This window comes from Streptomyces sp. NPDC093544 (genome assembly GCF_040683495.1).
Classification (GTDB): domain Bacteria; phylum Actinomycetota; class Actinomycetes; order Streptomycetales; family Streptomycetaceae; genus Streptomyces.
This window is the reverse complement of the sequence record NZ_JBFBEA010000006.1, coordinates 1-113,988: the sequence shown is the minus strand read 5'-3', so window position 1 is coordinate 113,988 and position 113,988 is coordinate 1. Positions and strand designations below refer to the sequence as shown.

Genomic DNA, 113,988 nt, shown 5'->3' with positions numbered 1-113,988 from the left:
CCAGGCACGCTCGTACTCGTTCGGTCGCCCGGCGGCCAGGCAGCGGACGGCGGCCCCGGCCGTCGCCAACGCGAGGGCGATGCCCTCACCGGTGAGGGCGTCCAGATAGCCCGCGGCGTCGCCGACGAGCAGGACGCGGCCGGCGGTTCTGCGCCGCACCCGCTGCAACAGCGGTCCGGCGCCGCGTACCTCCGTCGCGGCCGGGCCGCGCAGCGACGCGGTGAGGGCCGGGAAGCCGGCCAGGTGCTCGTCGTATCCGCGACGGTTGCGGCTGAGGATCGCGACGCCCACCAGGTCGTCACCTACCGGTGTCACGTAGGCCTCACCGTGCCCGGACCAGTGAACCTCCACGAAGTCCGTCCACGGCTCGACGCGGAAGTGCCGACGTAGTCCGTAGCGGCCGTGGGTGATGCCCGGCAACTCCAGCCCCAGGCCGCGGCGCACCGGGGAGTGCAGGCCGTCGGCGGCGATCAGCCAGCGAGCCGTGGTGCCCGCGGCGGTGACCGAATCCGCGCTCTGGCGCACCTCGCCGACCTTGCCCGGCAGCATCCGCACGCCCAGGTCGAGAGCGCGCCGGTGCAGTGCGGAGTGCAACGTCGTACGACGGATCCCCAGCCCGCCATGGCCGTGGAAAGGCGCTTCGGCGCGGGCGGCGCCGTCCACGTAACGGATGCCGCGCAGTTCGCGGCCGGTGACCTCGACACCCAGTGCTCGCAGCGCGGTGACACCGCCGGGCATGACGCCTTCTCCGCAAGCCTTGTCCACGGGCCCGGTCCGGGGTTCGACGACGACGGTCTCCAGACCGGCGAGCGTGGCGTGAATGGCGGCGGCCAGACCGGCCGGTCCGCCGCCGGCCACCAGGACGTCGATCACGCCGGAGCGGGCGTGGTCGACGTGACCGTGGTGGCCAGCGCCCGGTTCTCGCAGCGGATGCGCACGGTGAGCAGAGCGGCGTTGAGTACCGTGAACGCGGCCGCGGTGACCCAGGCGGTGTGGACCAGTGGCAGGGCCACACCCTCGGCGACGACGGCCACATAGTTCGGATGCCGCAGCCACCGCCACCGGTAGGGGCCGCCCGTCACCAGCGGCAGGCCGGGTACGACGATCACCCGGGTGTTCCAACGGGGGCCCAGAGTGCTGATGCACCACCACCGCAGCGCCTGGGCGCCCACCAGTACGGCCAGCATCGGCCAGGCCAGGGCGGGGACGAAGGGCCGGTCGGCCAGCCACACCTCGGCCGGGCAGGCGACCAGCAGGCCGGTGTGGAGGACGACCATCGCCGGGTAGTGGCCCTGCCCGGTCTCCGTCGCGCCGCGGGCGGTGCTCCACCGTTCGTTGCGGCGGGCGACGACGAGTTCGGCGACGCGCTCGCCGGCGACGGCGGCCACCAGTAGTACGTACCAGATCATGTGTCCACTGTCCCTCGTGTCCTTCGCGTCCTTCGTGTCTTGCGTGTCCTTCGACGGGGCGAACTACCAGCGCAGCAGGACGAGTTCGCAGGCGAAGCCGGGCCCCATCGCCAGCAGCAGGCCCGGCGTGCCCGGCGGCGGGCGGCGCCTGGCCAGGGTGTCACGCAGCACGTGGAGCACCGATGACGAGGACAGGTTGCCCACGTCGGCCAGATGACGCCAGGTCACATCGAGTGCGTCGTCGGGCAGGTCGAGGGCCTCGGTGACTGCCTCGAGGACCTTCGGGCCGCCGGGGTGGCACACCCAGGCGGTCACGTCCTTCGGCTTGATCCCGTGGTCGCCGAGGAACCCCTCGACGTCATCGGCGAGGTAACGGCGCACCACATCGGGGACCTGCGGGTCGAGGACGACCTTGAAACCGGTGTCCTTGATGTCCCAGCCCATGACGCGCCCGGTGTCCGGATACAGGTGGCTGCGAGTGTCCACGATCGTCGGGCCGGCGGTCTCGTCCGGGCGCTCCGTGCGGCCCGCGCCGCACGCGACGACCGCGGCCGCGCCGTCGCCGAACAGCCCGGTGGCGACCAGGTTGGCCATGGAGGCGTCGTTGCGCTGGAAGGTGAGAGAGCACAGTTCGACCGACAGCAACACCGCCACGTGGTCGGGTCGGCCCAGCAGGTAGTCGTGCATCCGGGCCAGGCCGGCGGCGCCCCCCGCACAGCCCAGGCCGAACAGGGGCAGCCGTTTGACGTCCGGCCGCAGTCCGAGGCGGCCGACCAGTCGTGCGTCGATCGAGGGGGTGGCGATGCCGGTGACGGAGGTGAAGATCAGCAGGTCCACGTCGGTCGCGGTCAGACCGGCGGCGTGCAGTGCGCCCCGGACGGCCTGGGCGCCCAGGTCGGTGGCGGCGGGGATGAAGACGTTGTTGGAGGCGCCGAATCCGTCCAGTTCTCCGTACTGTTCGAGGGGCAGCGTCATGTTGCGTGAGCTGACCTTCGCGCTGCGGTGCAGCCGGTCCAGGACCCGGCGGTCGGTGTTCTCGGGCAGGCAGGTGCGGGCCACCATGTCCGTGATCTCGTGCTGGGGGCGACGGTGCGGTGCGAGGGCACCATGGACAGCTGCGATCCGGGTCATACGGTTCCCGTCTGGGTTCCTGCATGGGGCCTGACTTGCTTTGCACGTGTTCCCCGGTCCGGGGTTTCGACACCCTTGATCGCCCGTCCGGCCGCTCGTCCCGAGGGCGCGGTACGCCGGCCGGGTGGGGCCGGGGCGCCTACGATCGGCCGGGTGGGCACTCCCGAGCAGTCGACGGCAGGCGGTCCGGCCGCGCGTTGGGCCGGCCGGGTGGGTGGCCTGGCCGGGTCGTGCCACCCCGGGCCTGTCGTGGCGGTCACCGTCCTGATGACCGCGCTGGCCGTGACCGCAGGGCAGAGCGCCGCGCGTTGTGTGCTGACCGGCGCTGCCGTTCTGACCGGGCAGTTGTCCGTCGGCTGGTGCAACGACGCGTTCGACGCGCGCCGGGACATCGCCGCCTGCCGCCGTGGCAAGCCCGTCGTCGACGGCACGGTCGGTGTGACGGAGGTGTGGGTGGCCGCGTACGCCGCGCTGGTGCTGTGCGTGCCGCTGTCGTTCGCCTGTGGTCTGTGGGCGGGCGCCGTTCACCTGGCCGGGGTGGCGGCCGCGTGGGCGTACGACTTGCGGCTCAAGGCGACAGCGTGGTCCTGGGCGCCCTATGCGGTGGGCTTCGCCGGCCTCCCGGCATTCGTCGCGCTGGGGCTGCCGGGACATCCGTGGCCGGCCTGGTGGGTTGTCACCGCCGGGGCGTTGCTGGGGGTCGGATCCCATCTGGGTGATGTGCTGCCGGACATCCGCGGGGACCTGGCGACGGGCGTACGGGGATGGCCGCACCGGCTGGGCCCGGACGGCGCGCGGCTGCTGCTGCCGGTGCCGCTGGTGGCAGCGTCCGTGGTTCTGGTGCTGGGACCCGCTGGACCACCCGGCAGGTGGGGAACGGCCGCGCTCGTGGTGACCGCACTGATCGCTGCGGTGGGGACGGTGCTGGGACGCCGCTGGGAGCGGTTGGCGTTCGCGGCAGCGGTCGCCGTGGCGGTGGCGGACGTGGCGTTGCTGCTGGTGCGCGGCACCGGGATCGCCTGACCGTGTCGCCTTGCCGGCCGGCTCACGCACATCCAGCACGTCGGCCGGGTGTCCCGCCTGCTACCAACCCCTGGGCTGGTGGGGGCGATCGGCCATCAGCCCGCACACGGCACACCTGCCGTCCCGCCGCTCATCGCGTGATCGTCACGACCCAGGGACATCGTGCCGGTCGTGGGCGGCCGGTGATCCGTGCGTTTCCGGGGTCGGATCGGCCCGGGCGGGGCCGTCACAGCACATCGCCCGGGAAGGCAGGAAGGGTCGGAGGAAACCCGTGCGCGGGTTGGTGCATGGGGGAGGGCCACGGGGGCGGTCGGCTCCCGGCGCGGGCATCCGGGAGGGTGAGGAAGAGGGAGCCGGTGCCGGTGAGGGCGACGAGTCGCTCCAACGCCGGGCTGGGGTGGTGCAGTTGCAGGAGGCCTCCGGCCGCGGCGGTGTGCGACAAGGCGTAGAGGAAGGCATTGATGCCGCTGGAGTCGCAGAAGGTCAATGCGGTGAGATCGACTCGATGACGCGGATGCCGTCGTACAGGCATCGCTCCAGTGACGCGTGTACCAGGGGTACCGAATTCAGGTCGATCGCACCGGTCAGGGTGACCAGCGCCCGGTTGCCCGTGTAGCGCCGGTGGACGTTCAGGATGGGTGGGGTACTCATGGGCAGGATGCCTCGGTTCACGAGACCGTGCCGGGCTCCCGGCACGGTCGTCCTGTCGTGCGGGCAGGTGAATGATCGATCCGGCAGCCGATGTTCCGGGGCGTAGGACCCAGCCGGTTCCCTTGGGGATGCGCTGGGCGACCGGACGAATGATCCGCTCTACGCAGCCATATGGGCCGAACAGTGGTGGCCCGCCGAGGTCTGGGACGTCCGCATCCAGCATAGTCGTGAGGCCGGACCCGCGGTTGGCCGCGGAGAGGAGCATCGGGATGTTTACACGGTGGTGATCGGGCGGCGCCGATGTCCTTGTGTTCTGCCGCCAGTTCCGCGGCCTGTTCTGCCCCCGACGGAGTCGTGTTGATGTCTCCTGAGGGGAGGACGGTGTCAGTGGCCGGCCGGCGCTGACATGTGCAGCAGTCGTTCGGTGATGTCCCGGTATTGCCCGAGCGTGAGCCGTAGTTGCTCTGTCCGGGGATCGGCGTCCTGGTCCTGCTGGGTTGCGCGTAGGCCGCGGCGCCGTTCTGCGAGGGTGTTGGTGAACTGGGTGGCGACGTCGTCGAAGACGGCGTCGGCCTGTTCCACCGCTTGGCGCGGGCTGTCGACGAAGGTGCTGAGGGCCTGTTGGAGGCGCACGGTGGCCTTGTCCCGTTCGCCTTGCGGGAGTAGTTCCGAGCCCGGCGTGGGATGGAGCCCGTCGGTGTTGACGCCGGGCGTAGGCGGCGCATGAGCGGATTCGGTATGAGGTGTCTGCGAGGCGCGCGGCGTCGTGGGATCCGGGCTTCCGGTCTGCGGGTGCCGCGCGTGTTCGGCGTCGTATGACATCAGGTGCTGCTTCCTTTCGTGTGGCGTCGGTTCAGTGCTGCTGCGGCGCGTGGCCTTGGGCGTCGCGAGACGGCGGACTGTGCCGGTCGAAGTCGATTGCCCGTTCGGTGACCAGTGCCTCGAAGAAGTTCCGGGCTTCGACCATGGCCTCCCGCATTTCCTCGGTGCCGCTCTGGCCGCGTGCTGCTGTGTGCATGCTGCGGTAGCCGGGGACCTGGGCGGCGTGGTGGACGGAGAGGGCGGCGAACTGCTCCTCGAACTGTTCACCGGGGAAGCCCCGGTCCTTCGCCAGGCGGGCGAGGAGCGCGTCCGCCTCGGTGACGGCCTGCTGCGGCGAGTCGATGAACTGGTCCTGGAGTTCGGCCCATTGAGCCGTGTACTGCGCGCGGGCCTCCGGAGACAGCGGTTGTTCGGTGAGGTCGCCGTGCTGCTTGACGCGGTCGCCGAGCTCCCGCTCGGCCGCCTGGGTGTCACCGTCGTGGTCGACGACGGCACGGTCGTACTCGGGTCCGAAGCGCTGCTTCAGCCCGCGCCCACCGCCGTGCCGGATTCGGCCACGTCCGACGATGAGGACGGCGACCGCCACGACGACGATCACGGCGATGATCACGATGGTGAGCATGGCTGCCTTCTCTGGCTCTCGGTTCGTGGGTCGCTCTGCTTCATTGCCGTGCCCGTCAATTCCTGTGGGCTGATTCCGAGTTGACCTGCCGGGTGGAGTTCCACGCGAGGCAGGCACCACCCGGGGTGTGTTGTCGTCAGGGCTTGAAGGCGTCCTTGGCCTTGTCGCCCGACTGCTTCAGGTCTCCGGAGACCCGGTCGGTCCTGCCTTCGCGCTGCAGTCGCCTGCTGCGGGTGGTCCGGCCTATACGTTCGGTGACCCGGCCCTTGAATGCCTGGGTCTTGTGCTTGATCGTCTGTCCGACGCTCATGGCTGTCCTCTGTTCGTTCGATGGGTTCCCGCGCGTGATGGCCGTACAGGCCGCCCTCCCCGCGGGCGGGAAGACGCCTGGTGTTGGGGGCTACCCGCGGCTGCGGCTGTACCGGCGACCGCCACCACGGCGTCCACCACTGCCGCGTCCGCGCATGGCGAAGCCGACGATCCAGACGATCAGCAGTACGGCGGCGACCCACCAAAGGGCCTGCATGGTGAAGCCGAACCCGAACACCACGAGGATCAGCACAAAGAGAAGCATCCATAACATCATCGCCGGGCCTCCAGATCGCGGCAATTTCCTGGTTCCGCGGGGTCCGGGCGAAGCGGGAAGGTGAAATGCCGCCCCGAACGATCCGGAGTGACATAGCCCTACGCCGTGCTGTCAGTCAACGCCTGGCAACAGTCTGTGTCAACGACGTGTCTACACGGGGGAGTTCCGCGAGCTGGGGAGGGGCCGTTGGGATAGACGGAGCCTCGGCGGGAGCTTCGACCGCCTCCGCCGACGGCAGGACGTGGTCCTCCCACCAGGACAGGCCCATGACGGTGGCGAGCAGGACGAAGGGGGTCGAAGCCGGAACGATCAGCGCGTACATGTGTACCGCCAGCGGTGGGTTGCGTACGACGCGGCGGGCAGCAGATGGAGGATGCCCGCTTGGGGCGCATCAAGGCCGCACCGGGAGCGCGTGGCGATGGCGAGTGCGGGAGCGGCCCGTCGGGGACGGGACAGGTTCCGGCACTGATGTGCACAGTGCGCCCCCGAAGGAGCGCGAGAGGTGAGCGACGCTGCCGGGGGCTCCTGCCGTGCGCTGCACGTTAGCCTCCTGCGCATCCCCTGAATAGATGTCAAGTGGCCATCCACTTCAGGTGCAAAACCGTTACGCGGGGCGCTGTCCGTAATTCCTTGGGCAGGGCTACGCTGTGTGAACAGGCCCCGGCCCCCGGCATTGACGCTCTGTTCCGCTCCGGGGAGGCCCGCCGTGTTCGTTCTCCTTCTCATCCTGATCGTGGCCTTGTTCGGCTTCGGCTTCCTCAACCCCATCTGGTGGGTGGCCGCTGCCGTGCTCGTCTTCGGCGTCACCCGCTACGGCCGCGATCGTGGTGGCGGCTGGGGGCGTGGCGGCGGTTCCGATTTCGGGGAGTACGGGGACTACCGGAACCGCAGGGAGCGTCAGGACCGCTGGGAACGTCGCTACACGCGTCAGCACCGGGCGCGCTGGAGGCGCGAGGACCGACGGGACCGCGAACGCCGCGGGTGACCGACGAACTGGGCCTGACATCCAGAGGTTTCGGGACGGCTTCGGCCGCGCCGGACGCGCGGAATCGTGGAGAGGCGCATGCCATGCCTCGCACAGCCGCGCTTGCCCCACAACCGTCAGATGAACCGTCCGGAAGGGGAAGGCCATGATTCACGCAGCCGATGTCCGCGAGTGGCGCAACCGCGACGTCGTCGACACCGAGTCGCACAAGATCGGTGTCCTCGAAGCGGTCTATGTGGACACCACCACCGACGAGCCCGCCATGGCCACCGTACGAATCGGACTGCCGACCCGGCACCGTCTGGTCTTCGTCCCCCTTCAGGACGCGCTCGTCGGGCCGGGCTATCTCAAGGTCGGCTATGTCGGAACGCTGGTGAAACAGGCCCCTTCGATGGGCACCGACGACGTGCTGCCCGCCGACCAGGAGGAAGCGATCTTCAAGCACTACGGCCTGCACTACCAGCCCGGCGCGGCCGGTGAACGCCAACTGGCGCGCCGCTGAACGCCTTTGGAGCCGGTGACTGCCTTCGTGAAGACTTCGTTGTGAGGTACCCACCATGCAACAGGTGACCGCGACCCGTGAAGAACAGCCGTTGTCGACGGCTGCGACTTCGGCAGGGGACGCGGTGTTGACTGTCGAGATCCTCGAACTGCGCTCCACAAATGAGCAGTTGAGCCAGGCGCTGGCCAGCCGCGCGGTGATCGATCAGGCGCGCGGCATGGTGATGGCCCTGGCGCCGTGCACCAGTGAGCGGGCCTGGGGTCTGCTGGTGGACGTGTCGCAGCACTGCAACGTCAAACTCCGCGACGTGGCTGTGGCTCTGGTCGCCACCACGACTGGCCAGGAACTCCCCGAGGCGATACGGCGCGAGTGGCGGGGCGCCCTGCGGCGCCTTCACGCGATGGGGGGGCGTTGACGACTCACGCATTTCACGGTGCGGCACCGGGGGCTGCTAGCTCAACCTTCCGGTGCCTTCGTCCGGGCCGGCCGGCCATGGGACGCTCTGCCGGGTAACCCAACTCCTGCGACGGTAAACCGTTTCCGGTGCACATCCTCTTCGGCCAGCGGCCAGCGGCCAGCGGCCAGCGGCCAGCGGCCAGCGGCCAACTGTCATTGGCCAACTGTCATCGGTCGATCTGCGGGAGCCCGGCTCGTGACCCGGAGTGGATCATCTTCTGTTCCTTTCTGGTCCTTTTCTGTTCCTTCGGTGTCAGTGACGGGTCCTCGATAGATGTGATAGTCGACCTGCATGCCGAAGAAGTCTTCCGGTGCCGCGGACCGATCGTCTCTATCGGTACGGCTGGGCCGAGTGATCCGCGATTCGCCGGTCGAGCGCGGATGGCAGCGGAGCAGAGAGATCGAACTGGGGCCGAGGTCGCTGGGCTTTTCGGCGCTCGGATTCCTCACGCTGGTACCCCTGTTGATCGTCGTCTCCGCGGCGGATCCGGAGCACGGGTTGGGGTTCGCGCAGTGGCTGGGCGACGGGCTCGGCGTGTCGAGGGCCGCCAAGGACCAGATCGGGCAGCTGTTCGCCCGGCCAGGGCAGGTGCTGCAGACCACAACTGCCTTCGGGCTTGCCGCCCTCGCCGTCTTCGGTCTGTCCTTCGGGGCGGCCGTGCAGACCGGCTACGAGAAGGTCTGGGAGCTGCCCTCGGCCCGCTGGTACGCGCGATGGCGACAGGTGCTGTGGCTCGGCGTCCTCGTCGGCTCCCTCTACCTGACCGCCACCACCACGCTGTGGCGCCACTCCCCGGCCGGCACGCTGGGCGCGACACTGAGCGCCGTCCTGTTCTTCTGGTGGTCGCAGCGGATGCTCCTCGGTGGGCGGATCGCTTGGAGCGCCCTGCTGCCCGGCGCGGCGGCGACGGCGTTGGGGCTGCTCGGTCTTCGGGTCTTCTCCCGTCTCGTCTTCTCACCGCTGATCGCCTCCAGCGCCGTCACCTACGGTCCCTTCGGAACCGTCCTGGTCGTCCAGTCCTGGCTGGTCGGTGTGGGCGTCGTCGTCTTCGGCGGTGCGCTGGTGGGCCGCCTCCTGCACGAGGAACTCCCCCGCGTGGCACAGGAGCTGAAACAGCGGGCCTGGCGGCGACGAGCAACCGATGACTGACCACTGACCACTGACCACTGATGACTGATGACTGATGACTGATCCTGCTTCGCTCCGGCGGTCGCTCGTCGACTGCCGCGCATCAAATCCCCGGCCAGGGGCACTGGGGAGCGGTGAACGCGTACCGCGCGCCCACACCATGGGGAGGACATCATGACCTCGTCTCACACACAAAGGCGTGGCCTGGCCGCGAAGTCCGCGGCCCGTACCACCCAGAACGAGACGCTGACTGCCGCAGGGCGAGCGGGCTTTATCGCGAGGGGCGTGGTGTACGCCCTGATCGGCGCCCTTGCCATTCAGATCGCTCTCGGCAGCGGCGGGGAGTCGGCTGACCGGCAAGGCGCACTGGCCCAGGTCGCGGCACAGCCGTTCGGCAAGGTGATGCTGTGGGCGATGGTGGTCGGCTTCGGCTGCATGGCGTTGTGGCGGGCGTCCCGCGCGATCCTTGACAGGGGCCCGCAGCGCAAAGCCGCTTCACGAGTCCTTGACGGCGGAAGGGCGGTCTTCTACGCCTCCGTCTGCTGGGCCACGGCGACGTATGCCGCCGGGGGCGGCCAGGGCTCCAGTGGCAACTCGCAGTCGAAGGACTGGACGGCATCGGTGCTCGAATTGCCGTACGGCCAGGTGCTGGTGGGTGCTGGGGGCTGCCTGCTGATCGGCATCGGCGGGGTACTCGCCGTCCGGGCAGCCATGCGGCGCTTCCTCAAGCAGTTGGACACCGGCAGCATGAGCCAACGTACGAAGCAGGTCGTCACCGGTCTGGGCGTGGGCGGAGGCGTGTCACGTGGCGTGGTGTTCGCCGCGGCGGGGATCTTCATCCTGGTGGCAGCCATCCGCTTCGACCCGGACGAGGCCAAGGGCGTGGACGCGACGCTCCGCAGCTTCACACAGACACCGATGGGGCCGTGGCTCCTGGTTGCCGTCGCGATCGGGCTGATCCTCTTCGGCGTCTTCTCCTTCGCCTCGGCGCGCTGGCGCCGGCTGTGAACCTTCGACTCTGCCCTTTGTGCGCACCGTGCGTGCGACTCGACCAGACATGGCGCCAGTTGTTGAGCCGCCGAGGTTTCAACTCGTCTGGCGGGGCTAGTCGGTGGACATGTCGAGACGCTACGGCGGAAACCCCGCGGGGACGGTCATCCTCATCATCGCGGACATCACTGCACTGATCCTGATCCTGTGGATCGCCTTCTACCTGTTCGACGCCAACACGGCCAACGGTACGGTCTCGTGGGTCCACGACGCGGCGAACTGGCTCTCGGGCTGGTCGCACAACCTGTTCTCCATCGACTCGGACAACTGGCGCACCGTGGTCAACTACGGTCTGCCCGCAGTCGTCTACCTGCTGATCGGTCACGCGGTGGCCGGGCGGGTAGGCCGCTCCTAGCGCCCCTGTGCCGACGCTGTCAGGACACCAGGCCTGGCAGGGGTTCGGAGTTGTCGATGAAGGCGCGGGCCAGGTCGGACAGGCGGCGGTTGTGGGCTCGGGCGTAGCCGCGTAGTGCGGTGAAGGCCTGTTCCATGTCGATGTTCTGGCGCTCGGCGAGTTTGCCCTTGGCCTGTTCGATCAGTACGCGGCTGTTCAGCGCCGTCTGCAACTGCTCGTTGAGGACCGTGCTGCGTTGGTTGGAGCGTTGCTGTAGCAGGCTGATGGTGGCGACGTCGGCCAGGGCCTGGGCGATGAGTGTGTCCGCCGGGTCGAAGGGGCCGGGGGCGGTGTGGAAGAGGTTCAGGGCGCCGACGGTCTCGTCCCGCAGACGCATGGGCAGGGCCTGGACCGCCCCGAAACCGCTTCGGTGGGCCGCTGTGACGAAGCGCGGCCAGCGGTCGATCTCCCGGGTCAGGTCGGGGACGATCATTGGTGTGCCGGTGTTGAAGCATTCGAGGCAGGGGCCTTCGTCGTTCTGGAGCTGGAAGAGCTCAAGGAGGCGTACCTGTTCCTCGGAGGCGGCCATGACGCGGAGTTTGCCGTCCCGGTCGGCGAGCAGCACCCCGGCCGCGCTCGCATCGAGCATGCCGACGCAGCGGTCGGTGAGCAGGCGCAGGAAGTCGATCAGGTCGAAGTCGGCGACCAGGTTGTCCGCCAGCTCGACGAAGGTCTTGGCCAGGAGCTGCTGATTCATCGTGACACCCTCGATTGGGACTCTTTCCGCCGGAAATGGGCGGGACATACGGCACGTTCATCGGATGGCACCGGCGCATCAAGTCTCCTCGTCCGCCTGGTCCGGCTTCGAGTCCGGGGAGAAGCGGAGCCGACGGGCCACCACGTCGGCGGCCACCTCGGCGAGTCGGCGTCCCTGCATGTAGGCGTAGGCGCGGAGCCGGACGAAGGCTTCGTCGATGCCGACGCCGAGTTGGGCCGTCAGCATGCCGGTGGCCTGGTCGATCTCCGCCCGGTAGCCGCCCAGGTCTTCGAAGTCGCGGTCCGGGACCGGCCCGCCGGCCGTCGCTCCCGTCGCGTCGATCCGCGCGTCGAGCAGGAGCAGCGTCGCGAGATCGGCGAAGGCCATGGCGTCGGCCAGTTCCTCCGCGCTCAGCATGGTCGGCACGTTGGCGTACAGGTCGAGAACTCCCGGGCTGATCGCCCCGATCTGCAGGGGGAGGGCGAAGACGGCGCGTGCTCCGGCTCCCAAAGCCGCATCGGCGAACACACTCCAGCGGTCCTGCAATGCGCCGGTCAGCAGATCGGTCGTCAGGACGGCCGAGCCGTGGGCGAAGGCGTCCACGCACGGTCCTTCGCCCAGCGTGAGCTGTAGCTCTTCCAGTTGCTCGCTGATGGCGTCGGTGCTGCACAACGGATGGCTCGTCGAGGTCCTGGACATCGCGGACAGCCCGGCTCCGCCGACCGGCAGCGCGGCCACGGCAGCGGTGCACACGTCCACCACGCCGACCCGGGCACCACGCAGGGCCGCCTGCTCGGCGACCAGCACCTGGATCCTGGCCGACCGGCTGTCGGACCTCAACCGGGCCACCGGGTCCAGGCCTCGCGGGCAAGTCCCGTCAGCCTCGCGGCGGTTCGTTCTCCGAGGGGCAATACCAGCGCACGGAACAGGGTGGGGTCGGCCGGCCGCCGGATGTCGGCGGTGAGACGGTTCAGGAAGTCCTGTCGGCTGCGGTGTGCCTCACCGTCGGACGTCTCCCGGGTTTCCCCGTAGAGATCCGCCAGCTTCCCGCCCAGGCTCTCTGCCCGCCGGCGGTTCACCCGGCGCAACCGCACCGCGGCCACACCGGACGACGCGCCGCCACGGGGCTTGCGCGGTTGCCCCTGCCCTGGTCCGGCCATCACCGCACATCGCCCGAGAGGACAGGCACGAGCGGAACATGCCGATGCGGCGGGGCCGGCCGAGTCGCGGCCGGGGCGTCCCCGAGAGGAGGTGCCGGGGGCTCGAACGGGAGGCCAAGGAGGAGGAACCCGGAGCCGGTGAGGTCGAGTAGCAGAGCCAGCATCGGTGGCGGGTAGTGCAGTCGCAGGGTCCCGCCGGCTTCGGCGGCCAGCTGTGCGGTCTGGAGGAAGGCGTTGAGGCCGCTGCAGTCACAGAAGGTGACGGGGGCGAGGTCGACGTCGATGGTGCGGATACCGTCGTGCAGGCATCGTTCCAGCGCTGTGCGCACCAGCGGCGCCGATTCCAGGTCGATCTCACCGGCCAGGGTGATCAGGGCCCGGTTCCTTCGGTCGTGGCGGTAGAGGGTGAGCTGTGGGAGGGGCATGACGCCTCGGTTCTGAAGACCGCCCGGCAGCCGACGCCGTGGTGCCGGAATCCCGGCTCCTCTTGGCGCGCTGTCGGCAGGGGCGTACGTTCGGCGGAGAGGAAGCGATGGCCGGTCCGCCGGCCTGTGTGTCAGGACAGTGACCCATCCAGTTTCCTCAGGATGCGCTGAGTCACGGACAAAAGGTCCACTCCCTGCGCCATCTGTGTCGAGCATCGACAAAGCCGCCGGGGTCTGGGACGTCCGTATAGCAGCATAGTCGTCGCCCGGTGGGATAGGCGGCCAGAAGCCGCCCATCCCAGGATGTGGACGGCGCCAAAACGTGGTACCGCGCGTATATTCCGGTGTCCTGCAGGGCACTTGAGCCTGCTGCACCAACGCGGCGGCCGACAGCCGCTCAGGTATGGCAGTCCGTCACCTGCCCGAGGAGGTGGCTTCGCATGACGGAGCCGAACGGTTCAACCCTGCGGGAGTCCGATCCCGGTGAGCCGAGCGTCGGCGTAGGCACGATGCTGCAGCCCGCACGGACCGGGCCTCAGGAACCGCCGGGGACGCGTGGCAGGACGACCATCGCGGACGGGGTGGTGGAGAAGATCGCCGGGATCGCCGTACGGGAGGTCCCCGGAATCCACGCCCTGGGCGGCGGATTCACCCGCACCATGGGCGCCGTGCGCGACCGGGTCCCGGGCGGGCACGCGGGCGTGGGGCCCGGCGTCAAGGCCGAGGTCGGTGAGAAGCAGACCGCCATCGACCTCCAGGTCGTCGTCGAGTACGGAACCAGCATCGCCGACGTCGCCGCGGAGGTCCGCGAGAACGTGATCGCGGCGGTGGAACGGATGACCGGCCTGGAAGTCGTCGAGGTGAACATCGCCGTCAACGACGTGCACCTGCCGGACGAGGACACGCCGGAGACCGGCGAGGACCGGGTGCACTAGAGCCTCGCCCTGCTGGAAGTGCTGTTCGCCTGGTCCGGGCGCAACTCGGCCCGGCTGGTGGGTGATTGGGGACGGCTCCGATCCGTCGGCGCGAGGACGGAACGCATCGCTCTGCTCAGCGTCGGCTCCCGGTTCGCCGTGTGGAGCTTCCCCGTGTGGAGCTTCGCCGCGTGGAGCTTCCCCGGGCGGACCAGCCTGACCCCACGCCGGCCGAGTGCGCGGCGAGGAAGGCAAGTCCGACGAGCATGAGACTCGTCGAGCTGAAGATCGCCTCGGTCGACGTCTCGGTTGCGTGGATGAGGAAGGCGATGAGGAAGAGCGCGGCCGCCACGAATGCCAGCATCTGTGTACTCCTGTTGATGGACGGCGAACCACACGTGATCCCGGTGGCTGCGCCGCTGTCCGCCGGGTTCCCGGGACGACGCCGATCAGTCGTACGACTCCCACGCTTGAACCGACAGCGACGCAGCGACACTGGGTCGCGAGTGGAGGCCGACGCCGAAGAGCCAGGTGCCGTGTCCCGACTCGACGCAGTGCTCTCAGCGACTCGGCTCTGCGGCCCGATCATCGGCTCGTCACGCCCGGAGAGGAGTGGACGGAACGTGGATCAGGTGGCGACGTCCATGCGCTGGGTGCCGATGACTTTGAGCAGTTGCAGCGTCCGGTAGGCGCGGGAGTCGGGTTCGGCCTGTGGGTCCGGAGCAGTGGCTTGAGCAGAATGCGCTGCGGGACTGGGTCTGGGAGGCTCTGGAGGAGCTCTCGCCGGTGTTGCGTATGCCTTTGGTGTTGCGTCACTTCGCCACCGGGGCCACGTCGTACGAGCAGATTGCGGATGCCTGTGGGGATCCGGTCGGTACGGTGCGCAGCCGGCTGAGCCGGGGGCGGGCCAAGCTCGCGGCTGCCCTTGCCGCTACGGCGGATGCTCCGCACGCAGATGCCGGGCGGCGGGTTCGGGCCAGCCGCATCGCGGCCCGGGAGATGCTCGCCCCCGCCCGGGACCGGACACCTCGGCGCGCTGCTGACGGAACGTCGGGGTGCCCACGCGGGAATTCCTCCGGTGACGTCGAGCGTGAACTCATTCACTGACCTGGAAAACAGCATGCCGTTTGTCAGGCTCCTTATTTTCCAATTAGGCATTTCCGACCGCAGTCCTGACAGCCCGACCCACCCCGGTTTATGGATTCTCAACAAGACCCTTGACGTGGAAAAAAGACCCCTTGTTAACTGGGCATGACAAGCGCGACAAGGTCACCTTTTCCCCTTGCCGGAATTTATGTACTTCGGCACGCCGCATTCAGCCCAGGAAAGGATGTTCATGGTGATGAGACTCCTGCGGTCCCTACCGCTGCTGGCGCTTCTTGCGGGGCTGCTGGCCGGTGGGACCGCCACTCCGGCGCTCGCCTCGACGACGGATGCCGCGTTCAATCAGACGAGCGGTGCGCTGAACGTCGACTACGCGAGCTATCTGGCCAAGCACGACATCGTCTACAACAGGCCCAACACCAACCCCGCGTACGGCCTGCCCGTGGGCAACGGCCGTACCGGCGCGATGGCTTGGAGCCAGAACGGCCTGACGATGCAGACGTCCGGGGTCGACCTGTCCGAGCAGTCGGCGTACGCGGCCGGGCTGGCGAATCTCACGACCAGCCCTGCGATGGACACCGGGTACTCCACCTACCAGCAGCGCCTGTCGCTGTACGACGGCACGCAGGTGACCAAGTACGACGCCAACCGGACCGTGACCGTCATGGGGTCGCCCAACTCGGAGGTGATGGGCATCCATGTGGACGACTCGCGCAGCGGGGTGTCCAGCGTCTCCTTCAACCTGAGCATGTGGGACCCGGCCACTGTCACCAACATCGCCGACGTGCCCGACCTGAACACCTGGAAGACGATCTCCACCTTCGCCGACGCGAGCGTCGCCGGGCTGAGCCGCGGTCAGGCGGACCCGAACGGGTTCGGCTACACGCTGGCGGCCACCGTGGAGGGCGCCGCGTTCACCACGCAGGTGGTCGACTCACGGACGGTGCGGGTGACCATCACCCCCACCTCCAGCTACACGATCTGGTTCACGGCATCGAGCCGGATCAACGCGCCGAACCGCGACTCGGTGGCCCAGGCGCGCAGTCAGCTGAGCTCGGTCAAGTCCACCGGTTACAGCACCACGTTGACCAACTACAAGAACTGGTGGCACGCGTTCTGGGCCAAGTCGTTCGTGCAGTATTCGGGCCTGTCCGGTGACGCCGACTATCTGGAGAACGTCTACTACCTGTCGACCTACATGATCGCGGCGGGCGGTTTCGGCAACTATCCGTCCCATTTCATCAACGGCGTCTTGCGGGTGACACAGGACAACAGCAAGTGGAGCAACGCCTATTGGTACTGGAATCAGAGAGACGTCTACCTGTCGTTCTTCGCCTCCAACCACACCGACCTCATCGACCGGCACAACAACCTCTACAACCGCAACTACAACGCGCTGAAGTCGTACACCCAGACGCGCTACGGCGTGGACGGCCTGTGGGTGCCGGAGACCATGGGCTGGGACGGCAACGCGCGCGGCACGATCAACAGCGACTACACCAAGAACGTCCTGTCCACCGGCTATGAAGCCGCCTACAGCATGTACACGCGCTATCGGTACACCAATGACGCCAACTACCTGCAGAACGTGGCCTATCCGTTCATGCGGGAGACCGCCAAGTTCTACTCGGCCATGCTGACGCGTGACGCCGCCACCGGCACATACCACATGACCAACTCCAACTCCCATGAGACGTACTGGAATGTCCAGGACGCGATCACGGACCTGGCCGCCGTACGCAGCATGTTCCCGCTGGCGATCCAGGTCAGCCAGCAACTCGGTGTCGACGCGGGGCTGCGCGCGACCTGGCAGAACGTGCTCGACCACCTGACGCCGTACGTCGTCTCGGGCGGCGTCTACCAGCCGCACCAGCCGCCCATCTCGCAGACCAGGAACAACGAGAACGTCTCGGCCGAGCTGATCTGGCCCTACGACCTGACCGGCATCGGCTCCCCGGATTACCAGACGGCGGTCAACACCTGGAACCAGCGGCCTTTCCCCTACGGCAACGTGTGGTCCAACGACGCCGTGCAGGCCGCCCGGCTGGGCCTGGGCGACCAGGCCTACCAGGGCATGAAGACCATGCTGCAGAAGTACCAGAACTACCCCAACGGCATGACCAACAACACCAACGGCGTCTTCGAATACCTCGGCGTGCACCTGACGGCGCTGAACGAGTCGCTCCTGCAGAGTTACAACGGCAAGATCCGGGTGTTCCCGGCCGTGCCCGCCGATTCGTCCTTCGTCGGCAAGTTCACGCTGCTGGCCAAGGACGGCTTCCAGGTCAGCTCCGAGCGTGAGGCCGGCGAGGTCAAGTACGTAGGGGTGAAGAGCCTGTACGGCAAGCAGGCGACGGTCGTCAACCCGTGGAGCGGTCAGCAGGTGCGGGTCCGCCGGGTGTCGGACGGTGCGATCCTCACCACCGGTTCCGGCGCCGAGATCACCTTCGCCACAACCGCCAACACGGTCTACGTGGTCGAGCGCACCGCCAAACCGCTGTCCTCGTACACCTCGACCCAGCTGACCGGCACCGCCAACCAGGACGCGAAGACCCTCAGCGGCACCGCCTCCACCCTGGGCCTGCGGACCTCGACAGTCCCGTCCGGCACGGTCAGCCTGCTCTCGCGCGCCAACTACCTGTACGTCTCCGCCGCCGACGCGGGCGCCTCGCCGCTGATCGCCAACCGCACGGCCGTGGGCAGCGCGGAGGCGTTCGACCGGGTGGACCTAGGCAGCGGGAACATCGCCCTCAAGTCGCGGGCGAACGGCAGGTACGTCACCGCCGAGAACGCGGGTGCCGCACCACTGATCGCCAACCGCGATGCGATCGGCCCTTGGGAGACCTTCCAGGAGGTCAAGAACTCCAACGGCACGATCAGCCTCAAAGCACAGGCGAACGGCATGTACGTCTGCGCCGACAACACCGGCACCTCGCCACTGATCGCCAATCGCACCGCGATAGGTCTCTGGGAGTCGTTCGACCTCATCACCAACTGAACCCGCGCCCTGACGACCGAACGGCGGGCCAACGTGCCCGCTGTTCGTGTTCCTGACGCTGCGTCAGTGCAGCAGGAGGCTCCCCGGCTGCGCCGAGAGGGTGCGATCGAGTACGAGGCAGGCGGCGCCGACCGCCGCGACGTGCTCGCCAATACAGGTGGACGTCACCGTCGTGGGATGGACCGCCTTCACGAACGGGGACGAGGTGACCATCGGCTCGATCACGGCGAGGAACGGCTCGGCCATCTGCGGCCACAACGGCCGCCGAACACGATGGTGTCGGCGTCGAGCAGGGTGGCCGCGGCGCAGACACCCCGGCCGATGCGGATCGCCCACCGCTGCACCACACCGGTGGCCGGCTGCTCACCGGCGCGCGCCCGGTGGGCGAGTTCGGCCAGGGCGAGCCGGGCGTCCTGCGGACCGGTGGGCGTGAACTCGTGGCCCAGCGCACCCATCTGAATGGCCTCGTCGACCAGGGCGCGGGTGGAACACGCGGCGCCAAGGCCGCCGACCTCGCCGGCGTTGCCGGAGGCTCCCCGCAGCACCGTGTCGTCGACCACCAGGCCCATGCCGGATCCGGTGCCCAGGTAGAAGAAGAGGAAGTTGCGGCTGCCGGCCGCCGCGCCGACCCACCGCTCGGCCACCGAGGCGGCGATGCCGTCCTTGTCGAGCAGCGAGGGGAATCCGGTCTCGGCGGCGAGTCGCGCGCGCAGCGGAACGCTGCCCCAGCCCGGCAGTTCGGGCGGGTCGACGACCAGCCCATGGTCCAGGTCGAGTGGTCCCGGCGCGGCGATGCCCAGGCCCAGGATCCGGCCGGTGTCGACCCCTGACCCATCGGTCAGGGTCCGGATCGACGCGGCCACCCCGTCCGTGACCTGCTCGGCGTCCGTGCCCAGGGGCGTGGGTTCGCTGTGCTGGGCCACGACCGTGCCCAGCAGGTCGAGCAGCACGTAGGTGAGGACAGCGGGATCCAGGTGCACCCCGAGCGCGTATCCGGCTCCGGGCACGAGGCGCAGCAGGGTGCGCGGCTTGCCACCGGCGCCGGTGAACTGCTCGCTCGAATCCTGGGTGAGCCCCTGGTCGAGGAGTCGGCGGCAGATGTTGGAGACGGTCTGCGCCGACAGGCCGGTGGTCTGGGCCAGTTCGACCCGGCTCAGGCCCTGCGGATGACGGCGGAGGGCGTCCAGAACGACCGACTCATTGAAGTCGCCCATCCGCGGCAGATTGGTGCCGCGTCTTGTCGACGTGTGACTCGTCCTCACGACTCGTTCTCCCGAGGGCGCGGATGCTCGGCGAGGGCCACCCCACCGGCCGTACATCAGATCGATGGAGGCTGACGACAACAGCCGAGCTCAGTGGCCAGGAATGTGGCAGGACGCCCGATCCCGGCCCATGCCGGGTCGGGCGCCCTGCCCGGAACGCCCCTGCCCAAGAGGCGCTCCCGTCTCAGTCGCGCAGCACTGTCCGGAAGCGGTCCACCCAGTACGCGGTGCGGTCCAGGTAGGCCGTCTGTGCCGCCTCGCCGGTCAGGCCGTAGGCGCCGTCGTACGTCAGATAGCCCTGGCCCGCGGGCGGGGTGGAGTCGGCCGGTTCGATCGAACTCCCTTCGTGCCATTCGTTGAAGGAGGTGACCGACACCCAGGTCGGCGAGCCGCCGATCGCGGGGTCGAGGGCGTTGGACCACTGCCTGTCGTACGCCGCTCCGTCGGCCCGCTCGACGGTGGGTGTCGTGTTGCCCGGCACCGCCCGGTCGTCGAGGTAACCGGGAGCGACGGACGGGGCCCAGATCAGGTTGTTCGCGCGGGCGTAGTCGCCGGCCTGCTTCCAGCCGGGAGCGGTGGCGCCCGCGATGCCGTCGTAGGTGTAGAGGCCGGAGAAGTGCGCGATCTTGGTGGTGTCGGTGGTCTGCGCGAGCACGATGCTGGTGCCCGTGACCTGGTCGAGCGCCGCCCAGTCGGTGATGTTCAGGCTCTGGAAGACGTAGTACGCCCCCTTGTCACCGTGCTCGGCGGAGCGATAGAAGGCCGGATGGCTGCCGTAGGTGCTGTTGATGTACTCGATGTCGGCGACGGTCGAAGCCGCGGTGCGGCCGGCGTACGGCTCCAGGTGCCAGGCCACCTTGACGCCTTCCTTCTGCGCAGCGTCAAGCACACCCCGGGCGAGCTGATCCTCGTAACCGCCCTGGCCCCACCAGCTGTAGACGATGACTCCGGCACCGGACTGGGCGACCCACTTCATGTGCTGTGCCACGGCGCCCGCGTAGTCGGCGGAGTCGTAGGGACCCAGAGCAGGGTAGAAGTCGGCGCCGACGTCCTCGGGCGGTGTGCGGCCGCCCTGCTGCCAGTGTCGCCAGCTGCCGTTGACGGCGGGGCTGCCGTACCAGGGGTAGTAGAAGAGGTGCACGTCCGGGGACAGTTCACTGGAGGCGGGCTCGGTGCCCAGGGTGAAGGTGTCGATGTCGAAGAGGGATCCGCTCCCGCCGGTGAATCTCAGGAACAGTGGGCCGGAGGCGGTGGCGGTGAGTGTTGTCGAGACCGTCGTGAAGGTCTCCCAGCCGCCGGTCACCGGCACTGTCACCGAGCCGAGCAGCGTGCCGGTGGCCGAGCCGGAACGGATCTCGATGGTGCCGCCCGCGCCCGCTGAGGAGACCTTGGCGGAGAAGGACGAGGCGCCCGCGGTGGGTACGGAGGCGTATCCGGCCCAGTCGCCGTTGTCGATGTAGCCCAGGGTCTGGCCGCCACTGGCCGGTGCGTGGCCCGCGGCCTGTACGCCGGAGCCCGATGTGAAGGACTCGGCCTCGACCGGTCCGGTACTGGGCGCCGCGGAGCAGTCGGCCGCGACCTGACCGGCCGTGTAACGCACGGCGCCGAGCAGCAGGGAACGGAAGGCCGGGTCGCTGTAGGACTCGATCGTGTGGCCGAGGCCGGTGTAGAAGGAGCGGCCCGCACCCTGGCTGTGGCACCAGGTGATGGGGTGGTCGGCGCCCATCTCGCCGCCGCTGTAGGTGGTTTCGTCCAGGGTCTGCAGGACGCGGACGTTGGGGCGCGGATTCGTGCGGTAGTTGTACAGCTCGTCGGTGCGCGTCCAGGTGGCGCCCAGGTGCGCGGTCGCCGGATGGCTCCGGTCCTCGTTCTTGACCGTGGCCTGTTGGATCGCGGGGTGGCTCTGGAAGTAGGCGCCGACGAGCTGGCCGTAATAGGGCCAGTCGTACTCGGTGTCGGCGGCCGCGTGTACCCCGAAGTAGCCGCCGCCGGAGTCGACGTAGGACTCGAAGGCGGTCTGCTGGGAGGCGTCGAGGACGTCGCCGGTGGTGTTGAGGAAGACCACCGCCTCGTAGCCGGACAGGTTGGCGGTGGTGAAGGCGCCGGCGTCCTCGGTGGCGGTGACGGTGAAGTCGTTCTGCTGGCCCAGGTCTTGAAGGGTGCTGATGCCGGCCGGGATCGCGTCGTGCCGGAATCCGGCGGTCTTGGAGAACACGAGGACGTCGAAGGGCGCGGCCTGTCGGTCGGAGGCTGCCTGAGCCTGGCCGAAGGGGGTCAGCAGCGCGCAGGTCAGTGCCATGGCGAGGAGCGCCGGGCCGCGGCGCAACCGCCGTGTCAGACGGGTCATGGTCAACGCCCCTTCCGCGCCGAGGCGCCGAGCGTGAAGGTGTCGATGTCGAAGAGGTATCCGCCGCCGCCGGTGAAGGTGAGGAACAGCGGCCCGGTTCCGGTGCCGTTGAGGGTTGTGGTCACGGTGGTGAAGGTCTCCCAGCCGCCGGTCGCCGGTACGGTCACCGAACCGAGCACCGCCCCGGTCTGTGAACCGGAGCGGACCTGGATGGTGCCGCCCGCGGCGGCCGAGGAGACCTTGGCGGAGAACGTCGAGGCGCCCGCGGTGGGTACGGAGGCGTACCCGGCCCAGTCGCCGTTCTCGATATAGCCGAGCGTCTGTCCGCCACTGGCCGGCGTGTGCGCGGCGGCCTGCACGCCGGATCCGGAGCTGTAGGACTCGCCCTCCCACGTCGTGTTGGTGGGGGTGCTGGTGCTGAAGGTGAACGCGTCGATGTCGAAGAGGTTCCCCTGGCCGGTGGGACCGTGGAACACGAGGAACAGTTCGGTGCTGCCGGACGGGACCGCGGACAGCGAGGTCGAGACGTCCGTGTACGTCTCCCAGCCGCCGGTCACCGGTACGGTCACGCTGCCGAGCAGCGTCCCGGTCGTGGATCCCGCGCGGATCTCGACGGTGCCGCCGGCCCCGTTGGAGGCGACGCGGGCGGAGAAGCGGTTGGCCCCGTTCAGCGCGTACGGCTCGAAGGAGATCCAGTCGCCGTCGTCGGTGAAGCCGACCGTGTTGCCGCCCTCGGCCGGGCCGTGCCCGGCGACCTGGATGCCCGACTGGGCGGAGAAGTGCTCGGCCTGGCGGTGCCGGGGTTGCAAGGTGCGCGTGGAGTGTGTGGTCAGACCGCCGGAGTCGGTGTACTCCGCGTCGAAGACTCCGTAAAGGTTGGCGGCGCTGTCGTGTTCGCCGTCGGCGGGGACGGTGAGGGTGCCCGTGCAGCCGGTGGTCGAGGTGATGGCGTGGGTGTGGCTGTCGTGGCCGAGGAGATAGGTGAGCTTCACCTTGGAGCAGTCGATCGTGCCGTCCTCGGGGTCACTGACCTGGATCTGGAAGGGGACGGTGTCACCGAAGGAGAACAGCTGCCCGTCCAGGGGCTGTTGCAGCGTGACCGTCGGAGCGGTGTTGCCGGCGGTCACCACCAGGCTGGCGGTGCCGGTGAGGCCCTCGGGGTCCTCGACGGTGAGGGTGGGCTGATAGGTGCCCGCGGCGGTGTACGTGTGGCTGGGGTTGGCCTGGGTGGACGTAGAACCGTCACCGAAGTCCCAGGAATAGGTGAGCTGTTGGCCCTCGGGGTCGGAGCTGCCCTGCGAGGAGAACTGCACGGTCAGCGGCAGCCCGCCGGAGGTTTTGTCGGCGGACGCCTGGGCGACCGGGTTGCGGTTGCTGCCCGCGATGTACTCGATGCGGTACAGGCCCTGGTTGCCGCTCCCGGTCCCGTAGTCCAGGACGTACAGCGCGCCGTCGGGTCCGAAGTCGCTGTCGATGACCTGGGTGCCGTCCCACGGAACGTCCTCGATCGTGCCGTACGAACCGTCGCTCTTGACCTCGATGGCCTTGATCCACTGTCGTCCGTACTCGGCGGCGAAGAACCGGCCGTCGAGGGACTCCGGGAACTTGACCGATGAGTTCAGGTTCGGGTCGTAGCGGTAGACATCGCCGCCCATGGGTGACTCGGACCCGGTGCCGAACTCGGGAGGCGAGCCATCGAGCCCGTACTTGATCCAACTCGGCTTTGCCGGAGGCAGTTGGGCCTGGCCGGTGTTGCGGAAGGAGTTGTTGGCCGGACCGCTCGCGCAGTCGTACTTGGCGCCGGAGGGGCCGCTCGGGAAGGTGTACTCGTTGTACGTCTCACCGGTGGTGTTGGTGCCGGTGCAGTACGGCCAGCCGAAGTTGCCCGGCGCGGTGACGCGGTCGAACTCGACCTGGCCGCCGGGGCCGCGGCTCGCGTCGGTGGTGCCCGCGTCGGGGCCGTAGTCGCCGAGGTAGACGACTCCGGTGGCGCGGTCGACGGACATGCGGAACGGGTTGCGGAAGCCCATCGCGTAGATCTCGGGGCGGGTGTTCGCGGTGCCGGGTGCGAAGAGGTTGCCGGTCGGCACGGTGTAGCCGCCGTCGGCGGTCGGCTTGATACGGAGCAGCTTGCCGCGCAGGTCGTTGGTGTTGCCGGAGCTGCGCTGCGCGTCGAACTGCGGGTTGCGGTCGGTGCGTTCGTCGAGCGGCGCGTAGCCGGAGGAGTCGAACGGGTTGGTGTCGTCGCCCGTGGTCAGGTAGAGGTTCCCGGCCGCGTCGAAGTCGATGTCGCCGCCGACGTGGCAGCACTGCCCGCGGTCGTTGGCGACTTCCAGGACGACCTTCTCGCTGGCCGTGTCGAGGGTGCCGTCGGTCTTCAGCGTGAACCGCGACAGGTTCAGGTGCCCCTTCCAGGGCTCGAAGTCGGCGGCGGTTCCGGTGGCCGGGGCGTCGCCCGCGGGGGTGCTGAGCGTGGGCGAGTAGTACACGTAGACGTACCGGTTGGAGGCGAATCCGGGGTCGGCGGCGATGCCTTGCAGACCCTCCTCGTCATGCGTGTAGACGTTCAGCTTGGCGGCCTGCTTGGTGTTGCCCGCGGCGTCGGTGTAGCGGATCGTGCCGTCGCGTGCGGTATGCAGGACGGACCGGTCGGGGAGCACGGTCAGCGACATCGGCTCGCCCATCTCGGCTGCTCCCGAGGCGAGTTGTACCTGCTGGTAGTCGGCCGGCGGGAGATCCGCCGGTAACGCCGTGGCCGCGGGCGCAGCCGTGGCGGCTCCGGCCAGGATGAGTGCGAGCGCAGTGAGCATTCTCAGCCCTGCGCGAGGGCGCCGAGACATGGGGGGTTCCTTCCTGACGTGCGGGTTGTCAGGCATGGGCGCGTTCCGGCCGCGCTTGCCGCGTGCATCAGCCGTACTGGGATGCGAATTGGAGGCAGCGATCAGCAATTGCGTGCTGCAATCCGATATTTGCAGCAATCTGCAGATGTTTTGCATGCTCGCGAAGCGCGCCGAGTTTGTCAAGCGCCTGTCAAAACTCCGTCCCGTATGTCCATCTTCTGGACTTACGCACCTCAAGTAGCGGGCTGTGCACCGCCGTGCCGCGAGTGATCGACCGTTTCGTCCCGTCGTCCTCGCACCTCGCGGCACTCTACGGCGCACGTCTCTTGACGTAAATAAAAGCGATGGACTTTCATGAGAGATGCTGCGGCCTCAGCAGCCCCGTACCTCGTGGCTGGTGGCCGAGCTAGGCGTCCGGGCCGTGTGGGCGGCGGCGTCGAGGATCAGCTGCGCGATGGCATCGGCGGTGGGTGACGATCGACAGGTGACTCGAGTTCGATGGTTTTGGCGCGCATGCGCGCGGCGAGGAACCTTTCGAGTTCGGGCGCGGCCGTCCGGTCGTTCTTCGACACCGTGTACCAGGTGGGCCTGTGCCGCCACGCGGCCGCGGTGGTCGTCGATGTCGGGAACAGCGAGTCCGCGATACGGGCCCTGTGCGGCGTAGAGGGCGAGTGCCCTGCGCCTGGGGACCCCGCCTGCGAAGTCGCGGAGAAGCCATTCCTGGCTCAGCTGGTCGACGCTCGTGGGAGTTTCCGGAATGGCGACGGGATGAAGTCCGCGAGGCCCCGGCTGATCCGGCCGTCGCATCTCCACCATAATGTCGCGTGCTTTCTTCAGGACCCGTCAATCCGCGCCGTTTCACGGGCCTTTTCGCGGTTTCATCGGGTCCTTTTCCGGCACCTTGGCGAAGCTGCGAGGAGTCCCCGCCTCAACCTGCGGTGGGCTTGTGGGCCGACGTCGGCGCTGCGACAGCTCGAACGGGTCCTCAGCGCTGGATAGCTCCGTGAGCGGCATGCCGTTGGCTGAGAAAAACGCTTGGACTCCGCGGACGGCGGCACGGGACACTTCGAGTCCTGGCCTGCCCGTACTCGCACGTCGGCGTCGCCGAGAGCCGCGCGGAGGCTCCGTCGTCGTACCCCGTCTGTCGGGGACCTCTCCGAGCGAGGGTTGGGATGGGATCGCCTGAATCGCGTGAGGATTTACCGGGCAAGGGCTCGGTACTCCTCGCACTTCGTTATTACGGACGGGAGTTGGCCCGGCTCCGGCGGCTGACGGTACCCGCGATGCTGCTGCCGGCGCTGGGCAACATCGGCATCAACTACATCGCGCCGCTGGTCATCGCGAAGCTCGTCGGCAAAATCGCCGCCGACGCCGATATCGCCGTCGGCTCGACACTGCCCTACGTCCTCGCCTTCGCCGGTGTACTGCTGCTCGCGGAGACGCTGTGGCGCATCGGCCTGCACTGCCTGAACCGTGTCGACGCCCTCGGCATCGAGCACCTGTATGTGATCGGCATGGACGAACTGTTCGCCAAGGACGCCGCGTTCTTCCACGACAACTTCGCCGGGTCGCTGACCAAGCGGGTGCTGAGCTTCGCCTCCCGCTTCGAGGACTTCGTGGACACGATGACGTTCCAGGTCGTGGGCAGTTTCGTACCGTTGGCGTTCGGCTCGGTGGTGCTGTGGCTGTACGAACCGCTGCTCGTCGTAGGCCTGTTGGTGATGATCGCGCTGACGGCGCTGTGCGTGGTGCCCCTCATCCGGCGCCGCCAGGCCCTCGTCGACCAGCGTGAGGAGGCGATCGCCAGGGTGTCGGGGCACGTCGCCGACAGCCTGATGAACATGGACACGGTCCGGGCGTTCGCCGCGGAGGAGCGCGAGGCCGCCGAGCACCGCTCACGCGTCGCGGTGTCGCGGCGGCTCATGCTGCGGTCGTGGGACTACGGCAACCTGCGCATCGACACACTGGTCGCGCCGATGTCCGTGCTGACCAACGCGCTGGGCCTGCTGCTCGCGGTCGCGCTCGGCGGGGGCGCCAACGGCGTCGAGTCGGTCGTGGTCGCCTTCATGTACTACACCAACGCGACGCGGATCATGTTCGAGTTCAACCAGATCTACCGTCGCGTGGAGAGCTCGATGACGGAGGCCGCACAGTTCACCGAACTGCTGCTGACGCCGCCGACCGTGCTCGACCCGGTGTCGCCGGAGCCGCTGCGGTCCCGGGCGGCCGACGTCCGTTTCGAGGAGGTGACCTTCGCCCACGCGGGCGCGGAACCGCTCTTCGAGGGACTCGACCTGGCTGTGCCCAGCGGGGCGAGGATCGGTCTCGTCGGCCGGTCCGGCGGAGGCAAGACCACGCTCACCCGGCTGCTGCTGCGGATGACGGACATCCACAACGGCCGGATCCTGATCGGGGGGCAGGACATCAGCAGGTTGCGCCAGGCGGACCTGCGCAGCCTGACCGCCTACGTGCCGCAGGACCCGGCGATGTTCCACCGCTCGCTGCGGGACAACATCGCGTTCGCCAGGCCGGACGCCACCGACGCCGAGATCCGCCGCGCGGCCGAGGCGGCACACGTCACGGAGTTCGCCGACGCGCTGCCGGACGGCTTCGACACCATGGTGGGCGAGCGCGGTGTGAAGCTGTCAGGCGGACAGCGCCAGCGGGTCGCCCTCGCCAGGGCGATCCTGCGCGACGCGCCGATCCTGCTGCTCGACGAGGCGACCAGCGCCCTGGACTCCGAGAGCGAGGTCCTCGTCCAGGAGGCGCTGTGGCGGCTCATGGAAGGCCGGACGGCACTCGTGGTGGCACACCGGCTGAGCACGGTCGCCACCATGGACCAGCTCGTCGTCCTCGACCGCGGACGGATCGTCGAGCAGGGCACCCACCAGGAGCTGCTCATGTCGGAAGGCGCCTACGCGAAGCTGTGGCAGCACCAGTCGGGCGGCTTCCTCGACGACAGCCCCGCACGGGCGGACCTGCACTGAAGCAGCACGTGCGGGCTCACTTGATGCCGATGTGCGCACCCGGCCCGAGTGGCAGGCCGGCTCCGTGACGGCGCCCTGACCGTGGGCCGAACGCCCTCGGTCAGGACAGGCAGCCGACGTGTGCGAGGGCCTGCTTGAGGAGGACTCCCTGTCCGCCCGGCATCTCGTTCTGGACCACGGGTGAGGAAGCCTCCTGCGGGCTGAACCAGACCAGGTCGAGAGCGTCCTGCCGGGGGCGGCAGTCGCCGGCCACCGGGACGATGTAGGCGAGCGACACCGCGTGCTGGCGGGGGTCGTGGAAGGGCGTGGTGCCCTGCGTCGGGAAGTACTCCGCGACGGTGAAGGGCTGCGGGGAGGCCGGGACCCGGGGCAGTGCCACCGGGCCGAGGTCCTTCTCCAGGTGGCGCATGAGGGCGTCCCGGACCCGCTCGTGGTGCAGCACCCGGCCGGAGACGAGGGCACGGCTCACCGTCCCGTCCGACCCGATGCGCAGCAGGAGTCCGATGCTGGTCACCTCGCCGTTGTCGTCGACGCGCACCGGCACGGCCTCGACGTAGAGGATCGGCATACGTGCGCGCGCCAGCTCGAGGTCGTCGGTACTCAGCCAGCCGGGCGTGGTTTCGGTCGTGTCAGCCATTCGTTGATCGTACTTTCCATGGCTCCCGCTTGGTGCGCGCCGCTCCAGGTCAGACCCTCCAGGACGACCGTGACTCGTACCACTTCCGTGCCCGGGAGCGGGGGTTCCCTGTCAGCCGCGCGCACCTGCGTGCGAAGCGGGCGTCAGGAGGACTGGCGTACGAAGCGCGCGGTGAGCGTGACGATGGCCACGGGCTTGATCACCTTGGCCTGCTTCAGGGCCATGCCGAACTCCCTGCGGTCCACCGGGACTTCGGCGGTGAGGGTGACGGCGTCCGGCGAGATCTCGGAGGCTTCCGCGGTGAAGGAGAGCGCGTTGCTCTTGCCGAGCACGGTCAGCTCACCGGTGACCTGGGCGGTGCCCTCGCCGACCGGGGTGACATCGGTGGCGGTGAAGACGAGCGAGGGGTGCTTGTCGACGTCGAAGAAGTCCGCGGAGCGCAGGTGCACATCACGCTTGGTGTTCTTGGTGTCCACGGAGGCGGCGTCGATCGTGATGCTGCCGTGCGCACCGCCTCCGGCGAGCACCTCGCCCTCGCCGCTGACCTTGGTGAAGACGCCCTTGACGTTGATGAGGCCCGCCAGCGTCTTGTTCTGGATGCGGACCGACGAGCCGGCCTGGTCGAGCGTCCAGCGGCCCGGACCGATGTCCGCGAGCGAACCGGAGGAGTGGGAGTTCGAGGTGGTGTTGGACATGATCGGTCGGGCCTTTCGTGAGCGATCTGGGGGGGATTCACGGTGATCCAGGCGCCGGAACGCATACTGCCCTGTCCCAGCTGTTTGAGAATTCAATATGTTGTCAACTATTAGGTAGTTAGCGAGATAGTAGCTGGCCGGGGTATCCTCGGCAAGCGGGTCAGAACGGGATCGGGAGACGGGAGCCAGTGCATGGGGGAGTCCCAGCAGGCGGCGGGGCGGGTCGAATGGTCTGCCTCGGGGGAGTGTCCCAAGGCCGGCTCGGCCGGGTCCCCCAGCGCCGAGGAGGCCGAACTGCTCCAGCGCTGGAGCACTCTGGCGGCCGGATTCCGGGAGCTGTCGGACCAGCTCCTCGGTGACGCGCAGCGCGAGATAGGGCTGCCACAGTCGTTGCTCGAAGTGCTGTGCTTCCTGGCCACCGCTCCGGAGCAGGCGGCCCCGATGCGGCTGGTCGCCCAGACGCTCGGGTTCTCCACCGCCGGGACGACAGGAGTGGTCGACAAGCTGGCCGACGCCGGGCTCGTCGAGCGCCGGCCGTCGAGATCGGACCGCAGGGTGACGTACGCCGCACTGACGCCGCAGGGCCGCGAGACCGCCACGGCGGTGGCCAGGGTGTTCGCCGACTCGGTGCGCCGCCGCGTCGTGCAACCGCTGGGCGCCGAGGGCTTCGCGTCGTTCGCCGGCGCCTTCGCCACGCTGGGACTCGGGAACGGTTCGTGCCCCGGAGACGCGGCGGCGGAAGACTCCTGACGCCAGCCTCCCGTCGGGCTCGCGGTGCACCGCGGTCGTACGGATCGACTCGGCACCGGCGGAAGGCGAATCCATCGGTGGCGGCCCCTGGCCGGGCGTCGGACGGGGCTGACGAGCCCCTCGCCGTCGGTCCGCCGTGCGACCCAAGAGCGTCTCAGGGGCCAATGGGCGAGACAGTCCTTACGCTCGTGAGATGCGTGGGCATAGCATCGGTTCCCGCATGAACACGATGACGCTCTGGCACATATCTGTCTGGGAGTTCGCCGCGCTCGCCGCCGCGGCCCTGCTCGTCGGTTTCTCGAAGACCGCCGTCAGCGGGGCCAACACGGTCAGCCTGGCGGTCTTCGCCGCCGTGCTGCCCGCCCGCGCCTCGACGGGGGTGCTGCTGCCCATCCTCATCGTCGGGGATGTACTCGCGGTGCTCACCTACCGGCGCCACGCCCACTGGCCCACGCTCTGGCGGCTGTTCCCGGCGGTCGCCGCGGGAGTCGTCCTCGGCACGCTGTTCCTGGTGTGGGCCGACGACGGGGTCGTACGCACCTCGATCGGCGCGATCCTGCTGCTGATGGCGGCGGTCACCCTGTGGCGCAGGCGGGTCGCCAAGGAGGACGACGAACCCGACTCGGTGGCGACGCGCACGGGCCGGATCAAGGCCCGTTCGTACGGCGTGCTCGGCGGCTTCACCACGATGGTCGCCAACGCGGGCGGCCCCGTGATGTCCATGTACCTCCTGTCAGCGGGCTTCCGGAAGCTCGGCTTCCTGGGCACCTCCGCCTTCTTCTTCCTGATCGTCAACGTGTCGAAGGTGCCGTTCAGCGTGGGCCTCGGCCTGATCGACGGGAACTCGCTGCTCCTGGACGCGGCGCTGGCGGCCTTCGTGCTGCCGGGGGCCGCTCTGGGCAAGTGGGCCGTGAACCGGATCAACCAGCGGCTCTTCGAGCGGCTGGTGATCGCGGCGACGGTGGTGGGCGGAGCGCAGCTGCTGCTGCGCTGACCGGGCGGGCGGTTCAGTTCGGCAACGACAGACCGTTCAGGAGGACTTCGGCCACGTTCTCGGCGTAGAGCCGGACGCGGGCCTCCTCCGTCCACGTCATCTCCGGGCTCATCAGCGAGGCGAGCGCGATCTGGCCGTAGAGCGCGGATCCGCCCGAAGTGAGCAGGAAATAGAGGGTCTGGTGGGGACGTTCTTGACGACCGCCAGATGCCTGTGTGGCTGGAGCGCAGATACGCACTCGCCGCGTCGCTCGTCGCCGGTGTGAAGGCCGCAAAGGTCGTCGACGCGCGATCGTCGGAGATGGCGCGCCCCGTACGCTCGATCCCATGTCCCCCCACGTCCTGGTCCTCGGCGGCACCACCGAGGCGCGAGAACTCGCCGCCCGGCTGGCGGCGAGCCCCGCTGTGCGGGTGACCACGTCGCTGGCGGGGCGCGTGTCCCGGCCCGGAGCGCTCGACGGGGAGGTACGGATCGGCGGATTCGGCGGGGCGGACGGTCTGGCGCGGTGGCTGCGCGAACACCGTGTGGATGCGGTGGCGGACGCGACGCACCCGTTCGCGACGGGCATTACGGCGAACGCGGCTCGGGCCGCGGCGGCGACCGGAGTTCCGGCCGTGGTGCTGCGCCGCCCCGGCTGGCGCCCCGGCCCTGGCGACCGCTGGCACTCGGCGGCCTCCCTCGCCGAAGCCGCCGCGCTGCTCCCGGAGTTGGGCCGTCGCGTCTTCCTCACCACGGGCCGCCTGGGCCTCGCCGCCTTCACGGAGCTGTCCGAACTGCACTTTCTCGTACGGTCGGTGGAGCCGCCGGAACCGCCATTGTCTCCGAACATCGAAGTGCTGCTGGCGCGCGGTCCGTTCACGGTGGACGGCGAGAGGACTCTCCTGCGCGAGCAACGCATCGACGTACTGGTGACCAAGGACAGCGGGGGAGAGGCGACGGCGGCGAAGCTCGTGGCCGCACGTGAGCTCGGCCTTCCGGTGGTCGTCGTACGCCGCCCGCCCCTTCCGGACGGTGTGAGCGCGGTCCCGGACGTCGCGTCGGCCCTGGCCAGGCTGGACCTCGGCGCGCGCTGACGGGCACGTCAGCCGGGTGCGCCGGAGGCCGGCTCCAGCTGCCGGCCGGACGGCAGGCCATTGGACAGGTCCTCGACCAGCAGACGCTTGGCGATGGAGTCGACGGCGGCGCGCAGGTCCTCGCCCGACGGGCGGCCGATGTCCTGCTCCACACGCTGGGCGAGCCAGCTGCCCCACGCCTTGCCGAGGACCTGCGCCTCCCGTTCGCCCGCCGCGGTGTGCGAGAGGAGTGAGCCGTCGCGGGTGAGGTAGCCCTCCTCGACCATACGGTCGAAGACCGGTACGAGGACCTCCGGGGGCAGCCGACGCCGGGCGGCGATCAGCCCGAGACTCGCATGGCCGACCATCCGGGTGAACAGCTCCACCTGCATCACGGCCCACGCCCCGGCCACATCGAGGCGGGTGTCGGAATCGGTGACGATGCGGCGCGCGGTGTCCAGCTCCGTACCGCCGATGATCTTTCCGACGGACGCTTCCAGGACTCGCCGCGAATCGGCGCTGGACGGGGACGCGAAGCCCTCACCCATGTCGGTCGACCCCATCCGCGCGCTGTCGCGCAGCTGCACCTGCTTGAGGAAAAGGGCCACGATGAAGCCGAGGATCGCGACCGGGACCGTCCAGAGGAAGACGGTCTGGAGCGTGTCGGCGTACGCGTTGATGATGGGTTCGGCCGCCGCCGACGGCAGTTTCTTCAGCCCTTCCGGGCTCTGCGAGGCCTGGGCGATCGTGGCTGGATCCGCCGCGCCGGTGCGCGTGGCCGCCGCGACCCCGTCGGTGAGGTTCGGCTTCAGGGAGTTGGTGTAGATCGTGCCGAAGACGGCTGTCCCGAAAGAGCTGCCCAGCGTACGGAAGAACGTGACGCCGGAGGTCGCGGTGCCGAGGTCGGAGTAGGGCACGGTGTTCTGCACAGCGATTGTCAGCACCTGCATGGACAGGCCGATCCCGACGCCGAGCACGAACATGTACAGCGACGCCAGCCAGGTGCTGGTTTGCGGTCCCATCAGCGAGAGCAGATAGAGCCCCACCCCCATCACCAGCGAGCCGACGATGGGGAAGATCCGGTAGTGGCCGGTCTTGCTGACCACGTTGCCGCTGAAGACCGAGGCGATGAGCAGGCCGATGACCATGGGCAGGGTGCGGACGCCGGAGACCGTGGCCGAGTCGCCGTCGACGTACTGCAGATACGTCGGAAGAAACGTCATCGCGCCGAGCATCGCGAAGCCCACGATGAAGCTGAGGACCGAGCAGACCGTGAAGACGGGGTTGGCGAACAGGCGCATCGGCAGAGTTGGCTGGGCCGCGCGGGTCTCGACCCAGCAGAACAGGCCGAGCGCGATGACACCGCCCGCGAACAGGCCGATGATCATGCCCGAACCCCAGGCGTACTGGTTGCCGCCCCAGCTGGTCGCCAGGATCAGGGCGCTGGCACCGATCGCGACGAACGCGATGCCCAGATAGTCGATGACGGGGCGGGTAACCGACTTCACGACGGGAATGGTGCGGGCCGCGGCGATGACGACGACGATCGCGATGGGCACATTGACGTAGAAAGCCCAGCGCCAGGTCAGGTGGTCCGTGAACAGACCGCCGAGCAGCGGCCCGATGACGGTGGCCACGCCGAAGACGGCACCGATCGCGCCCTGGTACTTGCCGCGCTCCCGCAGCGGAATGACATCCGCGATCAGGGCCATGGCGGTGACCATCAGACCGCCCGCGCCGATGCCCTGGACCGCGCGCCAGAGGATCAGCATCGTCATGTTCGGCGAGAGGCCGCACAGGAAGGAACCGCTGATGAAGATGATCGCCGAGGCCTGGAAGACCACCTTGCGGCCGAACAGGTCACCGAACTTGCCGACCAGCACGGTGGAGACGGTCTCCGCCAGCAGGTACGCCGTCACCACCCACGACATGTGCGCCGCGCCGCCGAGATCCGACACGATCGTCGGCAGGGCGGTCCCCACGATCGTCTGGTCCAGGGCCGCGAGGAGCATGCCCAGCATGATCGTCACGAAGACGACATTGCGGCGCCGCTTGTCCAGCACCGGCGGTGCGGGCGCCTCCGCGGCGGGCGGCACGGATTCCTTGGTGGTCGTCACAATCGTCACCTTCACACCGGCGTGCGCCGTGTGCATGCGGGACGACCCGCCCGGCGTACAGCCCTCGCCCCAGCCGAGCGTGTTACCCCTTCGGATGCCTGCGGAGCAGATACGTGTCCATGATCCATCCCTTGCGCTCCCGGGCCTCGGCGCGCAGCCGCTCGATGCGGGGGGCCGCCTCGGCAATGGGGCCCGAGGCGAGGATCTCGTCGGGGGTGCCTATGTAGGCGCCCCAGTAGATGTCGATGTCCTCGTCGGCGTACTGCCGGAAGGCCTGGTGGGCGTCGAGCATGACGACCACGTCGTCGACGCCGTCCGGGAAGCCCTCCGAGAGGCGGCGGCCCGTGGTGATCTGGACGGGCCGGGCGACCCGGTTGAGGCCCGTGCGGTGCCGGGCGACCAGCGCGGACACACTGCTGATCCCGGGCACGACGTCGTACGTGAACGACACCGCGCCCCGGTCCAGGATCTCCTCCAGGATGCCGAGCGTGCTGTCGTACAGCGAGGGATCGCCCCACACCAGGAACGCGCCGCTCTCCTCCTCGCCCAGCTCCTCGGAGATCAGGCGCTGGTAGATCTCGGCGCGGGCGCTGCGCCAGTCCCCGACCGCCGGCGAGTACGCCGCACCCCCGGCGGACCGATCCCGGTCCGGGTCGCGTGCCTCGACCAGCCGGTACGTCCCCTCTGGTATGTGCGCGTCGAGGATGTCACGGCGCAGCTGGACGAGGTCGGCCTTCACCTCGCCCTTGTCCAGGATGAAGAACACGTCCGTGTCCCTCAGCGCCTTGACCGCCTGAAGCGTGAGCTGGTCGGGGTCACCCGCCCCGATCCCGATGACATGAATCTTTCGCACACCCAGAGTCTGCCGCACACCACTGACAGTGGAACCACCGCACCCGGAGCGAGGAGGGGGCGCGGTTTCGTCAGGCGCGGCGTCCGCGCAGCCGCGGGGCCCAGGCCGTGGCGCTGATCGCCGTACCGTCCCGCTCCACCGATACCGCCAAATCCCTTGCCCAGGAGCCCAGTTCCGCGAGGCCCAGCCCGTAGGGGCGTGCCCGGCCGGTCCCCGAGGCCCACCCCTCCACTGCCGTCGCACCGCGCCGCAGCAGCCGAGCACCGCCCGTCGTATTGCCCCTGGCCGCGTGCGTGAGCCCCACGGCGAGCTGGGCCAGTCCCTTCCACAGCGCACGCTCCTCCTCGGGGCCCGCCTTCCAGGCGTCCTCGAAGACCTCGTGCGCGTGGAACGGTTTCCCCCCGTCCAGCAGCGTCTGCGCCTCGGCGACGGTCTCCTCGGGACTGCGCACGAGGCCCTCGGGCTGCCGTTCCACACCGGCCGCCCCGTACGGCAGCGGCCGCCCCAGCCCGTCACGCGGCCGGGCGTTCCGCGCCCGCCCGTCCGGGTCCCGATCCCGCCCGCTGCCCTGCCGAACCTCAGATGTCCCGCTCATACCCCGATTGTCGCGCGCCTGTGCCATTAACGGAGCAGCCCCCGGGGTGGGGTAAAGTTCTGTTCGCACGATCACGCGGGTCACCGCGGGTGAAACGCATCGGGACGTGGCGCAGCTTGGTAGCGCACTTGACTGGGGGTCAAGGGGTCGCAGGTTCAAATCCTGTCGTCCCGACGGTGCGAAGGGTCTTCGCAGGCGAGAGCCTGTGAGGGCCCTTTTCCTATGGGGTGCCTGGGGTTTCTGGGGTGTTTTGGGGTCGCCGGGGTCGCCGGGTTCTTCGGGGTTGAGCGAGCTGATCTACCGCTCGGTCTTGGGCGTGCGCGCCATGAGCAGGCCGGCCGCTTCCTTGACCGTGGAGTGTCCGTCGATGACGGATGCGACGACTTCGGTGATGGGCATCTCGATGCCGTGGCCGCGGGCCAGGTCGAGGATCGCCCGGCAGGACTTGACTCCCTCGGCGGTCTGGTTCGTGGCGACGGTCGCCTCCGCGACCGTGAGGCCCTGGCCCAGGCGCTCGCCGAAGGTTCTGTTGCGGGACAGCGGCGAAGAGCAGGTGGCCATGAGGTCGCCCGCGCCGGCGAGCCCGGAAAACGTCAGCGGGTCGGCGCCGAGGACGGTTCCCAGGCGCGAGGTCTCGGCGAGGCCACGGGTGATGAGCAGCGCTTTCGCGTTGTCGCCGAGGCCCATGCCGGTCGCGAGGCCCACTGCCAGGGCGATCACGTTCTTCACGGCGCCGCCGAGTTCGCAGCCGACGACGTCGGTGGCGGTGTAGGGCCGGAAGTAGGGGGTGTGGCAGGCGGCCTGGATGTTCTTGGCGGCGGTCTCGTCGCGGCAGGCGATGACGGAAGCGGCGGGCCGGCGCGCGGCGATCTCCCGGGCGAGGTTGGGGCCGGAGATGACCGCGACGCGCTCGTCGGGAATACCGGTGACCTCGGTGATCACCTGGCTCATGCGCAGTCCGGAGTGCGTCTCGACGCCTTTCATGAGGCTGATCACCACGGCACGCGGTTCGATCAGCGGGGCCCAGGCGGCGAGGTTGGCGCGGAGGGTCTGGGCGGGGATCGACAGGAGCACCAGGTCGGCGCCGGTGAGTGCCTGGGCGGGGTCGGTGGTGGCGCGCAGCGCGTCCGGGAGAACGACGCCCGGCAGATAGGCGGGGTTCTCGTGGCGCGTGTTGATCGCGTCGGCGACTTCGGAGCGCCGGGCGTGCACGAGGACTCCGTTGCCGGCGTCGGCGAACACGGCCGCCATCGTCGTACCCCAGGAGCCCGCCGAGAACGCCGCAACCCGAGTCATCTGCTTGTTCTCCTTCTGCACTGGTCCCGGCACCCTATCCGGCAGGCGTGGGGCGGGGGTTGACGAGCGGGACGACGATGGCCCTGCGCCCGGCTTACGTGGTGAACGGCCACCGGTGTTCGTCCGTATCCCTCGTCGAGTACGTCTGTCCGCCCTCGCGGGCAGAAGCAGTCCCGAGACGGAGAGGCGACGTGCCCCAGCAGCAATCGCGAGGACACACCGGCCGCAACCTGGCACGCGGCGCCGCACTCGCCGGAAGCCTGGCCCTTCTCCCGCTGGCCACGGCCTGCAGTGGTGGCGAGGACGACACCGCCGCGGACCGCGGGCAGGCGAAGATCGCCGCCCCCTCGGCCGCGGTCGTGGCGCCGGCCAAGGTCGAGGTGATCGCCAACCTGACCGGGTGCAAGGTGACGATCCGCACCGAGGCGGACGAACTGCGCGTGGGTGTCTGCCACACCGAGAACGCGGATTACGCCATCACGACCTTCCCCGAGGAGAAGTACAAGCTGACCTGGCTGGACACCGCCAGCGTCTACGGGGGCAAGTACCTCGTCGGCTCGCGCTGGGTCGTCACCGCGCCCGAGGAGATGCTCGAGCCGTTCCGCGCGAAGCTCGGCGGAACCATCCAGCAACTGCGCGGCATGGGCCCCACCGCCAGTTCGTCCTAGCGGGCCCCGCCGCCCGTGAACCTGCCCGCCGCACGTCGTTGACCTGCGCATCGTGATCAAGCAGATATTGACAGCGGTACTGATCACTACGGAAGGTGCTTGTTCGGACGACTGGGGTGGGGACGTGGAACGGCAGCAGTACACAGAGCGGTGCTCCGAGCTTTTCGCAGTGGGCGGCTATGCCGCTGTGAGGACAACGGCGGAGGCGGGACTCGAGGAGTGCGGGCCGGATCCCGTTCTCTTCCGCTGGCTCGGGCAGGCACACGCCGCGGAGGACGAGGACGACCACGACGCCGAGGCCGAGGCCGCGTATCGCCAGGGACTCGCGCTCGCACCGGACGATCTCGGGCTCTTGGTGTCGTATCTGGAGTTGTGCCTTCGCGCCGACGCCTTCGCCTACCCGGGGCGCTCGAACCGTGCGGTGCCCTTGCAGGCAAGGATCGAGGAGTTGGCGCCGCCCGGGTCGCGCGAACGCGAGCGAGTCGACGCTGCGACCGGCTGGGCCGGACGCGGCTACTGGGACGACGTGAAGTCAAGTGCCCTTCAGGGGCAGGCTGAACAGGAAGCCGTCGCCGACCAGAGCGTGCTGGTCACCGAAGCGCTGCGGCAAGCCGCCCGCGGCGAGTTCGGCGAGGGTTTTGGCGAAGACCTCCACGCCGCCGAACTGGCCGCGGCGGTCGAGCTCCTGCAAGGGCCCCGAAACGCACCGCTACGCCTGCTTCTTGCCCATCGGGTAGCGGCGTATGTGCTGACGTTCGTCCTGTCGTTCGGTCTGAACAAGACGCTGGTGTGGAGCGGAGTGGTGGACTTCAGCCTGTGGGGCTGGTTGTTCTGGATTCCGGTGCTCGCCGCGGAAGCCAAGCTCCGGCAGGCCAAGAGGCTGGGACGGGAGCGCGTCATCGCGCGGATACAGCAGCGCCACGAGGAGACGAGCGCGGCCTGACGGAGTGTTTGACGGAGAGGGGCCCACTGGCCGAGCGAGCCTGCCGACCGTACGATGCCCGGGCTTCGACCTGCTCAAGGGCGAGTCGAAGCCGCGTACGACCGGGGGAAGCCGGTGGGAGTCCGGCGCTGACCTGCAACCGTGTGCGGCCTTCTCGGCCGCGAGTCGGAGCACCCGGCGTACGTCGTGCACCGCTTCCACTGTCATGGTCTGCAGCGCGAAGCCGACAGCTCAGGCTGCGGGCCGCCCACGCCGAGGAAGGCATCGTTTTGCACCGGAAACCCGCACGCCGCGCGCTTGTCGCCGTCGCCGCCCTGTCTCTCGCCCTCACCTCTGCCCCGGCCGTCGCGCTCACCCAGGATGTGACGGACACGAACGCCGCCGTGAAGGTGGCGCTGACCGTGCAGGGCCCGGACGGGTCTGTGTTCCACGGGAAGATCAGGACCAAGGGCCACGAGGTGACGACGGCCGCCGGGGGCACCCACAGATGCGACGGCACCAACGGCGGCGCCCACCCGAGCGCCGTCCCGACGCCGACCGCCGCCCTCGACGACGCCGCCCGTAAGCGGCACTTCACCTGGGACGGCACCTGGTACGCCTCGTTCGACGACTACCTCGTCGAGAGCATCAAGGGTGTCGACGGCGGTGGCGTCGCCTACTGGAACATCTCCGTGAACGGCACGTCGATACCGGTCGGCGGCTGCCAGTTCGAGCTGAACACCGGCGACGAGGTGGCGTTCACCTGGACCGCGTTCTAGCCCGTTTCCGGTCCGTTCGGTCTACCCGGTCGGTTCGGTCTATCCGGTCCATCTGATCCGTTCGGTCCGTCAGCGGCCGGGGCGCCCTGTAAGGGCCGCGCCTCGGCCGCCGTCACCGCGTCCCCGGCCCGCACCCCGTGGAGCACGTGCGCCAGAACCTCGGCGCCGCGGACGACCCTCGGGCCGGGCCGGTTGAAGTAGGCCGGTCCGTCCAGCACCCACACACTGCCCGTGCGTACGGCGGGCAGCTCCGCCCAGCCCGGCAGTCCGGTGAGCAACTCCTGCTCACGCAGAGTCCGTTCGGGCGGGAAACCGCACGGCAGAACCAGGACGACGTCCGGGCGGGCCGCGCGCACGGCGTCCCACGTCATGGGCTTGGTGTGCTCCCCGGGAGTGGCCAGCAGCGGCTCGCCTCCGGCGCACGTGATCTGTTCGGGCACCCAGTGTCCGGCGGGCCACAGCGGATCGAGCCACTCGATCGCCACGACCCGGGGCCGGGCCCGGCCCGCCGTCAGCCGGCGTACCCGGTCGAGGCGCTCCCGCAGCTCGGCCCTCCGCTGCTCGGCGCGCTCCCGCACGCCGAGCAGATCCCCGACCGTGACCAGGCAGTCCAGTACGTCGTCGAGTGTGCGCGGCTCCAGGCTGAGGACCCGGGTGTCGGCGTCGAGGAGACGCACGGTCCTGGTCACCTTCGCGTAGGAGACGGCGCACACGTCGCACAGGTCCTGGGTGAGCACGACGTCCGGCCGCAGCTCGGCCAGCGCGTCGGTGTCGAGCGTGTAGAGCGACGACCCGGAGTGTGTCGCACCGCCCACCGCGTCGGAGATCTCGCGGCTGCTGAGGTCGTCCGGCGCGAAGTCCGCGCCGGTGACCACGGGTACGCCGGCCACCGCCTCGGGAGGCCAGTCGCACTCGTGGGACCGGCCGGCCAACTGCGCGATGAGGCCGAGCTCGGCGACGATGTCGGTCGCGGCGGGCAGCAGGGAGACGATGCGCACACCGCGACTCTAGGACACCGTTGTGCCCCTCCGACCGGATCCGCCGGACGGACCCTGGGCGCTCACGGTCTCCCGGCGCTCACGGTCTCCGGGCCGCTCACGGTCTCCGGGCGCCCGCGCAGGCTTTACGCCCCCCAGCGCAACGCGATGGTGTCACCCACGTTGATCACCTGCCCGCGGACCGCGCTCCCGAAAGACGAGCCGTCCACGCTCACCTTAAAGGTGTTCGCCCCGCTGTTCGCCTTGCCGTTGACGGCTGTGATCGTGCCGGTTCCGGACGAGGGGGTCACTCCGGTCACGCAGCCCGACGGGGTGGCGGCGCCGATCGCCGCGTCGAGGACCGCGCCCAGCGTCGTCGTGGTGCCGGTCGGAGTGAGGGACACCGAGCAGACCTTGAGGCCGCCGGCGCCGTCATCCACGGTCAGCGCCAGCTTCGTCGCCGTACCGGAGGTGAAGGTGCCCTGGCTCACCCACTGCGGCGCCCCGGATGTGGCCGGAACGGGCGGGGCGGCCGTGAAGCCGCCGCCCACGACGGCCCGTACCGCGTCGATCGAGGCGTACGCGGACGGCTGGGTGTCGCTCGGCAGGTACTTGAAGCCGCCGCCGGGGTTGATCTGCTGGGCGATGAGGAAGTCGACCGGGGTCTTGCCCATCGAGGTGAGGAAGTCGCCGGTCTGCGGGTTGATACCGCAGGCGTTGAGGCCCGAGACGGCCCAGCCGTTGGAGTCGGTGTTGACACCGAACATGGCGTTGAAGGCGCCGCTGCCGGCCACCAGCTTGCCCTTGAGGAAGGTCTTGGCCTGGACGATGTCGGCGTCGGTGTTCGGCACGCCGGACACGCACAGGGCGGCCATCGCCGCGCCGGTCATGTCGATGTCGCTCGCCGCGGCCAACTGGGTCGCGTTGCCTTCGGCCTTGCTGTAGTTCCAGCCGCCGTCGTTGTGCTGGTTGGCGCGGACGCGGGTGACGACCGCGTCGCGCAGGGACTGCGGGATGCGGACCTGGCCGGACTGGGTCTTGGCACCGTTCAGCGCGAGGGCGGCGAACACCGTGCCGTTGAAGTTGGCCGACGGGCCGAAGTAGCCGGTCTCCGCGGTCTGCCAGTACCCGTAGATGTCGGAGATCAGGTTGCGGGAGGCCGAGACGCGGGCCGGGTCGATGCCGGCGGCGTAGGCGTTGAGCGTGCCGCGTTCGTAGTCGGTGACCACGGGGGAGGAGGACGGCCAGCCGCTGGTGGACAGCAGGTTGCGGTAGACGGTTCGCGCGTTCTTGCTCGCGTCGCCGCCGGGCGTGACGTCCACGGCGGCGGTGCCCGCGGCGGCGAACGCGCTGAACGCCCACTCGTTGGACAGCCCCGAGCCGGCGTACGAACCATCCGCCGCCTGAAGGGCCTTGAGATACGCGCCGCCGTTCGTCTTCGAAGTGGCGATCTGCGCGGGGGTGGAGGTGGCAGCTGCGGGCAATGCGGTCAGTGCGAACGCACCGAGTACGGCGGCCGCGACCAGCGCGGGACGCTGGAATGACGAAAGCGAATTCGAGGGCGTGGATGCGGTACGGGGCATGCCTGCTCCTGGGATGAGGGACGCCGGCCCGACCCCGTGCGCGGCCGTGGCGGCCGGCGGAGCAGCGGGCGTGGCCGGTGTCCGAAACGCGTGGACCGGCTGATGACGCTTCGCCGCCTGGGCATTCGGGCTCGGGACGGCTCCTCCGCCACCCCACACCGCTGCGCGTCAGCCCCGGACTCCCACCGGGTTCCCCCACTCGGCAGTGCCGGACGGTACTCGACCGGCAACCGCGTTGCCAGTGGTGCTCCGGACAATCCCTGTGCTGACCTGTGCCCCACCTTGACGCTCTCGGTGAACCATGTTCAAATCCGCCTGATACGCAACAAGTTCCAGGGGAAGCCGGTCGAAACCCGGCGCTGACCCGCAACCGTGGGCCCGATTTCATCGGGCGAGCCGGAACACCTGGAGCGTGTTCATCAGCAACAGACGCCGTCGCGGACTACGGCGTGGTGCGACCGCCTTCCGCGCGCAGGGTTCTCCCCTCGCGGCGGGGGCTTTCAGCCACGTTCTCGTTCGCGCCGGGCAGGTGACGAGGGGGCCGTGGTGGGGACCGAAGAGCGAAGAGACGGGCGGACGGGCACGCGACCCGGGCCCGTGGCGGCACTCGCGTCGGCGCTGCTGGTCCTGCTGGCCTCCTGCGTGATGTTCCTCACGACGACACCCGCGGCCGCCGATCCGATCGGCGACTGCACCGCCACCGAGGGCGCCGTCGTCGCCGTCGACTTCGGGCCCTTCGGCGGCAAGACCGAGCGCGGCTGCGACACCACCCCGACCACCGGTTACGAACTGCTCCGCGAGGCCGGCTTCAGCACCACGGGCACCGAGCACGACGGCCCGGCCTTCATCTGCCGCATCGGCTTCGGTTCCTTCAACTCCGGTGCGCAGTACCCGACTCCGGACAAGGAGCCGTGCGTCCTGACCCCGCAGGCCACCGCCTACTGGTCCTACTGGACCGCCTCGCCCGGCCAGGACGACTGGACCTACAGCAAGTACGGCGCGATGGACCGCAGGCTCAAGGACGGCGACGTCGACGCCTGGGTGTTCGGCGGCACCGATGTCGGCGGCAGCACGGGCAAGCCGTCCTTCAGCCCCGACGACGTCCGCGCAGAGGGCGGCAGCACCCCCGATCCGAGCGGCACACCCACCGGCGCACCCGGCGAGGTGGACGTGACCGCCGCCGCGACCTGGCTCAAGGGACGCCTGACGGACGGCGAACGCATCGTCGACGCGGGCGCCGAGACGCCCAACTACCTGCTGACCACCGAGACGGCCTACGCGCTGGCCGCCGCCGACGGCAAGAGCCCCGCCCTCGACAAGGTCACCGCCTTCCTCGCCGCCCACACCGATGCCTACGCCTACCCGGCGGGCAAGGACCAGGCCCCGGACGCCACCGCCGCCGCCCGTCTCGCCCTGCTCGCCGAGATCACCGAGGGCGACCCGGCCGACTTCGACGGCCACGACCTGACCGGCGACCTCGTGAAGAACGTGTGCGCGGCCGGCCCCGAGTCCGGCGAGCCGACACCCGGCTGCACCGCCAAGGGCGACTTTCAGAACGCCACTTACACCGACGGACAAGCACTGTCCGTACTGGCGCTGCTGCGCGCCGGGAAGCAGCCCCCGGCCACCGCCGTCGACCGTCTCACTCAGGTTCAGTGCCAGGACGGCGGCATCACCGGCATCCTCATCCGGCCCGGCGAGTACTGCGACGGCGACCCGGCCACCACCGGCCTCGTCGCCCTGGTCCTGCACCAGGCCGGCGGCCACGACGAGGCTGTGGGCAAGGCCCGTACCTACCTGGGCAAGGCCCAGCGCGAGGACGGCTCCTTCCCCGGCTACACCGGCGCCACCACCGGCAGCGTCGCCGCGACCGCCTATGCCGCCCAGGCCCTGCGCACCCTCGGTGACACCGCTCGCGCCGACGCGGCTCTCGGCTGGCTGTCGCGGCAGCAACTCGACGGCGGCGGCTTCGGGTTCGAGGAGGGCGCCACCGAGCCGTCCCTCTACCCGACGCCTGCGGCGGTCCTGGCCGGTGCCCGCACCAGCCTGGCCGTCCTGACCACCACCGAGGAACCCGAGCCGACCGACCCGCCGGTCACTTCCGAGCCCCCCGGCACCACCCCGCCCGGCGACGGCCCCGACCTGAAGAAGGGCGTCGCCTATCTCACGAGCGCCGCCAACCTCCAGCAGGGCCAGTACTACGCGGCCGGTCCCGGCACCTCCCGCGCCGACTTCGGTCTGACCATCGACGGCGCCTACGCGCTCGCCGCGACCGGCCTCGACAACGCCAAGCTGCGCGGCATCGTCGACTTCCTGGACCAGGGCGGCAAGGACGGCGAAGGCCGAACCGTGCACGACTGGACCGGCGTCGGCACCCCGTACCCGGTCGGCGGGGCCATCGGCAAGACCGCGCTGCTCGCCGAGGCCGTGGGCCGCGACCCTCGCGACTTCGGCGGTCAGGACCTGATCGCGGCCCTGGACAAGGCCGTATGCGAGAAGCCGAGTACCGCACCCGACCCCTCGTGCGCCGCCAAGGGCGCCTACACCTACGCCCCGTCCGTCTTCGCCCAGTCCCTGGCGGTCATGGCGCAGCTGCGGGCGGGTGAGGAGGCGGCGGCCGAGGAACCGGTCTCCTACCTGGCCGGCCTCCAGCAGGACAGCGGCGCCTGGCCCAGTCTGATCCCGTCCACCGACGACTACGACGTGGACTCCACCGCCATCGCGGCGATGACCCTGGACCTGGCAGGCGGCCACGACGAGGCCGTCACCGAAGCCCTCGCGTGGATCGCCTCGAAGCAGTTGTCCGGCGGCGGCTTCCCGGGCGCCGCGGGCAACTCCGTCAACTCGGCCGCACTCGCGGTGCAGGGCCTGTCGCTGGACGCCGGGACGTACTCCGGCGAGATCGCGAAGGCGCGGAAGTTCCTGGCGGCGCAGCAGAACTCCGACGGTGGCTTCAACGTCGCCGAGGAAGGGCAGCGCGGTTCCGACCTGCGGGCCTCCACCCAGGCGGTGAGCGGAGCCACTGGCATCTCCTTCGGCGAGCTGGAGCGCAGCCTCGCGGGCACCTCGCCGCAGCCCACGCCGAGCCCGAGCACCACGACCCCGGACATCGTCACCCCTGGCGGCACCGACGGCGGGACATCCGCGAACGGCGGAACGGGCGGGAACCTGGCATCCACCGGAGTCCAGGCCGGAGCCCTCGCCGCCATCGCCGCGCTGCTCGTCCTCGCCGGATGGCGCACGACCGTGGCCGCCCGCCGCCGCGCCGGCACCCAGGAGCAGCGATGACACGTCTCTCCGCTCCAGGCCTGGCTCTCCGGTTCGCGGCGGCCCTGGGTCTGACGGCTGCCGCGCTCGGCGCGACCGCCGCCTCGGCCGCAGCTGACCCCCAGCCGATCGGCCGGTGCACCACCACCTCCGGCGTGGTGCTCGCCGTCGACTTCAGCCACTGGGGCGGCCCGATCCTCCGCTCCTGCGGTACGACACCCACCACGGGGTACGAGCTGCTGAACCAGGGCGGTTGGAGCACCACCGGCACCGGACACGACGGGTCGGCCTTCATCTGCCGCATCGGCTACAGCGGTCATCAGAACGGCACGCAGTACCCGACCCCACGGGAGGACGACTGCGTCCTCACTCCGCCGGCGTCCGCGTACTGGTCGTACTGGCACGCCGACCCGGGGGACAAGGACTGGGAATACAGCCAACTCGGCGCCATGCTCTACAAGCCCAGGCCCGGCAGCGTCGACCTGTGGAAGTTCGGCGGTACGAACGTCGAGGGCACCGAGGGAAAGCCGACGGTCACCCCGGACCAGCTACGCGCCCGCAACACCAGGCCGCAGGGCGCCGCGGCCAAGCCCGCCGCCACCGACAAGGCGCCCCAACTGCCGCCCGACGTCGACACGGGCCCCGCTCCCGAACAGCCTTCCGAACAGTCGAAGGCCACGCCCACGAAGTCCGCGTCCGCCGCGCCGAAGAAGAAACCCGAGCCGGCCAAGAGCGCCTCGGCGTCGCCGTCGGCGAGCGCCACCACCCCGGATGCCGTAGCCGCGCCGAGCCCCGGCCCCGAGGTCGTCGACGCCGCACCCGCTGCCGACGCCGAGCACGACTCCGGCTCGATCATCCCGGTGATCACGGGTCTCGGGCTCGTCGCGCTCATCGCCGGGGCGGCCGTGTTCGCCGCACGCCTCCGCCGCCGTAACGAGTGACCGGCCGTGGCCCGTACGACCGCTGAGGAGACAGCGGCCATGCCCGTGTCCGGCCCCGCACCGGACATGGGCGGCCGCCGGCTGCCCCGCACCCTGCATCCCGTGGCCTGGTGGATCTGGGCCCTCGCCCTGGCCACCGCCGTCAGCCGCACCAACAACCCGCTGCTGCTGTTTCTCGTCCTCGCCGTGCTCGGCTACGTGATCACGGCCCGCCGTACGGAGGCGCCCTGGGCACGCGGCTTCAAGTACTACCTGTACCTGGCGCTCACGGTCGTCGCGATCCGCGTCGTCTTCCGGGCGGTGTTCGCCACCGGCATCACACCCCGCGACCACTTCCTCTTCTCGCTACCGCACATTCCCACCCCCGACTGGTACGCGGGCATCCAGATCGGCGGTCCGGTGTCCCTGGAGGCCGTGCTCTCCGCCGCCACCGACGGGCTACGGCTGGCCTGCATGCTGTGCTGCATCGGCGCCGCCAACACCCTGGCCAACCCGAAACGGGCGCTGCGGGTGCTGCCCGGCGCCCTGTACGAACTGGGAGTCGCGGTCACTGTCGCCATCAGCGTGGCGCCGCAGCTCGTGCAGAGCGTCCAACGTGTCGCCCGGGCGCGGAAGTTGCGGGCCGGACGCACCAAGGGGCGCAGAGCGCTGCGGGCCATCGTGGTCCCGGTCCTGGAGGACGCTCTCGAACGGTCCCTGCGGCTGGCCGCCGCGATGGACTCCCGCGGCTACGGCCGGGCGGGCTCCGCCTCGCCCCGCTCGCGCCGCGCCACCGGAGCGTTGATGCTGCTCGGCATGTGCGGCCTGTGCGCGGGGGCGTACGGCCTGCTCGACACGACCGCCCCGGCCTTCTTCGGGCTGCCCGCGATGCTCGCCGGAGCCCTGCTCTGTGTGGCGGGGCTGCGGCTGGGCGGACGCCGGGTCACCCGCACCACCTACCGGCCCGACCCCTGGCGGCTCCCGGAGTGGGCGGTCGCCGGCGCCGGTGTGCTGTCCGCCGTGCTGCTGTACAGCAACCTCGGCTACGACCCCGCCGCGCTCAACCCCTCCTTCTATCCGCTGACTTGGCCCACCCTGCCCCTGGTGCCCACCGCCGCGATCCTGCTCGCCGGGACGGCCGGGTTCGTCGCGCCCCCGCCCAGCCCTGTCCAGAGAGGCCAGGTCTCGTGATCACCTTCGACCAGGTCACCGTCCACTACGACGACGCGACCGAACCCGCACTGCGCGAGGTCGACCTCACCGTGGAGGAGGGCGAACTGTGCCTCGTCGTGGGCCTCACGGGCGTCGGCAAGTCGACGCTCCTCGGCGCGGTCAACGGGCTCGTGCCGCACTTCACCGGCGGCACCCTGTACGGCCGAGTCACCGTGGACGGCCGCGACACCGCCCACCATCCACCGCGTGAACTCGCCGACGTCGTAGGAGTGGTGGGCCAGGACCCCCTGGACGGCTTCGTCACCGACACCGTCGAGGAGGAACTCGCCTACGCCATGGAGCAGTTGGCGATCCCGCCGGCCACCATGCGCAAGCGCGTCGAGGAGACCCTGGACCTGCTCGGCCTCGCCGACCTGCGCCACCGGGCCCTGTACGAACTCTCCGGCGGCCAGCAGCAGCGCGTCGCCATCGGGTCCGTACTCACCGCCCACCCCCGTGTCCTCGTCCTCGACGAGCCGACCTCGGCTCTCGACCCGATGGCCGCCGAGGAGGTCCTCGCCGCCGTCACCCGCCTCGTCCACGACCTCGGCGTCACGGTCCTCATGGCGGAACACCGCCTGGAACGGGTCGTGCAGTACGCCGACCGAGTGGTCCACCTGCCCGGAGACGGCCGCGCGGTGATCGGCGCACCCGCCGACATCCTGCGTACGTCCACGATCGCGCCGCCGATCGTGGAACTCGGCCGGGCCGCCGGCTGGTCCCCGCTGCCGCTGTCCATCCGCGATGCCCGCCGGGCCGCCGCGCCCCTGCGCACCGGCCTGTCCGGACACACGCCCGGTCCCGTACGTCCGTTCCAACTCACCCCTAGGGCACAGCTGTTGACCGCGCGTGGCATGACGGTGACCTACCACGGAGTCCCGGCCGTCCGAGCGGTCGACCTCGACCTGCACGGCGGCGAGGTCACCGCGCTCATGGGCCGCAACGGCTCCGGCAAGTCCTCCCTGCTGTGGGCCCTCCAGGGCTCGGGACCGCGCCGCGCCGGAACGGTAAAGGTCGTCGGCGCCCCCGGGGATCCGCACACGCTGTCCGCCGCCGAGGCACGCAAGGCCGTCGGCCTGGTCCCGCAGACCCCCGCCGACCTGCTCTACCTCGAAAGCGTCAAGCAGGAACTCGCCCAGGCAGACACCGAGTCGGGCGGCGGGGAGCCGGCCCGCGCCATCCTGGACCGGCTCGCGCCCGGCATCTCCGACGACACCCACCCGCGCGATCTGTCCGAGGGGCAGAAGCTGGCCCTCGTCCTGGCCATCCAGCTCTCCGCCGCGCCCCGGGTGCTGCTCCTCGACGAGCCGACCCGCGGCCTCGACTACCGTGCCAAGACGGAACTCGCCCGGATCGTCGACGCGCTCGCCGCCGAGGGCCGGGCCGTTGTCATCGCCACCCACGACGTCGAGTTCGTCGCCCAGGCCGCCGACCGGGTCGTCGTCATGGCCGAGGGGGACATCGTCGCCGACGGCTCCACCACCGAAGTCATCGTCGCTTCACCGGTGTTCGCCCCGCAGACGGCGAAGATCCTCGCCCCGCTGCCCTTCTTGACGGTCGATCAGGTGCGCCCGCTGCTGGACGGGGACTCCGGCTCATGACGACCCCGCGCTCATTCGCCCCGGCCATCCGGCTCACCCCGCGCGTCGGGATCGTGATGGCACTCGCCGCGTTCCTCGGCGTGGTCGCGTTCTTCTGGCCGTTCGTCGTCCCACCGGGCGCTTTGGGCTCGAACTACGCGCCCCCGCTCATCTTCGGTGTGCTGCTGGTGCTCGTCCTGTGCGTGGTGCTCTCCGAGATCGCCGAGGGCGGTATCGACTCCAAGGCGATCGCCATGCTCGGTGTCCTGTCCGCCGTCAACGCGGCCCTGCGCCCGCTGGGCGCCGGCACGGCGGGCATCGAGACGGTCTTCTTCGTCCTCGTCCTGGCCGGACGTGTCTACGGCGCCGGCTTCGGCTTCGTCCTCGGCTGCACCTCGCTGTTCGCCTCCGCCCTCATCACGGGCGGCGTCGGGCCGTGGATGCCGTACCAGATGTTCGGCTGCGCCTTCGTCGGCATGCTTGCGGGATTCCTGCCCCGGGCGAGCGGCCGGCGCGAGGTGCTGCTCCTGGCGGGCTACGGCTCGCTCTCCGGCTACCTCTTCGGCTTCCTGCTCAACCTCTCCTTCTGGCCCTTCTCCCTCGACCCGAACAGCTCCATCGCCTACCTGCCCGGCCTGCCGTTCACCGAGCAGTGGCAGCGTTACCTCGCCTTCGACCTGGCCACATCGCTGGGTTGGGACACCGGCCGCGCCGTCACCAACTTCGTCTGCATCCTGCTGGCCGGCCCGGCGGTCCTCACCACCTTCCGCCGGGCCGCCCGCAAGGCCCGCTTCCGGGCACCCGTGCGATTTGCGGCTCCCGCGCGCGAACTGGACCCGGACGGCTCCTGAGTGCATCCCGAACCGCCGAACGGCTGTCAGGACGGGAAGGCCAGAATCTCTCTGCTTCAGCAGGAAGAGCAAGTCAATGCCTCACCGAACCCGGCGCCGCCCGATCGGACGCTGCCGCCCTGTGCACCCGCGCGGTCCGCGACGGCGACCATCACGTCCTGACCGGCGTCAAACAGTTCATCTCGGGCGCGGGCGCCTCCCGGGTGTAGGTCGTCCTGGCCCGCACCGGTGAGGACGGCCCGCACGGCATCTCCGCGTTCCTCGTCGACAAGGAGGACCCCGGCCTCTTCTTCGGTCCCAACGAGCGGAAGATGGGCCGGCACGCAACGTCCATCCGGCAGGTGATCCTGGACGGCGTCCGGCTGCTCGGCCGCGCCTTCGAGACCAACCTCACCGAAGGCGTCCGCTTCGAACGCCGCCTGTTCCACGCGGTGTTCGCGACCGCCGACCAGAAGGAGGGCATGGGCGCCTTCATCGACAAACGGCCGCCCGGGTTCAACCACCGCTGCCCCACCGGTCGCATCGGCCGCGTCACCTGGCGGGAGAGGTAGATCACGCCAGGTGGTGCGGTCTTGGCCATGCACGCGACACACGGTACCGTCGGTCCGATATCGACGACGGCGAGACGGAAGCTGGTGAGAATCCGGCACGGTCGCGCCACTGTGAAGAGGACGCCCCCTGGGGTGCTCCCCAAGTCAGACCCGTGGCCGTCGTCCAGTGCACCACCGAGATGGGACGCGAACTCCCAGAGGAGGCCCTGCCATGGCGCAGCATGTCGCCCAGCCGACAACCACCACCCCTGTCATACCGGCCAAGCTGCCGCTCAAGGACATCGCCCCCTGGGCGGTCTTCTTCGGCATTCTGATGCTGGTCCTGCTCTACTTCGTCGGCGCTGAGCAAGGCGCCACCTCCGTCGTCTCCGGCGAGGAAGTCCACGAGTGGGTGCACGACGCCCGCCATCTCCTCGGCTTCCCCTGCCACTGACGAAGGACGCCGCTCACCCCATGAACTCCGCAACAGTAAGAAACCTTCTCGTGCGGGGCATGCTCGCCGGCCTCGGCGCCGGCGTGCTCGCCCTGATCGTCGCCTACTTCCTCGGTGAACCGAGCGTCGACAGCGCGATCAGCTTCGAGGAGGCCCATGCCTCGGGCCACGAGCACGAGGTCGAACTCGTCTCCCGCAGCCTTCAGTCCACCGCCGGGCTCGCCACCGGTGTCCTGATCTACGGGGTCGCCTTCGGTGGCATCGCCGCCCTCGCCTTCTGCTTCGCGCTCGGCCGCGTGGGCCGCTTCAGCGCGCGGGCGACGGCGCTGCTCCTGTCGGGGACCGCGCTGCTCGCGGTGTACGTCGTGCCGTTCCTCAAGTACCCCGCCAACCCGCCCGCGGTCGGCAACGGCGACACCATCGGCAAGCGGACCACCCTGTACCTGCTGATGATGGTGCTCAGCGTGCTCCTCGCCATCGCCGCGACCATCCTGGGCAAGCGGCTCGCCCCGAAGGTGGGCACCTGGTACGCCACCGTGTCGGCGCTGGCCGCCTTCGCTGTCGCGATCGGACTGGCGTACGCGTTCCTGCCCGTCATCCAAGAGGTGCCGGCCGACTTCCCGGCCACCGTGCTGTGGCGCTTCCGCGTCTCGGCGCTGGCCATACAGATCACCCTGTGGGGCGGCTTCGGCCTGGTGTTCGGTGAACTGGCCGAGCGGTTGCTCCATCCCAAACCTGCGACAGCCGCAGCGGGACGACCGGTCGCAGCCCCCAACTGACACGACCCGCCACACGAGTCAGGGCCCACGGAACCATCCGGGGCCCTCTCGCGTTTCCGGCCATCGACGCCATCGACGCCATCGACGCCATCGACGCCATCGGGGTGGTTCAGGAGCTTTCGCCGCCGAACGTCCGGAGAATGCGTTCGGCGGCGAGCGTGGCCGTCAACTCGCCGTCCCTGACCTGCCGTTCGAGATCGGGCGTCAAGGCCCGTACGGCCGGATCGGCGTGCAGACGGCCGAGGAGTTCGTCGCGGACCATCGTCCAGGTCCAGTCGACCTGCTGGTCACGGCGTTTGGCGGCGAGCCGGCCGGACGAGTCGAGCAGCGTGCGGTGCTGTTCGAGGCGGTCCCAGACGGTGTCCAGGCCGGCCGATTCGCGGGCGCTGCAGCTCAGGACGGGCGGTGTCCAGGCCGCGTCCCTGCCGTGCATGAGCCGGAGCGCGCCAGCCAACTCCCGTGCGGCTGCCTGCGCGTCGCGTTCGTGCGGGCCGTCCGCCTTGTTGACGGCGATCACGTCGGCCAGTTCCAGGACGCCCTTCTTGATGCCCTGGAGCTGGTCGCCGGTTCGGGCGAGTGTCAGGAGGAGGAAGGAGTCGACCATGTTCGCGACGGCCGTCTCGGACTGACCGACGCCGACCGTCTCCACCAGCACCACGTCGTAGCCCGCGGCTTCCATCACCACGATCGACTCGCGTGTCGCCTTGGCGACCCCACCCAGGGTGCCGGCGGTGGGGGAGGGCCGGATGAAGGCCGCCGGGTCGACGGCCAGGCGTTCCATCCTCGTCTTGTCGCCCAGGATCGAACCGCCCGTACGGCTGGAGGACGGGTCCACGGCCAGCACCGCCACCCGGTGGCCGAGCGCGGTGAGCATCGTGCCGAAGGCGTCGATGAACGTCGACTTGCCCACGCCCGGTACGCCGCTGACGCCGATCCGCCGTGCCCGGCCGCTGTGCGGGAGCAGCTCGGTCAGCAACTCCTGGGCGAGCGCCCGGTGCTGGGGCCGGGTGGACTCGACGAGGGTGACGGCGCGCGCGACGAGCGCGCGCTTCCCGTCGAGTACGCCCTTGACGTAGGTGTCGAGCTCGATCACAGGTCGTGCCCGAGATCGGCCGAGAGCCGCTGGACGAGGTCGTGGGCCGCGTCCGGGATCACCGTCCCGGGCGGGAACACGGCGGCCGCCCCCATCTCCAGCAGAGTCGGCACGTCCTGCGGAGGGATCACCCCGCCCACGACGATCATGATGTCCTCGCGGCCCTCCGCCGCCAGCTCCTCCCGCAGCGCCGGTACGAGGGTGAGATGGCCGGCGGCCAGCGAGGACACCCCGACGATGTGTACGTCCGCCTCGACGGCCTGGCGGGCCACCTCGCCCGGGGTCTGGAACAGCGGGCCGACGTCCACGTCGAAGCCGAGGTCGGCGAAGGCGGTGGCGATCACCTTCTGGCCGCGGTCGTGACCGTCCTGGCCCATCTTGGCGACCAGAATGCGAGGGCGGCGCCCCTCGGCCTCTCCGAAGGCGTCCACGAGCGCGCGCGTGCGGTCCACGGACGGGGACTCGCCGGCTTCGTTGCGGTACACACCGGAGATCGTACGGATCTGGCCCGCGTGCCGCCCGTACACCTTCTCCAGGGCGTCGGAGATCTCCCCGACGGTGGCCATGGCGCGTGCCGCGTTCACCGCCAGCTCCAGCAGGTTGCCCTCGCCCCCGGCCGCCCGCGTCAAGGCGTCCAGCGAGTCCTGGCAGACCCGCTCATCGCGCTCGGCCCGCAGCCGCCGCAACTTCTCGATCTGCTGGGTCCGTACGGAGGAGTTGTCGACCTTGAGGACATCGATCTTCTCGTCCGTCTCCACCCGGTACTTGTTGACGCCGATGACCGGCTGGCGCCCCGAGTCGATCCGGGCCTGGGTGCGGGCCGCGGCCTCCTCGATGCGCAGCTTGGGGATGCCCGCGTCGATGGCCTTGGCCATGCCGCCGGCCGCCTCGACCTCCTCGATGTGCTGCCAGGCGCGGCGGGCGAGGTCATACGTCAGCTTCTCCACGTACGCGCTGCCGCCCCACGGGTCGATCACCCGGGTCGTGCCCGACTCCTGCTGGATCAGCAGCTGCGTGTTGCGGGCGATGCGCGCCGAGAAGTCGGTGGGCAGGGCGAGTGCCTCGTCCAGGGCGTTGGTGTGCAGCGACTGGGTGTGGCCCTGGGTGGCCGCCATCGCCTCCACACACGTCCGCGTGACGTTGTTGAACACGTCCTGCGCCGTCAGCGACCAGCCCGAGGTCTGCGAATGGGTGCGCAGGGAAAGGGACTTGGCGTTCTGCGGGTCGAACTGCTTCACCAGCTTGGCCCACAGCAGGCGCGCCGCACGCATCTTGGCGATCTCCATGAAGAAGTTCATGCCGATCGCCCAGAAGAAGGAGAGCCGGGGCGCGAACGCGTCCACATCCAGCCCCGCTTCGCGCCCCGCCCGGATGTACTCCACACCGTCCGCGAGCGTGTACGCCAGCTCCAGGTCGGCCGTCGCGCCCGCCTCCTGGATGTGATAGCCCGAGATCGAGATGGAGTTGTAGCGCGGCATCCGCTGAGACGTGAAGGCGAAGATGTCGGAGATGATCCGCATCGACGGCTTCGGCGGATAGATATAGGTGTTGCGGACCATGAACTCTTTGAGGATGTCGTTCTGGATGGTCCCGGCCAACTTCTCGGGCGGCACGCCCTGTTCCTCGGCCGCCACGATGTAGAGGGCGAGTACGGGAAGCACGGCGCCGTTCATCGTCATCGACACGGTCATCTTGTCCAGCGGGATGCCGTCGAAGAGCTGCCGCATGTCGTAGATGGAGTCGATGGCCACGCCCGCCATGCCGACGTCGCCGGTCACGCGCGGGTGGTCGCTGTCGTAGCCGCGGTGGGTGGGCAGGTCGAAGGCGACCGACAGGCCCTTCTGGCCCGCCGCCAGGTTGCGCCGATAGAAGGCGTTGGACTCCTCGGCCGTCGAGAACCCCGCGTACTGGCGGATCGTCCAGGGCTGGTTGACGTACATCGTCGGGTAGGGCCCGCGCAGATACGGGGCCATGCCCGGATAGGTGTCCAGGAAGTCCAGGCCCTCCAGGTCGGCGCCGGTGTACAGCGGCTTGACCGCGATGCCCTCCGGAGTCTCCCAGAACGCCTCGTCCCCACCGAGCGCCTTGCGCCACTCGTCCGCGCTGCCGTCAGCGGTGGGCGTCCCCAGTTCGATTCCGGAGAAGTCGGGGATTCCCATCAGGACACTCCCATGCGGTCGAGGGTGGCGGAGAGCACGGCGACGGCGTCGCAGCCCGCGAAGACGTACGCGTCGACATCGGTGTACTCCCCAGGACAGCCGGCCAGGAACACCTGCCGGGCGCCCGCGGCCCTGAGGGCCTGGGCCGTGCTCCCGGCCCTCTCCTCGTAGAGCGCGTCGCTGGAGCACAGACAGGCCTCGGTGGCGCCGCTGTCCTCGAAGGCGCCCTCCGAGACGGACTCGATGCCGCCGGCCTGGAACAGGTTGGCGGCGAAGGTCGTCCGGGCGGTGTGGGCCGCGGCGGGCCCGATGGTCGCCAGGTACACCCGCGGCCGTGTTCCGGTGGCGGCGAGGTGGGCGTCGGAGCGGGCGCGCAGGGCCTCGTACGCCTCGTCGCGCCGCACTCGCGGGAGTCCGCCGGACTGCCGCTCGGGGGCGGGCTCGCGCTCCACCAGGCGCTCGGCGAGATTCGGGAACTCGCTGACGCCGGTGATGGGTTCGCGCCGCTTGGCCAGCTTCGCGCTGCGCGCCTCCCAGGTGTTCGCGAGATCCTGACCGAGACGGCCCGAGCGCAGGGCGCTCGCCTGGCCGCCCGTGCGCTCGATCCACTGGAAGAACTCCCAGCCCGCGTGGGCGAGTTCGTCCGTCAGCCGCTCCACGTACCAGGAGCCGCCCGCCGGGTCGATCACCCGCGCCAGATGCGACTCCTCGACCAGGATCGTCGAGGTGTTGCGGGCGATGCGGCGCGCGAACGCGTCCGGCAGGCCCAGCGCGTGATCGAAGGGCAGCACGGTGACGGCGTCGGCGCCGCCGACCCCGGCGGCGAGCGTGGCGACGGTCGTGCGCAGCATGTTCACCCACGGGTCGCGGCGCGACATCATCACCGGCGAGGTCACCGCGTGCTGTACCTGCGCGCCCGCGCCCGGCGCCTCGCACACCTCGGCGACCCGGGCCCACAGTCGGCGGGCCGCGCGGAGCTTGGCGATGGTCAGGAACTGGTCGGCGGTGGCCGAGTACCGGAACGCCAGCTGGCCACCGGCCTGTTCGGCGGGCAGTCCCGCCTCGGTCAGTGCCCGCAGATAGGCGACGCCCGTTGCCAGCGAGGCGCCCAGCTCCTGCCCGGCCGAGCCGCCGGCCTCGTGATACGGCAGGGCGTCCACCGTCAGCGCCCGCAGCCCCGGGTACTCCTCGGCGCACAGTCGCGCGAGACCGGCGATCGGCGCGAAGTCCAGCGCCTCGCCCGTACGGGCCTCGTGGCCCAGCGGGTCCGCGCCGAGACTGCCGCGCGCCGCGTCCTTGGCGACGCCTCGCTCCTCGTACAGCCGCAGCAACTCCCGTGCCGCGGACTCGACTTCACGTCCCGCATCGAGGACGACGGGCGCCAGGTCGAGGTAGACGCCGTCGAGTGTTCGGCCGAGGGACGACACGGGGATCCCGCTCTCGCCGACGACCAGCCAGAGCGAGGTGACGCCGTTCTCCAGGTCCGCGAGCACCGCGTCGCTGTCGGCCGATGAGTGCTGTTGCCGTACATCCCAGCCACCGACGGTGCTTCCCTCGGGTCGGCCGCCTCGTACGAAGGGCGCGAACCCGGGAAAGCCGGGATCCGGAGATTCGTCGTGCGCCGTGTACAGGGGCCGGGTGGTGAGTCCGTCCTCCAGCGGGGTGGACAGCGCGGCTTCGGCCGCCGCTCCCGAGACGTCCTTGCCCGACTTGCGCAGCACGCCTTCCACGAGACTCTGCCATTGCTCATGGGACGCGGACGGGAACTCGGCGGCGAGCGATAGCCCGTCGTTGGGCAGGACTGTCATGCTCGGATGCTAGGTCAGATCTCCTGAGAGGGAGCAGAGGCCGAGGCTGTGACCTTGCCCTCGCCCGATCTGTGACCCCGGTCTCATCGATCATGACCGGGGGAGCGTCGGCTGGGCGGTACGGGCGTGTCCGCTCGCCTCAGGTCACGCGGCCGTGCTCCGTAGGTGTGACGGCACGGCCCACCACTGGTCCGGGCGGTCCACCACCACAGCCTCCGGGCCTGTCTCCAGGAACCGGTCGAGGCGCAGGAGGTACGCGGCGATACCCGCCGCCCCCTGCATCCACATCGTGCCGGGGGGCAGCAGGGGAGGGTCCTGGCGGTATTCCACGAAGCGCCAGCGGGCACCCGCCTCGTCCCTGATCGCCCGCTCCACCAAGGCGTCACCCATCCCGCGCGCCGCCTGTGTCAGGGTCTCAGCTCGCGCCGTCCCGTCGCAGTCCTGCGCCGCGTCCAGAAGGACGTCTCCCACGCCTGCCGTTCCGCAGCAGCGGCCGTCGTTGTCCCAGAAGCCGGGACGGAGGCGTTGCGGGATTCCCGAGGTGAGGATCGACGTCATGCAGCGCTGCCGCAGCTCGTCGGCTCCGAAGCCCGCCACCTTGCTCACGCCCGCGTGTGACAGGGCCGAGAACATGTGCGAGGTGCCCGCCGGACCGTGGCACCAGGTGTACGTCACCGGTTCCACCTCCCGCTTGGAGGGCGGGATGGTGTGCGGGACGATGAAACCGCCGTCCTCCAACGAGCCCACGGACAGGACGTGTTGGGCTCCCAGCACGGCGGCTTCGACGAAGTCCTCCCGGCCGAGCGCCGCGCCCGCCATCGCCAGCGCCGCGGCCACCCCGGCGGTGCCGTGCGAGTAGTTCGGCGCCCGCGACTCCGTGCTCGCCCCGATCCCCCAGTCCAGGCCCGCCTCCGTGCGGTGCGCCACCCGCAGCAGGGCCTCGCAGCCCGTCGCCGCGATCCCCTCCGCGAAGTCACCGCCCGCCCAGACCGCGGTCAGCACCACGCCCGCGGTGCCCATGATGATGTCGTTCAAAGGCGCGTCCGAACCCGGTTCGAACTCGAATGTGGTCTTCCAGCCTTCGGGAGTCGCCAGGGCGGAGAGCCGTCGCAGCGCGACCGATTCCCGGCCCGGGTCCAGCAGCTTCAGCGCCAGGACGTCGCCCGCCAGCCCGTCGTACAGCGAAGGTTCCGTCTTGTCCTGCACCCGGGCCGACAGCCTGGCCACGATTCCCGCCGCCAGGCTCCGTTCCCGCTCGCTCAGCTCCCGGTACTGCGCGATCTCAGCCAGCACGGGGGCCAGGCCCGCGATCCCCGAGTACAGAGTGTCGCGGTCCTTCGCCGGCGCCTCGTCCTCGCCATCGTCCGGCACCGTCTCCGGCAGCCACGGCCCCTCGTCGTCCCGCACCTGGTCCAGCACCCACGACCAGGCCGTCTCGCCCAGCTCCCGATACCCGCCGCTCACCGTCACCCCGACACGCTACCGGGCGAGGCTCACCTCACATCCATGGGCCCTGTCTCGTCGTAGAGGCATGAACACGAGAATCCGGTACGCAACCCTCGGCCTGTTGGCCGCGGTCGCCCTGTACACGGGTGTCTGGGCCTACTTCGCGCCGAAGGAGTGGTACGAGAACTTCCCGGGCTTCGGACTGAGCTGGCTGCCTCAGCTGGGCCCCTACAACGAACACCTCGCGAAGGATGCCGGGGCCATGTTCCCGGCCTTGGCCGCCCTGACGGTCATCGCCCTGTGTTCCGTGCGGAACAACCGGCTGGTCCAGACGACCGGCGCGGTGTGGCTGGTCTTCAACGTGCTGCATTTCAGCTATCACGTGCAGCACCTCGACATGTACGAGACACGTGACCAGGTACTCAACGTGGTGTTCCTGGCCGCACTGGTCCTGCTGGCAGCGCTGCTTCTGCTGCCGGGGCGGCCCGCTCGACGGGACGCCACCCGATGACGTACGGCAGCATGAGTGCGAAGGAGAGGCCCGGCATGCGGATCGCAGTGGCAGGCGGGACCGGCCTTGTCGGACGGCTCGTGGTCGAGGAACTGGCCACGGCGGGCCAGGAGCCGGTGGTGCTGGCCCGGTCACGAGGTGTGGACCTCGTCTCGGGCGCGGGACTCGACGCCGCCATGGCGGGCGTGGACGCGGTCGTCGACGTGAGCAACGTGACGACCACGAGCAGCAAGAAGGCCATCTCGTTCTTCGGGAGTGTCAGCCGCAACCTCCTGGACGCCGGAGCGCGGGCCGGGGTACGCCATCACATCGCGCTGTCGATCGTCGGCATCGACCGGGTCGGTCTCGGCTACTACCAGGGGAAACTGCGCCAGGAGGAGGTGGTGACGGGCGGTCCGACGCCGTGGACGGTGCTGCGCGCCACGCAGTTCCACGAGTTCGCGGAGCGGATCCTCGACCGGGTCCCGATACCGCTCGCGATGGTGCCCCGGATGCGGACCCAGCCGGTCGCGGCCCGCGAAGCTGCCCAGCACCTCGTACACCTCGCCGCCGCCCCGGCGCAGGGCATGGCACCCGAGCTCGCCGGACCGCAGGTCGAGCAACTCGTCGACATGGTGCGCCGGTTGCTGCGGGCGCGGAACCAGCACCGCCTGCTGCTGCCGGTCAAGTTGCCCGGCGCCACCGGCGCGGCCATGACGGGCGACGGCCAACTGCCGACCGGGCAGGGCCCGCGAGGCGAACAGACCTTCGACACCTGGCTCGCCCACAACTCGTCGAGGACGACGTCAACGGCACCCCCGGCGTGGATGTCCGCATCGCGGGCAGCACCTTCGCCGTCCTCGCCATGGATGTCCGGGGCGGTCTGATCACCGACCTGTGGCTGGTGGTGAACCCGGACAAGCTGCACGCGTGGACCGGCTACGAGACGCCGTGACGAGCAGAGCGGCGTGGCAGGCGGACCGGCGGACCTTCGGTCGGCGCGTGGGTCGGCTCGGCGTGCGCATCGGCGCGGTGTGCGTCAGGACCACGTCCACACCTGGTTGGTGCTGCCCGCGCATCCCCACGCCTGGACCCGCTGACCGTCCTGCCCGGAGGTGGCGGCCTCGGCGTCGAGGCAGAAGCCGTCCGGAACGCTGACCAGAGTGCTGCCGCCGGACGAGCCGGTGGCGCCGAGCCGCCACCGCTGGGTGCTCTGGCCGTCGCAGTTCCTGGCCTGGACGGTCTTGTCGGTGGCGTCCAGGCAGCGGTGGTTGCCCTGGTTGACGACGATGTACTGGGAGGCCTGTCCGGGCACGCGGTGCAGGGCCCACTTCTGAGTGGCTGTGTCCTTGCACGTCCAGACCTCCGCGTTCAGGCCTCCGGTGGCGACGGCGAGACACCTCGCGACCTGGACGGCGTCGACGCTCTCGGTCACGGTGAGCGCGCCGAACTTGACCGGGCCGCGCGGCTGGCCGTAGAGAAGCGTCTTGGTCTGTGCGTCGACCTTGCCGTTGACGGCTGTCCCGGCCTCGGTCTGGAAGGTCTTCACCGCCGCGAGGGTGTCCTTGCCGAACTGCCCGTCGGCCGTGACGTGCAGGCCGTAGCCGACGAGGAGGAGCTGTAGGGCGCTGACGCAGTCGCCGTGGGCTCCGGAGGCGATCTCGGCGGGGCACGCGTCGGACCGGATGTCGAGTGTCGCCGGATCCCGTGTGGGTGTCGGAGCCGCCGACTTCTCGGCCGCCTGGTCCGCCTGGTCGGTCTGTGAGGGCGAAGCCGTGGGAGCCGTCGGTGAACTGCTCGGTGCCGTGGTCGGCGCTCCGATCGGTGCCGGGGATGTCTGAGCCCAAGGACCGGCCGTTGGCTGGTCGGCGCTGTCTTGCAGCACCGCCACGGTGATGCCTCCGGCGACGACGACTGCCGCCACCACCGCGGCGCCCACTGCCAGTCTTCTGCGATTCCCGGGGGCGGATGCGGCAGGGCTGCCGGGCCGCTCGGCGGGGGCGGGTGCGCGTTTCCGGGTGAACCGGGGTGGGCTGCCTGCCGATGCGGACAGCTGGTGCCCGATGGCGGTCCTGAACACGGTCTCCGGTGTCGGACGACGCTCGGGATCCTTGTCCAGACAGGTACGGACGAACGCGGCGAGTTCCGCGTCGACGGCCATCACCTTGTTGAGGGCTGTCTCCCGAGGCGGTTCGAAGGCCACCCGGTGCAGGACGTCGACGCCCGTACCCTCGCCGAACGGCGCCTGCCCCGCGACCGCGTAGGTGAGGGTGGAGGCCAGCGAGAAGACGTCGGAGGCGGCGGTCACCTCCCTGCCTCTGACCTGTTCCGGGGACATGTAGGCGGGGGTCCCCACGTTCTGGCCCGTGACGGTGATCGTGGTGTCGTCGGTGGCCTGGACGACGCCGAAGTCGATGACGCGGGCACCGTCGGCCCCCAGGATCACGTTGGACGGCTTGAGGTCGCGATGAACGAGCCCCACGCGCCAGATGGCCTCGATCGCACGGCCCACGTCGGCCAGCAGGCGCCATGCCGCTGCCGAGTCGATCGGTCCGCGCTCGCTGACGACTTCGGCGAGAGTGGGTCCGGGTATGTACTCGGTGGCGACCCAGACCAGCTCGTCGTCGCAACCGCTGCCCATCAGCCGCACGATGTGCGCCCCCCGGACCCGGCCCAACGCGCCGACCTCGCGCTCGAATCGCTTCCGGAACAGCGGGTCTTCCGCGTATTCGGGCCGGATCACCTTGACGGCCGCCAGGCCCGACCTGCCCGTGGTCTTCCGGCCCAGATAGACCCGGCCCATGCCGCCGCTGCCGAGCACCGACTCCAACCTGTAGGGGCCCGCCTGCCTCGGATCGCTCTTCCGGAGCGGGACCACGGGTGGCGGTTCCATACCGGCCGCCGCATAGGCCATGGTTTCGGACCGGCTGCGGTCGAGATCTGGCATGGGGTTCCTGGTCTCTAGCGTGGCGCGTGTGAGCGCGAGACTAGCGCAGCACACGTGTGCGAAAGGCGAGTTGGCCCGCTTCCACAGCAAGGGGTTTCTCCACGGCACCGGGCCCGGCCCCGCGCCTGGCCAACGGCTGGTCGAGCGGGGGCCGCGGCTTCCGGGTTCCGGGTCCGTGCGGAACTGGTCGATCAAGGTTCGGGAGATGCCCGCCGGCGCTTCGACGCGTGTGGGGTCGGCGACGCCGCTCTGTCTACAGCAGCCAGTTGCCCTGGGCGGACGCTCGGATCTGCGGCACTTTCTGATGGTCCGCCAGGCCGGCCAGCAGGGCGAGCCCGTGGGCCGAGGGGCTGTCCGGCTCGGCGTGGTAGACGAGCAGCGTCAGGCCGGTGGCGCCGGCGACGGCCAGTTTTTCCAGCCGGAGGTCCAGCGGGCCGAGCTGCGGATGGTCGATCAGGGCCATGCCGCCGGACCGGGGGCGGACGTCGTGGCGTGCCCACAGACGGCGGAACGTCTCGCTGTGTACGGAGAGTTCACCGACGAGGGCTTCCAGCCGTGGATCGTCCGCACCCGTACCGGCGTAGGCGCGCAGCCCGGCGGCCAGGCTCACCGTCAGGTCGTCCCAGTCCCGGTGCAGGTCACGGACGGCCGGGTTGAGGAACGTCTCGCGCAGCAGATTGACGCCCTCGCGGTGGGCCGGGGAGAGGGCCTGGGCCGAAGGGTTGGCCACGCGGACATCGCCGACGGGGCCGATGACGAGCGCGGGTGACATGATCCAGGACGCCAAGAGCTGCCTGATGCCCGGCGGCACCGGCTCCGTACGGAAGGGGCTGCGCCTGCGTGGCGCGTGCGCGGCGAGCCGGTGCAGGTGGGCCGCGGCATCGGCGTCGAGCCGCATCGCACTGGTGAGTGCGTCGACGACCTGGGTCGAGGGGTGCCTGTCCCGGCCCTGTTCGAGCCGGATGTAGTACTCGGTGCTGATTCCGGCCAGCAGTGCCACTTCCGGGCGCCGCAGGCCGGGAACCCGTCTGCGGGACAGGTCGGGCAGCCCGAACTCCGCCGGATGCAGCTGCGCCCGCCGTGCGCGGAGATACTCGCCCAACGGGCCGGGGTCCTGGCCTCCAGAGCCCTGGCTTCCTTCCGAGACATCCATTCCACCAGCGTAGGCAGTCGCCTGCCGGCGTGCGTAGCCCTGTCGCTGCCACCCTTCGGTGAGACACGACACGGCCCTGATTCCTCCGTAGTGTGATCGTCATTCCGGTGGCGGGCCTCGGTGCGTCGGGACGGACAAGGACACAGAAAGGCGGCGCGACATGGCGACGACCCAGGACATCGATCTGAGCGAGCGCAGCGCCGAGCGGGGTGGCTCGCAGCCGCTGCGGGGTTACCTGGCGCGGCCGTCGCAGGACGCACACGGCCCCGGCCCCTGGCCGGGTGTCGTGGTGGTGCACGAGATCTTCGGCCTGGACGAGCAGGCCAGGGGACACGCGGACCGCCTCGCCGCGGCGGGTTTTCTGACACTCGCGGTGGATCTGTTCAGCGCGGGCGGTGCCCGTCGCTGCCTGGTGTCGACCATGCGTGCCCTGAGCCGGGGCGAGGGCCGGGCCTTCACCGATATCGATACGGGGCGTGAGTGGCTGGAACGGTCGCCGGATCAGGCGGGCGGTATCGGAATCATCGGGTTCTGTCTCGGCGGCGGCTTCGCCCTGATGACCGCCGCCGGACACGGCTTCGACGCCGCCTCGGTGAACTACGGGTTTCCGCCCAAGGACTTGGACGCCCGGGTCGAGAACGCATGCCCCGTGGTCGCCAGCTACGGCGGCCGGGACCGGCCCCTGCGTGGCGCCGCCGCGACTCTGGACACCGTCCTGACCCGTGCCGGGGTCGTGCACGACGTCAAGGAGTACCCGGACGCCGGGCACGGCTTCCTCAACTTCGCCCCCAACGGGCCACGCGTCCTGCGCCCGCTGTTCAAGGTGGCGGGCATGGGGCCCAACCCCGTCGCGGCCGACGACGCCTGGCGTCGTATCGAGACCTTCTTCCACGCGAATCTCAAAGGAGACTCCTGAAGGCGAAACGCACGGCCGGGATCGCGGTGGCCGCGCACGGCCGCCTCATCGGTGATCACCGGACCTGGGGGCCGGGGGACCTGGGCGGGGTCAGTCCGCCTCCGTAGCGGACGAACCGTCCGCCGCCTCGGTCCTGGGTGATGCCAACAAGGCCGACAGCTCGCGCAGTTCGGCTTCCGCGCGCCCGGCCGGTACGCCCGCCGCGGTCAGTACCGTGACCGCCGTCGCTGTGCCGTCGTCCTGCCAGGCACCGGAATTGACGCTCTCCAGCAGCGAGAGGGCCAGTGCCTCCAAGGCCGAACTCAGTACGGGCGGCGGGACGTTGGTGTGGAAGGCGCCGTACGACTGGCCGCGTTCCAGGACGGCGGTGACCGCGTTACGTGCGGGGGCCAGCACCTCGGACACGCGTTCCGCTCCCAGGTCGCGCCGTGCCAGACCGATCAGCATCCGGTAGCGGTCGCCGACCGGCCAGATCGCCAGGATGAATCTGGCCAGGGCGCGCTCGGGCGGGTCGTCCGGTGTACCCGCACGTTCGACCGCCTCGCGCAGCGACTGGGACGCCTCTTCCGCCACCGCCTCCAGGAGCGCGGGGCGACCGGGAAAGTGCCCGAAGACAGTGCGCCGCACCACACCGGTGGCCTGAGCGATCTCCTCGATCGTGGCGTCCGGGTTCCTGCCCAGCTCCCGCTGTGCGACCGCCAGGATGCGCTCGCGGTTGGCGCGGGCGTTGCGTCTCCTGGGTTCGGGAGTGGCGGTCGTGGTCATGGCGGAACCTCGATGGTCGGTGCGTGCCCGGGCGGACGGATTCCGCGGGCACATGATCAAGCACTCGCAATTCTCCGCATCACTGGGCAATCGAGCAATCCGCTGCCTGGCCGTCCCCGGCCGTCAGAGGTCGCTCTCCGACGATCCGCCCATCTTGAAGGTGACGTCGCGGCCCGACAGCCTCGCGGTGAGACCCGACGAGTTCGTGGAGACACTGTCCAGGGTCAGTCCGTGCGGGATGTTCCGCAGCGGGATCGACCGGTCGAAGACGTCACTGATCAACTTCCTTGCGGATTCGGGCAGTCGATCCGAATCGATGCTCAGATCCTCGAAGGCGATGCTGGTGGGCCCTCCCTTGGTGACCCTTGCGCTGACCCCGAACCGCCCCACCAGCGGCGCGTCGATGGTCGCGGCGATACGCCCAGGCGTCCCGTCCGCTTTCACCTCGATGCCAAGCGCGTCGGAAATGTCGCGGTAGGTGACGAGCGCCGTCGCTGTCGTGGAGCCGGCCTGAGCGGTGTCGGCGTCCGAGTTCCGCTTGAGATTCGTCATGTGGACGTCCAGCTCCGCCACGGCGATCGGGTTCGCCGAGTCCGCCGGGATGTCCTGCGCGGAGATGTCGACGCGGTCGAGAGTGCCGCGGGCCAGCTGAGGGATGACGGGACGATCTTGGATGTCTACGCGTGAGGTGGCGCCGGTCGCGTCGTGGAAGGCCTGGGCGGTTCGCCACTCCGTGAACTTCAGCGCCGTGAAATCGGCGCCGACGGTCAGCAGCGGGATGGCGGCGAGCACCGGGACGAGGACGCGCCGCCGTCGCCAGAACTGCCGGGGGCGGCGGGCTGTGTCTGTGATGGGCATGGGTGGCGTCCCCCCGCATCGAAGCGCACGTACTTGCCAATGAATGAGCAAGTTAGCTTGCTGCTCACATATGTGCAAATGGATGGCTTGGCCGACCCGTGTGTGGCGTACAGCCGGAGCCTGCTCCTTATTTGCACAGTGGTGAGCAAGAAGCTAGCGTGCACATCAACGAGCAAGTAAGTGCTTTTGATTCATGAAGGAAGCTGGCATGCGTCTCTTCGCGTCGACCCCTGTCGACCGCATGAACGGTCCCTACTCGAAGCGGTGGTGGGCACTGCTGGTCCTGTGCCTGAGCCTGTTGATCATCGTGATGGCGAACACCGCGCTGATCGTGGCCGCACCGGACATGACCCGCGACCTCGGCCTGGACAGCAGTGAGCTGCAGTGGGTCATCGACGCGTACACCGTTCCCTACGCGGCCCTGATGCTGCTGTTGGGCGCGGTGGGAGACAAGTACAGCCGTCGTGGCGCGCTCGTTCTCGGCCTCGCGGTCTTCGCGGGCGGCTCCGTGGCGGGCAGCCTGGTGGACTCCTCGGGCGCGGTCATCGTGGCCCGGGCCGTGATGGGCGTCGGTGCCGCGATGATCATGCCGGCGACGCTCTCCCTGCTGGTGGCGACGTTCCCCCGCAGTGAACGAGCGCGGGCGATCACCGCCTGGACCGCCACCTCGGGACTCGGTGTCGCCTTCGGCCCGCTCATCGCGGGCTGGCTGCTTGAGGACCACGCCTGGGGCTCGACCTTCCTCATCAACGTACCGATCGCGCTCGCGGGAATCGTGGGGACCTTCCTGCTGGTTCCGCCGTCCCGCGCACACGGCATGGGCGGGATCGACCTGGTCGGTGGTCTGCTGTCGATCGTCGCCATCGGTGCGCTGGTCTACTCGATCATCGAAGGGCCGCACTTCGGATGGACCGCCGGCCCGATCGCCGCCGCTGTCGTCGCGGGACTGGGCCTGCTCGCCTTCGTGCTCTGGGAACTCCGCCACCCGCACCCCGTGCTCGACGTGCGCAAGTTCCGCGACCGGACGTTCAGCGGTTCGACGATCGCCGTCCTGCTGTTCTTCCTCGGCACCTTCGGCGCCATCTACTACATCACCCAGCACCTGCAGTTCGTCCTCGGCTACAGCCCCCTCGAAACCGGGTTCCGGATGCTGCCGCTCGCCGGAGGCGTCTGCGTCGGTGCCGTGGTGACCGGGCGTCTCACGCCGCGGCTCGGCCTGCGGGCGATGGTCGTCACGGGCATGACCATCGGCACGATCGCGGTGCTCCTGCTGACGCAGGTCGACTCGGGCTCCACGTACAGCAGCTTCCTCGCCCCGTTCATCCTGCTCGGGTTCGCCGTCGGGCTCAGCGTCTCTCCCTGCACCGACACGATCATGGGCGCCTTCCCGGAGAACGAACTGGGAGTGGGCGGCGGCGTCAACGACACCGCGCTCGAACTCGGCGGCTCACTCGGCATCGCCATCCTCGGCTCCCTGCTGGCGACCTCGTACCGGGACAACCTGACGGACTCCGTGGGCAAGGCGCTGCCTCCCGAGGCGCTCGATGTCGCGCGCGACTCCATCGGCGGGGCGCTCGGTGTCGCCGAACAGGTCGCCCGGAGCGGGGCGGCGGGTCCCGACCAGGCCCAGGCACTCATCGCGGCGGCCGACAGCGCGTTCTCCGACGCCCTGGCCACCACGAGCATCGTCGCCGCCGTCATCATGGGCGCCGGCACGCTGATCGTCCTCGCGCTGCTGCCCGGCCGCAAGGACAGGGCCCGGCTCGAATCCGCCCCGGAGAGCGAGAGCGCCGAGGCTCCCGTGGCGCTGGGCTGACGGTCCTGCGCGGAGGCTCCTGTCGAACCCAGGCCTCGCGTCGAACGGCCCTGGGCTGACGATCCCGCTCCCAGGCCTCCCGTGGACCGTGCGCTGCGCCGCCGTTCCCCCGGATGGCCTCCTCTCCTCGCGGTGGGCCGAGGGCGAGTCGACAGTGGGCGGAGAGCGCGGATCCGGGCTCTCCGCCCATCGGCGGGGCTCACTGCGCGCATCGGCCGAACCCTTCGCCCCTCGGGCGGAGGCTGGTCCTTCACGTCCGGGAGCACTCGTGTCCGTCTATCTGTTCCGCCTGGCCCGATGGGCGTTCCGGCGCCGCCGACTCGTGCTCGCCCTGTGGATCCTGGCGGCCGGGACCGCGATCACCCTCTCGGTCGTGGGTGGAGGCAAGACCGACGACACCTTCACGGTTCCCGGCACCGAGTCGCAGCGTGCCACCAACCTGCTCAAGGAGAAGCTGCCCGCGCTGAGCGGTGGCCAGACGCAGATCGTGTTCGCGACCCATGGGGACACCAAGGTCACCGACCCCTCCAGCAAATCAGCCATCGAGGCCTCGATCGACGCGCTGAAGAAGGTGCCGCAAGTAGGCCTGGTCACCGACCCCTTCGCGTCGAAGGCGATCTCCAAGAACGGCAAGGTCGCCCTCGGGTCGGTGCAGTACGCCGCCCAGCCGACCGACGTGAAGGACTCGACCCTGGACGCGGTCAAGGCCGCCGTGGTCCCGGCGCGGAACGCAGGCGTGGAGATCGAGTACTCCGGAAGTGTCTACCCGGGCTGGAACCAGGCGATCTCGGAACTGCCCGAACTCATCGGCCTGCTGGTCGCCTTCGTGATCCTGACGATCACGTTCGGAGCCCTCGTGGCCGCCGGGCTGCCGATCCTCACCGCCGTCATCGGCATCGTCGTCACCCTGATGAGCGTGTCCGCCCTGGCGTCCGTCATGACGATCGCCTCGACCTCGACGACCGTGGCGACGATGCTCGGTCTGTCCTGCGGCATCGACTACGGCCTGTTCATCCTGGCCCGGCACCGCAACAACCTGCTCACCGGCCTGAGCATCGAGGACTCGGTCGCCCTGGCCGCCGGCACCTCGGGCAGCTCGGTGGTCTTCGCCGCGCTCACCGTGATGATCGCGCTGTGCGGGCTCGCCGTGGTCGGCATCCCCTTCCTGACCGTGATGGGCGTCGCCGCCGCCGGAGCCGTACTGATCGCCCTGCTCATCGCCCTGACACTGATGCCCGCCATGCTGGGCTTCGCCGGGAACAAGGTGGCGAAGTTCATCCGTACGCCACTGCGCCCCGACCACCACGAGAACGTCGCCCAGATCGCGGCCAACGAACCGGCGCGCACCTTCGGGGCCGCCTGGGCGCGGTTCGTGGTGCGCTTCCGAGTGCCGCTGCTGATCGGCGGGATCGCCTTCCTGGTGGTGCTTGCTCTGCCCGCCACCAGGATGGACCTGGGACTGCCCGGGGCATCGTCGAAGCCGAAGAGCGACACCTCGCGCAAGGCCTACGACCTGACCACGGCCAACTTCGGGGCGGGCTTCAACGGTCCGCTGCTGGTGGTCGCCGACGGCGTTCCGAACGCCGACGCGGCGACCCCGATCACCGACCGACTGGCCAAGATCCCCGGCGTGGTGGCCGCAGCGCCGATGGCGGTGGACAACGGCGTCGCCGTCATCCGCGTGACCCCAAGCACCGGTCCCAACGACGACGCCACCACCGACCTCGTGAACGGGATCCGCGACGACCGGGCCACGGTAGCGGGAGACTCCGGGGCCAAGATCCTGGTCGGCGGCACCACCGCCTCCAACATCGATGTGTCGAGCAAACTCTCCTCCGCGCTCCCGGTGTTCCTGGTGGTCGTGGTCGGTCTGGCGTTCCTGCTACTGACGTTCGCGTTCCGCACGATTCTCGTGCCGATCAAGTCGATCATCGGGTTCCTGCTGTCGGTGGCCGCTGCCTTCGGCGCGCAGGTCGCGATGTTCCAATGGGGCTGGGGAGAGCACCTGTTCGGCATCTCACCGAGCCAGACCATCAGCTTCCTGCCCCTCCTGATGCTCGCGATCATCTTCGGACTCTCCAGCGACTACGAGGTGTTCGTCGTCTCCCGCATCAAGGAGGACTTCACCAAGAACGGGGAGGCCGTCAAGGCGGTGGAACGCGGCACGGGGCTGTCGGCCCGCGTGGTGACCGCCGCCGCGCTGATCATGTTCAGCATTTTCGTGGCCTTCATGTTCACCGATGACCCGACCATCAAGGCCATCGGCTTCAGCTTCGCCGCCGGTGTGCTCCTCGACGCGTTCGTGGTCCGGCTCACCCTGGTGCCCGCCGTCATGGCGATCATCGGCGCGAAGATCTGGTACCACCCGAAGTGGTACGCCAAGTACGTCCCCGACCTCGACATCGAGGGCGACCGCCTCCAGCACGAGTTCCAGGAGCACGGCCTCGACCGGCCCTCGGACGAGCGGACGGCCCAGGTCTAGCGCCGCCTCCCATCGAGTCCGGCGGCGACGTCGAAGCCCAGCAACTGCCGCGACAGACACTGTCTGTCGCGGTTCTGCTGTGCCCTTCTCAACAGCAGTGAGCAACTATCTCTGCACAGACTGTGGACTCAACAACATCATCATGCAAATCTGCAATAACTGAACGCAAAAACTCGATTCTCGCTCTCTTGTGAGTCTTCCGCGTCCCACGTGACGACACCGCTCAAGGGCAGGGGAACCATGAACAGACATCGTTGGAGAGGCCGTCTGCTGGCCGCTCTGGTGACCACCGCGCTGGCCCTCATAGGGCTCCCGGCGCTGACCTCGACCGCGACCGCGGCCGGCGGACCCAACCTCGCCGCAGGCAAGACCGCCACCGCGAGCAGCTCCAATTCCGGATACGGCGCCGCCAACCTCACGGACGGCAACGCCACTACGTACTGGGAGAGTTCGGGATCGAGCTTCCCCCAATGGGCACAGACGGACCTCGGCACCAGCGTCCGCGTGGACGAGGTGGTCCTGAAGCTCCCCGGCTCCTGGGCGAGCCGCAACCAGACGCTCGCCGTGCAGGGCAGCGCTGACGGCACCAGCTTCGACACCATCAAGACCTCGGCGTCGTACGCCTTCACGCCGAGCGCGGCCAACACGGTGACCATCTCGTTCCCGGCCACCCAGACCCGCTTCGTGCGCGTCAACATCACCGCGAACAGCGGATGGACGGCCGGGCAGCTCTCCGAACTCGAAGTCCACGGCGCGACCGACTCCTCCGGGAACCTGGCCGCGGGCAAGACGTTCACCGCGAGCAGCTCCACACAGACGTACATCGCGGCGAACGCGGGCGACGGTAACCGGGCCAGCTACTGGGAGAGCAGCAACAACGCTCTTCCGCAGTGGGTCCAGGTCGACCTCGGCTCATCCGTGCGCGTCGACCGTGTGACGCTGCGGCTGCCGACCAACTGGGGTGCGCGCACGCAGACCCTCAAGCTCCAGGGCAGCACCACCGGTTCGGACTTCAGCGACCTCACCGCGTCGCAGGCGCTCGCCTTCAACGCGGCGAACGACCAGTCGCAGACCCTGAGCTTCAACGCCACCACCACGCGCTACGTCCGGGTCCTCGTCACGGCCAACACCGGTCAACCCGCGGGCCAGCTCGCGGAGTTGGAGGTCTACGGGCCGACCACCGGTGACACCCAGGCACCCACAGCGCCCACCGCGCTGGCCTACACCCAACCCGCCACCGGGCAGATCAGGTTGACGTGGACGGCCGCCACCGACAACGTCGGCGTCACCGGCTACGACATCTACGCCAACGGCGAGCTGCGGACCTCGGTGGCCGGTACCGTCACGACGTACACCGACACCCAGCCCGCCTCGGCGACCGTCGCCTACTACGTGCGGGCCAAGGACGCGGCGGACAACCAGTCCGCCAACAGCAACACCGTGACCCGCACCGGAGATTCGGGCGACGTGCAGGCACCGACCGCACCCGCGGGCCTGGCCTTCACCGAGGCCACCAGCGGTCAGGTCAAGCTCACCTGGCAGGCGTCCACCGACAACGTGAGCGTCACCGGTTACGACGTCTACGCCAACGGCACCCTGCGCCAGAGCGTCGCGGGCACCGTCACGACGTACACGGACACCCAGCCCGCGTCGGCGACGGTGACGTACTACGTGCGGGCCAAGGACGCGGCGGGCAACCAGTCCGCCAACAGCAACACCGTCACCCGTAACGGCTCGACGACCGACGACGCGAACCTCGCCGTCGGCAAGGCCATCACGGCGTCGTCCTCGGTCTTCACGTTCGTCGCGACGAACGCCAACGACGACAAGACCAGCACCTATTGGGAGGGCGGTTCGGGCGCGTACCCGAACAGCCTGACCGTGAAGCTCGGTGCGAACGCCGACGTCAACACCGTTGTCCTGAAGCTGAGTCCGGACACCGCCTGGGCCACGCGGACCCAGCGGATCCAGGTGCTCGGCCGGGAGCAGAACGCCACCGCGTTCACGAGCCTGGTCGCGGCGCAGGACTACACGTTCAACCCGACGAGCGCCAACACGGTGCGGATCCCGGTGACGGGCCGCGTCGCGGACGTCCAGCTGGTGGTCACCGCCAACTCGGGGGCGCCCGCCGGACAGGTCGCCGAGTTCCAGGTCCTGGGCACTCCCGCCCCGAACCCGGACCTCCAGGTCACCGGCATCACCTCGGCCCCGGCCAGTCCCGTCGAGTCCGACGCCGTGAAGCTGACGGCGACCGTGCGCAACGCGGGCACCGAAGCGTCGGCCGCCACCGACGTCCAGTTCCAACTGGGCGGCACCAAGGTGGGCACCGCAGCCGTCGGCGCGCTCGCAGTGGGCGCCTCGGCGACGGTCACCGCCGACATCGGCGCTCGCGAGGCCGGTACCTACCAGGTCAGCGCGACCGCCGACCCGGACAACAAGGTCATCGAGCAGAACGAGGCCAACAACTCCTACACCAGCCCCACCGCCCTGGTCGTCAGGCCGGTGTCCAGCTCCGACCTGGTGGCCGCACCCGTCAGCTGGTCGCCGAGTTCGCCCGGCGAGGGCGACACGGTCACCTTCTCCGTCGCCCTGAAGAACCAGGGCACGGTGGCCACCGCCGCCGGCAGCCACGGCATCACCCTCACCGTGCTCGACGCCTCCGGCGCGACGGTGAAGACCCTCACCGGCGCCCACAGCGGGGCGATCGCGGCGGGCGCCACCGCCGCCCCGGTGAACCTGGGCACCTGGACCGCGGGCAACGGCAAGTTCACCGTGAAGACGGTGATCGACCCCGACGCCAACGAGCTGGAGGTCAAGCGCGCCAACAACACCAGCAGCCAGTCGCTGTTCGTCGGCCGCGGCGCCAGCCTGCCGTTCGACAACTACGAGGCCGAGGACGGCACCGTGGGCGGCGGCGCCCAGACCGTCGGACCCAACCGCACCGTCGGCGACATCGCGGGCGAGGCCTCGGGCCGCAAGGCCGTCACGCTCAACAGCACCGGCAACTACGTGGAATGGACCACCAAGGCCAGCACCAACAGCCTGGTGACCCGCTTCTCCATCCCCGACGCGGCGGGCGGTGGCGGTACCAGCTCCACGCTGAACGTCTACGTCAACGGCACGTTCCTCAAGGCCATCGACCTGACGTCCAAGTACGCCTGGCTGTACGGGGCGGAGGCCGGCCCCGGCAACTCCCCGGGCTCGGGCGCGCCCCGGCACATCTACGACGAGGCGAACCTGTTGCTCGGCCAGACAGTCCCGGCCGGCAGCAAGATCCGGCTCCAGAAGGACGCCGCGAACTCCTCCACGTACGCGATCGACTTCGTGAGCCTGGAGCAGGTGGCGGCGATCCCCAACCCGGACCCGGCGACGTACGTCGTGCCGACCGGATTCGCTCACCAGGACGTGCAGAACGCGCTCGACAAGGTGCGCATGGACACCACGGGCACGCTCGTCGGCGTCTATCTGCCGGCCGGTGACTACGAGACGTCGAGCAAGTTCCAGGTGTACGGCAAGGCGGTCAAGGTCGTCGGCGCCGGGCCCTGGTTCACGCGCTTCCGAGCGCCGTCCTCGCAGGAGAACACCGACATCGGCTTCCGGGCCGACGGGACCGCGAAGGGGTCGTCGTTCGCGAACTTCGCGTACTTCGGCAACTACACCTCCCGCATCGACGGTCCGGGCAAGGTGTTCGACTTCTCCAACGTCTCCGACATCACCATCGACAACATCTGGAACGAACACATGGTGTGCCTCTACTGGGGCGCCAACACCGACAACATCACCATCAAGAACTCGCGGATCCGCGACATGTTCGCCGACGGTGTCAACATGACCAACGGCAGCACGGACAACCACGTCGTCAACAACGAGGCGCGGGCGACCGGCGACGACAGCTTCGCGCTGTTCTCCGCGATCGACGCGGGCGGGGCCGACGAGAAGAACAACCTGTTCGAGAACCTCACGTCGATCCTGACATGGCGCGCGGCGGGCGTCGCCGTCTACGGCGGCTTCAGCAATACCTTCCGCAACATCCACATCGCCGACACCCTCGTCTACTCGGGTATCACTGTCAGTTCGCTGGACTTCGGCTACCCGATGAACGGCTTCGGCACGGAACCGACGACCCTGGAGAACATCTCGATCGTCCGCGCGGGCGGCCATTTCTGGGGAGCGCAGACCTTCCCCGGCATCTGGATGTTCTCCGCGTCTAAGGTCTTCCAGGGAATCCGCGTCAACAACGTCGACATCGTCGATCCGACGTACAGCGGCATCATGTTCCAGACCAACTATGTGGGAGGACAGCCTCAGTTCCCGATCAAGGACACCATCCTCACGGACGTGACGATCTCCGGCGCGCACAAGAGCGGCGACGCCTACGACGCGAAGTCCGGGTTCGGCCTGTGGGCCAACGAGTTGCCGGAGGCCGGCCAAGGGCCCGCCGTCGGTGAAGTCACCTTCCACAACCTGAAGTTGAGCGACAACGCGCTGGACGTGAAGAACACGACGCCCGCGTTCAAGATCAACCTGTTGCCCTAGCCGCACTCTGTGCGCCGAGGGCCACGCACGGCCGGGTGGCGGGGCTCCCAAGCCCCGCCACCCGGGCCACTGGGACGGTCAGTACCCTGGCCGTCCCAGTAACCACCCGCCCGAGAGATGGCGCGGGTTCAGGTCGCCGCGAAGGCGCCGTGGATCTCCGGCCAGGGCGTGCGTGCGGCCACCAGCGGGCGCAGTGAACGCAGTGGACGCATCATGTTGATGCCGATGGCTGCGTGCACGTGGCCGTTCCTGCCGTACAGCGCCGTGAAGCGGCGTTCGGTCAAGCTACCCTCCATGACTCGGAACTGATCGGTGCCCCTGGTCCGCCCATGGATCTGGATCCTCAGGTCGTACTGGTCGGACCAGACATAGGGCACGGTGGTGAACGGCGTGGCCGCTTCCGGCCCGGCGAGGATGTTGCGGGCGACGGCCAGTCCTTGTTCACCGGCATTGGTGCGGTGCTCGATGCGCAGCCGCTGTCCGGTCGCCAGGTCGGGCCAGGAGGCGATGTCTCCGGCGGCCCAGACGCCGTTGCCCGCGTACAGCCTGGAGTCGCACTCCACGCCGTCAGCGATCGGCACCCCGCTGCCTGCCAGCCACTCCACATTGGGGCGGGCACCGATGCCGAGCAGTACGGCATCGGCGTGCAGACTGCGGCCGTCGGCGAGCCGCACACCGGTGGCCCGGCCGCCGCGGGTCAGCACGGCCTCGACCGACGCACCGGTCTCCACGTGGACACCGTGTTCGGCGTGGACCTCGCCGAGCATGGCACCCACTTCCGTCCCCAGAGCGTCGGACATCGGCGCCTCGGTGTCGGTGACCAAGGAGACCTCGCAGCCCAACTGCCGGGCCACCGAAGCCGCTTCCGCGCCGACGAACCCACCGCCCACGATGACCAGCCGGGTCCCGGCTCCCAACGCGGCCCGCAGACTCAGCGCGTCGCCCAGGGTGCGCAGCACATGCAGACCCTCGGTCCCCTCGGTGCCCGGCAGATGTCGGGCGCGGGCGCCGGTGGCCACGACCAACTGGTCGTAGCCGACCCGCTGTTGCCGCTCAAGTACGACGTCCCGATTCCGCGTGTCGAGCGCTACCGCCCGCTCCCCGAGGCGCAGGTCCAGGTCGAGACCGGCGAGAGCCTCGGCGCTGCGCAGGCTGAGACGCTCGGGCTCCCAAGCGCCCGACAGCAGTTGCTTGGACAGCGGTGGGCGGTCGTAGGGGATCTCGGGTTCCTCACCGATGAGCGTGAGGCGGCCCTCGAATCCCAACCGGCGCAGTCCCTCCGCCACGGCGAGCCCCGCGGCCGAGGCACCGACGATGACGACACGCGCCGGGACGGTGTTCGTTCCGTACGTCACCAGGCGACGGGCAGTTCGTGGACGCCGTAGACGCCCATGTCGGTGCGGAAGGGAATCTCCTCCAGCGGTCGGTCGATGCGCAGCCCGGGGAATCGCCGCAGCAGAGCGGGGTAGGCGAGCTGCAGTTCCAGCCGGGCGAGGTTCTGGCCGAGGCACTGGTGGGGCCCGGAACCGAAGGCGAGATGGCGACGGGCCTGCTGCCTGTCCACATCCAGCCGGTCGGGGTCCTCGAAGACCTCAGGATCCCGGTTGCCGATCTCGGTGGCGCAGATCACGCCGTCACCGGCACGGATGGTCTGCCCGTCGATCCAGATGTCCGCCAGAGCGACACGGCGCCGTCCCAGGTGCACGACGGTCAGGATCCGCAGCAGTTCCTCCACCGCCCCCGCGACACGTGCCGCACTTCCGTCGCGCACCGCGGCCAGCTGATCGGGGTGCTGGAGGAGCATGGCGGTGCCGAGCGCGATCATGTTGGCGGTCGTCTCATGGCCCGCCACCAGCAACAGCCTGGCCTGCTTGGCGCACTCCTCGACCGTGCTGACACCGGTCCGCAGGTACCGCGTGGCCATGCGACTGAGCAGATCGTCGGTGGGGTGGTCGGCCTTGCTCTCGACCAGGTGGCCCAGGTAGTCGAGCAGCTCGCCGTTGGCGGCGACTGCTGCCTGCGGGGTGCTCCGGGTGTCGACCAGGACGGCACTGGTGCGCTGGAAGAACTCGTGGTCCTCGTACGGGACGCCGAGCAGCTCGCAGATCACCAGCGACGGGATCGGCAGCGCGAACGCGGTGACCAGATCGGCCGGAGGACCGGCCTTCTCCATGGCGTCCAGCAGGTCCGTGATGATCTCCCCGATGCGCGGCCGCAGCGACTCGCTGCGCTTGACGGTGAAGTCCGCCGTGAATCGGCGCCGCTGCTCGCTGTGCTCGGGATCGTCCATGGAGATGAACGTCCGGCTCTGGGCGTTCTGCGCCTCGGAGCCGGCGCTGGTGGTGGGGAAGCCGGATCGTGTGGTGTCCGAACTGATCCGCCCGTCGCGCAGCAGCGCGACCTGGTCCGCGTGGCGGGTCACCAGCCAGGCGGTCTGTCCGTTCCACAGGGTGACGCGGGACACCGGCTCTTCCTTGAGCAGCCGGGCACGCTCGGGGGGAGGGTCGAAGGGGCAGCCGGGCGCACGCGCTGTGCTGTAGGCGGGCGGTGCGGTGGGGGTCTCGGTCATTGCTGTCCTTCCGGAGTGGGGGGTATGCGCGGTCGGATCGGTGTCAGGAGAGCGTGATCGCCGCCGCGGGACAGATCTGCGCTGCCTCCTGGACCGAGGCGTGCAGCTCGGCCGGCGGCTGGTGGTCCAGGACTACGACGATCCCGTCCTCGTCGCGCTGGTCGAAGACCTCTGGGGCCACCAGGACGCACTGGCCGGCTGCGCAGCATTTGTCCGTGTCCACGGTGATCTGCATGTCTCAACTCCTCGAAGAAAGTGCCACAACGGCTCGCCACTTACTTACCTTAAGTAAATGGATGCATTTGGAGGCTAGCGCTCCGCTAGGCGGCGTACAACTGGGCGCTGCGTGTAGACGGCAGATTTTTGGCCACGCGCGCAGCGATGCGTGTTGCATCATCGGTGGGTGGAACTCTCCGAACCCTCCGACCGCACGGCGCTGGGCAGTCTGCAGACGGCCCTGTCGGCGCTGTCCTACGCCATGAGCGGCAATCAGACCCACACACGGCTGCGCCGAGAGGCGGGTGTCACCATCGACCGCGCCTCGCTCGCGGTGCTCCGAGTGCTGTCGGCGTCACCGTCGCCCTTGCTGCTGCGGGAACTCGCGGAGGCGCTGATGGTGAAAGCTCCGCATGTCACGAGGGAGGTCCGCCGACTGGAAGAGCTGGGCCTCGTGGAGACCACCCGCGAACCCGGCGACCAGCGAGCACGCCGAGTCGCCCCCACCGAAGATGGCCGAGAAGCGGTGGCCCGCACCGAGGCGACGGGCAGACAGTGGCTCGCCGAGGCGCTCAGCGACTTCTCGGCGAGCGACGTGTGCACCACGGCAGCCGTCATCGACCGGATCGTCGATGCCTATCGCCAGCCTTGATGCGGATGCGGATGCGGATGCGGATGCGGATGCGACCGAGACCGCGATCGTCGGGAGGCCGTCGGACTCGAACTCCGTTTGCCCAGGAGTGCCTTCGGTGACGCCGACGACCGTATACATGGCGTTGGAGCCGTTGTGAAGATCTCCCCCCAGGACCTTGACACGGGTTCACCATGGCAAACACCCTGTTGCCCGGCAGAAGTTAGGAATCTTTCCTAATCGCTGACTTCAGTCGGTCGTCCATGGCCGTGCCCCCCACATCTCCGGAGACGCCCCCATGCATGAGTCCCGTGCGGAATCCTCCCCCCACCCGACCGGCAGCCACAGGCGGCGCACCCGCCGTTATCTGACCGCCTCGGTGGTAGCGGCCGCGGCAGTGGGCGGGCTTGCCTTCGCGATGTTGCCGGGGTCCGCCACCGCCGCCACCGCCGCCCGCACGGTCAGCGTCTCCTCCGCCTCGCAGCTCACCGCGGCGTTGGCCGACGCCAAGGCGGGCGACACCATTCAGCTCGCCGACGGTGTGTACGAAGGGCAGTTCAAGGCGACCGCCGATGGCACCTCGTCCTCCGCGATCACGCTGACCGGCAGCAGCAAGGCCGTGGTGAAGTCCAACGGCGGTAACGGCTACGGCCTGTGGCTCAGCTCCGCGCCCTACTGGAAGGTCACGGGCATCACCGTCGACGACTCCGTCAAGGGCATCGTGCTGGACGCCTCCCCGCATGTCACCCTCACCGATGTGCACGTCCACGACATCGGCTACGAAGCCGTCCACTTCCGTTCGGGCAGTGACCACGGCATCATCCAGAACTCCAACATCCACGACGTCGGCACCACCGAGCCCTCGTACGGCGAAGGCGTCTACATCGGCTCCGCCAACAGCAATTGGGGCCAGTACGCCGGCCCCACCGGCGTCGACGCCTCCGACTACGTGCAGGTTCTCAACAACAAGATCGGCCCCAATGTCGCCGCCGAGGGCATAGACATAAAGGAAGGCACCAAGGGCGGCACGATCCGCGGCAACACCCTCGACGGAACCGGCGAGAAGAACCAGAACTCCGGTGACTCCACGATCGACGTCAAGGGCGACAACTACGTCATCGACGCGAACACCGTGACCACCCCGTACACCGACGGCTTCCAGGTCCACAACGTCTACGACCCGTACGGCTGTGGCAACAAGTTCACCAGCAACAAGCTCACCCTCGGCTCCGCGCCCGGTTACGGCATCAACGTCACCGACAACAGCGGCTGCGCCACCAAGAACACCGTGGCGTCCTCCAACATCTCCAGCGGCGGCAGGGGCCTGACGAACATCACCGTCACCGGGTGACGTCGCGCCAGTGGGTGGCCCCTGCCGCCGGGTAGGTGTCGGCGTCAGCGGCCGGCGGCCAACGCGGCCTCGAAGCGGGCCACCCACTGGGCCGTGCGGTCCAGGTACGCCGTCTCGGCGCGGGCGCCTCGCCGCCCGTACGCACCCTCGAAGGAGAGGTAGTCGAGGTCGCCGGGTGTACGCGCCGTCGCGGGCTCGATCTGCGTGCCCTCGTGCCATTCGTTGAACGAGGTGATGCTCACCCAGTCCGGCGGAGCGTCACCGTGCCCGCTCTCCAGCGCGTACTCCCACTCCAGGTCGTAGGTGCGGCCGTCGGCGCGGTCCAGGGTCGGGCTCGTGTTGCCGGGGACCGCCCGGTCGTCCAGGTAGCCGGGGCCGAGCGACGGCGCCCACGGTATGCCGCGCTCGGCGCAGTACGCGGCGACCCCGGTCCAGTCGGGGCGGTTGGCGGTGGCGATGGCGTCGTATGTGTAGACGCCGCCGAAGTCGCCGATGCGGGACAGATCCCAGGTCTGTGCCATGACGATCGCGATGTCGTCGACCTCGTGCAGCGCCGACCAGTCGACGGTGAGCAGGCTGTTGAACACGTAGTACGCGCAACGGTCGCCGTACGCCGCGGCGCGGTGGAAGGCGGGGTGATCGCCGTAGAGGCCGGTCAGATAGCGGATGTCCGCGACGACCGACACGGCGTCACGGCCCTGGTACGGCTCGATGTGCCAGGCGACCTGGATCCCCTCGGCGGCGGCCGCCTCCAGGACGACGGGCGCCATCCGGTCCTCGTAACTGCCTTGCCCCCACCAGCTGCTGACCAGCACGCCGATGCCGGCCCGCCGCAGCCAGCGCATGTGCCGGGCGACCACCCCGCGCAGGTCGCCGGAGTCGTAGGGGCCGAGCACCGGGTAGTAGTTGGCGCTGATGTTGTCGGGCGGGCTCAGCTCGCCCTGCTGCCAGTGCCGCCACTCGCCGTTCACCTTCGGGGATCCGTACCACGGGTAGTAGAAGATGTGCGCGTTCGCGGAGAGGCCCTTGGGCCGAGCGGAGGCCGAGGCGGTGGGCGCCGTACCGGCGACGAGCGCGGCGGCGCCGACGGCTGCTCCGCCCGCGAGTAACCCTCTTCGGGACAGCGAGCCGAGGGACGGGGGAACGTTCATGTCACTCTCCTTGGTTGCCGGGTCGGCCGTACCGCGGGACGAACCCGAGCAGTTCGGTACAGGCCGTCGTGTCGAACAGGGAGGTGCGGCCGGGCAGTGCCGAGAAGGTCGGTACGCCCGGGTGAAAGCGGTCCATCAACTCCGCCGAAGGAAGAGGGGAGGAGGTGTCGGCCGCGGCGACATTGAGCACATGGCATCCGGTGAAGCCCGACCGCAACGCCTGGTGCACCACGGCCGCCGCGTCCCGTGTGTGCAGCCAGCCCCACAGGTCGTGGCGGTGAGCCCCCGGGTCCGCCGCGACCTGGGCGAGCTGGCCGCGCAGCCGCTCCCCGCTGCCGGTGAACGGGAAGCGCAGGCAGACGATGTCCGTACCCCAGCGGCGGTGCGTGCTGCGGGCGGTCTCCTCCAGCACGGCCTTCGACAGGCCGTAGGGATCGCGGATGAGCAAGGGGTGTTCCTCGTCCAGCGGCACGTAGAGGGGCGAGACCGGGACGGGCGACCAGGCGAGTCCGACGGCCGCCATGCTGGAGGCGGCCACGATCCGTTGGACGCCCGCGCGGCCCGCCTCGTCGAGGACGCGGTGCGCGGTCAGGCAGTTGGTGGCGAACAGGGCACTGGGATCGTCCATGTGGGGATGCGGTATCGCCCCCAGGTGGACGACCGCCTCCACCCCGTCGACCGCCTTGCGGACCAGGTCGGGATCCTGGAGGTCCCCGATATGCACGCGCTCCGCCAACGGCGCCTCGAACGGCACGAGGTCGGTGGCAACGACCTCGTACGAGGCCGCGAACAGCCTGGTCAGGACGTGCTGCCCGATATGGCCCGCGGCGCCGGTGACCAGGACCCGCATCAGCCCTTCACCGCCCCGACAAGGCCGTTGACGAAGTACCGCTGGAGGCTGAGGAAGAGCAGGATCACCGGGATGACGACGATCAGAGCGCCCGCCATCAGGTTGTTGTAGTGTGGCACGTTCTCCGCGGACAGCGTCTGCAGGCCGAGGGGAAGCGTGTAGGTGGAGGGATCGTTCAGGGACACGCGGGTGAGCAGGAACTCGTTCCACGTCGGGATCGCGGTGAGCAACGCCACGGTGATCAGGGCGGGTTGGGAGAGTGGCAGATACACCCTGGTGAAGATCCGCAGCTCGCTCGCGCCGTCCACGCGGGCCGAGTCCCGCAGCTCCCCGGGCACCGCCAGGAACGCGCCGGTCATCAGCAGGATCGACAGCGGGGCACCGCCGTTGACGAACGGCAGGACGAGCCCCCAGTGCGTGCCGAGGATGCCCAGCCTGTTCTCCAGGAGCACGATCGGCAGCATCACCGTGATCCCCGGCACGAACAGCAGGGAGATGAAGAGCTTCTGCAGAAATCCGCGTCCCGGGAAACGAAGGACCGCGAAGGCGTATCCGGCGGCCGCGTAGACCACCAGGGTGAGGACCACGGTGTACCCGGTCACCAGCAGGCTGTTCAGGAAGAAGTCGAAGAAGTGCAGCTCGTTCCAGGTGTCGGTGAGCGTCTGGAACGTGGGGTTGTCGGGGATGAGATGCCCGCCGCGTACGACCTCGATCTGGTCCTTGAAGGCGGCCGACACCATCCACAGGAACGGATAGACGCTGACCAGGCCGTACGCGGCGAGCAGTACGACCACGATCGCGCGGGCCACGATCCTGCGGGCGCCCCCTCGTTTACGGGCACCGGAGCGGGCCAGGGAAATCGCTGTCATGTCTTGCTCCGCAGCGCTCGAAGGTTGATCAGGGCCAGGACGAGGGCGGCGGCGAAGAGGATCCAGCCGAGCGCGCTGGCCAGGCCGAGCGTGGGCGAGAGGTTCTTGAGGAAGGCCAGGCGGTACGCCTCAAGGCCGAGGACGTTCGTGTGGTCACCAGGTCCGCCGAGGGTCATGACCAGGAAGGGCTGGAAGCCCTGCAAGGACTCGCGCAGGTTCAGCAGCACCACGATCGCCGTGATGGGGCGCACCAGCGGCCAGACGACGGACAGGTTGGTGCGCCACCAGCCCGCGCCGTCCAGCTGGGCCGCCTCCAGGACGCTGCGGTCGATGCCCTGAAGTCCGGTGAGATACAGGAGCATCGCGACCGGGACCGCACCCCAGACCGTCACAACGATCATCGTCGCCATGGCGGTGGACGGATTGCCGAGCCAGCCCTGCGGCTGCTCCAGCGAGCCCAGGCCGACGCTGGCGAGGAGGGAGTTGATCGCGCCGTCCGGTTGCAGGATGTACTGCCAGGCGAAGAAGACGGCGATGCCGCTGGTGACGTACGGCAGGAAGTACACGGACCGCAGCACGGACTGGAACCGCTTGACCTGGTTGAGCAGCACGGCCAGCGGAAACGACACCAGGACCGTCAGGGCGGGCGCCGCGAGCATCACCCAGAGGGTGTTGAGGGCGGCGTGCCGCACCCGGGGAGCGTAGATCGGGTCGCGCCACAGCAGATCGGCGTAGTTGTCGAGGCCGACCCAGGTCCAGTTCGGCGCGAAGCCGTTCCAGGTGGCGAAGGACAGCGCGAAGCCGTAGCCCACCGTGTACAGGCCCATCACCGCGAAGAGCACCACGGCGGGGGCGACGAACAGATACCCGGACAGGGCCTCGTACCCGCGCCAACGGCGGTACGGCGGGGGGGAGGCCACGGTTTTCACCGGGCCTGTGCCGCCGCGCTCCTCCACCGCCTTCGGCACGGTCCGACGGGGAGCGGTGGTCACTGGCCCGCCGCTTTCCAGTACGACTGGTTGAGGCTCCTGAGCTTCTGGGCGGTCTCCTCGACCGACGTCTGCCTGAGCGGCGTCAGGTCGGCGAGGATCGCGCCCGCGTCGTCCTGCTCGTACCCGATCGGGAGGTACAAGTCGTTGCGAGTGGGGTCGTACGTCGTCTCGGGCGTGCCCTTGAAACTGTCGACCATGGCGCTGAGCGTGGGGCCGAGGATCTTGGCGGATTCCGCGCCGAGTTCGGTGGCCGGCAGATCCAGGGAGTCCTTGGCGAACTGGGTGGCGACATCCTGCTGGGAGAGGAACTCCATCCACTTCTTCGCGTTGTCCGGCTGCTTGCTCGTCGAGGTCACGCTGAGGCTCGTCAGGGCGAGCGGGCCGAGCGCCCGGTCGGGCACGGCGCCGTCCGCGGGGGCCGGCAGACCGAATGCGAGCACGTCGTCGGGGTTCATGCCGTTCTGCTTGAGGAACGCGAGCGTGAACGTACCGCCCACGTCGAAGGCGGACTTGCCCTGGGCGAACGCCTGGTCCGCCTGGTCGATCGTCAGGCTCTGGGAGCCGGGCATCCAGTACGGGGTCAACTCGTCGTACATCGAAAGGACTTTGACGCCGTTCGGCGAACCGAAGTCGCCGTTGGTGTCCTTGGCCCACAGGTTCTCGTAGGCCTCCTGCCCCAACTGGGCGTAGGCCAGCGGCTGGAGCACCCAGGTCAGCCCCGTGGCCTGCACCTTGAGGCCCAGCGAGAGTCCGCCGTTCTTCGAGTCCTTCGCCTTGGTCGCCTTGAGCGCGTCGAGGAACTCCGCCCAGTTCGCGGGGGCCTTGGTGATGCCGGCGTCGGCGAGCATCTTCTTGTTGGCGTAGACGATGCCGAAGGTGCCGACGCTGAGGGGCACGCTGTAGCGGGCGCCCTTCTCGATGCCGTGGTCCTTGGCCTCTTTGTTCAGGGAGTTCTCGTACCGCTGGTCGGTGACGAGCCCGGACTCCTGGACGGCCTTCTGTATGCGCCCGGACCAGTCGCCCTTGTAGTCGCCCTTGAGGTCCGACACGATCCCGGCGGCGCCCAGGACCCGGTCCTCCCCGTCCGAGTGCACTTCGAGCACATCGGGCAGGTCACCGGTTTTCGCCGCGCTCTGGACCTTGGTCGTATACGCGTCGTCGGGCGTGTACGCCTCGACGCTGACCGAGATGCCGGTCTCCTTCTCGAACTCCTTGGCGGCGGTGCGCAGTGCGCTCACATGGGACTGCTTGAACGTCCACATCTCCAGCGACTTCGAGTCCCCCGATCCGGAGGAGCCGCCGCAGGCGGTGAGGGAGGTGAGTGAGAGCGCCGTGGCCACTGCCGCCGCGACAAGCCGGGCATTTCGTGCAACAGGTATACGCATGGACCCCTACCTAGGGTGGTCTACCGTTCAGAAGGCCGAATGGCGTTGGAGTGACTGAACTTAGAGTCGTTGTGATATAGCGTCAAGACGCATGCTGCGATGAGGTGTTGACCGGTCAGCCGAGGGGCGCCGGGGCGGGGAGGCGGAGGGTCAGTGGAATCGGTGACAGCGACAGCGCGCGGGCGCAAGGTCGAAGAGGTCAAGTCCGCTGCTCGGGTGCTGGAAGTGCTCGAGCTGCTGGGGCAGGACGGTGCCAGGCTCTCGCTCGCCGAGATGGCGAGCGCCATGTCGGTGCCGAAGAGCAGCCTGCACGCGATCCTGCGCACGATGGAGGCGCGCCGCTGGGTGGATGTCGACGCCTCCGGCACCCGCTACAGCCTCGGTCTCAAGGCCCTTCTGACAGGCACCGCCTACCTGGAGGGCGATGACGTCACGAGCCTCGCGGGACCCGTCCTCGACGCCCTCGCCGAGGAGACGGGGGAGGCCGTCCACCTCGGCAGGCTCGACGGTACGAACATCGTCTACCTGGCCAAACGTGAGTCCCGGCACGCCCTGCGGATGTACTCGGCGGTGGGGCGCAGGCTGCCCGCGCACGCGACCGCCCTGGGCAAGGCGGTGCTCTGTCAGTACGACCCGGCCGAGGTGCAGCGCCGGCTCGACTGGCCGCTGGAGCGGATGACTCCGGACACGGTCGTCGAGCCGGGCGCCCTGCTCGACCAGCTCGCCCGGACCCGGCTGCGCGGCTGGGCCGTGGACGACGGCGAGAACGCGGTGGACATCCGGTGCGTGGCCGTCGCGCTCGGCGTCGCCCCGGACGGCGGCGACGCGATCAGCTGCTCGGCGCCCCGCAGCAGGATGGACGACGCACGCATGGAGGAGGTGGCGCAGGCCGTGACCGAGGCGGCGCACTCCCTGCGGACCCTCCTGAAGCGGATCGGGCAGCGCTGAGAGGGCTTTTACGCCCCTGGGGATGGTGTTCCGGCCACCCCGATGTCATATTTGGCAGGCCCGTTGACAAACCCGCCGCGCGCTTCATACGTTCGGATATCAGTACGTCATTCTGCTATCCGTACGCGGGAGTTCACATGGCTCGGCCTGAGGCCCGCACGCCCGTCCTTGCTCCCGTACTCGCCCCGGCTCCCTGGGTCGAGGAACGCGGCGCGAAGATCCGCATCACTGCCGTACGTACGTTCCTGACCGCCCCGCACGGCTGTCCCCACCTCGTCGTGCGCGTCGAGACCAACGAGCCGGGGCTCTACGGCCTTGGCTGCGCCAGCGATCCGCAGCGCACCCTCGCCGTCCGCGCGGTCCTCGACGAGTACCTCGCCCCGCTGCTCCTCGGACGGGACCCCGACGACATCGAGGACATCCACCGACTGCTCCTCAACAGCGCTTACTGGCGCGGAGGTTCGGTCACCGGGAACGCCCTCGGAGGCGTCGACGTCGCACTGTGGGACCTCAAGGCGAAGCGCTTCGGAGCGCCCCTGTACTCGCTGTTCGGAGGCCGAGTGCGCACCGGCGCCGAGGCCTACACGCACGTCGACGGCGCCGACGAGCGGGAGATCGCCGACCAGGTGGCCGCGGCCCGGGAGCGCGGGTACCGGCACGTCCGCGTCCAGGTAGCCGTACCCGGCACGGACACGTACGGCACCGGGGGAGCGGCCGTCGATCCGGCCGCCGTACGGGCCCGACGCGTCCCCTGGGACTCGGCCGCGTACGTCAGAACCGTCCCGAAGATCCTCACCCGGGTGCGTGAACTCGTCGGCGACGAGGTCGAGTTGCTGCACGACGTCCATGAGCGGCTCGATCCGCGCCAGGCACGGGACTTCCTTCGACGCGTCGAGGACGCCGGCCTCTACTTCGTCGAGGACCTCCTCGCGCCCGAGGACGCCGGGCACTTCGCGCGCCTGCACGCGGCGTCCCCTGTACCCCTCGCGGTCGGCGAACTCTTCAGCGACAGCGCCCAGTTCACGGCGCTCCTCGACGGACCCGACATCGACTTCGCGAGGCTGCGCGTCCCGACGCTCGGCGGGCTCACACCCGCGCGCAAGATCGCCGCACTGTGCGAGCTGCGCGGCGTACGGCTCGCCCCGCACGGACCGGCCGACGTCAGTCCCGTCGCCCATGCGGCGACCCTCGCCCTGGACGTCTCCAGCCACGCTTTCGGGGTGCAGGAGGCGGCGACATTCGGACCGGCTGTCGCCGAGGTCTTCCCCGGCACCGTCGTCGCACGGGACGGTTTCCTCGAACCACCCGAAATCCCGGGCCACGGCGTCGACTTCGACGAGGCGGCGGCCCGTCGCCATCCCGTGCCTGAACCCACGGAACACGACCGCTGGGCCCTGCTGCGCAACACCGACGGGAGCGTACAACGACCGTGACCGACGCACCGCGACGAGCACCTGCCAACGACGTACCGCGACGAGCACTCGTCGTCCGGGGTGGGTGGGAAGGCCATCAGCCGATCACCATCACCGACCTCTTCCTGCCGTTCCTCAAGGACCAGGGCTACGCCGTCGAGACCTCCGAATCCCTCGACGTGTACGAGGACGCGGACCTTCTCGCGGCCACCGACCTGATCGTGCAGTGCTGGAGCATGGGCGAGATCACGCGGGAGCAGAGCGACGGCCTTGTCGCCGCCGTGCGCGCGGGAACCGGCCTCGCGGGCTGGCACGGCGGCATCGTCGACTCCTTCCGCGGCGACGTCGGCTACCAGCTACTGACCGGGGGGCAGTTCCTCATGCATCCGCCCGGATTCCACGACCACGACGTGCACCTGGTGCCCGAGCGCGCCGACCACCCCGTCGTCCGCGGCCTGAGTGACTTCCGTGTCCACACCGAGCAGTACTGGCTGTCCACCGACCCGCTGATCGACGTACTGGCGACGACGACGTTCGAGCCCGACGAGGAACGGGACCGGACCGTCGTCATGCCCGCCGTGTGGACCAGGAACTGCGGTGCGGGCCGAGTGTTCGTGTCCGCCGTCGGACACAAGCCGGACGACTTCGACGTGCCCGAGGTGCGCACGCTCACCGAGAGGGGACTGCTGTGGGCGAGCCGCTGAAAATCGGCATGGTCGGCGCGGGCAAGATCAGCGGGGCCTACCTGGACACGCTGGCCCGCCTCGACACCGTACGGCTCACCGCCGTCACCGACCTCGACCCCGACCGGGCGAAGGAGGCGGCTGTCCGGGCATCCGGCGACGTGCGGGTCGCCGCTTCCGTCGTCGACCTCGTGACCAGGGACGACGTGGACGCCGTCCTCAACCTCACGATCCCCGCGGCCCACGCGGGAGTCGCCCTTGTCGCACTGTCGATGGGCAAGCACGTCTACGGCGAGAAGCCCCTGGCCGCCACCCGCGAGGAGGCCGAGTCGGTGCTCGCCGCCGCCCGGGCCGGCGGACTGCGCGTGGGCTGCGCGCCGGACACCGTCCTCGGCACCGGTACCCAGACCGCCCGCAAGGCCGTCGACGACGGACTCATCGGCACACCGGTCGCGGCCACCGCGTTCATGGCCTCGGCAGGGCCCGAACCCTGGCACCCCGACCCCGAGTTCTACTACCGGCCGGGCGGCGGCCCCCTTCTCGACATGGGCCCCTATTACCTCTCGGCACTCGTGCACCTGCTCGGCCCCGTCGTACGCGTCACCGGCGCCGCGTCCCGGCCCCGAGCCGAACGCGAGATCGGCAGTGGTCCCCGGGCGGGAACACGCTTCCCGGTGGAGGTCGACACCCACATCACCGGCATTCTGGAACATGCCGGCGGCGCCCTGTCCACCCTCATCATGAGCTTCGACGTCCGGGCGGCCAGGCTGCCCCGCATAGAGGTCCACGGCACCGAGGGCTCGCTCTCCGTCCCCGACCCCAACAATTTCGAGGGGCTCGTCGAACTCCACCACGGCGTCGGCTGGGAACCCCTGCCCGTCTCGGCCGGGTACCCGACAGCGGGGCGCGGTACGGGACTTGGTGACCTGGCCGAGGCGATCGCCTCGGGACGCCCGCATCGCGCCTCGGCCGAACTCGCCCACCACGTACTGGACGTGATGCTCACCCTGCTGGACGCCGCCCACGGCGGCAGGTCCCTGCCGGTGAGCACGACGTGCGAGCGGCCCGCGCGCGTGGAGTAACAGACCGAGCAGAACTGAAGGCGGCAGGCCGTCCGGCCGCCTTCAGTTCTGCCCTGAATGTCAGTCCAATTAATTTACGCAGGCGTCCTTCAGTGGCAGTGAATTCCCCTGACAATTGCCCGTAGTTACGTTGCGATCTGCGAGAAGAAGGAACGAGTGAGAGGCGTTGACTTGATAACACACATGGTTTTACATGGCGGTTACTGGCTGGACAGGAAGGGCTTCCGATGCATGACCGGAGAAAGTCCGGCGAAGAGCGCATAGCCGCATTCCTCAGCGAACGGCTCCGCCCCGCGCTGTATCCGCAGCGGCTGCCCATGGACGTCAGCGCCTGGCACATCCCCGGAGAGCCAGTGCCCGTGGGCATCGCGCTGCGCGCCGACTACGCGCCGTTCACGGCGGGGGAGCCCTGGGGCAGTCCGTGGTCGACGACCTGGTTCCGCGTCGGCGCGAGCGTTCCGGCGCGGTGGGCGGGCCGCCGCGTCGAAGCCCTCATCGACCTCGGCGGCGACTCCGGCCATCCCGGCGACTGTCAGGCGGAAGCCCTCGTCCACGACGCACAGGGCATCCCGCTGCACGGCCTGCACGCGCACACCGGCGCCGTCCCCGTCACGGCCTCCGCCCGTGGCGGCGAAGCCGTCCACTTCCTCGTCGAGGCCGCCGCCAATCCGTTCATCGACGCGGCCACCGGCAGCGGAGTCCGCTACGGCGACCCGGTCACCGCAGGCGACGCGCCCCTGTACCGGTTCCGGCGCGCCGACCTCGCCGTACGCGACGACGACGTCTGGCACCTGCTGCACGACATGGAGACCCTCGACGGCCTCATGCGCGCCCTGCCCGCCGAACTTCCGCGCCGCCACGAGATACGGATCACCCTGGAGCACGCGGTCGAGGCTTTCGACCCCCAGGCCGTCGCCCCTACCGCCGCGGCGGCACGCCGTGTCCTCGCGCCCGCGCTAGCCGAGCGCGCCGACCCGTCGGCGCACAGGTTCGCGGGCGTCGGGTACGCCCCTCTGGACTCCGGCGGCCTCCGGCCGCTGCGCGAGACGATCCGCGGCTGTGCCCGCACCTTCAGCACCCTGGTCACCCTCGCCGAGGAGTACCCGGAACTCGTCGTCGGGGCCTCGTCGGCCCAGCACTACGCCTGGATGCGGGACCAGCAGCCGCACGTCTTCGAGCGGCTGCGCAAGGCCGTCGCCGACGGCAACTGGGTACCAGTGGGCGGCACATGGGTCGAGCCTGACGTCGAACTGGCGGGCGGCGAAGCCCTGGTGCGCCAGTTCGTCCTCGGCCGCCGCTTCTTCCGCGACGAACTCGGCGCGGACAGCGAAGGCGCCTGGCTGCCCGGAGCGAGAGGCGCCTCGGCCGCCTTCCCGCAGATCGCCGCCCTCGCGGGCGCACGCTGGCTCCTGGCGACGCGCCCTCCCGCCGACCACTCGGCGGCGACGCCCCGCCACACCTTCCGTTGGGAGGGCATCGACGGCACCACACTGTTCACCCACCTCGCGCCTGACAACGCGGCGCTCACCGGCGCCGAACCAGCCGATGTGGTAACCGACTTCGCCGACAAGGCACCCGCCGCTGCCTTCTCCCTGCAGCCACTCGGCCGCGACGCCGAGGGACCCGGCCGCGACACCCTGGAGCGAGCCCGCAGGCTCGCCGACCTGGACGTTTCGCCGCGCGTCGCGATGCGCCACCCCGCGCAGTTCTTCCGGGAGGCGAGGGAGGAGTACCCGCACGCGCCCGTCCGGCGGGGCGGACTCGACCTCGCCCCCGACCGGGGCACTTACACCAGCCAGGCCCGCACCAAGCGCGGCAACCGCCGCAGCGAGGTCCTGCTGCACGAGGTGGAACTGTGGTCGGCGACCGCCGCCGTGCGCCACGGCGTCCCCTACCCGTACGACGAACTCGACGCCCTGTGGCGGCGCGTACTGCTCCAGCAGAGCCGGCGCATTTTGTCGGGCGCCTCCATCGCCTGGGTCCACGAGGACGCCGAACACGAGCACCGCGATCTGCACCGTCGGCTCACCCGCCTGGTGCGGCGCGCGGTCGGTGAACCCGACGGCGCCGGCGTCCGGAACGCGGCGCCGTACTCCCGCCGCGAGGTCGTCACCCTCCGCGCGGGGACCGGCCAGGCATCCGACACGGCCCAGCTCCTGCCCGACGGGTCTCTCGCCGTGCTCGCCGACGCACCCGCCCTCGGCGCCGGGTCCACCGGCCTTCCCCTCGACGGCACCGCACGCGTGACCGCGCACACCACGGTCGACGGCCAACAGGTCCTGGACAACGGCCTGTTGAGGGTACGCGTGGACGCGGCGGGTCTCGTCCGCTCGGCCGTCGACCTGGCCACCGGACGTGACGCCCTCGCCCCCGGTGGCGCCGGCAATCTCCTCCAACTCCTGCGCGGCGACCAGGCCCTGGACCTGGTCGAGGCCGGCCAGGTCGAACTGCGCGCGTGCGGACCCCTGTTGGCGACCGTGCGAGTCCGACGCGGCACGGGACGCTCGACGTTCGTCCAGGACCTGACCCTGACCGCCGGAAGCCACGCCCTGACGGTCGACACCGAAGTCGACTGGCGCGAGCGGGACACCGTCCTCAAACTGTCCTGGCCGCTGGACGTGCACGCCGAACTCAGCCACGCCGACGTGCAGTTCGGGCATGTGGCTCACCCCATGCACGAGGACCCCGACGCGACCTCCCAGGAGTTCGCCGCCCACCGCTGGATCCACGTCGGAGAGCACCGCTGGGGCGTCGCCCTGGCCACCGACTCCACCTACGGCCATGACGTCACCCGGCACACCCGCGACGGCGGCGGCACCACCACCGTCGTACGGCACACGCTGCTGTGTGCCACGAACGGCCCCGATCCGTACGCCGACCGGGGCCTCCACCGCTTCCGGCACACCCTGCGCCCCGGCGCCACCCTCGGCGACGCCATCACCGAGGGATACGCCGTCAACCTCCCGCTGCGCCCCGGCCCCGCCGCCGGCCCGCAGACGCCGCTTGTCCATGTCGACCACCCCGACGTCGTCGTGGAGACGGTGAAACTGGCCGACGACCGCAGCGGCGACGTCGTCGTACGGCTCTACGAAACACGCGGCGGACGAACTCGGGCCACCCTCTGCGCGGACTTCGCCGTCGAGGCGGTCCACGAGACCGATCTCCTGGAGGAACACCCCACACCCCGCCCTCACCGGCACGGCCGTGTCCCGCTCACCCTGCGACCGTTCCAGATCCGCACGCTGCGGCTCGTGCGAGCCGGGCAACGTCAGGAAGGCAGCAGCGGTGCGTGAACCACACCCTGACGTGGGCCTCGCGCCCGACACCCTTGCCGTGCTGCGCGGTTGGGCCGGCAGCGAAGGCCCGCTCGCCACCCGCGCGCATGTCGTTCTGCTCGCCGCGGACGGACTGCGCGACGCCGACATCGCCCGCCGCCTCGGCGTGTCACGGCAGACCGTCGGGAGCTGGCGCCACCGCTGGCACAGCGCGGGACTGCCCGGCCTGCGACAGCGCCCGCGCACCGGCCGGCCGGCGACGGTCGACGAGGCCGAGGTCATCACCCGCGCTCTGCTGGCCCCCGGCGGCAGCGGCGCCAGCCGGGCCATCGCCCGCGAACTCGGCCTCTCCCACGCGACGGTGGCCTCGATCCGGCGCCGCTGGCAGCTTCCGCCCGACGAGTCACCCGCCCCGTACGTGCCGACCCGGCCACCGCTGCCCGGGGCGGACATCTGGGTCATGGGCCTGTACGTCGATCAGGTGCGCGCCGTCCTCCTCGCGGGCACCCGGCCCCAGGCGCCGCGCGCCGCCCCGGCCGCGACGGTGATCGGCGAGGACGTCCTGGAGGGAGTGGACCGGGCGCTGTCCACGCTCCGCACGGCGACCACCAGCGCGTCCATCGCCGCGTCCGCGGCGGACTCCGGTGCCGACGCCGTCCGGACCTTGCTCGCGTACCTGGCCGCCGCGGCCGAGCACCACCCCGACATCGCGCTGCACTCCATCGTGCTGTGGGAGAGGGGAGGCTCCCGGCCCGTTCAAGAGCACCGTCGGGCCGACTCGCCGGTCACCTTCCACGACCTCCCGGCCAGAACCACCTGGCGCGGCTTCCTGCGCGCCATGATCGCGCTCGACAGCACCAGCCACCCAGAGTCCTCCCGGCGCGTGTACCTCGACCTGGTCGCCGCTCTGCAACGGACCACGCACCGGCCGCCCACGGAACCCGTCCACTGGCTGCGCGAGAACGTCGCCGAGCACCTGCGCGCACCGCGTCGGGGCGAACTCCCCTCCCACCCGGCCTCGTTCAGCGGCGTCAACCAGATCGACCTGGGCTCCTTCAACGAGTGCGTGGTCATCGAGTCCGTACGCCTCTCCGGAAGCATCACCCGCGGCGAGATAGCCCACCGCACCGGCCTCACCCAGCAGTCGGTCTCCCGGATCGCCCGCTCCCTGCTGGACCGCGGCGTCCTCGTCGAGGACGCCCAGCGGCGCGCCACCTCCGGCAAGCCGCGCACCCCGGTCAGGCTCTGCGGCACCGCCGCGCACGCCCTCGGCCTGCACATCGACCCCGAACTGCTCACCGCCGTCGTCATCGACCTCGACGGCGCGATCGTCTGCACCTGTACGAGACCGGTCAGCGCCGACATCGACCCCGGCGAGTTCGTCACCCAGGTGGTCGCGCTGGGCCACGAAGCCCTGGAGAAGGCGCAGGGCGCCGTACGCGAGGACGGCCTGCTCGGCGTCGGCGTGGCGGTGCCGGGGCCGGTGGACATCGCCTCCGGCACCGTACTCAACCCGCCGCTCATGACGGCGTGGGACGACCTGCCGCTGCTGTACCTCCTCAAGGACCACTTCCCGTGCCGGGTGCTCATCGAGAAGGACTCGCTCGCGGCGGCGGCAGGGGAGCGGTGGATCGGACGTGACCGCAGGGCCCGGGACTTCGCCTACCTGTATCTGGGGACGGGCGTCGGCTCCGGGCTGTACCTCAACGGCGACCTCTACCGAGGGGTGAGCGCCAACGCGGGCGAGTTCGGGCAACTCTGCGCGATCGCCCTGGGGCGGATGGCGGCCGACGGCCGACCGGAGCTGCTGCCGGAGTGCAACCCACCCGTCTCCGTACCGGACTTCGCCGCCCGGCTCGGCCTGCGGGTGCCGGGTGACGGCGGCAGTACCGCCGCCTACCGAGCCGTGGGACGGGCGGCGGCCGCGGGCGACCCCGCCGCGATCAGCGCGGTACGGGAGGTGGCACGGGCGATCGGCGGCGGCGCGCTCGGGCTTGTCGACCTGCTCGACATCGACCTGATCGTGCTCGGCGGCCCGTTCTTCACCGATGACGTCGCGGAGTTCTACCTCGACGAGATCGGCCGTGCGGTCAACGAGTTCCCCACCGCGCGCCGACTGCGCCGCGTCGAGGTGGAACGCTCGGTGCTCAGCGCGGAGGCCGCCGCGGTGGGGGCGGCCTCCACGCTGTTCCATGCCGCGTTCACGCCCCGGCTGCGGGGCCGGGACCGAGTCTGAGGCTCCCGCTCACAGGACCGGCGGTGTCGGCCGGGTGGCCGTCAGGCCGATCTCCTTCTTCAGCATGCGGCCGCCGTCGCCCGTGAGTCGCAGGTAGTAGTCCGCGGAGCAGCGGGTGCCGTCCTCGTCCAGGGCCCAGAGGCCCGAACCGGCAGGTACGGCGGCGCCGGTCTCGGCGGTCTTGGCGATCTGGTTGCCCTCGTTGAACTCGTCGTACATCGAGATGTAGATGCCCTGCGCGCCGACGCGGACCATGTTGTAGAACTGCCGCCACATGAAGTCGCCATGGGCGCGATGGCGCTCCTGGAGGTCGCCCGGCATCACACACGGCTGGTAGTCGATGCCATGGGCGTCGCAGTCCGCCTGGTCGGGTGTGTTGACGCTGCTGAAGAACTGGTCGGACTGGGCGGCGCTGGAGATCCGGCCCACCATCCACGGCGAGATCATGTTGAACGCGTGGTACACGTCCGAGAACCCGGCGCGCGAGTCCTCGGTGCCGGTGCGCCAATGCGTGGGCACGCCTCCGATGACGTAACAGCCCTGCGCCTTGAACCAGTTGACGACGTCCAGACAGGGAGCGGGTTCGAAGGGGCGCCCCGAGTCGTTGAAGCCGAAGCCCCAAATACACACGACAGGCTTTCCGTTCTGCCGTGCGTAGGAACTCGACGATGTGTGCGCCTGCATCTTCGACGTCCAGTCCTCCTTGATCTGGGACTGCATGGACGTCCAACTCGTGACGTCGTACATGATGTAGAACTTGCGGCCGTTGGCCTCCGCGGCCTGTCGCACCTTCTGTGCCATCGCGTCCCGCGTCGGACCTTCCGAGCCGAACGGGTTGAAGCGCTGCAGTGCGGCGGTGTCGATCGCGTTCTCGCGCATCCAGCGGAAGTGTGTGTCGACCGTCTGCTGGTCCCACGAGGTGAACAGGGTCGCGGCCGCGCCGTTGGTCAGGTTCGGGTAGTCGGTGGCGAATCCGCGACTGTACTCGCGCATGTCGGGCCACGACTTGATGGTGGTGTTGGACAGCGACGGCGGACGGCTCATGTCCTGGCTCCAGTGCCACCAGCCGTCGATCGGGGCTCCGTCGCCTTTACAGGCGAACCAGCCCTGATAACCGACGGATATCTTGCCGACGACATCGCCCGGCGGGCTTGCGGCCGGTGCCGCGACCGCCTGCTGGAATGCACCTGTGCCGACTCCCGCCGTGGCGGCGAGCGCGGTACCGAGAAGGGTTCGTCTTGTGATGCTCACGGAGAATTCCTCCTTGTGGGGGTCTTCTGACGCTAGGGGAATTCCGTGTTCCGTTACAAGCCGTGGGAGGTGAATGAATTGAGGGGGCCTGACAATTATTCGTCAGGCACCTTATTTTCCGATTTCCGATTCCGCCGAATTGTGAAGCACCCTCCGAACGGGTTCATCAACTCAGCGCTACGAACCGTGAGGAGTGTCCCGATATCCCCGCAGTTTCCGGTACAGCGTCGCCCGGCCGATCCCCAACGCGGCCGCCGCCCGCGCCTTGTTGCCGCCGTGGCGGCGCAACGCCTCCAGGATGGCCGTGCGCTCGGCATGCTCCATCGGGCTGAGCCGTCGCTCGGCGGGCCCTTCCCGGACGGCGTCCGGGAGTTCCGCGCGTCGGACAGGCCCCACCGGCCGGCGGTCATCCGCCAACGCCCTTACGAGATGCGCGAGTTCGGTGACATTGCCGGGCCAGGGATGCTGCTCCAGAGCCCGTAGCGCGTCGAGCGTCCAGGTGAGCGGGGGCCGTCCGCGGGCCGGCTTCGGGGCCAGCGCGGTGAGGAACTCCCTGATGTCCTCCGGGCGTTCACGCAGTGCCGGGAGAGTGACCGTGCGGGCGGCCAGCGTGTCCAGAAGCCGCTGGAGGCACGGTCCGACAGGTGTACCGGGCGTGTAGGTGACCAGCAGGGGTACGCCGGGGTGCTCGTCTAGCAGGGAGTTCAGGGCCGCGACGTCCGGTTGGGCGAGGCGCTCGGCGTGCCGCAGCAGAAGCGGACGGCCGTCTGTCAACGTCCGGTACTGGACGCCGAGTTCACCCTCCGCCGCGTCCACGACCAGCGGCCGGAACTCCGGCGCGAACTCCGCGGACAACTCCCGCGCCAGAATTGTCTTGCCCGTCCCACGCTCACCGGTCAGCAGCAGCGGCTCCCGGGACCGGGCAAGCTCCGCGGCCCGCTCCACAGCGAGCCGCCAGGGGACGGAACGTCCGGTTAGCGGGATCTGCGCGCGAGGCGTTGGCGGCACAGTAGTGGCGGCGAGCGGCTCCAACACGGCGAGCAGACCGATGACGGAACCCAGGTGGCGCACGGGGGTGAGCCGGGCGGTGCAGCCCGATCCGTCGGGAAGTTCGACGACGGGTCGGGCTGCGAAGGGTGTGCCCTGCCGGGGGTCTGTGTTGTGCGGTTCGGCGGGCCTTTCCTCTCGGGGGCCTGTGGTGTGGGGTTCCATGGGCGTGCTCGGCTGCAAGCCGGTGTCGTACGGCTCGGAAGGCGTGCTCGGCTGCAAGCCGGTGTCATACGGCCCCGAGGGCATGCTCGACCCCAAGCCCCTGTCGTACGGCCCCGAAGCCGTGCCCGACCGCAACCCCGTGCCGTACGACTCCGTCGGCACCCCCTGCCGAAGCACCGCCCCCGCGCCCCGTTCCAGTGCCTCCAGCCCCTCCGGAGACAACATCCGCGCCGCCGCCTCACTGACCAGCCGGTTCCGCCCGTCCAGGGCGACCACCGCGGGCGCCGGTCCTCGCGTCGCGGTCAGGTACGCGTCCAGCAGGACCCGTTCCACCGCTCGCGTGCGTGCGAGGAGCTCGGCCTCCACCGCCGCGGCGGTGGCCTCGGCGAGCGCCGCACCGGGATGAGGTGAACACTCCGCGCACAGGCCGGACGCGACGGTCACCGTGCCCAGCGCCTGCCCGGTCTCGGGGCCCAGCACCGGCACGCTCACCGCGGACACGTCCTGCCACAGGTCGAGGAAGTGCTCGGGGCCGTGCACCTCGGCGCGGCGCCGGGTGCGCAGGGCGAGGGCCGCGCTGTTGTGCCCCACCTCCCGCTCGGACAAGTCGGTGCACTGCTCGTTACCCGGCACGCTCCCGGCCGCCCACAGCACCCGGAGCCGCTCGTCGGTGAGGACCAGGGAGGAGCGCCCGGTGCCGAGGGCGGGGGCGAGCCGTTCGAGCACGGGACGGGCCGCGGACAGCAGCGGCGACTCGGGCCGCGCGCCCGCCGCGAACTCGGCCGGCTCCTTGAGATCGTGCGGTACGCCGAAGAACCGGGCCCGCCGCCAGGCCGCGACGACCTCGTCCGGCACACCGTCGGGCAGCGGCCGCCCCGTCAGAAACCGCTCTCGTGCCTGGCGCAGCGGCGCGAGAGCGGGAAGGGCGGGAGGCTGCTCTACGGTGCTCACGACGCCTCTCACCGTATCGGGCGTACGCCGGGCCCGGCCATCACCCCGACTCCGGAGCCTGGCTCCTACCCCGGGCACCGTGATTGTCTCGAAATGAGACACCCGAACCGCCGCCCCGCACCGCATGATCAAGAGTGGCAGGTGCTCGTTCACACCCTCAGGAGCCTTCCCGTGCAGACCGTCGAGACCGAAGTACTCATCATCGGGAGCGGCCCCGCGGGCGCCTCGGCCGCGCTGGCCCTGAGCACGTACGGCGTACCCAACATCGTCGCCACCCGCTACGCCCATCTCTCCGACACTCCCCGCGCGCACATCACCAACCAGCGCACGATGGAGGTGCTCCGCGACCTCGGCGTGGAGCAGACGGTCATTGCGCAGGCCACCCCGCAGCACCTGATGGGCAACACGACCTTCTGCACCAGCCTCGCCGGCGAGGAACTGGGCCGGGTCCGCTCCTGGGGCAACGACCCGCTCGTCCAGGCCGCGCACGACCTGGCCAGCCCCACCCGCATGTGCGACATGCCGCAGCACCTCATGGAACCGGTGCTCGTCGACGCGGCGGTCGCGCGCGGCACCTCCCTGCGCTTCGAGACCGAGTACCTCTCGCACACCCAGGACGCCGACGGCGTGACGGCCACCGTCCGCGACCGGCTACGCGGGGACACGTACGAGATCCGCGCCAAGTACCTGATCGGCGCCGACGGCGGCCGCTCCAAGGTGGCTGAGGACGTGGGCCTGCCGATGGGCGGCCAGATGGGTGTCGCGGGCAGCATCAACATCGTCTTCGACGCCGAACTGGCGAAGTACACCGCGCATCGGCCCTCCACCCTCTACTGGGTGCTGGCGCCCGGCGCCACCGTCGGCGGCATCGGCGCGGGCCTGGTGCGCAATGTCCGCCCCTGGAACGAGTGGATGATCGTCTGGGGGTACGACGTCACGGCGGGCGCCCCCGACCTGACCACCGAGTACGCGGAGTCGGTCGTACGACAGCTCGTGGGCGACGACGAGATCCCGGTGACCATCAAGTCGTCCTCGGCGTGGACCGTCAACGAGATGTACGCCGAGACCTACTCCAACGGCCGCGTCTTCTGCGCAGGCGACGCAACCCACCGCCACCCGCCGTCCAACGGCCTCGGCTCCAACACCTCCATCCAGGACGCGTACAACCTGGCCTGGAAGCTCAAGCTGGTCCTCGACGGCACGGCGGCACCGAAGCTGCTCGACACCTACACCGCCGAGCGCGCCCCGATCGGCAGACAGATCGTCACCCGCGCCAACAAGTCCATCGGCGAGACCGCCCCCATCTTCGAGGCCCTCGACGGGCTCTCCCCGCAGACCCCCGAGCAGCTGTGGGCCAACATCGCCGCCCGCAAGGACGCCACGGAGGCCGCCGCCAAGCAGCGGCAGGCGTTGCGCGAGGCGATCGCCTTCAAGGTGTACGAGTTCAACGCGCACGGCGTCGACCTCAACCAGCGGTACGCCTCCGACGCGATCGTCCCCGACGGCTCGCCGGACCCCGGCTTCGCGCGCGACCCGGAGCTCCACCACCAGCCCTCCTCCCGCCCCGGCGCCAAGCTCCCGCACGCGTGGATCACCTCCGGGACCCGCACCCTGTCCACCCTCGACACGGTCGGCTGGGGTCGCTTCACGCTGGTCACGGGCATCGGCGGCGAAGGCTGGGTGCGCGCGGCAGGGGCGCTCGACGTGGACGTCGCCACCGTCGTCATCGGACCCGGGCGGGAGTACGAGGACCCCTACGGGGACTGGGCGCGGCTGAGCGAGATCTCCGACGCTGGCGCCCTCCTCGTACGACCTGACGGGTTTGTCGCCTTCCGGCATCCGGCGGCCTCCGAGGCCGCCGAGGAGTTGCTGTCGGCGGCGCTGCGACGGATCCTCGGACATGCCTGACGGGACCAGGGGAGTGGAATGAGCACCGAATACACGACCGATCTCACCGACGAGGTCGTTGACAGCTTCCGACGGACCGCCGACCCCCGGCTGCGCGAGCTGCTGACCGCGCTCACCCGCCACCTCCACGACTTCGTCCGCGAGACGGAGCCGACGATGGCTGAGTGGGAGCGGGCCATCGGCTTCCTCACCGCGACCGGGCAGATGTCCACCGACACCCGGCAGGAGTTCATCCTCCTGTCGGACGTGCTCGGCGTCTCGATGCTCGTGGAGACCATCAACGGTCACCGCGGTCCGGGTGCGACCGAGTCGACCGTCCTCGGCCCCTTCCACATGACCGAGTCGCCGGTCCGCGAACTCGGCGCGAACATCGACCTGGTGGGCAGCGGCGAGCCGTGCGTGGTCAGCGGCCGGGTGCTGTCGGCGGACGGCACCCCGCTGCCCGGCGCGGTCCTGGACGTCTGGCAGGCCGATCCCGAGGGCTTCTACGACGTGCAGCGGCCGGACGTCCAGCCCGCGGGCAACGGACGGGGGCTCTTCACGGCGGACACCGAGGGCCGTTTCTGGTTCCGCACCTGCGTACCGAGCCCGTACCCGATCCCGACGGACGGCCCGGTCGGCGAGCTCCTGAAGGCGACCGACCGCCATCCCAACCGTCCCGCCCACATCCACTTCATCGCCTCGGCCGCGGGCCACGCACCCGTCACGACGCACATCTTCGTGGCGGGCAGCGCGTACCTCGACTCCGACGCGGTGTTCGCCGTCAAGAAGAGCCTGATCCAGAGCTTCGTCGAGACCGACGACCCGTCCCTGGCACGGGAGTTCGGCGTCCCGAACCCCTTCCGTTACGCGCACTTCGACCTCGTACTGGAGGCCGCATGACCACCGCGCCGCTCGACTTCTCCTACGAGAGTCGGCCCGCGCGGGTCGTCTTCCGGCCCGGTGCGGCGGTCTCCGCGACACCGGGCGAGGTCGCCCGGCTCGGACTGCACAGGGTGCTCGTGGTCTGCGGGAGCCGGGGCTCGGAGGTCGCGCAGGCGGTCGCCGACGCGCTGGGCGATTCCTGCGCGGGGCTGCACGCCGAGGCCCGTATGCACGTACCCGTGGAGGTCGCCGACCGGGCGGTCGAGGTGGCGCGGGCCCTCGGCGCCGACGGCTGTGTCGCGGTCGGGGGTGGCTCCGCGATCGGTCTCGGCAAGGCGATCGCGCTGCGCACCGGGCTGCCGTTGGTCGCCGTGCCCTCCACCTACTCCGGCTCCGAGATGACCCCCGTCTGGGGCCTCACCGAGCACGGCGCCAAGCGCACCGGGCGCGACCCCGTCGTCCAGCCCCGAACCGTCGTCTACGACCCCGAGCTCACCCTCGGGCTCCCCGTCCCCCTCTCCGTCACCAGCGGCATCAACGCGCTCGCGCACGCCGCCGAAGCCCTGTACGCGCCCGACGCCTCGCCCCTCGTCTCCCTCATGGCGGAGGAGGGCGTACGGGCGATGGCCGGGGCCCTTCCCCAGGTGGCCGCAGCCCCCGACGACCTCGACGCGCGCGGCCGCGCCCTCTACGGTGCCTGGCTCTGCGGATCCTGTCTGGGCGCCACCACCATGGGCCTGCACCACAAGCTGTGCCATGTACTCGGCGGCACCTTCGGCCTGCCGCACGCGGAGACCCACACGGTGGTCCTCCCGTACGCCCTCGCGTACAACGCGCCCGCCGCTCCCGAGGCGATCGCCGCCCTGTCCCGCGCCCTGGGCACCGACGACGTCCCCCGCGCCCTCCACGACCTGGCCGGGAACCTCGGCGCTCCCCGCTCGCTCGCCGAACTCGGCCTGAAAGAAGCCGACTTGCCGGTCGCCGCCGCGCAGGCCACCGAGGCTACGTATCCCAACCCCCGCGAGGTCACCGCGAGCGGTGTACTCGGTCTGCTGACGGCGGCGTACGAGGGCTGGGAGCCGCGGAGCGACGCCGTCCGGTAGGGGCCGTTGCTGTCTCAGGACGAGACGCCCGAGGTCTCAGGACCAGACGCCTGAGGTCTCAGGACGAGACACCCGAGACCTCGCGTTGTGGTCAATGATCGCCAATGGGCCGTGCCTTCCATTCGACCCGCCCCACAAGGCGATCCGCCTCATCGCCAAGCATGTCGGCATGGCCCACGTCCCACCGGACGCACGGCACGACTACCCCGCCCGAGTGGCGGATCCTTCAACTGAGGCCCTCAGTGGGGGAGTTGAAAAATGACCTCCCGTCACACCGGCGCTCGCCGCGTCTTCCGACCTATTGGTCGACATGACCGATTGGTCGACGTGGATTGGTTGACCTTTCATCACTCGGACACCTCCTGACTCTGGCGTTTTCGACGATGCCCCGGAAAGATGATCAGGGCATGCCAATACGACCGCCCCGAACTGCCCCCACACCGCGGTCGATCAGGAGGACGCAGTGAAGAGAAACTCGCGCATCGGCAAGGTCTCCCTCATCTTCGGCAGCGCAATAGCGCTGGTCGTTGCCTTTCCGGGCAGCGCCCTCGCCGACCCGCCGTCGGCCCTGCCGGCCAACGCGAACGGCCAGGAGCAGACATTCCAGCCGGCCTACGACTACGACACGGACGGCTGCTACCCGACCCCCGCCATCGGCCCGGACGGGACCATAAACCCCGGTCTCAACCCGACCGGGGCGCTCAACGGTTCGTGCCGCGACTCATGGGACCTGGACAACACCAACGGGTACTCGCGGGAGAAGTGCAACAACGGCTGGTGCGCGATCATGTACGGCCTCTACTTCGAGAAGGACCAGGCTGTGGCCGGCAGCAGCCTCGGCGGGCACCGCAATGACTGGGAGCACGTCGTGGTGTGGGTGCAGGACAACGTGGCCAAGTACGTGTCCACCTCCGCCCACGGGGACTTCAACACCTACAGCCGTGACCAGATCCAATGGGACGGAACGCACCCCAAGATCGTTTACCACAAGGACGGAGTCAGCACGCACTGCTTCCGCCCCGCGAGCTCCGGCGACGAACCGCCGGAGAACCACCAGCACACCTGGCAGTTCCCCCGGCTGGTCGGCTGGGACGGCTACCCCGCGGGTCTGCGCGACAAGCTGAACGCGTACAACTTCGGCAGCGCCGTCTTCGGCCTCAAGGACGGCAACTTCAACTACCACCTCGACCTGGCGAAGCCCGACGGGATCGCGTTCGACCCCAACGCCTGACGCACTGAACCCCGGGGGGCGGCCGCCCTGCGCATCAACGCCTCCCGGCTTAAGGCCCCCTACCCCTGCCTGCGCGACGGGACGGTGACCGCCCGTGCGGGTCCGGCCACTCGCGTGAGGTAGGGTCGACCTGCGTGAACACGGGGGTTACTCCGGGTGGAACGCATCGGGACGTGGCGCAGCTTGGTAGCGCACTTGACTGGGGGTCAAGGGGTCGCAGGTTCAAATCCTGTCGTCCCGACGTTTGAAGTCGCAGGGCAGAGGCCGTTTTCTCAGTGATGGGAAGGCGGCCTTTGTTGTGTCTGCGGGCCTGATGGCCGCGGTGTGGTCGCGGGCGTGTTCCGCTCGCCCCGTGTCACCCCGCCGACCGGACGCGGCGGGCGGTGTTTCCCACGGCTGAGCCGGAGCGGGGTGGAGGTCGGCCGTGTCGCGGCTGTAAGCGGTATCGGCGTCTGAAGCGATATCGGCGTCTGCGGCGGACTCGTCTTCGGCGAGCAGGAAGTTGATGACTGTCAGGTGCCGGCCGCAGTGCGGACAGGAATGCCCGGTGCCCAGCGGCGGGACCTGCGTCGCGCCGATGTCCGCCGTGGGCGCCGGTCCTGGCACGGCAGGGGAGGGGGCCGGGGTGATGTGTGCGCCGTGAGCCTGTTTCCAGAGGGCTCGGCTTGAGGGAGCAGAAGCGCCGGTCGGGCGTCCGGTGCCGGTCCAGGTGAATTCGACGCCACATGTGGCGCAGCGCTGCGGGTGGTGAACAGCGGGCAGCGGATCCCCCGCGATGCCATCGCCGCGCTGTACCAGCCGTTCCAGCGGCACGGCCACCGCTCCGCACGCGCCGACGGCCACGGCCTCGGTCTGTCCATCGTCGCGGCGGTAGCCACCGCTCACCGGGCGCAGATCATCACCGAGCCGGGCACCGAGGGCGGGCTCGACGTCACCGTGGTCTTTCCCTCGCCGAAGGACCCCGGGCCGGGGCTCGCCCGGCTCACGGCCTGACGAGGGGTGGTTGTCGTGGACTTCGGCGGGGTGGTGGAGCGGGTAACTGCTCGACCCTGACGTCGAGAAGCGAGTGGCGGCAGCGGTACGCCGGGACCGTGTCGACGAGGAGCAGATAGGTGATCGTCGTGCCGCAGCCGATGCGGCCCGGGCCGATGGTCACTTCCGAGCCGCGGACCGAGACCGGCGGGGGCTGGGCCGCACTCGGCTCGGACTCGGTGCCGACCATTTCGAGGTACGGCACCGCGAGGTCCACCCGGAACGGCTGCCCCTGGTCGAACGCGCTGCTGGGGATGTCGCGCCGCCCGGGGTTGGTGAGCACCAGCCGCACAAGGTGCGGATCGGTCAGCAGCGTGCCATTGCGCCGGATCTCCAGGCTTCCGTCGATGCGCTGGTGGACCAACGGGGAGTGGTTTGTCGCATAGGTGAGGCGCCGCCGGGGATGCGCGGCGCGGAACGCGGCCCAGATCGCGCCGCAGCCCACGAGGACGGCGACGGCCACCCCGGCCGCCGTCCAGAAGGTCTCCGCGGTGTAGAAGGCGCCCGACGCGACGGGCGCGGCTCGAAAGACGTCGTACACGGGCAGCCCGACGCGCCGAGGGGCCGGCCGCGCGTCGTACTCCATTCATACGTGCGGCAACGTTCCGGTGGATGGACTACCGCCCCGGCCCGCCGACGGTCCTTCACTGATGGATGGTCAGGGGCAGTCGCTCAGCCCCTGCTTGGCGCTGCCGAAGAAGGCGTTCCACTCGGCGGGGGAGAAGGTGAGTATCGCCCCCCTGGTCTGCTTCGAGTCCCGGACGGCGACGAGGCCCTCGACGAAGGCGACCTCGACGCACGCTCCGTTACCGGAACTGCGGCTGCTCTTGCGCCAGTTGGCGCCACTCGGATCGATCTGTGGAACAGGCTGCCCTTGGTGGGTGGTCATGTGCTGTGCATCTCCCTTGCGATCCTCTCCAAGGTGGCGGGCGTGTCCTGCGGGTCGGGGGCCGCGGCGCGCAGCAGGTCGAAGGTCTGGACGAACGTGCGGACGTCGCGTTCCTTCTCCAAGTACACGTTGCCTGCGATGGAGTTGACGTAGACGACGGTGGGCGTTCGGGCTTCGAACTCCAGCAGCGAGAAGGTCCCGGCCAGTGCCGGGTGAGCCCCCTTCGCCGTCGGAAGGACCTGGATCGTCACGTTCGGCAGGGCCGTGGACTCGGCCAGGTGGGCGAGCTGGGCCGTCATGACGTCCCCGCCGCCGACCGGGCGCCGTAGTGCGCTCTCCTCGACCACCACCCACAGCTCCAGCGGTTCGGGCTCCCGGGTGAGCAGCGCCTGGCGCTCCTTGCGGAAGCTCACCAACTGGTCCACCTCGTGCGGCTCGTTCGGCCGCGCCGCGGCGATGATCGCTCGGGCGTAGTCCTCCGTCTGCAACAGGCCGTGCACGAAGGTCGGTTCGTACGAGCGCAGGGCGCGTGCGTCGGATTCGAGGCCCGCGTAGGTGGCCATGCCCGAGGGCAGCACCTCTCCGTAGTGCGCCCACCAGCCCTGCTGCTGGGCGTCCTTGTGGATCTGCATGACCGTATCGATCAGGGCAGGGTCCGTGACGCCGTACCACTGCAGCAGATCACGTACGTCCCGTGCCTTGATCGGCGCCTGTCCGGTCTCCACCCGGCTGATCTTCGACATCGAGCACTCGAGGTGGGCCGCGACCTCCTCGATCCTCTTGCCCGCATGCTCACGCAGACGTCGCAGCTCGGACCCGAGCTGGCGCCGCCGTACCGTCGGTCCGCCGATCGTGGTCATCGCCCCTCCCCACACCGCATGCAGTGATGCCTTGCTCCATGCAAGTGTGCACGTACGCCAACCACCGTGTCATGCAGTCGACTTGGTTGGAGACATTTGGCTGACGCACTTGCGTGGAGGAAGTCTCTTTGCTTCGGGATGTGGCCCGTGCGTGTCGGAACGGGACCGCCCCGGCCGGAAGGATCCGGCCGGGGCGGCACATCGCGCGGACCAGGGTCCGCGGACACTGCGTCAGGCGAGGGTCGCGAGCGTGTCGTTCCAGGTGGTCGACGGACGCATGATCTTCGCGGCCTTCGCGGGGTCGGGCTGGTAGTAGCCGCCGATGTCGGCGGGGGAGCCCTGGACCGCGTTCAGCTCGTCGACGATCGTCTGCTCCTGCGCACCCAGCGTCTCGGCGAGCGGGGCGAAGGCCTTGGCGAGGTCCGCGTCGTCGGTCTGCTGCGCCAGCTCCTGCGCCCAGTACAGGGACAGGAAGAAGTGGCTGCCACGGTTGTCGATGCCGCCGACGCGGCGGGTCGGCGACTTGTCCTCGTTGAGGAAGGTCGCCGTCGCACGGTCGAGGGTGTCGGCGAGGACCTGGGCGCGCGCGTTGCCCGTGGTCGTCGCGAGGTGCTCGAAGCTGGAGGCCAGCGCGAGGAACTCGCCCAGGCTGTCCCAGCGCAGGTAGTTCTCCTTGACCAGCTGCTGCACGTGCTTCGGCGCGGAGCCGCCGGCGCCCGTCTCGAAGAGGCCGCCGCCCGCCATCAGCGGGACGATCGAGAGCATCTTGGCGCTGGTGCCCAGCTCCAGGATCGGGAACAGGTCGGTCAGGTAGTCACGCAGTACGTTTCCGGTGACGGAGATCGTGTTCTCGCCGCGCCGGATGCGCTCCACGGAGAGCTTCGTCGCGTCGACGGGGGACAGGATGCGGATGTCCAGGCCCTCGGTGTCGTGCTCCGGGAGGTACCGCTTGACCTTCTCGATGAGCACCGCGTCGTGCGCGCGGGTCTCGTCCAGCCAGAACACCGTCGGGTCGCCGGTGGCACGGGCGCGGGTGACGGCCAGCTTCACCCAGTCCTTGATCGGGGCGTCCTTGGTCTGGCAGGCGCGGAAGATGTCGCCGGCGGAGACGGCCTGCTCCAGGACGACGTTCCCGGCCTCGTCGACGAGACGGACCGTACCGGTGGTCGTGATCTCGAAGGTCTTGTCGTGGCTGCCGTACTCCTCGGCCTTCTGCGCCATCAGACCGACGTTCGGGACCGTGCCCATGGTCGACGGGTCGAAGGCACCGTTGGCGCGGCAGTCGTCGAGGACGACCTGGTAGACGCCGGAGTAGCTGCTGTCCGGCAGGACCGCGAGGGTGTCCTGCTCCTGGCCGTCCGGGCCCCACATGTGGCCGGAGGTGCGGATCATCGCCGGCATGGACGCGTCGACGATCACGTCGGACGGCACGTGCAGGTTGGTGATGCCCTTGTCGGAGTCGACCATCGCCAGCTCGGGGCCCTCGGCGAGCTCGGCGTCGAAGGACGCCTTGATCTCGGCGGCCTCGGGCAGGGACTCCACGCCCTTGAAGATGCCGCCCAGACCGTCGTTCGGGGTGAGACCGGCGGCGGCGAAGGTCTCGCCGTACTTCGCGAACGTCTGCGGGAAGAAGGCGCGCACGACGTGACCGAAGATGATCGGGTCCGAGACCTTCATCATGGTGGCCTTGAGGTGCACCGAGAACAGCACGCCCTCGGCCTTGGCGCGGGCGATCTGCGCCGTGAGGAACTCGCGCAGCGGCGCCACGTGCAGCACGGACGCGTCCACGACCTCGTCCGCCAGCACGGGTACGGACTCGCGCAGCACGGTGGTGGAGCCGTCGTCACCGGCCAGCTCGATACGGAGCGAGCCCGGCGCGGAGATCACCGCGGACTTCTCGGTGGAGCGGAAGTCGTCGACGCCCATGGTCGCGACGTTCGTCTTGGACTGGGACGACCACTTGCCCATGCGGTGCGGGTGGGTCTTCGCGTAGTTCTTGACCGACGCGGGGGCGCGGCGGTCGGAGTTGCCCTCGCGCAGCACCGGGTTCACGGCGCTGCCCTTGACCTTGTCGTAACGGGCGCGGATGTCGCGCTCCTCGTCCGACTTCGGGTCCTCCGGGTAGTCCGGAAGTGCGTAGCCCTGCTCCTGCAGCTCGACGACCGCGGCCTTCAGCTGGGGGACCGAGGCCGAGACGTTCGGCAGCTTGATGATGTTCGCCCCGGGCGTCTTCGCCAGCTCACCGAGCTCCGCGAGCGCGTCCGCGATGCGCTGACCGTCCTCCAGGTACTCCGGGAAGAGGGCGATGATCCGCCCGGCCAGCGAGATGTCACGGGTCTCCACAGTGACACCGGCCTGCGAGGCGTAGGCCTGGACCACCGGCAGGAACGAATACGTTGCCAGGGCCGGGGCCTCGTCAGTGTGCGTATAGATGATGGTCGAGTCAGTCACCGGGTGCTCCGCTCCACGTCTGCAACATTGCTCGACATCAAGATATCTCCTGAGCGACCCCCGCTCGACAGGGGTCTGCCCCGAGCCGGGCGGACAGTCACCTCCGAGGGCAACCGACCGGCACGGCCGAGGCACAGGTGGCGGATGCCGAACCACCCCGACTGGACGGTCACCCCCGTGCCCCCGGGCCTGGTCGCATCCCGCAATCGTGAGCCCGGTCACTGCCCCGACGTGTCCGCCACCCTCTGACGACGGACGGAGCCGGGCGGGCTCACTCGGCCCGGTTTTATGCCCGTGTCGTGGCGTCCCGCTGGTGGGGGATGCCCGAGGCGAGGATCTCCGCTCCACCCGGCTGCAGGGCGACCGTCCGCGCGGGCGCGGGAATCCGGATCCCCTCGTCCCGGTACCGCTTGTGCAGGCGCTTGATGAACTCGTGCTTGATCCGGTACTGGTCGCTGAACTCGCCCACGCCGAGGATCACGGTGAGGCTGATCCGGGAGTCGCCGAAGGTGTGGAAGCGGACGGCGGGTTCGTGATCCGGGACGGCGCCGGCGATCTCCGTCATCACCTCGGCGACGACCTCGGTGGTCACGCGCTCGACGTGGTCGAGGTCGCTGTCGTAGCCGACACCCACCTGGACGAGGAGCGTCATCTGCTGCTCGGGGCGGTTGAAGTTGGTCATGTTGGTGCCCGCGAGCTGGGCGTTGGGGATGATGACCAGGTTGTTGGAGAGCTGACGGACCGTGGTGTTACGCCAGTTGATGTCGACGACGTAGCCCTCTTCGCCGCTGCTGAGGCGGATGTAGTCGCCGGGCTGGATCGTCTTCGAGGCGAGGATGTGCACGCCCGCGAAGAGGTTGGCGAGGGTGTCCTGGAGAGCCAGGGCGACGGCCAGACCGCCCACGCCCAGGGCGGTGAGCAGCGGGGCTATGGAGATGCCCAGCGTCTGGAGCATGACGAGGAAGCCCATCGCCAGCACCACGACCCGGGTGATGTTGACGAAGATGGTGGCCGACCCGGCGACGCCCGACCGGGACTGGGCCAGCGACCGGACGAGGCCGGCGATGAACCGGGCCGCGGCGATGGTCGAGACCAGGATGAGGAGCACCGTCAGAGTCCGGTTGACGGTGTGCCCGACCGACGAGGTCAGCGGAAGTACCGCCGCCGCCGACGCGATTCCCCCGGCAACGGCCGCCGCTGGTACGAGAGTTCGCAGCGCGGCGACGATGAGGTCGTCGCCGCTCCAGTTGGTGCGCAGCGCGTGCTTGCCGAGCCAGCGCAGCAGCATGCGCGACAGGAACGCCGCGATGAGGCCCGCGACCACGGCGATTCCGGCGATCATCCAGTCGTCCAGAGTGAGAGAGCGGTTCATCGGCCTGCTCCCTTGTGGCCGGAGGGAAGGCCCGTGGGCCGGATGTGATGTGTCGTCACTTGCCACCTGCTCGAATCCGTGAATGCGCGATCATGCCGGACTGGTGTTCGTCATCCGGGGCGACCGCTCATCCTGCCGCATCAACGGGCATGCCCGTCACCAGGCGTGGCGAGATCGGGCCCGCAACCCTCCCGAGGTCTCAACTCGTCGGACAAGGCCGGACTCACCGAACGAGCCGTGCCGGTCCGCTCCTGACGCGAAGCGGTCGGCGCCCTCCAGGCTCTCGGCCAACACGCCTGTGCCGTAACGGAGTTCACCACGCATCGCCGCGGTCTCGACCAGGCCTTCCTGGTCCAGGACGGAGGCGCGGTCGCTGCGCAGGCATGCCTGGGGGCGACCGCCGAGATCACCGGCTTGGACAGGCGCAGCCGGGTGGGACCCATCGGCCCGTCCTCGGCGACCCGGCTGCCCTGCTCGCTGACGAGGGCCTTGAGGTCGGCTCCCGCGCAGAAGGTGCCGCCCGCGCCCCACGGCACCGCGACCCGCGCCGACTCGTCGGCGTCGAACTCCCGGAAGGCTTGCACGAGTTCGGCGCCCGTCGGGCCGTCCACCGCGTTCCGGGCCTCGACGCGGGAGAGGACGACCGTGGTGACGTAATCCTGTCGTTCGGTCCGGACCGGCATCGCTGACCCCTTCCCTGGGCTGCCGTATGCCGAGGCTGGCTTCGGGTGCGCAACCGTGCGCGAAATGCGTGCGCTCAGATCACCTTCAGCCGGACCAGCGCCCCCAGCGTCAGCGCCCCCGGCAGCAACGGCACCCACACCGTGATGATCCGGTACGCCAGCACCACCGCCGTCGCCATGGCGACCGGGCCGCCCGCCGCGACCAGCGCGATGATCAGCGCCGCTTCCACCGAGCCGATGCCGCCCGGCGTCGGCACCAGCGCGACCGCGACCGTCGCGGCGAGATACGCGACCACGATGGACGCGGGCGGCACCGGCAGCCCCAACGCCATTCCCACCGCGACCAGGCCGGCCGCCTGGAGCGTGGGGAAGGCGAGCGAACCGCCCCACAGGGCCAGCGCGCGAATCGGACGGGTGTGCACCGAACGTGCCTCGTCGAACGCGGTGCGCAGGAAGGAGAAGACGGCCGCACGCAGCCGCCGTACCAGGAGGAGAGTCGTCGCCGCGAAACACACCACCACGCCGACGCCGAGCAGCAACGGCCCCACCGCCCCGTCCGGAAGGAGACTTCCGATGCGCAGCGCGCCGGGGAAGGCGATCAGCAGACCGGCCAGCAGGGTCACCCGGGTGATCGACTCGGCGAGCAGGTACAGCGCGAGTGCGGCCGAGGAGCGGGCGAGCGGGACGCCGCACACCGTCATGAACCGGAGATTTACCGCGCCGGCGCCCAGGCCCGTCGGGAACAGGTGATTGGCGGCGCCCGCCGCGAACTGGGTGGCGAGCAGCCTGCGTACGGGGAGCCGCTCCATGACCGCGCCCTGGCGCGTGACGGCGGCAGCGACCCAGGTCCCACAGGTCGCGGCGGCTGCGGCCACGAGCCAGGGCCACCGGGCTGTCGCCAGATGATGGAAGCCCTCCGCGAGCACGGACCGGTGCTGCACGGCGACCACGATCACGAGGGCGAGCGGGAGGAGGCAGAGGACCGGCCGGACGGACGAGCGGAGAGCCGACCGGAAGGCGGTGCGACTGGGGAACCCCTGGGGGAGTCGTACGGCTGTCACACCGGGAGAGCTTTTCCACTGCGCACCAACGTGGGGTTGCGGGCGCGGAGACGGCGGCTGACGTGCTGGGCAAGACGAAAGCGCCGCAGAGTGGTTGACCTCAACAATGCTTGAGGTCCTACCGTCACTCCCATGAGTATGGAGACCACAGCCTGGACACAGCTGCACAGTGTCATGAACGCCCAGCAGGAACGCCGCCCCTTCGCCCGGGCGACCCTGCGCCGTATCGCCGCCTTCGCCCGTCCGCACCGCCGCCGCATCGGCCAGTTCGTGGTGCTCAGCGTTCTGACCGCGCTGCTCGCTGTCGCGACGCCGGTGCTCGCGGGGCGCGTCGTGGACGTGATCGTGTCCGACGGTGACGAGGGCACCGTCGTTCGCCTTGCCGCGGTCATAGCCCTCATCGCGTTCGCCGAGGCGGCGCTCGGACTCCTCGGTCGCTGGCTTTCGTCGACGCTCGGCGAGGGACTGATCCTCGATCTGCGGACGGCTGTGTTCGATCATGTGCAGCGCATGCCGGTCGCGTTCTTCACACGTACACGTACGGGCGCGCTCGTCAGTCGTCTCAACAACGACGTCATCGGCGCCCAACGCGCCTTCAGCAACACCCTGTCCGGAGTTGTCAGCAATGTCGTGACTCTGCTGCTCACCCTCGCCGTGATGCTGACCCTGTCCTGGCAGATCACACTGCTCGCGCTCGCCCTGCTGCCCGTGTTCGTGGTGCCCGCGCGGCGGATGGGCGGCCGGATGGCCCGCCTGACGCGCGAGGCCGCCAACCTCAACGCCTCGATGGGCACCCGGATGACGGAGCGCTTCTCCGCGCCCGGCGCCACGCTCATCAAGCTCTTCGGCCGTCCCGAGGAGGAGTCCGCCGAGTTCGCGGAGCGCGCCCGGCGGGTGCGGGACATCGGCGTGCGGACGGCGATGGCGCAGTCCGCGTTCATCACGGCGCTCACCCTCGTGTCCGCCCTCGCTCTCGCACTCGTCTACGGCCTCGGCGGCTGGTACGCGCTGCGCGGCAGCCTGGAGCCGGGCGCCGTCGTCTCCCTGGCGCTGCTGCTGACCCGCCTCTACGCGCCGCTCACCTCGCTCGCGGGCGCTCGTGTCGAGGTCATGAGCGCCCTGGTGAGCTTCGAGCGGGTCTTCGAGGTGCTCGACCTCAAGCCGCTCATCGAGGAGAAGCCGGACGCGCGGAAGGTACCGGAGGGACCCGCGGCCGTGGAGTTCGACGGCGTCCGCTTCGCCTACCCGTCCGCCGACAAGGTCTCCCTCGCCTCCCTGGAGGAGGTCGCGTCCCTGGACACCCGCGGCGGCGCCGAAGTCCTGCACGGCGTCTCCTTCCGCGCCGAACCCGGCCAGACCGTCGCGCTCGTCGGCTCCTCCGGCGCCGGGAAGTCGACCATCGCGCAGCTGCTGCCGCGGCTGTACGACACCGACGAGGGCGTCGTCCGTATCGGCGGCGTCGACGTACGCGACCTGAGCGCGGAGTCGATGCGGGACACCCTCGGCATGGTCACGCAGGACGGCCACCTGTTCCACGAGTCGGTGCGGGCGAACCTGCTGCTGGCCCGCCCGTCCGCGACCGAGGACGAGCTGTGGGACGTTCTGCGCCGGGCCCGTCTCGAAGATCTCGTACGTTCCCTGCCCGACGGTCTGGACACCGTGGTCGGCGAACGCGGATACCGGCTCTCCGGCGGCGAACGCCAGCGCATGACCATCGCCCGGCTGCTCCTGGCCCGCCAGCGCGTCGTCATCCTCGACGAGGCCACCGCCCACCTCGACAACACCTCGGAGGCGGCCGTCCAGGAGGCGCTGACGGAGGCCCTGGCGGGACGGACCGCCGTGGTGATCGCGCACCGGCTGTCCACCGTGCGGGCCGCCGACGTGATCCTCGTCGTCGAGGCAGGGCGGATCGTGGAGCGGGGCACGCACGCGGAACTGCTCGCGGTGGACGGGCGGTACGCGGAGCTGTACCGGACGCAGTTCAAGCCCGCCCGGGGAAGCGTGACGGAGATCGCTCCCGCCAGGGAAGTGGTGGCATAGCACCGGCCGGGCGTCCGCCGTACCCTTGCGGGCGTCGGCGCGTACCCCTCACCGGGACGCGACCCTCCATACCCACAGGAGCTGTGGCTCATGCTGCGCACCATGTTCAAGTCCAAGATCCACCGCGCCACCGTCACCCAGGCCGACCTGCACTACGTCGGATCCGTCACCATCGACGCCGAGCTGCTGGACGCGGCCGATCTGCTGCCCGGCGAGCTCGTCCACATCGTCGACATCACCAACGGCGCCCGCCTGGAGACGTACGTCATCGAGGGTGAACGCGGTTCGGGAGTCATCGGGATCAACGGGGCGGCGGCCCATCTCGTGCACCCCGGTGATCTGGTGATCATCATCAGCTACGCTCAGATCTCCGACGCCGAGGCACGGGCACTGCGGCCGCGGGTGGTGCATGTGGACCGCGACAACCGGATCGTGGCCCTGGGCGCCGACCCGTCCGAGCCGGTACCCGACTCGGACCAGGAGCGCAGCCCGCAGGCCGTGTCGGCCTGACCTCACCGGCGGAATGTGACCTCAGCAGAGGAAAACGAGGAGTGGTGCCCATGAGCGACATCGAGATCCGCGACGACCGGCCGGCCGGCCGCCTGGAGGCCTTCGCCGGGGACGAAGTCGTCGGCCATATCGAGTACTTCGTCCTGGAAGCCCCCGCCCGCGCACTCGTCCCGGTGCACACCATCGTGGAACCCGAGCACGAGGGCAAGGGCATCGCCGGCTCCCTCGCCCGCGAGCTGTACGCCATCGCCGCACGCGAGGGCATCGTGGTCGCGCCGCTCTGCCCGTACGTCGTGAAGTGGGCGGCACGCCATCCCGAGGAGGCGCCGGCGGCCGACCCGGAGCTGCAGACGGCGGCGGTGGAGTGGCTCAAGGCGCACCCGGGGCGCTTCTGATGCCTCTGCGGTCGGCGACGGCCTCCAGGCCAGGACCGCTCGCCCTGTTGCACACCTCGCCCGCGCACATCCCCGTCTTCGACGCACTGCGCGACGAGGACCACCAGGGGCTGGAACTGCGGCATCTGGTGGCCGAGGAACTGCTGGCCAGGGCCCGGCGGGAAGGGCCCGAGGCGGTAGCCGACGAGGTGCGGGCGGTGCTCGACCTGGCCGTCGCGCAGGGCGCGGCGGCCGTGCTGTGCACCTGCTCGACGATCGGCGCCGTCGTCGAGCACGCGGGCGCCGAGGTGCCCGTACTGCGCGCGGACCGTCCGATGGCCGCCGCGGCGGTGGCCGCAGGACCGCGTGTCGTCGTCCTCGCGTCGCTGGAGAGCACCCTGGAGCCGACGGTCGCCCTCGTCGAGGAGGAGGCCCGCGCAGCCGGACGCACACTCGACGTCCGTACCGTCCTCGTCGAGGGCGCGTGGGCGCTCTTCGAGGCGGGTGACGTCGACGGCTGCGCCCGCACGGTTGCGGCGGCCGCCGACGCGGTCACCGACGCCGACGCGATCGTCCTCGCCCAGGGGTCCATGGCCCCGGCCCAGCGACTGACCACGACGACGATCCCGGTCCTGTCGAGCCCTCGCCCGGGGCTCGCCGCGGGGGCGGAGGCGGCACGCGGGAGCTGAATCCGCCCTGGTGTTGGGCCCACCTGGTCGCCATCCCTGCGCGAGGGGGTGAGTGGGTGCGCCGGAGCCGGGTACGCGTGGGAAAAGTCCAGAGCCGACGTACCGACTGGCTGGAGGACAACATGACCCACCCGTATCCCGACCCTGTGAAGCCGGACCCCACCCCGGGCCCCGACCGCCCGCAGCCTTTCCCGGACCCGATTCCGAAGCCGGGCCCCCGCCCGGTACCGACGCCGGGGCCAGTCCCGTCGCCGTCGCCGATCCCGCAACCGCCGGGCCCCGACCCGGTACCGGAACCCCAGCCGGGACCTGCCTCTCAGGGCTAGGACTACAGACCGGTGGCCCCGTTCGGTACCAACGCACCCGGCCACCCGTGGGTATTA

The 113,988-nt window shown here is 69.8% G+C and carries 98 protein-coding genes, 2 tRNA genes, 3 pseudogenes and 4 riboswitches (1 of these 107 only partly in view); of the genes and pseudogenes, 51 read left to right on the top strand and 52 right to left on the bottom strand.

The annotated features are described in order from the left end of the window. From AB0N66_RS10525 to AB0N66_RS10515, 3 genes are all read right to left on the bottom strand, one after another. A protein-coding gene (locus AB0N66_RS10525) for an FAD-dependent monooxygenase (RefSeq protein WP_365431130.1) crosses the window boundary here: on the bottom strand, positions 1–873 show its 5' portion. The gene continues 141 nt to the left of window position 1, outside the view; 873 of the gene's 1,014 nt are visible here — the first part of the coding sequence; the start codon lies at positions 871–873; its stop codon lies off the left edge, out of view. After that, entirely contained in the window at positions 870–1,409 is a 540-nt protein-coding gene (locus AB0N66_RS10520; RefSeq protein WP_365431128.1) for an isoprenylcysteine carboxyl methyltransferase family protein, read from the bottom strand. Before AB0N66_RS10520 ends, AB0N66_RS10525 begins: the two co-directional genes overlap by 4 nt. Positions 1,410–1,472: 63 nt before the next feature. After that, positions 1,473–2,540 (bottom strand): 3-oxoacyl-[acyl-carrier-protein] synthase III C-terminal domain-containing protein, encoded by a 1,068-nt coding sequence (locus AB0N66_RS10515; RefSeq protein WP_365431126.1) that lies wholly within the window; start codon positions 2,538–2,540, stop codon positions 1,473–1,475. A gap of 153 nt (positions 2,541–2,693) precedes the next feature. On the opposite strand from AB0N66_RS10515, the gene AB0N66_RS10510 reads away from it, so the two are divergent. Continuing rightward, positions 2,694–3,563 carry a UbiA family prenyltransferase gene (locus AB0N66_RS10510; protein WP_365431124.1) on the top strand — a complete coding sequence of 290 codons (870 nt, stop codon included), beginning with the start codon at positions 2,694–2,696 and terminating at the stop codon, positions 3,561–3,563. A gap of 226 nt (positions 3,564–3,789) precedes the next feature. On the opposite strand, the gene AB0N66_RS10505 is transcribed toward AB0N66_RS10510, so the two are convergent. From AB0N66_RS10505 to AB0N66_RS10480, 6 genes are all read right to left on the bottom strand, one after another. Beyond that, positions 3,790–4,050: an STAS domain-containing protein gene (locus tag AB0N66_RS10505; RefSeq protein ID WP_365431122.1), complete on the bottom strand. Its 261-nt coding sequence runs from the start codon at positions 4,048–4,050 to the stop codon at positions 3,790–3,792. After that, on the bottom strand, positions 4,047–4,214 hold the full coding sequence (locus tag AB0N66_RS10500; RefSeq protein ID WP_365431120.1) for a hypothetical protein: 168 nt from the start codon (positions 4,212–4,214) through the stop codon (positions 4,047–4,049). Before AB0N66_RS10500 ends, AB0N66_RS10505 begins: the two co-directional genes overlap by 4 nt. A gap of 384 nt (positions 4,215–4,598) precedes the next feature. Then, on the bottom strand, positions 4,599–5,036 hold the full coding sequence (locus AB0N66_RS10495) for a hypothetical protein (RefSeq protein ID WP_365431118.1): 438 nt from the start codon (positions 5,034–5,036) through the stop codon (positions 4,599–4,601). Between the two features lie 31 nt (positions 5,037–5,067). Further along, on the bottom strand, positions 5,068–5,658 hold the full coding sequence (locus tag AB0N66_RS10490) for a hypothetical protein (RefSeq protein ID WP_365431116.1): 591 nt from the start codon (positions 5,656–5,658) through the stop codon (positions 5,068–5,070). Positions 5,659–5,794: 136 nt separating this feature from the next. Beyond that, the gene (locus AB0N66_RS10485; protein ID WP_365431115.1) at positions 5,795–5,968 is read right to left on the bottom strand and encodes a CsbD family protein; all 174 of its coding nucleotides are present in this window, start codon (positions 5,966–5,968) and stop codon (positions 5,795–5,797) included. A gap of 90 nt (positions 5,969–6,058) precedes the next feature. Continuing rightward, positions 6,059–6,232 carry a hydrophobic protein gene (locus AB0N66_RS10480; protein WP_365431113.1) on the bottom strand — a complete coding sequence of 58 codons (174 nt, stop codon included), beginning with the start codon at positions 6,230–6,232 and terminating at the stop codon, positions 6,059–6,061. A 718-nt stretch (positions 6,233–6,950) separates the two neighbouring features. On the opposite strand from AB0N66_RS10480, the gene AB0N66_RS10475 reads away from it, so the two are divergent. The 6 genes from AB0N66_RS10475 (at position 6,951) to AB0N66_RS10450 (ending at position 10,721) form a co-directional block, all read left to right on the top strand. Further along, positions 6,951–7,229, top strand: a complete 279-nt coding sequence (locus AB0N66_RS10475; protein WP_365431111.1) for a hypothetical protein — start codon at positions 6,951–6,953, stop codon at positions 7,227–7,229. 145 nt (positions 7,230–7,374) lie between these two features. Beyond that, positions 7,375–7,731 carry a PRC-barrel domain-containing protein gene (locus AB0N66_RS10470; RefSeq protein WP_365431109.1) on the top strand — a complete coding sequence of 119 codons (357 nt, stop codon included), beginning with the start codon at positions 7,375–7,377 and terminating at the stop codon, positions 7,729–7,731. A 55-nt stretch (positions 7,732–7,786) separates the two neighbouring features. Continuing rightward, positions 7,787–8,146, top strand: coding sequence for an ANTAR domain-containing protein (locus tag AB0N66_RS10465; RefSeq protein WP_365431107.1), 360 nt, complete (start codon positions 7,787–7,789; stop codon positions 8,144–8,146). 333 nt (positions 8,147–8,479) lie between these two features. Next, entirely contained in the window at positions 8,480–9,337 is an 858-nt protein-coding gene (locus AB0N66_RS10460; RefSeq protein WP_365431105.1) for a ribonuclease BN, read from the top strand. Between the two features lie 153 nt (positions 9,338–9,490). Further along, positions 9,491–10,324, top strand: coding sequence for a DUF1206 domain-containing protein (locus tag AB0N66_RS10455; RefSeq protein ID WP_365431103.1), 834 nt, complete (start codon positions 9,491–9,493; stop codon positions 10,322–10,324). A 109-nt stretch (positions 10,325–10,433) separates the two neighbouring features. Beyond that, positions 10,434–10,721 (top strand): hypothetical protein, encoded by a 288-nt coding sequence (locus tag AB0N66_RS10450; protein ID WP_365431101.1) that lies wholly within the window; start codon positions 10,434–10,436, stop codon positions 10,719–10,721. 19 nt (positions 10,722–10,740) lie between these two features. On the opposite strand, the gene AB0N66_RS10445 is transcribed toward AB0N66_RS10450, so the two are convergent. The 4 genes from AB0N66_RS10445 to AB0N66_RS10430 form a co-directional block, all read right to left on the bottom strand. Continuing rightward, positions 10,741–11,457 carry a GAF and ANTAR domain-containing protein gene (locus tag AB0N66_RS10445; protein WP_365431099.1) on the bottom strand — a complete coding sequence of 239 codons (717 nt, stop codon included), beginning with the start codon at positions 11,455–11,457 and terminating at the stop codon, positions 10,741–10,743. 78 nt (positions 11,458–11,535) lie between these two features. Beyond that, entirely contained in the window at positions 11,536–12,297 is a 762-nt protein-coding gene (locus tag AB0N66_RS10440) for a GAF and ANTAR domain-containing protein (protein ID WP_365431097.1), read from the bottom strand. Next, positions 12,294–12,617, bottom strand: a complete 324-nt coding sequence (locus AB0N66_RS10435; RefSeq protein WP_365431095.1) for a hypothetical protein — start codon at positions 12,615–12,617, stop codon at positions 12,294–12,296. Before AB0N66_RS10435 ends, AB0N66_RS10440 begins: the two co-directional genes overlap by 4 nt. Beyond that, entirely contained in the window at positions 12,617–13,042 is a 426-nt protein-coding gene (locus AB0N66_RS10430; RefSeq protein WP_365431093.1) for an STAS domain-containing protein, read from the bottom strand. Before AB0N66_RS10430 ends, AB0N66_RS10435 begins: the two co-directional genes overlap by 1 nt. A gap of 440 nt (positions 13,043–13,482) precedes the next feature. Here AB0N66_RS10430 and AB0N66_RS10425 point away from each other — a divergent pair, with 440 nt between their 5' ends. Next, entirely contained in the window at positions 13,483–13,977 is a 495-nt protein-coding gene (locus tag AB0N66_RS10425) for an Asp23/Gls24 family envelope stress response protein (protein ID WP_365431091.1), read from the top strand. Between the two features lie 115 nt (positions 13,978–14,092). Here the strand turns inward: AB0N66_RS10425 and AB0N66_RS10420 are convergent, their stop codons facing one another. After that, on the bottom strand, positions 14,093–14,320 hold the full coding sequence (locus AB0N66_RS10420) for a hypothetical protein (protein WP_365431089.1): 228 nt from the start codon (positions 14,318–14,320) through the stop codon (positions 14,093–14,095). Positions 14,321–14,751: 431 nt separating this feature from the next. Between AB0N66_RS10420 and AB0N66_RS10415 the strand changes: the two genes are divergently transcribed. Next, positions 14,752–15,063, top strand: a complete 312-nt coding sequence (locus AB0N66_RS10415) for a sigma factor-like helix-turn-helix DNA-binding protein (protein WP_365431722.1) — start codon at positions 14,752–14,754, stop codon at positions 15,061–15,063. Positions 15,064–15,292: 229 nt separating this feature from the next. Next, positions 15,293–18,058, top strand: a complete 2,766-nt coding sequence (locus tag AB0N66_RS10410; RefSeq protein ID WP_365431087.1) for a carbohydrate-binding protein — start codon at positions 15,293–15,295, stop codon at positions 18,056–18,058. A 63-nt stretch (positions 18,059–18,121) separates the two neighbouring features. Here AB0N66_RS10410 and AB0N66_RS10405 read toward each other — a convergent pair whose 3' ends face one another. From AB0N66_RS10405 to AB0N66_RS10390, 4 genes are all read right to left on the bottom strand, one after another. Beyond that, positions 18,122–18,304 carry a hypothetical protein gene (locus AB0N66_RS10405; protein ID WP_365431085.1) on the bottom strand — a complete coding sequence of 61 codons (183 nt, stop codon included), beginning with the start codon at positions 18,302–18,304 and terminating at the stop codon, positions 18,122–18,124. Further along, positions 18,280–19,272 carry an ROK family transcriptional regulator gene (locus AB0N66_RS10400; protein WP_365431083.1) on the bottom strand — a complete coding sequence of 331 codons (993 nt, stop codon included), beginning with the start codon at positions 19,270–19,272 and terminating at the stop codon, positions 18,280–18,282. The genes AB0N66_RS10405 and AB0N66_RS10400 overlap by 25 nt, the downstream gene beginning before the upstream one ends. Before the next feature lie 232 nt (positions 19,273–19,504). Next, entirely contained in the window at positions 19,505–21,667 is a 2,163-nt protein-coding gene (locus tag AB0N66_RS10395) for a ThuA domain-containing protein (RefSeq protein WP_365431081.1), read from the bottom strand. Between the two features lie 2 nt (positions 21,668–21,669). After that, positions 21,670–24,507 (bottom strand): carbohydrate-binding protein, encoded by a 2,838-nt coding sequence (locus tag AB0N66_RS10390; RefSeq protein WP_365431079.1) that lies wholly within the window; start codon positions 24,505–24,507, stop codon positions 21,670–21,672. Between the two features lie 1,172 nt (positions 24,508–25,679). Between AB0N66_RS10390 and AB0N66_RS10385 the strand changes: the two genes are divergently transcribed. Next, the gene (locus AB0N66_RS10385; RefSeq protein WP_365431077.1) at positions 25,680–27,494 is read left to right on the top strand and encodes an ABC transporter ATP-binding protein; all 1,815 of its coding nucleotides are present in this window, start codon (positions 25,680–25,682) and stop codon (positions 27,492–27,494) included. Between the two features lie 100 nt (positions 27,495–27,594). On the opposite strand, the gene AB0N66_RS10380 is transcribed toward AB0N66_RS10385, so the two are convergent. Both AB0N66_RS10380 and AB0N66_RS10375 read right to left on the bottom strand, forming a co-directional pair. Next, entirely contained in the window at positions 27,595–28,131 is a 537-nt protein-coding gene (locus AB0N66_RS10380; RefSeq protein ID WP_365431075.1) for an NUDIX hydrolase family protein, read from the bottom strand. 143 nt (positions 28,132–28,274) lie between these two features. Continuing rightward, entirely contained in the window at positions 28,275–28,826 is a 552-nt protein-coding gene (locus AB0N66_RS10375) for a YceI family protein (protein WP_365431073.1), read from the bottom strand. A gap of 192 nt (positions 28,827–29,018) precedes the next feature. Here AB0N66_RS10375 and AB0N66_RS10370 point away from each other — a divergent pair, with 192 nt between their 5' ends. Next, complete coding sequence (locus AB0N66_RS10370; protein WP_365431071.1) at positions 29,019–29,576, top strand: MarR family transcriptional regulator; 558 nt, start codon at positions 29,019–29,021, stop codon at positions 29,574–29,576. A 220-nt stretch (positions 29,577–29,796) separates the two neighbouring features. Next, the gene (locus tag AB0N66_RS10365) at positions 29,797–30,570 is read left to right on the top strand and encodes a sulfite exporter TauE/SafE family protein (RefSeq protein WP_365431069.1); all 774 of its coding nucleotides are present in this window, start codon (positions 29,797–29,799) and stop codon (positions 30,568–30,570) included. A 13-nt stretch (positions 30,571–30,583) separates the two neighbouring features. Here the strand turns inward: AB0N66_RS10365 and AB0N66_RS10360 are convergent, their stop codons facing one another. After that, complete coding sequence (locus AB0N66_RS10360; protein ID WP_365431067.1) at positions 30,584–30,808, bottom strand: hypothetical protein; 225 nt, start codon at positions 30,806–30,808, stop codon at positions 30,584–30,586. An 88-nt stretch (positions 30,809–30,896) separates the two neighbouring features. On the opposite strand from AB0N66_RS10360, the gene AB0N66_RS10355 reads away from it, so the two are divergent. Next, positions 30,897–31,643: a cobalt-precorrin-6A reductase gene (locus tag AB0N66_RS10355; RefSeq protein WP_365431065.1), complete on the top strand. Its 747-nt coding sequence runs from the start codon at positions 30,897–30,899 to the stop codon at positions 31,641–31,643. A gap of 8 nt (positions 31,644–31,651) precedes the next feature. Here AB0N66_RS10355 and AB0N66_RS10350 read toward each other — a convergent pair whose 3' ends face one another. The 3 genes from AB0N66_RS10350 to AB0N66_RS10340 form a co-directional block, all read right to left on the bottom strand. Next, the gene (locus tag AB0N66_RS10350) at positions 31,652–33,739 is read right to left on the bottom strand and encodes an MDR family MFS transporter (protein ID WP_365431063.1); all 2,088 of its coding nucleotides are present in this window, start codon (positions 33,737–33,739) and stop codon (positions 31,652–31,654) included. Between the two features lie 82 nt (positions 33,740–33,821). Continuing rightward, entirely contained in the window at positions 33,822–34,592 is a 771-nt protein-coding gene (gene cobF, locus AB0N66_RS10345; protein WP_365431061.1) for a precorrin-6A synthase (deacetylating), read from the bottom strand. A gap of 70 nt (positions 34,593–34,662) precedes the next feature. Next, the gene (locus AB0N66_RS10340; RefSeq protein WP_365431059.1) at positions 34,663–35,187 is read right to left on the bottom strand and encodes a DUF309 domain-containing protein; all 525 of its coding nucleotides are present in this window, start codon (positions 35,185–35,187) and stop codon (positions 34,663–34,665) included. 100 nt (positions 35,188–35,287) lie between these two features. On the opposite strand from AB0N66_RS10340, the gene AB0N66_RS10335 reads away from it, so the two are divergent. Next, positions 35,288–35,361, top strand: a tRNA-Pro gene (locus tag AB0N66_RS10335). A gap of 123 nt (positions 35,362–35,484) precedes the next feature. On the opposite strand, the gene AB0N66_RS10330 is transcribed toward AB0N66_RS10335, so the two are convergent. Continuing rightward, positions 35,485–36,483 carry an NAD(P)H-dependent glycerol-3-phosphate dehydrogenase gene (locus AB0N66_RS10330; protein ID WP_365431057.1) on the bottom strand — a complete coding sequence of 333 codons (999 nt, stop codon included), beginning with the start codon at positions 36,481–36,483 and terminating at the stop codon, positions 35,485–35,487. Between the two features lie 191 nt (positions 36,484–36,674). Here AB0N66_RS10330 and AB0N66_RS10325 point away from each other — a divergent pair, with 191 nt between their 5' ends. The 3 genes from AB0N66_RS10325 (at position 36,675) to AB0N66_RS10315 (ending at position 38,852) form a co-directional block, all read left to right on the top strand. After that, positions 36,675–37,151: a hypothetical protein gene (locus tag AB0N66_RS10325; RefSeq protein ID WP_365431055.1), complete on the top strand. Its 477-nt coding sequence runs from the start codon at positions 36,675–36,677 to the stop codon at positions 37,149–37,151. 124 nt (positions 37,152–37,275) lie between these two features. Further along, positions 37,276–38,094 carry a hypothetical protein gene (locus tag AB0N66_RS10320; RefSeq protein WP_365431053.1) on the top strand — a complete coding sequence of 273 codons (819 nt, stop codon included), beginning with the start codon at positions 37,276–37,278 and terminating at the stop codon, positions 38,092–38,094. 104 nt (positions 38,095–38,198) lie between these two features. Further along, positions 38,199–38,270: riboswitch (cobalamin riboswitch) on the top strand. A 93-nt stretch (positions 38,271–38,363) separates the two neighbouring features. Further along, on the top strand, positions 38,364–38,852 hold the full coding sequence (locus AB0N66_RS10315) for a DUF4430 domain-containing protein (protein ID WP_365431051.1): 489 nt from the start codon (positions 38,364–38,366) through the stop codon (positions 38,850–38,852). Here AB0N66_RS10315 and AB0N66_RS10310 read toward each other — a convergent pair. Both AB0N66_RS10310 and AB0N66_RS10305 read right to left on the bottom strand, forming a co-directional pair. After that, positions 38,849–39,850 (bottom strand): cobalamin-binding protein, encoded by a 1,002-nt coding sequence (locus tag AB0N66_RS10310; RefSeq protein ID WP_365431049.1) that lies wholly within the window; start codon positions 39,848–39,850, stop codon positions 38,849–38,851. The genes AB0N66_RS10315 and AB0N66_RS10310 overlap by 4 nt on opposite strands. Positions 39,851–39,975: 125 nt before the next feature. Continuing rightward, on the bottom strand, positions 39,976–41,412 hold the full coding sequence (locus AB0N66_RS10305) for a hypothetical protein (protein WP_365431047.1): 1,437 nt from the start codon (positions 41,410–41,412) through the stop codon (positions 39,976–39,978). Between the two features lie 119 nt (positions 41,413–41,531). After that, a riboswitch (cobalamin riboswitch) is annotated at positions 41,532–41,608 on the bottom strand. A 140-nt stretch (positions 41,609–41,748) separates the two neighbouring features. Further along, positions 41,749–41,818, top strand: a riboswitch (cobalamin riboswitch). A gap of 239 nt (positions 41,819–42,057) precedes the next feature. Here AB0N66_RS10305 and AB0N66_RS10300 point away from each other — a divergent pair. The 9 genes and pseudogenes from AB0N66_RS10300 to AB0N66_RS10260 all read left to right on the top strand — a co-directional run bounded on the left by AB0N66_RS10300 (position 42,058) and on the right by AB0N66_RS10260 (position 51,005). Beyond that, positions 42,058–44,700 (top strand): prenyltransferase/squalene oxidase repeat-containing protein, encoded by a 2,643-nt coding sequence (locus AB0N66_RS10300; protein ID WP_365431719.1) that lies wholly within the window; start codon positions 42,058–42,060, stop codon positions 44,698–44,700. Then, positions 44,697–45,620, top strand: coding sequence for a hypothetical protein (locus tag AB0N66_RS10295; RefSeq protein ID WP_365431045.1), 924 nt, complete (start codon positions 44,697–44,699; stop codon positions 45,618–45,620). The genes AB0N66_RS10300 and AB0N66_RS10295 overlap by 4 nt, the downstream gene beginning before the upstream one ends. A 39-nt stretch (positions 45,621–45,659) precedes the next feature. Then, positions 45,660–46,790: an energy-coupling factor transporter transmembrane component T gene (locus AB0N66_RS10290; protein WP_365431043.1), complete on the top strand. Its 1,131-nt coding sequence runs from the start codon at positions 45,660–45,662 to the stop codon at positions 46,788–46,790. Beyond that, entirely contained in the window at positions 46,787–48,412 is a 1,626-nt protein-coding gene (locus AB0N66_RS10285) for an ATP-binding cassette domain-containing protein (RefSeq protein ID WP_365431041.1), read from the top strand. The genes AB0N66_RS10290 and AB0N66_RS10285 overlap by 4 nt, the downstream gene beginning before the upstream one ends. Next, complete coding sequence (locus tag AB0N66_RS10280; RefSeq protein ID WP_365431039.1) at positions 48,409–49,242, top strand: ECF transporter S component; 834 nt, start codon at positions 48,409–48,411, stop codon at positions 49,240–49,242. The genes AB0N66_RS10285 and AB0N66_RS10280 overlap by 4 nt, the downstream gene beginning before the upstream one ends. Positions 49,243–49,310: 68 nt before the next feature. Next, positions 49,311–49,607, top strand: a pseudogene (locus AB0N66_RS10275) (acyl-CoA dehydrogenase family protein); the annotation flags it as partial. Further along, positions 49,608–49,793, top strand: a pseudogene (locus AB0N66_RS10270) (hypothetical protein); the annotation flags it as partial. A gap of 33 nt (positions 49,794–49,826) precedes the next feature. Further along, positions 49,827–49,969: riboswitch (cobalamin riboswitch) on the top strand. A 35-nt stretch (positions 49,970–50,004) separates the two neighbouring features. Continuing rightward, positions 50,005–50,226, top strand: a complete 222-nt coding sequence (locus AB0N66_RS10265) for a CbtB-domain containing protein (protein ID WP_365431037.1) — start codon at positions 50,005–50,007, stop codon at positions 50,224–50,226. Between the two features lie 20 nt (positions 50,227–50,246). Then, the gene (locus AB0N66_RS10260) at positions 50,247–51,005 is read left to right on the top strand and encodes a CbtA family protein (protein WP_365431035.1); all 759 of its coding nucleotides are present in this window, start codon (positions 50,247–50,249) and stop codon (positions 51,003–51,005) included. A 109-nt stretch (positions 51,006–51,114) separates the two neighbouring features. Here the strand turns inward: AB0N66_RS10260 and meaB are convergent, their stop codons facing one another. The 4 genes from meaB to AB0N66_RS10240 all read right to left on the bottom strand — a co-directional run bounded on the left by meaB (position 51,115) and on the right by AB0N66_RS10240 (position 57,535). Beyond that, positions 51,115–52,098, bottom strand: coding sequence for a methylmalonyl Co-A mutase-associated GTPase MeaB (gene meaB / locus AB0N66_RS10255; protein ID WP_365431033.1), 984 nt, complete (start codon positions 52,096–52,098; stop codon positions 51,115–51,117). Further along, complete coding sequence (gene scpA / locus AB0N66_RS10250) at positions 52,095–54,257, bottom strand: methylmalonyl-CoA mutase (RefSeq protein WP_365431031.1); 2,163 nt, start codon at positions 54,255–54,257, stop codon at positions 52,095–52,097. Before scpA ends, meaB begins: the two co-directional genes overlap by 4 nt. Further along, positions 54,257–56,065 carry a methylmalonyl-CoA mutase family protein gene (locus AB0N66_RS10245; RefSeq protein ID WP_365431029.1) on the bottom strand — a complete coding sequence of 603 codons (1,809 nt, stop codon included), beginning with the start codon at positions 56,063–56,065 and terminating at the stop codon, positions 54,257–54,259. The genes scpA and AB0N66_RS10245 overlap by 1 nt, the downstream gene beginning before the upstream one ends. Positions 56,066–56,209: 144 nt before the next feature. Then, positions 56,210–57,535, bottom strand: coding sequence for a lanthionine synthetase LanC family protein (locus AB0N66_RS10240; protein ID WP_365431027.1), 1,326 nt, complete (start codon positions 57,533–57,535; stop codon positions 56,210–56,212). Between the two features lie 61 nt (positions 57,536–57,596). Here AB0N66_RS10240 and AB0N66_RS10235 point away from each other — a divergent pair, with 61 nt between their 5' ends. Together AB0N66_RS10235 and AB0N66_RS10230 are read left to right on the top strand one after the other, a co-directional pair. After that, the gene (locus AB0N66_RS10235) at positions 57,597–58,022 is read left to right on the top strand and encodes a hypothetical protein (protein WP_365431025.1); all 426 of its coding nucleotides are present in this window, start codon (positions 57,597–57,599) and stop codon (positions 58,020–58,022) included. A 35-nt stretch (positions 58,023–58,057) separates the two neighbouring features. Next, a complete protein-coding gene (locus tag AB0N66_RS10230) occupies positions 58,058–58,888 on the top strand; it encodes an NAD(P)H-binding protein (RefSeq protein ID WP_365431023.1) in 831 nt (276 codons plus the stop codon). A 152-nt stretch (positions 58,889–59,040) separates the two neighbouring features. Here AB0N66_RS10230 and AB0N66_RS10225 read toward each other — a convergent pair whose 3' ends face one another. Together AB0N66_RS10225 and AB0N66_RS10220 are read right to left on the bottom strand one after the other, a co-directional pair. Then, a complete protein-coding gene (locus AB0N66_RS10225; protein WP_365431021.1) occupies positions 59,041–60,948 on the bottom strand; it encodes a protein kinase in 1,908 nt (635 codons plus the stop codon). 253 nt (positions 60,949–61,201) lie between these two features. Then, complete coding sequence (locus tag AB0N66_RS10220) at positions 61,202–62,101, bottom strand: helix-turn-helix transcriptional regulator (RefSeq protein ID WP_365431019.1); 900 nt, start codon at positions 62,099–62,101, stop codon at positions 61,202–61,204. 160 nt (positions 62,102–62,261) lie between these two features. Here AB0N66_RS10220 and AB0N66_RS10215 point away from each other — a divergent pair, with 160 nt between their 5' ends. Next, entirely contained in the window at positions 62,262–63,017 is a 756-nt protein-coding gene (locus AB0N66_RS10215; RefSeq protein WP_365431017.1) for a dienelactone hydrolase family protein, read from the top strand. Between the two features lie 90 nt (positions 63,018–63,107). Here AB0N66_RS10215 and AB0N66_RS10210 read toward each other — a convergent pair whose 3' ends face one another. Both AB0N66_RS10210 and AB0N66_RS10205 read right to left on the bottom strand, forming a co-directional pair. Next, the gene (locus AB0N66_RS10210; RefSeq protein WP_365431015.1) at positions 63,108–63,782 is read right to left on the bottom strand and encodes a TetR/AcrR family transcriptional regulator; all 675 of its coding nucleotides are present in this window, start codon (positions 63,780–63,782) and stop codon (positions 63,108–63,110) included. A 123-nt stretch (positions 63,783–63,905) separates the two neighbouring features. Further along, a complete protein-coding gene (locus AB0N66_RS10205; RefSeq protein WP_365431013.1) occupies positions 63,906–64,640 on the bottom strand; it encodes a DUF2993 domain-containing protein in 735 nt (244 codons plus the stop codon). 208 nt (positions 64,641–64,848) lie between these two features. Here AB0N66_RS10205 and AB0N66_RS10200 point away from each other — a divergent pair, with 208 nt between their 5' ends. The 3 genes from AB0N66_RS10200 (at position 64,849) to AB0N66_RS10190 (ending at position 73,474) form a co-directional block, all read left to right on the top strand. Then, positions 64,849–66,456, top strand: coding sequence for an MFS transporter (locus AB0N66_RS10200; RefSeq protein ID WP_365431011.1), 1,608 nt, complete (start codon positions 64,849–64,851; stop codon positions 66,454–66,456). A gap of 268 nt (positions 66,457–66,724) precedes the next feature. Next, positions 66,725–68,938 (top strand): MMPL family transporter, encoded by a 2,214-nt coding sequence (locus AB0N66_RS10195; RefSeq protein WP_365431009.1) that lies wholly within the window; start codon positions 66,725–66,727, stop codon positions 68,936–68,938. Between the two features lie 240 nt (positions 68,939–69,178). Beyond that, the gene (locus AB0N66_RS10190) at positions 69,179–73,474 is read left to right on the top strand and encodes a discoidin domain-containing protein (protein WP_365431007.1); all 4,296 of its coding nucleotides are present in this window, start codon (positions 69,179–69,181) and stop codon (positions 73,472–73,474) included. Between the two features lie 128 nt (positions 73,475–73,602). Here AB0N66_RS10190 and AB0N66_RS10185 read toward each other — a convergent pair whose 3' ends face one another. Genes AB0N66_RS10185 through AB0N66_RS10175 form a run of 3 tightly spaced genes read right to left on the bottom strand, consistent with a single transcriptional unit; the run spans position 73,603 to position 76,278 of the window. Then, complete coding sequence (locus AB0N66_RS10185; protein ID WP_365431005.1) at positions 73,603–74,829, bottom strand: FAD-dependent oxidoreductase; 1,227 nt, start codon at positions 74,827–74,829, stop codon at positions 73,603–73,605. After that, entirely contained in the window at positions 74,826–76,043 is a 1,218-nt protein-coding gene (locus tag AB0N66_RS10180) for a cytochrome P450 (RefSeq protein WP_365431003.1), read from the bottom strand. Before AB0N66_RS10180 ends, AB0N66_RS10185 begins: the two co-directional genes overlap by 4 nt. A 43-nt stretch (positions 76,044–76,086) precedes the next feature. Then, positions 76,087–76,278, bottom strand: coding sequence for a ferredoxin (locus tag AB0N66_RS10175; RefSeq protein ID WP_365431001.1), 192 nt, complete (start codon positions 76,276–76,278; stop codon positions 76,087–76,089). Between the two features lie 168 nt (positions 76,279–76,446). On the opposite strand from AB0N66_RS10175, the gene AB0N66_RS10170 reads away from it, so the two are divergent. Both AB0N66_RS10170 and AB0N66_RS10165 read left to right on the top strand, forming a co-directional pair. After that, positions 76,447–76,911: a MarR family transcriptional regulator gene (locus AB0N66_RS10170; protein ID WP_365430999.1), complete on the top strand. Its 465-nt coding sequence runs from the start codon at positions 76,447–76,449 to the stop codon at positions 76,909–76,911. Positions 76,912–77,188: 277 nt separating this feature from the next. Beyond that, positions 77,189–78,241, top strand: coding sequence for a right-handed parallel beta-helix repeat-containing protein (locus tag AB0N66_RS10165; RefSeq protein ID WP_365430997.1), 1,053 nt, complete (start codon positions 77,189–77,191; stop codon positions 78,239–78,241). 44 nt (positions 78,242–78,285) lie between these two features. Here AB0N66_RS10165 and AB0N66_RS10160 read toward each other — a convergent pair whose 3' ends face one another. The 5 genes from AB0N66_RS10160 to AB0N66_RS10140 are packed head-to-tail and all read right to left on the bottom strand — an operon-like array spanning position 78,286 to position 83,488. Next, positions 78,286–79,392, bottom strand: coding sequence for a glycoside hydrolase family 99 protein (locus AB0N66_RS10160; RefSeq protein ID WP_365430995.1), 1,107 nt, complete (start codon positions 79,390–79,392; stop codon positions 78,286–78,288). A 1-nt stretch (position 79,393) separates the two neighbouring features. After that, complete coding sequence (locus tag AB0N66_RS10155) at positions 79,394–80,242, bottom strand: NAD(P)-dependent oxidoreductase (protein ID WP_365430993.1); 849 nt, start codon at positions 80,240–80,242, stop codon at positions 79,394–79,396. Next, positions 80,242–81,111, bottom strand: a complete 870-nt coding sequence (locus tag AB0N66_RS10150) for a carbohydrate ABC transporter permease (RefSeq protein WP_365430991.1) — start codon at positions 81,109–81,111, stop codon at positions 80,242–80,244. Before AB0N66_RS10150 ends, AB0N66_RS10155 begins: the two co-directional genes overlap by 1 nt. Further along, positions 81,108–82,103: a sugar ABC transporter permease gene (locus AB0N66_RS10145; RefSeq protein WP_365430989.1), complete on the bottom strand. Its 996-nt coding sequence runs from the start codon at positions 82,101–82,103 to the stop codon at positions 81,108–81,110. Before AB0N66_RS10145 ends, AB0N66_RS10150 begins: the two co-directional genes overlap by 4 nt. Then, positions 82,100–83,488, bottom strand: coding sequence for an extracellular solute-binding protein (locus tag AB0N66_RS10140; protein ID WP_365430987.1), 1,389 nt, complete (start codon positions 83,486–83,488; stop codon positions 82,100–82,102). The genes AB0N66_RS10145 and AB0N66_RS10140 overlap by 4 nt, the downstream gene beginning before the upstream one ends. A 162-nt stretch (positions 83,489–83,650) precedes the next feature. On the opposite strand from AB0N66_RS10140, the gene AB0N66_RS10135 reads away from it, so the two are divergent. From AB0N66_RS10135 to AB0N66_RS10110, 6 genes are all read left to right on the top strand, one after another. Beyond that, positions 83,651–84,436, top strand: coding sequence for an IclR family transcriptional regulator (locus AB0N66_RS10135; RefSeq protein ID WP_365430985.1), 786 nt, complete (start codon positions 83,651–83,653; stop codon positions 84,434–84,436). Positions 84,437–84,573: 137 nt separating this feature from the next. After that, the gene (locus AB0N66_RS10130; protein WP_365430983.1) at positions 84,574–85,869 is read left to right on the top strand and encodes an enolase C-terminal domain-like protein; all 1,296 of its coding nucleotides are present in this window, start codon (positions 84,574–84,576) and stop codon (positions 85,867–85,869) included. After that, the gene (locus tag AB0N66_RS10125) at positions 85,866–86,552 is read left to right on the top strand and encodes a ThuA domain-containing protein (protein WP_365430981.1); all 687 of its coding nucleotides are present in this window, start codon (positions 85,866–85,868) and stop codon (positions 86,550–86,552) included. Before AB0N66_RS10130 ends, AB0N66_RS10125 begins: the two co-directional genes overlap by 4 nt. Continuing rightward, complete coding sequence (locus tag AB0N66_RS10120) at positions 86,537–87,613, top strand: Gfo/Idh/MocA family oxidoreductase (protein ID WP_365430979.1); 1,077 nt, start codon at positions 86,537–86,539, stop codon at positions 87,611–87,613. The genes AB0N66_RS10125 and AB0N66_RS10120 overlap by 16 nt, the downstream gene beginning before the upstream one ends. 227 nt (positions 87,614–87,840) lie before the next feature. Continuing rightward, positions 87,841–90,906, top strand: a complete 3,066-nt coding sequence (locus tag AB0N66_RS10115; RefSeq protein WP_365430977.1) for a glycoside hydrolase family 38 C-terminal domain-containing protein — start codon at positions 87,841–87,843, stop codon at positions 90,904–90,906. Then, a complete protein-coding gene (locus AB0N66_RS10110; RefSeq protein ID WP_365430975.1) occupies positions 90,899–93,124 on the top strand; it encodes an ROK family protein in 2,226 nt (741 codons plus the stop codon). The genes AB0N66_RS10115 and AB0N66_RS10110 overlap by 8 nt, the downstream gene beginning before the upstream one ends. Positions 93,125–93,133: 9 nt before the next feature. Here AB0N66_RS10110 and AB0N66_RS10105 read toward each other — a convergent pair whose 3' ends face one another. Beyond that, a complete protein-coding gene (locus tag AB0N66_RS10105; RefSeq protein ID WP_365430973.1) occupies positions 93,134–94,375 on the bottom strand; it encodes a glycoside hydrolase family 71/99-like protein in 1,242 nt (413 codons plus the stop codon). A gap of 177 nt (positions 94,376–94,552) precedes the next feature. After that, a complete protein-coding gene (locus AB0N66_RS10100) occupies positions 94,553–96,538 on the bottom strand; it encodes a helix-turn-helix domain-containing protein (protein ID WP_365430971.1) in 1,986 nt (661 codons plus the stop codon). Between the two features lie 171 nt (positions 96,539–96,709). Between AB0N66_RS10100 and AB0N66_RS10095 the strand changes: the two genes are divergently transcribed. The 6 genes from AB0N66_RS10095 (at position 96,710) to AB0N66_RS10070 (ending at position 102,637) form a co-directional block, all read left to right on the top strand. Beyond that, a complete protein-coding gene (locus AB0N66_RS10095) occupies positions 96,710–98,446 on the top strand; it encodes an FAD-dependent monooxygenase (RefSeq protein WP_365430969.1) in 1,737 nt (578 codons plus the stop codon). Positions 98,447–98,464: 18 nt separating this feature from the next. Continuing rightward, on the top strand, positions 98,465–99,328 hold the full coding sequence (locus AB0N66_RS10090; protein ID WP_365430967.1) for an intradiol ring-cleavage dioxygenase: 864 nt from the start codon (positions 98,465–98,467) through the stop codon (positions 99,326–99,328). Beyond that, positions 99,325–100,413, top strand: a complete 1,089-nt coding sequence (locus tag AB0N66_RS10085; RefSeq protein WP_365430965.1) for a maleylacetate reductase — start codon at positions 99,325–99,327, stop codon at positions 100,411–100,413. Before AB0N66_RS10090 ends, AB0N66_RS10085 begins: the two co-directional genes overlap by 4 nt. Before the next feature lie 463 nt (positions 100,414–100,876). Next, a complete protein-coding gene (locus tag AB0N66_RS10080; RefSeq protein ID WP_365430963.1) occupies positions 100,877–101,644 on the top strand; it encodes an NPP1 family protein in 768 nt (255 codons plus the stop codon). Between the two features lie 167 nt (positions 101,645–101,811). After that, positions 101,812–101,885: transfer RNA gene (locus tag AB0N66_RS10075), tRNA-Pro, on the top strand. A gap of 497 nt (positions 101,886–102,382) precedes the next feature. After that, entirely contained in the window at positions 102,383–102,637 is a 255-nt protein-coding gene (locus tag AB0N66_RS10070; protein ID WP_365431716.1) for an ATP-binding protein, read from the top strand. Here the strand turns inward: AB0N66_RS10070 and AB0N66_RS10065 are convergent. The 7 genes and pseudogenes from AB0N66_RS10065 to AB0N66_RS10035 all read right to left on the bottom strand — a co-directional run bounded on the left by AB0N66_RS10065 (position 102,627) and on the right by AB0N66_RS10035 (position 109,992). Further along, positions 102,627–103,262 (bottom strand): hypothetical protein, encoded by a 636-nt coding sequence (locus AB0N66_RS10065; RefSeq protein WP_365430961.1) that lies wholly within the window; start codon positions 103,260–103,262, stop codon positions 102,627–102,629. The genes AB0N66_RS10070 and AB0N66_RS10065 overlap by 11 nt on opposite strands. Before the next feature lie 72 nt (positions 103,263–103,334). Further along, on the bottom strand, positions 103,335–103,565 hold the full coding sequence (locus AB0N66_RS10060; RefSeq protein ID WP_365430959.1) for a DUF397 domain-containing protein: 231 nt from the start codon (positions 103,563–103,565) through the stop codon (positions 103,335–103,337). Then, the gene (locus AB0N66_RS10055) at positions 103,562–104,425 is read right to left on the bottom strand and encodes a helix-turn-helix transcriptional regulator (protein WP_365430957.1); all 864 of its coding nucleotides are present in this window, start codon (positions 104,423–104,425) and stop codon (positions 103,562–103,564) included. The genes AB0N66_RS10060 and AB0N66_RS10055 overlap by 4 nt, the downstream gene beginning before the upstream one ends. 231 nt (positions 104,426–104,656) lie before the next feature. Further along, the gene (locus AB0N66_RS10050; RefSeq protein ID WP_365430955.1) at positions 104,657–106,876 is read right to left on the bottom strand and encodes an NADP-dependent isocitrate dehydrogenase; all 2,220 of its coding nucleotides are present in this window, start codon (positions 106,874–106,876) and stop codon (positions 104,657–104,659) included. 286 nt (positions 106,877–107,162) lie between these two features. After that, a complete protein-coding gene (locus tag AB0N66_RS10045; RefSeq protein WP_365430953.1) occupies positions 107,163–108,248 on the bottom strand; it encodes a mechanosensitive ion channel family protein in 1,086 nt (361 codons plus the stop codon). A gap of 156 nt (positions 108,249–108,404) precedes the next feature. Then, positions 108,405–108,931: pseudogene (locus AB0N66_RS10040) on the bottom strand (enoyl-CoA hydratase-related protein). A 74-nt stretch (positions 108,932–109,005) separates the two neighbouring features. After that, complete coding sequence (locus AB0N66_RS10035) at positions 109,006–109,992, bottom strand: lysylphosphatidylglycerol synthase transmembrane domain-containing protein (RefSeq protein ID WP_365430951.1); 987 nt, start codon at positions 109,990–109,992, stop codon at positions 109,006–109,008. 138 nt (positions 109,993–110,130) lie between these two features. On the opposite strand from AB0N66_RS10035, the gene AB0N66_RS10030 reads away from it, so the two are divergent. The 4 genes from AB0N66_RS10030 (at position 110,131) to AB0N66_RS10015 (ending at position 113,605) form a co-directional block, all read left to right on the top strand. Beyond that, positions 110,131–112,032 carry an ABC transporter ATP-binding protein gene (locus AB0N66_RS10030; RefSeq protein ID WP_365431713.1) on the top strand — a complete coding sequence of 634 codons (1,902 nt, stop codon included), beginning with the start codon at positions 110,131–110,133 and terminating at the stop codon, positions 112,030–112,032. A 90-nt stretch (positions 112,033–112,122) separates the two neighbouring features. Then, positions 112,123–112,542 (top strand): aspartate 1-decarboxylase, encoded by a 420-nt coding sequence (gene panD, locus AB0N66_RS10025; protein WP_365430949.1) that lies wholly within the window; start codon positions 112,123–112,125, stop codon positions 112,540–112,542. A 50-nt stretch (positions 112,543–112,592) separates the two neighbouring features. After that, positions 112,593–112,937, top strand: coding sequence for a GNAT family N-acetyltransferase (locus AB0N66_RS10020; protein ID WP_365430947.1), 345 nt, complete (start codon positions 112,593–112,595; stop codon positions 112,935–112,937). Beyond that, positions 112,937–113,605 carry an arylsulfatase gene (locus AB0N66_RS10015; protein ID WP_365430945.1) on the top strand — a complete coding sequence of 223 codons (669 nt, stop codon included), beginning with the start codon at positions 112,937–112,939 and terminating at the stop codon, positions 113,603–113,605. The genes AB0N66_RS10020 and AB0N66_RS10015 overlap by 1 nt, the downstream gene beginning before the upstream one ends. Positions 113,606–113,988: the final 383 nt, after the last annotated feature.

Excerpts from the sequence above, each read along its gene's own strand:
- AB0N66_RS10520 (WP_365431128.1), bottom strand. The coding sequence starts at position 1,409 with ATGATCTGGTACGTACTACTGGTGGCCGCCGTCGCCGGCGAGCGCGTC.
- AB0N66_RS10515 (WP_365431126.1), bottom strand. The coding sequence starts at position 2,540 with ATGACCCGGATCGCAGCTGTCCATGGTGCCCTCGCACCGCACCGTCGC.
- AB0N66_RS10500 (WP_365431120.1), bottom strand. The coding sequence starts at position 4,214 with ATGAGTACCCCACCCATCCTGAACGTCCACCGGCGCTACACGGGCAAC.
- AB0N66_RS10495 (WP_365431118.1), bottom strand. The coding sequence starts at position 5,036 with ATGTCATACGACGCCGAACACGCGCGGCACCCGCAGACCGGAAGCCCG.
- AB0N66_RS10490 (WP_365431116.1), bottom strand. The coding sequence starts at position 5,658 with ATGCTCACCATCGTGATCATCGCCGTGATCGTCGTCGTGGCGGTCGCC.
- AB0N66_RS10485 (WP_365431115.1), bottom strand. The coding sequence starts at position 5,968 with ATGAGCGTCGGACAGACGATCAAGCACAAGACCCAGGCATTCAAGGGC.
- AB0N66_RS10480 (WP_365431113.1), bottom strand. The coding sequence starts at position 6,232 with ATGCTTCTCTTTGTGCTGATCCTCGTGGTGTTCGGGTTCGGCTTCACC.
- AB0N66_RS10470 (WP_365431109.1), top strand. The coding sequence starts at position 7,375 with ATGATTCACGCAGCCGATGTCCGCGAGTGGCGCAACCGCGACGTCGTC.
- AB0N66_RS10465 (WP_365431107.1), top strand. The coding sequence starts at position 7,787 with ATGCAACAGGTGACCGCGACCCGTGAAGAACAGCCGTTGTCGACGGCT.
- AB0N66_RS10460 (WP_365431105.1), top strand. The coding sequence starts at position 8,480 with ATGCCGAAGAAGTCTTCCGGTGCCGCGGACCGATCGTCTCTATCGGTA.
- AB0N66_RS10455 (WP_365431103.1), top strand. The coding sequence starts at position 9,491 with ATGACCTCGTCTCACACACAAAGGCGTGGCCTGGCCGCGAAGTCCGCG.
- AB0N66_RS10450 (WP_365431101.1), top strand. The coding sequence starts at position 10,434 with ATGTCGAGACGCTACGGCGGAAACCCCGCGGGGACGGTCATCCTCATC.
- AB0N66_RS10445 (WP_365431099.1), bottom strand. The coding sequence starts at position 11,457 with ATGAATCAGCAGCTCCTGGCCAAGACCTTCGTCGAGCTGGCGGACAAC.
- AB0N66_RS10435 (WP_365431095.1), bottom strand. The coding sequence starts at position 12,617 with ATGGCCGGACCAGGGCAGGGGCAACCGCGCAAGCCCCGTGGCGGCGCG.
- AB0N66_RS10430 (WP_365431093.1), bottom strand. The coding sequence starts at position 13,042 with ATGCCCCTCCCACAGCTCACCCTCTACCGCCACGACCGAAGGAACCGG.
- AB0N66_RS10425 (WP_365431091.1), top strand. The coding sequence starts at position 13,483 with ATGACGGAGCCGAACGGTTCAACCCTGCGGGAGTCCGATCCCGGTGAG.
- AB0N66_RS10420 (WP_365431089.1), bottom strand. The coding sequence starts at position 14,320 with ATGCTGGCATTCGTGGCGGCCGCGCTCTTCCTCATCGCCTTCCTCATC.
- AB0N66_RS10415 (WP_365431722.1), top strand. The coding sequence starts at position 14,752 with ATGCCTTTGGTGTTGCGTCACTTCGCCACCGGGGCCACGTCGTACGAG.
- AB0N66_RS10410 (WP_365431087.1), top strand. The coding sequence starts at position 15,293 with ATGGTGATGAGACTCCTGCGGTCCCTACCGCTGCTGGCGCTTCTTGCG.
- AB0N66_RS10405 (WP_365431085.1), bottom strand. The coding sequence starts at position 18,304 with ATGGCCGAGCCGTTCCTCGCCGTGATCGAGCCGATGGTCACCTCGTCC.
- AB0N66_RS10400 (WP_365431083.1), bottom strand. The coding sequence starts at position 19,272 with ATGGGCGACTTCAATGAGTCGGTCGTTCTGGACGCCCTCCGCCGTCAT.
- AB0N66_RS10395 (WP_365431081.1), bottom strand. The coding sequence starts at position 21,667 with ATGACCCGTCTGACACGGCGGTTGCGCCGCGGCCCGGCGCTCCTCGCC.
- AB0N66_RS10390 (WP_365431079.1), bottom strand. The coding sequence starts at position 24,507 with ATGTCTCGGCGCCCTCGCGCAGGGCTGAGAATGCTCACTGCGCTCGCA.
- AB0N66_RS10385 (WP_365431077.1), top strand. The coding sequence starts at position 25,680 with ATGGGATCGCCTGAATCGCGTGAGGATTTACCGGGCAAGGGCTCGGTA.
- AB0N66_RS10380 (WP_365431075.1), bottom strand. The coding sequence starts at position 28,131 with ATGGCTGACACGACCGAAACCACGCCCGGCTGGCTGAGTACCGACGAC.
- AB0N66_RS10375 (WP_365431073.1), bottom strand. The coding sequence starts at position 28,826 with ATGTCCAACACCACCTCGAACTCCCACTCCTCCGGTTCGCTCGCGGAC.
- AB0N66_RS10370 (WP_365431071.1), top strand. The coding sequence starts at position 29,019 with ATGGGGGAGTCCCAGCAGGCGGCGGGGCGGGTCGAATGGTCTGCCTCG.
- AB0N66_RS10365 (WP_365431069.1), top strand. The coding sequence starts at position 29,797 with ATGAACACGATGACGCTCTGGCACATATCTGTCTGGGAGTTCGCCGCG.
- AB0N66_RS10355 (WP_365431065.1), top strand. The coding sequence starts at position 30,897 with ATGTCCCCCCACGTCCTGGTCCTCGGCGGCACCACCGAGGCGCGAGAA.
- AB0N66_RS10340 (WP_365431059.1), bottom strand. The coding sequence starts at position 35,187 with ATGAGCGGGACATCTGAGGTTCGGCAGGGCAGCGGGCGGGATCGGGAC.
- AB0N66_RS10330 (WP_365431057.1), bottom strand. The coding sequence starts at position 36,483 with ATGACTCGGGTTGCGGCGTTCTCGGCGGGCTCCTGGGGTACGACGATG.
- AB0N66_RS10305 (WP_365431047.1), bottom strand. The coding sequence starts at position 41,412 with ATGCCCCGTACCGCATCCACGCCCTCGAATTCGCTTTCGTCATTCCAG.
- AB0N66_RS10300 (WP_365431719.1), top strand. The coding sequence starts at position 42,058 with ATGTTCCTCACGACGACACCCGCGGCCGCCGATCCGATCGGCGACTGC.
- AB0N66_RS10295 (WP_365431045.1), top strand. The coding sequence starts at position 44,697 with ATGACACGTCTCTCCGCTCCAGGCCTGGCTCTCCGGTTCGCGGCGGCC.
- AB0N66_RS10290 (WP_365431043.1), top strand. The coding sequence starts at position 45,660 with ATGCCCGTGTCCGGCCCCGCACCGGACATGGGCGGCCGCCGGCTGCCC.
- AB0N66_RS10280 (WP_365431039.1), top strand. The coding sequence starts at position 48,409 with ATGACGACCCCGCGCTCATTCGCCCCGGCCATCCGGCTCACCCCGCGC.
- AB0N66_RS10265 (WP_365431037.1), top strand. The coding sequence starts at position 50,005 with ATGGCGCAGCATGTCGCCCAGCCGACAACCACCACCCCTGTCATACCG.
- AB0N66_RS10260 (WP_365431035.1), top strand. The coding sequence starts at position 50,247 with ATGAACTCCGCAACAGTAAGAAACCTTCTCGTGCGGGGCATGCTCGCC.
- scpA (WP_365431031.1), bottom strand. The coding sequence starts at position 54,257 with ATGGGAATCCCCGACTTCTCCGGAATCGAACTGGGGACGCCCACCGCT.
- AB0N66_RS10245 (WP_365431029.1), bottom strand. The coding sequence starts at position 56,065 with ATGACAGTCCTGCCCAACGACGGGCTATCGCTCGCCGCCGAGTTCCCG.
- AB0N66_RS10235 (WP_365431025.1), top strand. The coding sequence starts at position 57,597 with ATGAACACGAGAATCCGGTACGCAACCCTCGGCCTGTTGGCCGCGGTC.
- AB0N66_RS10230 (WP_365431023.1), top strand. The coding sequence starts at position 58,058 with ATGCGGATCGCAGTGGCAGGCGGGACCGGCCTTGTCGGACGGCTCGTG.
- AB0N66_RS10225 (WP_365431021.1), bottom strand. The coding sequence starts at position 60,948 with ATGCCAGATCTCGACCGCAGCCGGTCCGAAACCATGGCCTATGCGGCG.
- AB0N66_RS10220 (WP_365431019.1), bottom strand. The coding sequence starts at position 62,101 with ATGGATGTCTCGGAAGGAAGCCAGGGCTCTGGAGGCCAGGACCCCGGC.
- AB0N66_RS10215 (WP_365431017.1), top strand. The coding sequence starts at position 62,262 with ATGGCGACGACCCAGGACATCGATCTGAGCGAGCGCAGCGCCGAGCGG.
- AB0N66_RS10210 (WP_365431015.1), bottom strand. The coding sequence starts at position 63,782 with ATGACCACGACCGCCACTCCCGAACCCAGGAGACGCAACGCCCGCGCC.
- AB0N66_RS10205 (WP_365431013.1), bottom strand. The coding sequence starts at position 64,640 with ATGCCCATCACAGACACAGCCCGCCGCCCCCGGCAGTTCTGGCGACGG.
- AB0N66_RS10200 (WP_365431011.1), top strand. The coding sequence starts at position 64,849 with ATGCGTCTCTTCGCGTCGACCCCTGTCGACCGCATGAACGGTCCCTAC.
- AB0N66_RS10190 (WP_365431007.1), top strand. The coding sequence starts at position 69,179 with ATGAACAGACATCGTTGGAGAGGCCGTCTGCTGGCCGCTCTGGTGACC.
- AB0N66_RS10180 (WP_365431003.1), bottom strand. The coding sequence starts at position 76,043 with ATGACCGAGACCCCCACCGCACCGCCCGCCTACAGCACAGCGCGTGCG.
- AB0N66_RS10175 (WP_365431001.1), bottom strand. The coding sequence starts at position 76,278 with ATGCAGATCACCGTGGACACGGACAAATGCTGCGCAGCCGGCCAGTGC.
- AB0N66_RS10165 (WP_365430997.1), top strand. The coding sequence starts at position 77,189 with ATGCATGAGTCCCGTGCGGAATCCTCCCCCCACCCGACCGGCAGCCAC.
- AB0N66_RS10160 (WP_365430995.1), bottom strand. The coding sequence starts at position 79,392 with ATGAACGTTCCCCCGTCCCTCGGCTCGCTGTCCCGAAGAGGGTTACTC.
- AB0N66_RS10155 (WP_365430993.1), bottom strand. The coding sequence starts at position 80,242 with ATGCGGGTCCTGGTCACCGGCGCCGCGGGCCATATCGGGCAGCACGTC.
- AB0N66_RS10150 (WP_365430991.1), bottom strand. The coding sequence starts at position 81,111 with ATGACAGCGATTTCCCTGGCCCGCTCCGGTGCCCGTAAACGAGGGGGC.
- AB0N66_RS10140 (WP_365430987.1), bottom strand. The coding sequence starts at position 83,488 with ATGCGTATACCTGTTGCACGAAATGCCCGGCTTGTCGCGGCGGCAGTG.
- AB0N66_RS10130 (WP_365430983.1), top strand. The coding sequence starts at position 84,574 with ATGGCTCGGCCTGAGGCCCGCACGCCCGTCCTTGCTCCCGTACTCGCC.
- AB0N66_RS10115 (WP_365430977.1), top strand. The coding sequence starts at position 87,841 with ATGCATGACCGGAGAAAGTCCGGCGAAGAGCGCATAGCCGCATTCCTC.
- AB0N66_RS10090 (WP_365430967.1), top strand. The coding sequence starts at position 98,465 with ATGAGCACCGAATACACGACCGATCTCACCGACGAGGTCGTTGACAGC.
- AB0N66_RS10085 (WP_365430965.1), top strand. The coding sequence starts at position 99,325 with ATGACCACCGCGCCGCTCGACTTCTCCTACGAGAGTCGGCCCGCGCGG.
- AB0N66_RS10065 (WP_365430961.1), bottom strand. The coding sequence starts at position 103,262 with ATGGAGTACGACGCGCGGCCGGCCCCTCGGCGCGTCGGGCTGCCCGTG.
- AB0N66_RS10060 (WP_365430959.1), bottom strand. The coding sequence starts at position 103,565 with ATGACCACCCACCAAGGGCAGCCTGTTCCACAGATCGATCCGAGTGGC.
- AB0N66_RS10055 (WP_365430957.1), bottom strand. The coding sequence starts at position 104,425 with ATGACCACGATCGGCGGACCGACGGTACGGCGGCGCCAGCTCGGGTCC.
- AB0N66_RS10045 (WP_365430953.1), bottom strand. The coding sequence starts at position 108,248 with ATGAACCGCTCTCTCACTCTGGACGACTGGATGATCGCCGGAATCGCC.
- AB0N66_RS10030 (WP_365431713.1), top strand. The coding sequence starts at position 110,131 with ATGGAGACCACAGCCTGGACACAGCTGCACAGTGTCATGAACGCCCAG.
- panD (WP_365430949.1), top strand. The coding sequence starts at position 112,123 with ATGCTGCGCACCATGTTCAAGTCCAAGATCCACCGCGCCACCGTCACC.
- AB0N66_RS10020 (WP_365430947.1), top strand. The coding sequence starts at position 112,593 with ATGAGCGACATCGAGATCCGCGACGACCGGCCGGCCGGCCGCCTGGAG.
- AB0N66_RS10015 (WP_365430945.1), top strand. The coding sequence starts at position 112,937 with ATGCCTCTGCGGTCGGCGACGGCCTCCAGGCCAGGACCGCTCGCCCTG.